We start from the raw sequence: 115,343 nt of genomic DNA on the forward strand, positions 1-115,343 counted from the left end.
CAGCGGTCTTTAGAAGTCGGGGATCTGCGAGCCGTCCTGGGGCCCGGCAGTTTTGGCGCTGTTGCCCGCCGCTGCGGCGGCCTCGGCCTGGGAGCGGGCCACGTGCGCGTGGACTTCCTCCATGTCGAGCGCCTTGACGGCGTCGATGACCTGCTCGAGCTGCGGGGCGGCCAGCGCACCCGGCTGCGAGAAGACGAGCACCTTCTCGCGGAATGCCATCAGCGTGGGAATCGAGGAGATGCCCGCCTCCGCTGCCAGCTGCTGCTCCGCCTCGGTGTCCACCTTCGCGAAGACGACGTCCGGGTGCTTCTCAGACACGGCGGAGTACGTGGGAGCAAACTGGCGGCACGGGCCACACCATTCAGCCCAGAAGTCCACCAGGACAATGTCGTTGCCCTCGATGGTCGATGCGAACTGTTCACCTGTGATGTCGACGGTAGCCATGGTTTAACCGTACGCGAGGCGTGTCCGTAAGTCCCGCGGGCGGGAGCCATGTTCGCTCCCCGCGTCACCGGGAATATTCTGGGCCCGCGACTCGGGCTCAGGCGTCCGGGGCAGCCTGCGCTCCCGGGCGCTTCCCGCAAAACCTGCGGCTAATGCGGCAAAACAAGTGCCCTCTCTTGGAAAAACAGGTATTCCCTACTCGTGCGGGGCCCTGCCGTGCTTCCTACACTCGAATCAGGGCTGGGGCCGGCACGTTAGCGAGCAGCGTGCACCACTCATGAATAGCGGTCATGCGCCCCATATGCCCCGCTTCCGCCCTTGGGCCCGAGCGCCTCCTGTGTCTGCGCGTCACCGTCCGCCGCGCACCCGGAAACCCGCCTGCGCACGAAGCAAAGGTCGGCCATGAACCAACAGGAGACGCCAGATCCCCAGAACACGTCTGGCCCCGACAACGATCAGCGGCGCCTTCCATCGGCGCTGAGCACACCGGAGCCGGAAAGCTTCGTCAGCCCTGTCCGGGGCCGGCATGCGCCGCTGGCCGGGAGGCCCGCTGCCCGGCTGCTGCTCATTTCCGCTGCAGTGTCCGCCGCGCTGTTGGCGGCGTCGGCGGGCGTCAGTGCGCTGGTGGCGTCCGACGGCGGGAGCCCGGCTGCCGCCGTCGGCCAGCCGGCCGCCGTCGAACAGCCGGCGCTCGCGACGTCGTCCGCGGCAGCCGCCGCACCGGCCGCCAGCGTGCCGGCTGCCAGCGTGCCGGCCAGGGCCGTGGCCGCGGCACCCGCCACCACAGCGCAGGCAAAAGCACCTTCGAAGCCAGCTGCCAAGCCGCCAACCAAGGCGACAGTAAAGGCACCCCTGAAAACCGCAACCGTCCGCAAGGTTGCGCCGGCCCCTGCGCCCAAGCCCACCACCTACCGGGTGGTTGCCGGCGACACGGTCAGCTCCATCGCGGCACGCTTCAGCGTCAGCACCGGCGGTGTGCTGGCAGCCAACGGCCTTGGCCCCAGCTCCGTCATTGTTCCGGGCCAGGTGCTCAAGCTCAGCGGCCCCGCGGTGTCAGCACCCGCACCGGCTCCCGCTCTGGCTCCAGCGCCCGCACCCGTTCCTGCACCGGCACCGGCTCCTGCCGTGAGGACCATTTATGTGGCTGGCGCCGGCGGCCAGGCGATGGTGGACAGCTGCATCGGGCCCATCCACTTCACGCCCACCGACGGATACTCGCTCTTCATCACCGAGCACGACTTCTGTGGCGGCTGGGCCCGGTTCTCAGGAATCGGCGTCGGCGAGCGCGTGGACCTCCCGGGCTACGGCTCGTACCGGGTCTCGGCCCGGGGCCAGGTGCCGAACCCCGGCACCACCAACGACGTCGCTGCGGTGTTCGGCGGGTTCCCCCGGGCAGTCCTGCAAACCTGCATTCCGGGCACCACCCAGATGCTTGTCATCGCGCTCAACTGACCGCGCCGACGACTCCGTGCCCCAAGCCCGGCCGGGAGTTGCTCTACACTCGAAGGCAGACCCACCGGGCGTAACCTCAGCAGCACACATCGCACCCCAATGACGGGAGGCACCCCATGCGCCGCAATCGTCTTATCGCTGGAACGTCCGTTTTCCTCCTGGGCGTCGCTGGTCTGTGGGCCGTGTCCCTCGCTATCGGCGGTGGTAGCAACGTTGAGGGAGTGCCACAACCAACTGCGACTCAGGCTGGGCCACGCCCACCGTTACCCACCGAGACCGCCTTACATTCCGGTGACGTGAGGATCGCCGCTGTCGGTGACATGAACGGCGAGAAGTCGCTTGCACCGGATAGCCCGTCCGGGCGGAACGGTGCGGCGATCACTGCGCTCGTGCAGAACAAGCAGATTGACGCGTTCCTGGGGCTCGGGGACTTCCAGTACGACACGCCGTACTGCGCTGACTACGTGAAGTACTGGACGCCGCTTTGGGGTGGCACGAAACCCAAATTGTACTGGGTGTCCGCACCCAACCATGACTGGCAACCCGGACGGAACGAAGACCTCGACAACTTTATGAACGGCCAATGCCCGGGCGCCCCCGCGAAGGCTGCAATCAACCAGCAGCGTGGGTTCATCAGGAACGGGCAACCGTACTCGAAGGACTTCGGGAACTGGCACTTCGCGTTCCTGTCGTCCGCGCAGTGGCGGTACAGCCCGACACAGGCTCGGACGTTGACGACGTGGCTGGACGACGACCTCGCTGCCGCGCGGGCCGCGGGTAAGCACCTGGCGGTCGTGCACCACGACCCGTACTTCACGTCGGACACCGACGGACATAGCCGGTCCGCTGACCTCAAACCGTGGATCGACGTGATGTGGAAGCACCGGGTGCGACTCACCCTGTCAGGCTCACAACACAACTACGAACGCTCATGTCCGGTCAACAACGCTGACCAGTGCGTCAGTGACGGGATGACTGCGTTCCAGGTTTCCACGGGAGGTATCGGTCTCCGATCCTTCACTAGCAGTCCGTCGTACATCGTGAAGCGGTTCAGCGACACTCACGGCTTCCTAAGGATGACACTCCGCGCCAACGGGTCTTTCGACTGGAACTTCGTTCCAACGTCCGGGTCTGGCACGGACGCAGGCACGCATCCTGCACCGTAGTAAGAGCCGCAAAGACCGCCGCCTTCTTCTTCCTCCCGTTGGAGGGCATGAAAAAACCCGCCTTCCTACCTTTCAGTAGGTCAGACGGGTTTTTCCGTGGGTGGCAGATGAGGTGTCTAGTTTCACGACATAGTTGACGCATGAGTCGGGACATCGTTGACAGGTGATGCTTGTCCGGTGAGTCGGGACATCGTTGACACTTTGGTGTTGCTTGGATGGCTCATGTCGAAGCAGAAAGTCATCGTCCTGGCGGTCACGGTCCAAGGGTTATCGGTCAGCGAGACCGCGCGCAGGTACGGGGTGAGCCGTCAATGGGTTCATGAACTCCTCGATCGCCACCGCGCCGGCGGACTCCCGGCCGTCGAACCCCGATCGCGGCGCCCGAAGAGCAATCCCCGCGCTACCGGGGCCGGTATCGCCGAACGCATTCTCGGGCTGCGCAACGAACTGACCGCGGCCGGCCTCGACGCCGGCCCGGTCACGATCGCCTGGCACCTCGAACGCGAAAATCTGCGGGCGCCCTCGACCTCGACGATCCGCCGGATCCTGCACGCCGCAGGCCTGATCACCCCGGAGCCGAAGAAGCGGCCCAAAGCCTCGCTGCACCGCTTCGAAGCGCACCAGCCCAACGAAACCTGGCAGTCCGACTTCACCCACTGGGCCCTGGCCGACGGCACCGACACCGAGATCCTGAACTTCCTCGATGACCACTCCCGCTACCTGCTCGCCTGCACCGCCTACCGGCCGGTGACCGTCAGCGCCGTGGTGGCGACCTTCCTCTCCTGCGCCGCCGAGTACGGACTCCCGGCCTCGACCCTGACGGACAACGGCATGGTCTACACGACCCGCCTCGCCGGTGGCAAAGGCGGACGGAACGCCTTCGAACACCAGCTCCACGCCCTGGGCATCACGCAAAAGAACGGCTCCCCGAACCACCCGCAGACCCGGGGAAAGATCGAACGGTTCCACCAGACCCTCAAACGCTGGCTGACCGGGCAGCCCCGCGCCCACACCCTCCAGGACCTCAACGAACAGCTGGGAAAGTTCCGGCACATCTACAACCACGAACGCCCGCACCGGGCCCTGGACCGGAGCACCCCGGCCGACGCTTACACCGCAACACCCAAAGCCGCCCCCGCGGTCGCCAGGCAAGGCGATCACTGGCGCCAGCGCATCGATCGAGTGGACCGGTTCGGGAAACTCACCCTCCGCCACGCCGGCCGGCTCCATCACATCGGCATCGGCCGCGTCCACGCCGGCAAACACGTCCTGATGCTCATCCACGACACCGACGTCACCATCAGCGACACCGCCACCGGCGAGATCATCCGGGAGCTCACCATCGACCCAACCCGGGACTACCAGCCCAGACAAAGAAAAACACCCCGGTCCGAAGACCGGGGTGTTTTTGTCAATGATGACTCGACTCATCCGTAAAGGATGTCTCGACTCATCACATGGGTGGCAGATGAGGGATTCGAACCCCCGTAGGCGTTGCCAGCTGATTTACAGTCAGCCCCCTTTGGCCGCTCGGGTAATCTGCCGAACTTCAAAAGAAGATCACCACGGCTTTGTTTCCATCACCGCGGCAAGACAACCTTACAGAACTTCTGCCGAAGAATAAAATCGGGGATCCGCAGTCCGAAAATCCGCGGAAAATCAGGCTTCGCCAAGGATCCGGCCGGCCAGCTTGGCCTCAAACCGCAGCGCCTGCTCCTCGGTGATCTGGTTGAGCTGCACTGCCCGCTGGAGATCCGCCTGCACTCCTTCCAGCCGGGTCGAGGCGTCAGCGACGGGGCTGAGAATGATGGATGCCGCCACGGCAGCGGCGGCCACGGATGAGGCGGCGGTGGCGATGGTCCCGGCGGCTGCGGCGGTGGACCTGGTGACGTAGCGGACGGCCTTATGGGTCATTGCTTTCCTTCCGAGCGGCTTCCAACTGCTACAACTGTGGGCGCCGAAACTTCGTTCCCGCCATGACTCGGCTATGAGTGAACTGTGAATGGCGCCCACCTTCACATCCTTGCCATCCGTACTACGCTGGAATCCAGATATCCACACCCGCCTGAGCCTCCCGCCCGGGCGACGCATGCACCAGCAAAGGAGAGTCATGGCAGGCGAGTCCACATTCGACGTCGTAAGCAAGGTAGACAAGCAGGAGGTGGCCAACGCGCTGAACCAGGCGCAGAAGGAACTCGCCCAGCGGTACGACTTCAAGGGCGTCGGCGCCGAGGTCGACTTCAGCGGCGAAAAGATCCTGATGAAGGCGAACTCAGAGGAGCGCGTCCTGGCAGTCCTCGACGTGCTGCAGTCCAAGCTCATCCGCCGCGGCATCTCACTCAAGTCCCTGGACACCGGCGAGCCCTACGCATCCGGCAAGGAATACCGGCTGGAGGCCTCTATCAAGGAAGGCATCGCACAGGACCTCGCCAAGAAGATCAACAAGCTCATCCGTGACGAGGCCCCGAAGTCCGTCAAGTCCCAGATCCAGGGCGATGAACTCCGCGTCACGTCCAAGTCCCGCGACGATCTGCAGGCCACCATGGCACTGCTGAAGGACTTCGACGAGGCAGACCTGCAGTTCGTCAACTTCCGCAGCTAGGAAACTTCCGCCGCTCCCGCCGAGCGCCGACCGCACACGTGGCGACGCGGAAACGGTCTGGCGACGCGCAAACGGGCTGCCGACACTGGAATTCCGGTGTCGGCAGCCTGTTAGCGCGTCATGGGTAACTTTCTGTGTCGCAACGAAAGGACAGAGCATGAAGTTCGCGGTCACCCCTGAGCCGTGGGACGCCGAGGACGGGGCGAGGCTCCGCAGCATGCAGCGGAGTGAACTGGATGCACGCTACGGCAGCGATGACCACGAGCCGGGTTCCGCGCCCAGCGCCGAGGACATCACCGTGTTCCTGGTGGCCCGGAACCACGAAGGGACGGCCGTTGCCTGCGGCGCCCTGCGCAGGCTGGACGCCGCATCCGCGGAGATCAAGAGGATGTTCGTGCTGCCCCACCACCGCGGAAGCGGAGCCGCAACGGCGGTTCTCCGAAGCCTGGAAGCCGAGGCCGCCCGCCTGGGCCTGAGCGAGCTCAAACTGGAAACCGGCACAGCCCAGCCCGACGCCATACGTTTCTACGAGCGCGAGGGCTACCGCCTGATCGACAACTTCGGGCCCTACGCGGGCGAGCCGCTGTCCGTCTGCTACGCCCGCTCGCTGGTCTGATGACGCGCAATTGATCACGCAACGCGCAAATTTCCGCTCGCTACGGGTATTTCGGCCGCGCCGGGCATTATGCGCGTCGCAGGGTGCGGTGCGCGTCGCAGAGCAGGGCTTACGACGGCGGCCGTCAGCTGAGCGGCCGGCCAGCCATCCGCTCGAGGCGGCTGATGCGGTCCTGCATCGGCGGGTGCGTTGCGAACAGCTTGCTGAGCCCGCCGCCGCGGAACGGGTTGGCGATCATCAGGTGCGAGGCGTTGACCAGCCGCTGGTCCGGCGGGAGCGGTGCAGCCTGGACGCCCTGGTGGATCTTGCGCAGGGCGGAGGCGAGTGCCAGCGGATCGCCGGTGAGCTGCGAACCATCCTCGTCGGCGTCGTACTCCCGGGTACGGGAGATGGCAACCTGGATCAGTGAGGCTGCCAGCGGTGCCAGCAGCGCCATGGCGATGAGGGCCAGCGGGTTTGAATTGCGCCTGTCCCCGCCGCCAAAGAACAGCAGCATCTGCCCCACCGAGGTGATGACCCCGGCAACGGCCGCGGCCACGGACGAGGTCAGGATGTCGCGGTTGTAGACGTGCATGAGCTCGTGTCCGAGGACACCCCGCAGTTCCCGCGGTGTGAGGAGCTGCAGGATCCCCTCCGTGCAGCAGACGGCCGCGTTCTGCGGGTTCCGCCCGGTGGCGAAGGCGTTGGGCGCCATGGTGGGTGAGACGTAAATCCGCGGCATCGGCTGGCTGGCGCGGGCGGAGAGCTCCCCGACCATCTGGTACAGCTGCGGTGCCTGGGCTTCGGTGACGGGGTAGGCCTGCATGGAGCGGAGCGCGATCTTGTCGCTGTTCCAGTAGCCGTAGGCCGTGGTCCCGACGCCGATCAGCGCCATGATCAGGATCGGGGCCGAGCTGCGGGTATTGGCGGCAATGAGGGCGCCCAGGCCCAGCAGGATCGCCCACAGCACGCCGAAGAGCGCCGCCGTTTTCAGTCCGTTGTGGTGTTGGTGCAATTTTTCCTCCACAGCTCAGAAGTCGGAACCGGCACCGCCGCTACGGAACGGGATTCCGCGCGTCGTACTTCAGGAAACCGGATTGCCACCGCGCCACCATCCAGGCCACCACGATGCACAGGGTGCCGCCCAGCAGCAGGACCCAGCCCTCACTCAGAATTTTAGTGCCGACGCCTGCCAGCATGTCACCGAGCCGCGGCCCTCCGGCGACCACCACGATGAAGACGCCCTGAAGCCGGCCGCGCAGGTGGTCGGGGGTGGCGGCCTGCAGGATGGTGGTGCGGAAGACGGCACTCACCGAGTCTGCAATGCCCGCCAGGCCGCAGCATATCGCCGCCGGAACCAGCCAGAAGGTCACGCCGCCGGAGCCGGACCGCCCGGCCAGCACCACCACGAGGCCGAACGCTGCAAAAGAAGCGCCCCAGCCCATGACCGACCAGGCCACCGCACTCCCCTGCCGCCGCACCGCGCCGAGCGGTCCGGAAAACAGGCCGGCGAGGAAGGCGCCCACCGCGACGGACGCCAGCAGGATGCCCACCGTGGCTTCCCCGCCGCCGATCATGAGGGCCCCGATGGCCGGCAGCAGTGCACGCGGCTGGGCGAGGATCATCGCGATGAGGTCGAGGATGAACGTCATCCGCAGGTTGGGCCGGGTGCCCAGGAACCGGAAGCCCTCCACGACTGACCGCACCCCGGCCCGGCCCGCCGCCTCGCCGGGCGGCATGGGGGGAAGTTTCAGCAGGGCCCAGAAGGCAAAGACGAAGCTGACCACGTCCAGCGTGTACGTCCACCCGAAGCCGACGCTGGCCACCAGGACACCGGCGAGCAGCGGCCCCGCCGTCATGGACAGCCCGAACGTCACCATGTTCAGTGCGTTGGCGGCCGGCAGGAGCTCTTTCCGCAGCAGCGCGGGAATGATGGCGCTGCGGGCAGGCTGGTTGATCGCCTGGGCACCGCTTTGCACGGCCACGAGGGCGTACAGCAGCCACACATTGCCCACCTGCAGCCACGCCTGAAGGGCGAGCCCGCCGGTGGTCAGCCACAGCACCGCGGACGACAGAAGCGCCACCGTCCGGCGGTCATGGGAGTCGGCGATGGATCCGCCGAGCAGGCCGCCCAGCACCAGCGGCACCAGGGCAAAGATGCTGAGCAGCCCGACGTACAGGCTGTCCTGGGTGAGCCGGTATACCTCCAGGCCCACCGCCACGAGGGTGAGCTGGCTGCCCACATTGGAGACCGCCGACCCCAGCCAAAGCCGCCTGAAATCTGGGCTCTCGCGCAGCGGAGTGATGTCAGCCAGAAGTTTTCCCACCCGGCAACTCTAGCCTCAGCAGGAACTTAGTCTCGCCTTATTGTGATCTAGTCAAAATAAGTGTTTCAATGGACTCATGACCGATCACCCGGAAAGCCACGAAGCATGGGCCGCGGCCCTGCGCGCCCACGGCCGCCGGGTGACCAAGCAGCGGCTGGCGGTCCTGGCCGCCGTCGAGCATCACCCGCACTCCCCGGCGGAAAACATCCTTGCGGCTGCCCGCGAGGAACTGCCGGAACTGACGGCGCAGTCCGTGTACGTGGTGTTGGGCGATCTCACTGACCTGCAGATGCTGCGCAGATTCGAACCTCCGCATTCCCCGGCGCTGTATGAGACGCGGGTGGGCGACAACCACCACCACGCGATCTGCATCAGCTGCGGGCGGGTGGAGGACGTCGACTGCGCTGTCGGCCATGCCCCGTGCCTGACCCCGCACTGGAACGAGGATTCCCACCCCATGACCATCCAGATCGCGGATGTCATGTACCAGGGGATCTGCGGAGAGTGCCAGCGGGCCCAAAAACTTCCTGCAAACGTAAATGACAAGTAATTAAGAAATAGGAGAACAATGACTGCAATTTCGACGACCCAGTCAGGTGCCCCGGTTACGTCCGACGCCCATTCCAAGGCTGTCGGCGCTGACGGCGCCATCATCCTCACGGACCACTACCTCGTGGAGAAGCTCGCCCAGTTCAACCGCGAGCGGGTTCCGGAGCGTGTGGTGCACGCCAAGGGCGGCGGCGCATTCGGCACGTTCAAGGCCACCGAGGACATCTCCAAGTACACCAAGGCAGCGTTCCTGCAGCCCGGCGTGGAGACCGAGATGCTGATCCGTTTCTCCTCCGTCGCGGGCGAGAACGGTTCCCCCGACACCTGGCGGGACCCCCGCGGGTTCGCGGTGAAGTTCTACACGTCCGAGGGCAACTACGACCTCGTGGGCAACAACACCCCGGTGTTCTTCATCCGCGACGGCATCAAGTTCCCGGACTTCATCCACTCCCAGAAGCGCCTGCCCGGCACGCACCTGCGTGACGCCGACATGCAGTGGGACTTCTGGACCCTGTCGCCCGAGTCCGCCCACCAGGTCACCTGGCTGATGGGTGACCGCGGCCTGCCCGCCTCCTGGCGCGAAATGCAGGGCTACGGCTCGCACACCTACCAGTGGATCAACGCCGAAGGCGAGCGCTTCTGGGTCAAGTACCACTTCAAGTCCAACCAGGGCGTGAAGTCCATGACCAGCGAGCAGGCCGAGCAGCTGGCCGGCTCGGATGCGGACTTCTACATCCGCGACCTGTCCGAGAACATTGAAGCCGGCAACTTCCCGTCCTGGGACCTGCACGTGCAGGTCATGCCGTACGAGGATGCCAAGACCTACCGCTTCAACCCGTTCGACCTGACCAAGGTGTGGCCGCACGCGGACTACCCGCTGATCAAGGTGGGCACCATGGAACTGAACCGGAACCCGGAGAACTACTTCGCGCAGATCGAACAGGCCACCTTCGCGCCGTCGAACTTCGTGCCCGGCATCGCCGCGTCCCCGGACAAGATGCTGCAGGCCCGCATCTTCTCCTACGCGGACGCACACCGCTACCGCGTTGGCACCAACCACGCCCAGATCCCGGTGAACCAGCCCAAGAACCAGGTCAACAACTACAGCCAGGACGGCGCAGGACGCTTCCTGTTCAACGCTCCTTCCGTGCCGGTCTACGCACCGAACACGCTGGGTGGCCCGGCTGCGGTTGAGCCGGCTGTTGCCGGCGGCGGCTGGGAGAACGACGGCGAGCTGACGCACGCCGCGCACTCCCTGCACGCCGAGGACGGCGACTTCGTCCAGGCCGGCACGCTGTACCGCGAGGTCTACAACGACGGCGAAAAGGCCCGCTTCCTGGACACCATCACCGGTGCAGTGGGCGGCGTGAAGCGCGCCGACATCAAGGAACGCGCCATCCAGTACTGGACCTACGTCGACGCCGAACTCGGCGCCAAGCTCCGCGCAAACCTCGGCGCAGCACCGCTCTCCGACGCTGAAGCCGCCAACAAGATCGGCTAACAGCACCAGATAGCAACAGGAACCCTGCCACGGCACAGTGACCCGTTCACGGCCGCGGCGGGGTTTCCTGCGTCTTGGCAACGCAGGCTGAGCCGGCCCCGGCCCCGGCGCCGAGGCCGGCTTCCCCGCTGCAGGACGATATAGTCATCAGCATGCAGTCGGGTCCCATTTATCTGATCGGCCCTTCGGGCAACCCCAATTTTGGCGACGAGTTCATCGCCGCCGCATGGCTGAAATACCTTGCCGAAGTGCGGCCGGACGCCGACGTCTGGCTCGACTGCCCGCAGCCGGGCCTGGCGCAGGTCCTTTTCGATGGACTGCACCCGCGCCTGCGCGTCACCAACACCGTGTGGCGGCTGGTGCACGAGACCGCTGAACTGCCACTGGAGGACGCAGCGGAGATTATCAGGGCCCGCGTCACCGGCCTGGGCTCCCCCTCCTACGATCTAGGCCTCCTCAAGCTGCGGGAAGCCGAGTCCCTGCACCTCATCGGCGGCGGCTTCATCAATGAGAACTGGTCCCACCACGTCGGACTCGTAGTGGCGATGCGTGCCGTGCACGGGATGACGGGCGCCCGCCTCATCGCTACCGGCCAGGGACTCATGCCCGCACTGACCTCTGCCCCGGCCGAATTGCCCCTGTTCCAGGACTTTGCGCACGCGGCGGCCCGGGACGAAGCCGGCGCGGTGGCCTACGGGATCACCCAGGAGCTGGACGACGCCTTCCTGGGCGTCACCGCTGAATTGGCGCGTTCCACCGCCGAACCCGGCCTCTACGTCTGCATCCAAAGCGACACTGCCGATCCGGAGCGGTTCGGAACGGCCGTGGATCTGGCGAGGGCCGCCGTCGAAAAGGCCGTGGCCGGCGGAACCAAGGCCTTTTACGTGGAAGCCATCCCTGGCGCCGACCGCGTCGCCTACGAACAGCTGGCGGACCTCATTCCGGAAGAACGGTTCCTGCCGTTCCTGCACATCTGGGCCCACGGCCTTCCGCTGTCCGCCGACCAGACATGGGTAACCAGCCGCTTCCACTTCCACCTGCTGGCAGCGTCGGCAGGGGCCCGCGGCCTCGCCGTCGGTATGAAGAAGGGGTACTACGACGTCAAGCACGAGTCGCTGGCCTCACTGGGCAGCGGCTGGTCGCTCGCGCTGGATGGTGAGGACCCCGGAATCCCTGAGAGCCGGGGTTCGCTGCGCGACGAGCTGCCGGCCCTTATCGCACGCAAGCGTGCCGAGGCGGATAAAATCTATCCGCCGCTGCCGGGCCAGTCCGCGTCCGAGACGCCGGGACCCCCGACGGCCGGGTCGCTTAAGGCCAGGCTGTTTAACAAGGCACTCGCGGCACCGCGGCGTAACAAGATTCGGCCCGGAGCGCTCTGAACCCACCATGCTTGATTGGCTTTTCGGGCTGGCCTCCTCGGCCCCGACCGTCCTGTTCCTGACCGCCGCATTTTTCCTGCCGGGACTCCTGGTTCTGCTGCCGCTAAAGCCGGGCTGGCCGGCGGCCGTCGCGCTCAGTCCGGCCGTCACCCTGCTGATGTATCTGGCCGGCAGTTTCCTGGCGGCCGCCGTTGGCCTGCCATGGAACGCCGGCACTGCAGCGCTTGTTGCCCTGCCGCTGGTCGTCGCCGCCTGGCTGGCCGGCAGGCGGTTCGCCTTTGGAACGCCGCTGTGGCCTGAAGGCCTGGGCCTGCCGGCGACACTGGCGGTGGCCGCGGGGGTTGCCGTCGGAGCCGGGGTGACCTGCCTGGCCATCCTCCGCGGAATCGGGGACCCTGCCACTGCCTCACAGGGCTGGGACCCGGTCTTCCACCTGAACGCGTTGCGGTGGATCCAGGAAAGCGGCAAGGCCACCCCGTGGAGCATCGCCCCCATTTTCGGCGCTGGCACCGCCACCTATTACCCCGCAGGCTGGCATGGCGCTGTGGCCCTCATTCCGGGCAGTGTGGCGGAAGCGGCCAACTTGTCCTCGATCGTCATCGGCGGGCTGATCTGGCCGGCCGGCCTGGCCTTCCTGGCCACAGCCGTGCTGCCGCGGCACCCTGCGGCCTGGGCGCTGACGCCGCTGATCGGGGCCTCCTTCGTCAGCTTCCCCTTCTCGCAGCTCCTCCGCAGCGGCCAGTGGCCCAACGGCCTGGCCACCGCCCTTGTGCCGGCAACCCTGGCCGTGGCCGTCCTGCTGCTGCGCCGCCTGACGTCCGCCGGACGGGCTGAAACGCCGGCCCGGGAAAAGATCCTGCTGGCAGCCATCCTTCTCGCCCTCCTCGGCGGCTGTGCCGCGGCGCACCCCAGTGCCCTGTTTGCCACAGACGTCGCGCTTCTGCCCTTTGTGGCCGCCCGCTTCCTGCCGCTGCTCGTGCGCGGCGTGCGGCGCCGTCCCCTGCTTACGCTGGGGGCTGTGCTGGCGGCGGCAGTGCTTGCCACAGCGGCATGGTCGGGGCTGGCCAACTCACGCCTGCTGGCGGGTGTCATGGCCTACCGCCGGGCCGTGCGGGCCGTGGTCCCGGACTCCCTGAACCTTGCGTTCTTCGATCTGCCGCGCTTTCCGGCCCTCTCCCCGCCCGCGCCGGACGACTTCAACATGGCCGTGGGGCTGCTGGTGATTCTTGGCGCGGTGGTAGCCGTTTTTGTCAGGGAAGCGAGGCCGCTCGCCGTCGCCTGGCTGGCTTTCGTGGGGCTCTATGTGCTGGCTGCGGGACCGGAAAACGGGCTGCGGTGGCTGACAGGCGTGTGGTACAAGGACACCCAGCGGATCGCGCCGTTCATTGCCATGACGGGGAGCCTGCTGGCGGCCCTGGCCATTGCCGTGGTGACGGGTGCCCTAGTGCGGGCAGTGGTCCGGGCCCTGTCCTCCCGGCTTCCACGGGAAAACACATCAGGACGGTGGCCCGTTCCCGCCATCCTCTTCACCGTGGCCGTGGTCGCGGTCACGGGTGCGCTTTACGTCGGTTCCGGAAGCTACCGGTCAGTGGAACGCGTGGCGGTGGCCGCACAGAACTATGCTGTCTCGAACAATCCGGGAACCGGCGTGCTATCCAGCGGAGAACAGGCCTTTATCGAGCGGTCGGGTGCCATGCTGCCTGCAGATGCGGTGGTGATCGGGGATCCGTTCAACGGCGAAACGTACTTCTATGCGCTGACGGGGCGGCATGTTGTCTACACCCAGCTGGGTGCACCAACGGCCGGCAGCGCTGCCAAGGAACTGCTCCGCACAGGCTTCAACCGGCTGGCAACAGACCCTGCGATCTGTGAGGCGGTGCGCAAGGTCGGCGCCACCTACTTCTACGAGGACGCCCCCGGCACGTCGCACGGCAGCGTCAGCCTGAGCCGGTGGCCGGGCTTCTACAACGTCCCCACGGACCGGGGCTTTGAAAAAGTGGCTTCTGCAGCGGGCCGCACGCTGTACCGCATCACGGCCTGCCGCTGATTTCCACATAGGCACGGCTTCCACATAGGCGGGCGTTCCACATAGGCGGATGCGGCCGTGGCCGGAGGCGCCGGCAAACCCTAGGCTTCATCCATGAGCACATTCGAGGGCATCCCCGCCGCGGCAGCGAAGTTCTACGCTGAGCTGGAGGAGAACAACAACCGCGACTGGTGGCAGGCCCATTCCGCGGTGTACCAGGAATCCGTCAAGGGCCCGCTCCAGGCCCTCCTCGCCGACCTTGAGCCGCGCTTTGGCCCAGGCAAGATTTTCCGTCCCAACCGTGACGTCCGCTTCTCCCCGGACAAGTCCCCCTACAAGATCGCCCAGGGGGCCTTCGCCTCCTACCAGGAAGGTGTGGGCTACTACCTCCAGATCAGCGCAGACGGCCTGCTTGTTGGCGGCGGCTACCACTCGCATTCACCCGCGCAGCTGGTCCGCTACCGGAATTCCGTGGACGCGGGGAACACCGGCGAACAGCTGCAGCACATCGTGGATGCCATCGCGGCCGGCGGATTCGCCATCGAAGGCGAGAAACTGAAAACCGTGCCGCGGGGCTTTCCCAAGGACCATCCCCGCGCCGAGCTGCTGAAGCACAAGTCCCTCTCCGCCGGCGTCACCCTTGGGGAGCCCGAATGGCTCGGCTCAGCGGAGGCGGAACGCGAGATTGCCACCCGCTGGGAACAGCTCCGCCCGCTGGTGGACTGGGTGGGGAGGCATGCCGCCCCGTAACAGCACCACCAGCGGGCGGTCGCCCACGTGGATCGGGTCCGGCTAGACCTTGGTCAGCGCGTCGTTGTCCCGGTCGTCGCGGTCCCCTGCAGGGCCATTCACAGCGGCTTTGGCGCCGGCGAACTTCTCGTTGAGGCGGGAGTGCCGCTGTCCGTAGGCGAAGTAGATGGCAATGCCCACCACCAGCCAGATGCCGAAGAAGATCCAGGTTTCCACGGCGAGGTTGGTCATCAGGTACAGGCACAGCACCGCGGACAGGACGGGAATTACCTTGCCGAACGGCACGCGGAAGGCCGGCTTCAGGTCGGGGCGCTTCCGGCGCAGCACGATGATGCCCAGGCTGACCATCACGAAGGCGGACAGGGTGCCGATGTTGATCATTTCCTCGAGCAGGTCCACGTTGGTGAGTCCGGCAACCAGGGCAACGGCGGCGCCGCAGATGATCTGCAGGCGGGCCGGCGTCGAACGCTTTTCGCTGGTCTTGGACAGGGAGCGCGGCAGGAGGCCGTCGCGGCTCATGGCCAGCACGACACGGGCCAGGCCCATGAGCAGCACCATGATCACGGTAGTCAGGCCCACGAGGGATCCGAAAGCGATCACCTTCGCGGCATCGGTGTTGCCTACGGCCTCGAAGGCCGTGGTGAGCGTGGGGCTCTCAGCCTCGGCAAGCTGCGTGTACGAGACCATGCCGGTCAGTGCGAGGGACACCAGGATGTACAGCAGCGTCACCAGCGCCAGTCCGCCGAAGATGCCGCGGGGCAGGGTCTTCTGCGGGTTCTTGACCTCTTCCGCGGAGGTGGCCACGACGTCGAAGCCGATGAAGGCGAAGAACACCAGCGCGGCGCCGGCGAAGATCCCAAGGGTGCCATACTGCGCGGGCGCGGCTCCGGTGAGGAAGCCGAAGAACGACTGCTTCAGGACGTCGGCCGCGCCGGCATTGGCCGTCGGTTCGGAGGCCGGGACGAAGGGGGTGTAGTTGGAAAGCTTCACATAGCTGAAGCCGACGATGATCACGAACACCACCACGCCGATCTTGATCAGCGTGAAGATGTTGCCGACGCGGGCGGACAGCTTGGTTCCGAGGACCAGCAGCACGGTGAACACGGCGACGATGAGGAAGGCGCCCCAGTACAGGTCAACCCCGCCGAGCGAGATGGCCGGCGGCACGTCCACGCCCATCAGGGCGAAGACTTTGCTGAGGTAGATACCCCAATACTTGGCGATCACCGCAGCCGCGGTGAAGAGCTCCAGGATGAGGTTCCAGCCGATGATCCAGGCCAGAATCTCGCCCATGGTGGCGTAAGTAAAAACGTACGCGGAGCCCGCCACCGGGATGGCGGTGGCGAACTCGGCGTAGCACATGATCGCCAGCGCGCAGGTGACGGCGGCGACCACGAAGGAGAGCGTGACGGCGGGGCCGGCGAAGTTTGCAGCGGCTTTGGCGCCTACGGAGAAGATGCCGGCGCCGACGGCAACGGCGACGCCCATGATCATCAGATCCCAGGTGCTCAGGGAGCGCTTCAGCTTGCGTCCGGGCTCATCGGCGTCGGCTATTGACTGCTCGATGGATTTGGTCCGGAAAAGATTCATTGGAAGTCCACAGTCCTGATAGGGGATGGAAACAGACCTATCAAGTGTAGTGTCCATCCAGTGGACGGCCATATTTGTCCCGAATACTGAGATGGGCGCACAAAAACCCACGCCCGGCCCTCCTCCGCGCTGCGGCTGCGCGGTGTGGTGGAGGGCCGGGCGTGGGTCCCGGCGGACGGTAGGCGGCCCCTTGTCAGGAGCCGCCAACCGGCCAGCTGAGTTACACGGCGCCCGTCCGGAAGGTCCAGGACCGGAAGGCAAGCGGGTTGCCGGCCAAGTCCCGTACGGAGGACGTTGCCATCGTGTAGGTGGTGTTGGCCGCCAGCGTCGCGGACGGGTTCAGTGTCGCCGTCTGCGTCGTGGCGTTGTAGGTGACAGTGGCCCCTACGACCGGACCGGTCAAGCCGCCTTGCCGCAGCACCACCGTTCCGGTATTGACGTTCGTCACCGGCTCGCTGTAGCGGACAGTGATGTTCGCCGTACGGCTCGCTCCGGTGGCACCGATACCTGGTGATACGGAGACAACTGTCGGAGCGGGACCCGTGGTGAACTGCCACGACGTGGACGCGATGGTGTTGCCGGCAGTGTCGCGGACTGAAGACACAGCCAGCGAGTACGTGCGGTCAGCCAGGAGGTTGGCGTTCGGGTTTACCGTCGCCGTCCTCGTCGTGTTGTTGTACGTGACGGTGGCGGGAATAACGGTGGTACCGAGCCGGAGCACCACGGTGCCCGTGGTGACATTCGCCACCGGCTCACTAAACGTCACGCTCAGGTTGTTCGTCTGGCTGACGGACGTGGCGCCCGCGGCCGGCGTCCTGGCGGTGACCGTCGGTGCCACAAACTCAGAGCGCGGAGTGACGACTGCGGAGCGGGCTGAATTGACGCTCGCCCCGGCCGCATTGACGGCGTTGATGACGAATGTATAACCCGTTCCGTTGATGAGCGAACCGATCACCGCGCTGGTGACGTTGCCCACCACTGTCGTCCGCACCGGCGTTGTACCGGTCCCGACAAAGGTGCGGATCCTGTACTCCGTGATAGGTGCAGCGTTTACCACGGGCAACGGCGCCTGCCAGTTGACCGTGACTTGGGCATTCCCCGCAACTGGTACGCCCATTCGCGGCGCTCCGGGTCGAACCGGGGCTGCCGGAGTGACCGAGTTGGACAGTGCCGAGAAGGCGCTGGCGCCGATCGCGTTCACGGCCCGGACCTGGAACCGGACAGGGGTTCCGTTGGTCAGACCCGTCACCACCAGGCTGGTGGCACCGGCGTCTGCCGTCCGAAGTGCGCCGACCTGGGTTCCGGCTGCATTGACCACCCGAACCTCGAAGCTGGTGGCGGCGCCGCCTGCTGCCGGGGTGAAGTTGACCGTTGCCTGGCCGTTGCCGGCCGTTGCCGCGCCGATGACCGGCGCCGACGGTGCAACGGTGTCGGCGAACACGAGCCGTTCGACGTTCCGCACGGTATCGGTACCGTCAGTGCCCACGTTGTCGGTCACCGTGGTGACTGATCCCGGGGAGCCGAGGGTACCGTCGCCGCCGGTGGTGGTGACCGTGTAGTCGGCCTGCGGGCCGGTGAACACTGCCGAGTCGGTGCCGCCGGAGCCCGTGAGGATCTCGCGGACGGCCACGATGTTGCCGGGGTTAACGGTTCCCGCGAAGACGGCTTCCTGGAGCGTCGGCCCGGTGAGGTTGCCGTTGGCGTCCTTCAGGTACCGGCTGGTCATGGCGCTCTGGCCCAACGCTTCAATGCTGGCGCTGCCGATCTCGGTTGCCGCATTGTTCGGGTCGGTGCGGACACTCAGCCGGACGCCGAGGTACCGGTCGCCATCGATGATGTCGTCAGCGCCGCGTCCCTCAAGGAGGTCCGAGCCGCCGCCGCCAAGGAGGATGTTGCCATCGCCCCAGACGTTCGAACCGGCCGTGAGCAGCGGGCAGTCCTTGCCGGCTGATGCCGCAATGACCGTGTCCGCCGGAGTGGTCAGCGCCGGCACCAGGTCGTCGAGACCGGCAATGCGGTCAAGACCCTCCTGGTTCAGCACGTTGCATCCGATGAATCCGCCGCCGCCAACACCACTGGGGACTACGTCGTCGCCGCGGATCTTGTCATCGAATTTCCAGCCAGAGGCGGCCTCAACTTCGTTGAACTTGTCGCGGACATCGGTCTGCAGGATGTCCAGCGGAACAAGCGGGAGGTCAAGATCCAGATCCTGGGGCTGCGGATCGCCCTGACCGGTCTCCCAGTCATAGCCCGAAGCTCCGGCGACCTTCTCGATGCCAGGGCCGCCGAGGCCGATGTCGTCGCCGCCCTCCATGTCGTAGTCGTCGTCGCCGCCCTGGCCGACGAGGATGTCGTGTCCGGGCTTCTGGGAATCATCCAGGAAGAACAGGTTGCCGCTGTCGCCCTGCATCAGGTCCGGCTGGTCGCCGCCTTCTTCCCAGTCGTCGCCGCTGTCGCCGAACGCGGCGTCAAGGCTCTGACCGAGCATGACGAAGTCGTCACCGGCTCCGGCGAAGGTCTCGTTGGCATTGGCTCCGCCGTTCGTGAAGTCCTTGCCGTCGCCACCCATGAGGATGTCCAGGCCCGGGCCTGCGTCGATCGCGTCGTTGCCGGGTCCGCCCTTCGGGACGTCGTCGCCGGCGAGGTCGGTGATGATGTCGTCGCCGTCGCCGCCGAGTGCGACGTCGGCTCCGTCGCCGCCTTCGATGACGTCGTTGCCTTCACCGCCCCAGAAAGTGTCGCTGTCGTTTCCGCCGAAGATGCGGTCCACGCCGGCGGTGCCGTTGTAGACGCTCTGTCCGTTGATTCCGGAGGGGTCGACTGTGTTCCTTGCACGGTACTTGATCGTGCCGTCGGGCATACGGATCAGCAGATCCGCCTCACTGCAGTCTGAGTCCGGGTCATCCGCCACGGTGTTGCCGGATGCTGCAAAGCCGGCGGTGGTGCCTGCCAGCTTCTTCAGTTCAAACTTGCAGTCCGAGGTGGCGAACGCATCGGCCTTCAGGCTGTGCACGTTCGTGTTGCGCATCATCAGTTCTGCGAAAGAGTTGCCCTCCAGTTGCGCCCTCAGGTTCATGCCCGGGGTGCGCGCCAGGTAGTAGAGCCGGTCGCCGTTCTGCAGGTCGGTCAGCTGGTTCTCGAAGACGTAGTTGAACGTGCTGCCCAGCAGGCCGCCGAACACCACCGTCTGCTCCGCAAGACCGCCCACCCAGAGGTCGACGTTGTCGAGGCCGGTCTTCGAGTTGACGCCGTCGTTGGCCCAGGCGTCGGTGCTGTTCATGAACGCTGCGGCATCGGCCGGAGGGACATCCCCGGCAGCGGGGCTGACGATCAGCCGTGCCGCCTCCCGCTTGCCTGCCAGCGTTGTCGCGCCGGTGATGGAGGGGTGCTGGCCATAGGCTGCGACGAAGTTGACGAGGGACTCCGGGTGCTTGAGGTTCTCTCCGAAGTCGACCCAGCTGATGTAGGGCTTGAGCTGGCCGTCATTCGTGGAGTTGAACAGCTCCCTGCGAAGGACGTTCAGCCGCGGAATGCCTTCAGAACGTGCCCGCGTCATGTTGATCGCGGCAAGGTCCAGGGGCAGGCCCAGCAGGTTGCTGCGGAGAGTGTCCGTCACGAACTCGTCCAGTTCGTTGCCTGCCTGGTCCGACATTCCCATGATGATGCTGCCGGCAGCCTCTTCCGAGGTCAACGGACCAGCAGGGCCGCCATTGGTGTACTCGGGCGGGTTGAGGAAGCCCTCGAGCAGCGAAATGTCGTTCTGGCTGCCTTTCGTGTCATCAGAAGTGCCAAACACCGTGTCCGTGCCGGCTCCGTCCTCATTCCTGCGCGAGATCGTTTCCGTCAGCATGGAGTGGCCGAAGCGGTATACGGCGTGGGCGAATTCAGCCTTGACGGCGGGGTTGAGCTCCGTCTGGGTGAATGCAAACGGCTCGAACGGGTTGATCGCAGGCTGGACCTTGCGGGCGAACTCCTCGAAGACCAGGTGCTGGTACTCCATTTCCGTGATGAACCGTGCGGCCTGGAAGAGCCGCTCGCCGTTCCAGCCGCTGGCGCCGGACGCCAGCTTCCATTCGGCCAGGGCAGCCGTGCCGCTCGCGGACGTGTCGTTGGTCAGCACATTCTCGATGTCATCGACAAGCCGGTCGTGCTCGGAGTGGAAGATCTGGTGGATGGCGGTGAGGCCGATGTTTTCATTGACGCGGCCGTCACCGGCGATGAAGTGCGCGTTCAGCATCTCGTCGTCGTAGGTGCCGGGCGCCTGGCTGGCGAAGTCGGCCGAGGCCGTGGTGTTCGTATCCGGAGTGGGAGAGACTTTGGGTGTCGCGGGGTTGCGGTCCGTGTCCTGGGGCGACGGGTCCGCGTTGTGCGCGATGTCCGTCAGGAACGGGGTGTCAAAGTACTTGACGTTGGCCGGCACCAGCGTGCCAAGGCCGCCGTTGTCGGCGCGGTTGGCTTCCACGAGTCCGGTCGCCGTCACGAACTGCGGCAGCCCGCGCAGGGGGCCGGGGATGAACTTGCCGTAGGGGTCCGCTGCGATCATTGGCACGTTCAGGACGTCCTTGTCCCGCAGTTGGATTCCGAGGAGCGCCGAAGCCTGGGCCTTGGTCGTTGTCCAAGTAGCCATGCCGCCGGCGGTCGGGCCGGCAGGTCCGCCGAGCAGCTTGCCCGTGGCGACCGGCCTCCCGGCGTTGTTGTTGACGTATTCCCGCAGGAACACCTGGTGTGATGAGTGCGAGGTGTAGGTCTGGCTCTGGTCGACCCAGGGCGAGTCCGTGTTGTTCGCGTCCTGGAGATCGTCCGCGGTGCCGAGGATTCCGTCCGGACCGGGCTGGTTCTGGCCGCGGGTCAGGACCATGAAGGCTTGGCTCGCCGGAACCTCGTCGCCCGTGTTTGCCTTGCGGTCAGGGCCAACGGTGCGCAGCGGGTCGTCAGCCTTCAGGGGCACGAAGACCGTGCCGCCGCCCTTGACAGTCTGGTCAACGCCGTGGTCGAAGAACTGGCCGAAGAGGGTGAACATCGAGTTGTAGGGCGGGGAGAGGCCAACGTCAGTGGTCACGTTCTCGATGAACAGCGTGCTGTAGGACGGCACGCAGTCTGCGGGAACGCCAGCGACGGGCGGAGTGGCCAGGGGATCCGGGTCCGTGGTGCAGGGCACGACGCCCGTGTTGCCCTGCGTCCGGACCGGGTTGCCGGCCGCGGCGACGGCTGCCGGGTTGGTCGAGGTCTGGTCCACGATCAGGTTGCTGATCACGCGGGGCTCGGAGTCTACGACTGTCCCGGACTTCTGGGCGTAGGACGAGGCGGCCGGGCCGCCGAAGGCCGAAGCGTTCTCGGCACCCTTAAACACCGGTGTGGTCAGGCGCGGGAACTTCTGGTCGGCTGCACCGAACGTCTCCTGGCCGGGCTGAAGGTTGTTGCATGACCCGTCCACCGTCCGGAGCCCCTGAGAGACGAGGGGGCTCGGAATTTGATTGGGGCCTGTCCCGATCAGCGCACCACAGGGGCCGGTGGCTGAGGTCGTGTTGGCCACGTGGGCTTCAGCAATCTTGATCTGCTTCAGGATGAAGGAGAGATCTGAGGGGGTGACGGTAAAACCCTCCCCCACCGGTGCCTGCACCGCGTTGGCTGACACCACGGGCAACCCCATAGCGATTGGCATCATGAGTGTGGTTACAGCAGCCACCGTCCGGAAAGAGATGGCCTGCTTGCCGTGCTTTTTGCGACGTTGACGTCGGTTTGTTGGTGGATCGGTGGGTGACGCAGATCGACTTTGATCCGCGCCCCCGTCTGACTTCCAGGCTAAGAGTTTCATGGCACACCTGCCGCTAGGAGGGATGTAACCGTGCCATCGTGCGGTGGCGTGCCCGTGAAAACCTTGTGGATGCGGCCGAACCGGAGCTCTTTGCCCTGTTGAGCCACCCAAATTGGGGGTTTTCAACCAGTCAACTAACCGGCAGCGCTCAGGTGGGGCCGCTAGTTCGCGGCCCCACCTGAGTGTCATTTGCCAAGGAGTATTACGTCCGGTCTGGGTTCGCTCAGGCCGGCCAGTCCATCAATGTGGAGCGGATCAGGAAGCGCTTGCCTTCCGGCGCCTCGACGGAAAATCCGCTCCCCCGGCCCGGCACCACGTCCACCGTCAGGTGGGTGTGGCTCCAGTAGCCGAACTGTTCCCGGGACATCCAGAACTCCAGCGGCCGGCCGCCGTCGTGAGCGCCGCGGGTGCCGTCGTCGTCCACCGAACCGGGCGGTCCGCCGGCGTCCGCCGAGAGGTCGAACCGCCCCAGCAGCACATCCGACTCCCCCGTGAGGAAGTCCCCTGCCGGGTAGCACATCGGCGCGGAGCCGTCACAGCAGCCGCCTGACTGGTGGAACATGAGCGGGCCGTGCTGCGCCCAGAGCTTCAGCAGCAGCCCCACCGCCTTTGCGGTGAGCGCCACCCGGGAGAAGTCCTCCCCGGGCAGCGTCGCCGCGGCGTCCAGCCTGGTCCCCGGCATCAGAACCTCAGCACAACACGGCCGTCGATCTTGGCGTGCTTCATTTCGTCGAAGACAGCGTTGACTTCCGAGAGTTCCCTTATGGAGACGGTGGGGTGGATCTTGCCCTGCGCGTAGAAATCCAGTGCTTCCTCGAGATCCTGCCGTGTCCCAACGATGGAGCCGCGGACGGTCAAGCCCTTGAGCACGATCTCGAAGATCGGTGCCGGGAAGTCACCCGGCGGCAGGCCGTTGAACACGATCGTGCCGCCGCGGCGGGCCATGCCGATGGCCTGGCCGAAGGCCGACGGGTGCACTGCCGTGACCAGGACTCCGTGGCAGCCGCCCGTTTCACGCTGGATGACTTCCGCGGGATCCTCGTGGAGCGCGTTGACGGTGAGTTCGGCACCGTGCTTCCTGGCGAGGGCGAGTTTATCGTCGGCGATGTCCACGGCGGCGACGCGCAGGCCCATGGCCACGGCGTACTGGACGGCGATGTGCCCCAGCCCGCCGATGCCGGAGATGGTGACCCACTCCCCCGGTTTAGCTTCGGTCATTTTGAGTCCCTTGTAGACGGTGACGCCGGCGCAAAGCACCGGAGCGACCTCCACGGGATCCGAGCCGGCCGGAATCCGGGCGGCAAACCGGCTGTCCACCAGCATGTACTCGCCGAAGGAGCCGTCCACGCTGTAGCCGGCGTTCTTCTGGGCCTCGCACAGCGTTTCCCAGCCGGTGCGGCAGTACTGGCAGTCGCCGCAGGCGGACCAGAGCCAGGCGTTGCCCACCAGGTCCCCGACCGTGAGATCGGTGACGCCCTCGCCGAGAGCAACCACCTCGCCCACGCCTTCATGGCCGGGCACAAACGGAGGGGACGGTTTGACCGGCCAGTCCCCTTCCGCGGCGTGGAGGTCGGTGTGGCAGACCCCGCTGGTGATCACCTTGATGAGAGCCTGTCCGCGGCCGGGCGTTGGGACGGGAATGGCCTGGATCTGGAGGTCCTTGCCGAATTCGGATACTACGGCTGCTTGCATTGTCGTCGTCATTGGCGAAATCCTTGCGTCATTAGAGCGTTGTATGGGTGGTGCGGAAAAGGTGGTGCTGCCTCCCTGAGGGGTGGCCAGGGGTGGTTCTTCCGCCGCGGTAAGGGCGGGAAGCATGGTGCGGGCGGGGACGGATGGAGCTGATCCTCCCCGCCCGGATTGGGACGGGAGTGGGGCGCGAGGGCCCCTTCGTGGCGACGGAGTCGCCGGATCAGCCCTTCCCGCAGCTCGCAAGCTCGCGGCGGGGCCCTCGGCCTGATCCTTCACGGGAGCGCCCCAATCCTTAGAAGAAGCCGAGCTTGTTTTCGTTGTAGCTGACCAGGAGATTCTTGGTCTGCTGGTAGTGGTCCAGCATCATGGCGTGGTTTTCCCGTCCGATGCCGGAGGACTTGTAGCCGCCGAATGCGGCACCGGCCGGGTAGGCGTGGTAGTTGTTGACCCAGACACGACCGGCTTGGATCTCGCGGCCTGCCCGGTACGCGACGTTGCCGTTGCGGGACCAGACGCCGGCGCCAAGGCCGTAGAGGGTGTCATTGGCGATGCCCATGGCGTCGTTGTAGTCGCTGAAGCGGGTCACGGAGACCACCGGGCCGAAGATCTCCTCCTGGAAGATGCGCATCCGGTTGTGGCCCTCGAAGATCGTGGGCTGCACGTAGTAGCCGCCGGCCAGGTCACCGGACAGTTCAGCACGGGCGCCGCCGGTGAGCGCCTTGGCGCCCTCCTGCTTTCCGATGTCGATGTAGGAAAGGATCTTCTCCAGCTGGTCGTTGGAGGCCTGCGCACCGATCTGGGTTTCCGTGTCCAGCGGGTTGCCCTGGATGATCTTCTCGGTCCGGGCCAGGGCGTCGGCCATGAAGGAGTCGTAGATGCCTTCCTGGACCAGGGCGCGGGACGGGCAGGTGCAGACTTCGCCCTGGTTGAAGGCGAACAGCGCGAACCCTTCCAGAGCCTTGTCATAGAACGCATCGTTGGAGTCGGCGACGTCGTTGAAGAAGATGTTCGGGCTCTTGCCGCCGAGTTCCAGCGTCACGGGGATCAGGTTGTTGGAGGCGTACTGGCTGATCAGCCGTCCGGTCGTGGTCTCGCCGGTGAAGGCGATCTTGCGGATCCGCGGGCTGGAGGCCAGCGGCTTGCCCGCCTCGACGCCGAAGCCGTTGACCACGTTGACCACGCCGGCCGGCAGCAGGTCGCCGATCAGTTCCATCAGGACCAGGATGGACGTCGGCGTCTGTTCCGCAGGCTTGAGGACGACGGCGTTGCCCGCCGCGAGCGCGGGGGCCAGCTTCCAGACGGCCATCAGGATGGGGAAGTTCCACGGGATGATCTGGCCCACGACGCCGAGCGGCTCGTGGAAATGGTAAGCCGTGGTGTCGTCGTCGAGCTGCGACAGCCGGCCCTCCTGGGCGCGGACGGCGGAGGCGAAGTAGCGGAAGTGGTCGGCAGCGAGCGGGATGTCCGCGTTGAGGGTCTCGCGGACCGGCTTGCCGTTGTCCCAGGTCTCGGCGACGGCGAGCAGTTCGACGTTCTCATCGATGCGGTCGGCGATCTTGTTCAGGATCGCGGCGCGTTCGGCCACCGAGGTCCGGCCCCAGGAGGGAGCCACCTTGTGCGCGGCGTCGAGGGCGAGTTCGATGTCCTCGGCAGTGCCGCGGGCCACCTCGCAGAACGGTTTGCCGGTGACGGGCGTGATGTTCTCGAAGTACTGGCCCTTCACGGGTGCAACCCATTCGCCGCCGATCCAGTTCTCATAGCGGTCCTTGAACGTGACCTTCGAACCCTCGGTGCCGGGCTGTGCGTAAACGGTCATTGCTAGCTCCTTTGCTCTGCAACACGGTGGCGATGTGTCATGGTGATCGCCGATGCATCGAGCCTAGGAGGGGGCAGGTTGCAGCCAGGTTGCAACCGTGTAACCAGGGTCACCCTTGATTGAGCCTCGCAAAAACCCGGCTGGGCCGACGGGGAGGTTAGACGCCGCCAGGGGCCGACGGTTAGGCGCTCAGCTCCGTTTCCAGCCGCTCCAGGTCGGCGACGACGGCGGCACGCTTGGGCGAGCGCGGCGGCAGGAGCTTCAGGGCGGCACGGCGGACGTCGACGTCGTCCGCCGCCTCCGGCAGTTCCGCGTACTTGAGCAGCGATTCGGCGCTGCCGTCCGTCAGGACGGCCTCGCGCACCAGTGCGGACACGCGGTTCCGGAGCTCGACGACGCCGGGCGCCTCCGAGCGCGGCAGGACGGCGCCGCGGTAGATTTCCAGGGCGATCCGGTGGGCGCCGCGCTGCAGGCAGGTGAGCACTTGGCTGCTGTCCGGCAGGAGCTCCATCGCCAGCCTGTACGGCCGCGACTCCGGAACCGCGGCGGGGTTCAGCTGCTGCAGGACCTTCCGGAGCCGCACCATCTCAGCGCGCAGGGTGATCGTGGAGCCGTCCCCCGGGTACAACAGGACACTCAGTTCCTCGGCGCTGAGGCCGTCCGGGTGGGTGCTGAGCAGGGCCAGGATCTCGCTGTGCCGGGCGGACAGCACCACGCTGCGGCCCTCGATGCTGAGCAGCGCCTGGTCGCGGCCCAGCAGCTGCAGGCTGTTGCGGTACAGGCTGCCTTCCCGCGCCGAACCGCCGGCCGCCCCGGACCCCGGGTGCCGCCGTCGTGCTTTAACGCGTTCCTGGGCAGCCGCGAGCTGCAGGCGTTCCACGCGCAATTGGGCCTGGGCCGCCGCCACTGTGGCCTCCACGAGGGAGAGCGTGTGCGGCGCCACGGCCGCCTCAGTGCCCGTGATGTCCACGACCCCCAGCAGCGCCCCGGAATCGGGGTCCTGGAACGGCACCGCTGTGCAGCTCCAGGGATGGACTGAACGTTTGTAGTGCTCGGCGCCGGAAATCTGGATGCCGCGGCCCAAGGCGAGGGCGGTCCCGGGGGCGCTGGTCCCCACAGTGGCCTCCGACCAGTCGGCACCGGGAACGAACATCATGCCTTCGGCGCGGCTGCGCACGCCGGTATCGCCTTCCACCCAGAGCAGCCTGCCCACCTCGTCGCCCACGGCAACCAGCAGTCCACAGTCGTGGCTGGGCCTGATGAGGAGCTTCTGGATCACGGGCATGATGGCGGCCAGGGGGTGCTGGCGGCGGTATTCCTCCAGCTCGTCCGCGGCGATGGCCAGCGGCGCCTCGGGGTTGTCGGGGTTGGCCCGCAGCTTGGCGGACCGCTGCCAGGATTCGCGGATCAGGCGGCGCAGGCCGGGGATTTCATCCGCGTCGGGGAACGCTTCGCTCTGCGCGTGGCTGTCCAGGAATTCGTGGCTTGCCAGGGCGCGGCGCTGCACCAGCACCGAATCTATGGATCCGGGTGCCGCCGGCTGGATCAGGTTCTTCATCGAACTCCCACTCGCCCAAACGCTTGCCCGCGACAGTCTAGTCCACCCAACTAGGTAGCAGTAGAGGGCGTTCCCAGCGCTGGGAACGCCCTGTGCTGCTACCTAGTTGGGTTTAGCCGCGGGAGATTTGGATCATCTCCTCACGCGGCACCACCTTGATGCGTTCGCGCACGACGCCGTCGTTCCCGGCGGCGGATTCCGTCCACGATGCGCCGAGGGCGGCCTCATGGGCGTTCAGCTTGTTCCAGCCTTCCCACGTCGTGTACTCGATGCCGCGCTCCTCGAGCAGGTCGATGATTGCCTGCGGGTCGGGGTTCTGTGCCGGCGGCAGGGTGAGCCGGTCCTCGAGGAGGAAGCCGATGGTTTCCAGGGCATCGCCCTTCGTGTGCCCGATCAGGCCGACCGGCCCGCGCTTGATCCAGCCAGTGGTGTAAATGCCGGGGACAGGGTTCCCGTCGGCGTCGAGGACACGGCCGCATTCGTTGGGGATGACCCCGCGCTTGGCGTCGTATTCCAGTTCGTCCACCGCAGAGCCGTGGTAGCCGATGGCGCGGTAAACGGCCTGCACCGGGTAGTCGATGAACTCCCCCGTGCCCTTGACGTTGCCGGTGCCGTCAAGCTGCATGCGCTCGAACTTGATGCCGGCGACCTTGCCGGACCCGCCGTCGTCGTAAATCTCGACTGGGCTGTGCAGGAAGTGCAGGTGCAGGCGGCGCGACGACGGCTGCTCAGCCTCGGCGTGCTCCTCGACCAGCCAGTTGGTCATGGTGTTCACCATGGTCTTGGTCTGGTTGTTGCTCCGGATCGCGTCGTCGGAGGCCTCGTCGAATTCGAAGTCCTCCGGGTAGAGCACGATGTCGACGTCGCGGGCATGGCTGAGTTCGCGCAGCTCCAGCGGGGTGAACTTGACCTGGGCGGGACCGCGGCGGCCGAAGACGTGGACGTCGGTGACCGGCGAGTTCTTCAGACCCTGGTAGACGTTGTCCGGGATCTCGGTGACGAGGAGTTCGTCGGCGTGCTTCACCAGCATCCGCGCGACGTCCAGAGCCACGTTGCCGTTGCCAATGACCGCGATTTCCTTGGCGTCCAGCGGCCATTCGCGGGAGACGTCCGGGTGCCCGTCGTACCAGGACACGAAGTCGGCGGCACCGAAGGAGCCCTCGAGGTCGATCCCGGGGATGTCCATGTCGGCGTCCTTGATGGCGCCGGTGGAGAAGATGACGGCGTCGTAGAAGGCGCGGAAGTCGTGAAGGGTGAGGTCCCGGCCGTAGGTGACGTTGCCCAGGAACCGGATGTCGCCGCGGTCCAGGACTTTGTGCAGGGCGTTGACGATGCCCTTGATGCGGGGATGGTCCGGGGCCACGCCGTAGCGGATCAGGCCGTACGGTGCCGGGTAGGCCTCGAAGAGGTCGATGCTGACCTCGAAGTCGCCGTCCTTGACCTCATTGGACTTGGTCAGGATGTCCGCGGCATAGACGCCTGCGGGCCCCGCGCCGACGATTGCGACGCGGAGCGGGCGCTTGGCCGTGGATTCAGCTGTGTTGGACACCGTAAGCCCTTCCGGAACGGGAGACCGCGCCCCACCGGCGCGCAGTTTTCAATTCTAATTGTCCGCCCGGTCGGGCGTCCCACCCGTGACGGCGAGCGGCGGTCCGTGACGGCCTGCGGCCTGGGAACCCGGCCCAGGGACGGTTGGCGGCCTTGGACGGTTCACGGGGCGCGCGGGTCACGGGCCCGCCCGCGTTACGGGGCCGGCCCGCCCGCGTCAGCCGCTCTTGCGCAGGGCCACCACATCGCCCTCGCGGTACAGCAGCGCCCGCAGCTCCGACTCCACTGAATCCAGCCGCTTCGGATCGATGGTCTCGCCGGCGGCGAAGTGGTCCAGCAGCCGCGGGTCCACGTAGCTCTTGCGGGCGATCGACGGCGTGTTCCCGAGCACCGCTGCCGCCTCCATCATGGCGACGCTGATGGCGCGCTTCCTCTTCGCCTCGGTTTTTTGCGGACCGCTCCGGGCGAGGCTGACGGCGGCCGCGGCGGTGCCGCGCAGGGTCCGGAAGTCCTTCGCGGTGAAGTCGTCGCCCGTGCGTTCCTTCACGTAGGCGTTGATTTCGGCGCTGGTCACCGGATGCCATGTCCGGCCGTTCTTGTAGGCGAGCAGGCGCGCGTTGCCGCCGCGCCGCTTCAGGGTCCGGGCCAGCGGGGCAAGGTCCGGGTCCACGATCTGGGATTCCCAGGTTTTGCCGCTTTTGGCCGGAAAACTCAGGTACAGGCACTCGTTCCGGACACGGACGTGGGCGCACAGCAGGGTGGCCAGACCGTGACTGCCGTTTTCGTTCGTGTACCGCTCCGACCCCACCCGCAGGGATGCGCTGTCCAGCATCCTGAAAGCCGCGGCCAAAACGCGCTGGCGGGTGATGCCGTCGGACCTCAAATCCATGGTGACCAGCCGCCGGGCGGTGGGCAGCGATTCGGCGAGCTGGAGCGCGCGGTCGAATTTCGCGCGGTCTTTCCGTTCGCGCCACTCCGGATGGTAGATGTACTGCCGGCGGCCCACGGCGTCCAGCCCCGTGGCCCTGGATGTGCCCGTTCTCGTAAGGCGCTATCCACACGTCTGTCCAGGCGGGCGGAATACCGATGCTCTCCAGCCGGTCCCGGACCGGTCCGGGCGGCAGCGTGGACCCGTCCAGGTCCCTGTAACTGAAGCCGGAGCCGGCCCGCACCCGCCGGTAACCGCGGCCGGAAGCGTTGCTGTGGCGGAGCCTCATCGGGCCGTCGCCCGGCGGTGAGTCGTACTCATAATGGCAAGCCTACTGACTAAATTGCCTCGGCAGGCAACCACTGGTCCGTGCAGACGGAATACCGCTCCCTAAGATGGTGTTATGGGTCTTGTGCCTAACCCCGATGGATCCGTCTCCTCCGCTCTTCCGACGACTGTCCCTTCACGCGGCGCCGCGCCCTCAGGCGTGACCAGTCCCGGGGCACCAAGCAAGCCTGGCACCGGCAGTTTGCCTGGCGCACCCAGTTTGCCTGGCGCACCCAAGGCGGTGGACAAGGAGACGACGGCGGGAATCCTCTTCGGCATCGGCGCTTACGGGCTATGGGGGCTGCTTCCGCTGTACTTCTTCGTTCTGCAGCCGGCCGGTGCGGTGGAAATCGTGGCCAACCGGGTGGTCTGGTCCCTGATCTTCTGCGCCCTCCTGATCACGGTGACCCGGGCGTGGCGCGTCCTGGGCGCTGCCCTGCGCAACCGCTCTATGCTTTGGACCCTGGCGGCCGCGGCCGGCCTCATCGCGGTGAACTGGCTGACGTATACCTATGGCGTCACCACCGGGCAGGCAGTCGAGGCCTCGCTTGGGTACTTCATCAACCCGCTGGTATCGGTCCTCCTCGGCGTGTTCGTCCTGAAGGAGACGCTCAGGCCGCTGCAGTGGGCCGCCGTCGGAATCGGTTTCATCGCCGTGGGCGTGCTCACCGTCTCCTACGGGAAACTGCCTTGGATCGCCCTGACCCTGGCCGTCAGCTTCGGCCTGTACGGCTTCGTGAAGAAGCGGGTGGGGCCGCGTGCCGATGCCATCACCAGCCTCACCGTGGAGACCATCGTCCTCGCTCCCCTGGCCGCGGCCACCATGATTTTCCTCGCGGTGGGCGGCACTGCGTCGCTGACCACCCACGGCCCCGGGCACTTCTGGCTGCTCCTGGCGTCGGGCGTCATCACGGCCGTACCGCTGGTGTTCTTCGGCGCCTCGGCCCGCCGGCTGCCCATGACCACCATCGGGCTGCTGCAGTACTTCGCACCCGTGCTGCAGTTCATCGTTGCCCTGGTGGTGTTCCGTGAGGCCATGACGCTGGACCGGTGGATCGGCTTCGGCGTCGTGTGGCTTGCCCTGCTGGTGCTCACCGTGGACATGCTGGCTGCGACGCGCAAGAGTTCAGCGGCCAAGCGGCTTGCCCGCAGGGAAGCGCGAACGAACACTTAAGCCCCCGGGGCGGGCCCCAACTGTTCGTTCGCGCTCGGAAGGGCCTGAACTGTCCGTTCGCGCTCGGAAGGGCAGGGCAGGTCAGGGCGCCGAGTCAGAGCGGTCATAGTCCCGCGGCACAACCACCATGGGCACCGGCAGCGCGCGCAGGACCTTGTTGGCCGTGCTGCCGAGGAACATGCGGTTCTTCTCGGCCAGGCGCGAGGACCCGACGATGAGGATCTCGCCGTCGTCCCATTCGAGTCCGTCGATGGCTTCCTCAATCGTGCGGCCATGGGCTACAGCCACGCCGACCTCGTGCCCTGCCGGTACCTTCCCCGATGCTGCTGTCAGGACGGTGTTGGCGTGGATGTGTGCGGCGTTGATCGCCTCCCCGGCGTCACCGGCGGCGTCGAGCTCCACCAGCGACACCAGCCGCAGCGGCACACCTCGCCGCTTCGCTGCCCTGATGGCGGTCTCGATTGCAGCCTCAGCACCGGCCCGCTGCCCCACGGCGAGGGTAAGGCGGGTAACGGGTGCCGTCCGCTGGTAGCCGCGCGGCGCGAGTGCCACCGGTACCGGCGAGGCGTGCAGCAGCGCGTTGGCCACAGACCCCACCGTGAAGCGCTTGAACAGGCCGGCGCTGGCGGCGCCCACAGCGATAAGCCCGGCTTCGAACTCCACCGCCGCGTCGATGAGACCGCCGGCGAAGGAATCGGCCTCACGCACATGGAATTTCGCGGGCAACCCCTGCGGAACCAAGGCCAGGCCTTCCCGCTCCGCCGTCAGCACCTCCTGCTCCGCGGCGCTGACCCGGCTGCCCTCCGGGTTCAGGGCCACGTAGGGAGTGCCCGGCTTCACCACATAGACCAGATCCAGTTCGGCGCCCTGGGCCAGGGCCAGTGACGTGCCCAGGGCAACGGCGTCTGCGCCGCGCTCGGTGGGTGTGTAACCGACTACGTATCGCATGCGAAACCCCTCTTTGGGTAGTGCAGACCGATGCCCGGCTCCCGGCGGCGCTCCCCGGCCTGCGGCGTGAAGTGCAGTGGTGAGGATGACTCTACCGCGGCTCTCCGGGCGGCGGGCCGGAACACATCGCGGAGTACGGCGGCGGCAAAAACGACGGCGGGCCGGGCACCTTTTGGTACCCGGCCCGCCGTCGGCGTCCAGCCCCAGCGGGTGGGGCTTAAGTGTTCGTTCGCGCTAAAAGCGCAGTGGAATTAGGCGTTGGCCTTGATGGCCGCGGCGAGGACCTCCAGGCCGTCCAGCAGCAGCTCGTCGCTGATCACCAGCGGGGGCAGCAGGCGGATGACGTTGCCGTAGGTTCCGCAGGTGAGGATGATGACGCCTTCCTTGAGGCAGGCGGCGGCAACGGCCTTGGTGAGTTCCGGGTTGGGCTCCTTGGAACCGGCCTGGACCAGCTCGATGGCCAGCATGGCGCCGCGTCCGCGGATGTCGCCGATCACGGAACCTCCGGCGCCGCCGGGAAGCGCAGCTGCAAGTTCGCGCAGTTTGCCGAAGGACAGCTCCTCGATGTGCTTGGCGCGGGCGTTGAGGTCGTACTCCTGCATGGAGCCGATGGAGGCCAGGGCGGCGGCGCATGCCACCGGGTTGCCGCCGTAGGTGCCGCCGAGGCCGCCGGGGTGGACGGCGTCGAGCAGGTCCGCGCGGCCGGTGATGGCGGACAGCGGCATGCCGCCGGCGATGCCCTTGGCCATGGTGATGATGTCCGGAACGATGCCCTCGTGGTCCACGGCGAACCATTCACCGGTGCGGCAGAAGCCGGACTGGACCTCGTCGGCGATGAAGACGATGCCTTTTTCCTTGGCCCAGGCGGACAGGGCCGGCAGGAAGCCTTCGGCCGGAACGATGAAGCCGCCCTCGCCCTGGATCGGTTCGATGATGATGGCGGCCACCTGGTCGCCGCCGATCTGCTTCTCGATCCCGATGATGGCGCGCTTGGCGGCCTCGGCACCGGTGATCTGCGGGTTTTCTTCGCGGAACGGGTAGCTCATCGGCATGCGGTAGACCTCGGGCGCGAACGGCCCGAAGTTGGTCTTGTACGGCATGGCCTTGGCGGTCAGCGCCATGGTCAGGTTGGTGCGGCCGTGGTAGGCGTGGTCAAAAGCGACGACGGCGTCCCGGCCGGTGGCCAGGCGGGCCACCTTGATGGCGTTTTCCACCGCTTCGGCGCCCGAGTTGAAGAGGACGGTGCGCTTCTCGTGGGTGCCGGGGGTGAGCTTGTTCAGCTGCTCGGCGACCGCGACGTAGCCCTCGTAGGGGGTGACCATGAAGCAGGTGTGGGTGAAGTGCTCCACGGCCTCCTTCACCGCACCGACGACGGCGGGATCGGACGCGCCGACGCTGGTCACCGCGATGCCCGAGCCGAGGTCGATGAAGGAGTTGCCGTCGACGTCGTGGATGATGCCGCCGTCGGCGTCTGCGACGTAGACCGGAACGCTCGAGGCGACACCGGCGGCGACGACTGCCTTGCGGCGTTCGGTCAGTGCCACGGACTTGGGGCCCGGGAAGTCGGCCTGGACGCGGCGCTTCTGCTCGAGGCGGTAGGTGATTTCGTTGGCGGTGGTGGTCATGGGGTTTCTTTTCTTTCTACGATTCCGGGGGTTTCGACAAGCTCAACCAACGGGCCGGTTAGGCATCCAGGGCGGACATGACGTGCTTGATGCGCGTGTAGTCCTCGACGCCGTACATGGAGAGGTCCTTGCCGTAACCGGACTGCTTGAAGCCGCCGTGGGGCATTTCGGCGGTGAGGAGAATGTGCGTGTTGATCCAGACCGCACCGAAGTCAAGATCGCGGCTGAGCCGCATGGCCGTGCCGTGGTCGGACGTCCAGACGCTGGACGCCAGGGCGTACTCGACGTCGTTGGCCAGCTCCACCGCTTCCTGTTCCGTGCTGAACTTCTGCACGGTGATGACCGGGCCGAACGTTTCCTTCTGCACGATGTCGTCCGTCTGCTTGGCGCCGGTGATGATGGTGGGCTCGAAGAAGAACCCCTTCTCCCCCGCGCGGTGGCCGCCGGTCTCGATCCGGCAGTTCGCCGGCAGTGAATCGACGACGGCGCTGACCGCTTTGAAGTGGTTGACGTTGTTCAGCGGGCCGAAGTAGTTGTCCTCGTCGTTCTGCGAGCCGGTGTGCAGGGTCTTGGTGTGTTCCACCATGGCGGCCACGACGTCGTCATGCACCGAGTCCTCCACCAGGACACGGGTGATGGCCGTGCAGTCCTGGCCGGCGTTGAAGAACGCGAACTCGGCGATGGCCGCGGCGCTCTTCTTGATGTCGGCGTCCTTGAAGACGATGGCCGGGGCCTTGCCGCCAAGTTCCAGGTGCGCCCGCTTGAGGCCCTTCGCGGCGCCCGACGCGACGGCGATGCCGGCACGGACGGAGCCGGTGATGGAGACGAGGCCCGGGACCTTGTGCTCCACCATCAGCGCGCCGGTTTCGCCGGTGCCGAGGATGACGTTCAGGACGCCGGCCGGCAGGATGTCCGCGGCCAGGCGCGCCAGGACCAGGGTGGATTCGGGCGTGGTGTCGGAGGGCTTCAGGACCACGGTGTTGCCGGCCGCGAGCGCGGGGCCGATCTTCCAGATGGCCATCAGGAACGGGTAGTTCCACGGTGCCACCTGGGCCACGACGCCGATCGGCTCGCGGCGGACGAAGGAGGTGTGGCCCTCAAAGTACTCACCGGCGGACTTGCCTTCGAGAATGCGGGCGGCACCGGCGAAGAAGCGCAGCTGGTCGGCGCCTGCCGCCACTTCCTCGGACGCGATCAGGGAACGGACCTGGCCGGTGTTGCGGTGCTGGGCATCGACGAGTTCGTCGCTGTTGGCCTCGATGGCGTCGGCGAGCTTGAGCAGCATGAGCTGCCGCTGCCCGGGGGTCACGTGCTTCCAGGTCTTGAAGGCGTCTTTGGCGGCGGCCATGGCGGCCTCGACGTCGGCCTCCACGGATACAGGTGACTTGGCCACCACGTCGCCGGTCACGGGGTTCACGATGTCGAGCAGGCCAGTGCCCGCAGGCGTGACGAACTCTCCGTTGATGAAGTTTTGCAAGGTCTGAACCACGGTGTACAACCTCTTTCGTCCTGAATGGTGTGATGCGGCTGACTCGAGCCTATTCCAGCCCGACACCGCGGGGAATAGCCACCTGCACACCCTTGAACCAAGGCTTTAGTGCGATCGGCCAGCATCCCGTTACCCTTGATCCATGGCAATTTCCCTCGCGGCGCTGCTGGCCGTGCAGTCTCTGGGACTCAAGAAATCCAGCCTTGCGGAGACCACTTCCCACCAGGACATCCGCTGGGTTGCGGTCACGGAACTGGAGGACCCGCAGCGCTTCCTCAACGGCGGCGAACTGGTGCTGACCACCGGGCTGCGGATGAAAAGTGCGCCCGAACAGCGCCGCTTCGTGCGCCAGGTCCAGCGCGCCGGCGCCGTCGGGATCGGCTTCGGCGTGGGGCTCTCGCACGACGCCGTCCCCCCGGCTTTGATCGCGGAGGCGAACCGCTGGGGGCTACCGGTAGTCGAAGTGCCATACGGCACCCCATTCATCGCCATCAGCAAACTCGTGGCAGACGCGCAGTCCGCGGACCACTATTCGAAGCTTGAGCGTCTCATCGCCGGGCACCAGATCCTGGCCCGTGCGCTGCTGACCGGCGGCGGCCTCGCGGAGCTCCTGCGGCACCTGGGCGGCATGCTCCGCACCGAAATCGCCCTCACCCAGTTCACCGCCCAGCTGTACAACAGCGGCAGCGAACCGCCAACCGCTGACTCTTGGACCACCTACCCCATTCCCACCGGGCGCCGCGATGCGTGCACCCTCTGGGTGAAGCAGCCGTTCGAGGATTCCGGCATCATCGGCTACGCGCAGAACCTCATCAGCGTGGAACTCAACAACATGGTCAAGCAGCGCCAGGCGGAGCGGGCGCTATGCGGGCAGGTGCTCGAGGACGTGATCCACGGAACCCTGGACCCCAGTGAGGCCCAGCGCCGCCTCGCCGGGACGGGCATCAACAGCACGCGCAAAAACGTGGTGATCCTGGCGGGTTCCGAGGCGCACCACAAGCAGCTGGTCAGCTCCTCGCTGCCTCAGTCGCTGGAGAACGCGGTGACCGCCGTCGTCGGAAAGGACCTGGTCACGGTGGTGCCCGACGACGGTCGCGGCGCCACGGCAATGGCCAAAAGCCTCAGCGACCACCTCGCCGAGGCCGGCATCCACGCCACCATCGGCATCGGCGGCGCGTACACCAAGCCGAACGGCCTGCGCTGGAGCTACTTCGAGGCACGTGACGCCGCCAGCCACGGGCTGCCGGTGAACGAGCCCGAACGGCTCAGCCTGACCTCCCTGCTCCTAGCCAGTGAAGACGTGCCGCTGGCGGACATGGCCAACGAATCACTGGACCCGCTCCGGAGCTTCGATGCCGCCCACGGCGCCGAGCTGATGGCCACGCTGGAGAGCTACCTGAACAACAACGGCTCCGTTGCCGCGGTCGCCGAGGCGCTCACCCTGCACCGGAACACGGTCCGCTACCGGCTGGCGCAGATCACCGAACTCACCGGGTACGACCCCTCCATCACTGCCGACCGGGTGCAGCTGTGGCTGGCCCTGGCGGTCGCCCGGCTCGGGGCGCGGCACGCCGGCTGAGCCGGTTCACCTCTCTGTCACAGGGAGCCGCGGGCAAAGCCATCCAGCCGTTCTGCGAGTTCAGCCGGGTTGCTCAGGGCGACCAGGTGTCCGCCCGGGATTTCGTAAACCCCCAGGCCAAGCCGGGTCCTGACCACGCGGCGTTGAAAGTCCAAGGGGAAAAATCGGTCATCACGTCCAACCAGCACCCTGGTGGGCACGTCGGGCCAGCGGTCGATCCCGCAGGGCTGCCCGAAGGGCGTGTCGGATGGAGCGCGCTGCTCGCCGGCGCCCGCGGCGATCACCTCCGGGGGAACGTCGTGCAGGAAGTGCACGCGCTCATCAAAATCGCCGGCGCGCCCGTTCAGCCTGTCATTGAGCTCGCGGGCCTGGGGCTGGCCGGTGGCCTCCCACCATTCTCCGGGCGTCTCACCCGGAAGAGGAACCATCGGATTGAGCAGGACGATGAGCTCCACCGGCACGCGCCCCGCGACAACAGGGACCGTGAAGGCGCCCAGGGATTGGCCCACGAGCACCACATTGCGGTGATCCCCGGCGGCCGCGACGACGATGTCGACGTAGTCCTGCAGTCCCAGACGGGGGTCGTCCTCGCGGATGTCGACCGGTATGGCCTGGTGCCCCAGCCGTTCCAGCTCGGGAACCAGCCGGTGCCAGTACCAGCCCACTCCCCCGGCACCCGGGACAAGAACGAAAGTGCTCACGGGCCATCCTGCCTCTCCGTCTCCACCACAATCGTCCCCGCGGCTCCGTCCACGGTCACGGTGTCCCCGGTTCGCACCGTGGGAATGGGTCCGCCCATTTCCATGACCAGCGCCCCTGCAGTCATGAACAGCGGCGTCCACCCCGGGTCCGTCGACGGCGCAACAAGGATTTCGCCCGGCTCCAGGAGCGCGCCGGCCGGGTCCAGGATTACCCTGGCTGTGCCCGTGATGCTGCCGGCCGAGGCCGCTGTTCCCACCAGGATTCCCGGCGGCAGCTGCCCGTCCGCGGACGACGCCGCACGGGTCTGCGCGCCCATGGCCGCCTCGACGTCGGTCCCATCGGAAAGCAGCAGGCGGGGGATGTGCCGGCGCCACATTTCGCGGTCGTAGCTCCGGCGGCGCTCGGCGACGGGTCCGCGAAGGTCCGCGCCGCGCAGTGCCACGCGGGCTTCGGCGAGGTCCAGGAAGAAGACATCGTCCGGTACCGCAATCCGGCCCGCGCCCGCGAGTTCATCGCCTACCAGCTGGAGCTGGCGGCGGAGAACGGCGAAGGCCGTTATCAGCCGGAACTTAGGATACTCGCGCACGCCGGCGGTTTCCCGTGCCCGCCGCAGGCTATGGGCAACGATTCTGCCGAACAGCCTTCCCCTGGATCGGGCGGACCGTTCGGCCAGCTCGGCAACCTTGGTTTCGGCCTGTTCTGCGGCCCGCCGGAAGCGCCGGTCCGGGGCGAGCTCCGGGTCCTCCAGCTTCAGGTAGTTGGCCAGGACGTTAATGATGTGGGCGGGATCCTCGCCCCACCGGGGAACACCGAGGTCAATTTCCGCCACCGCGCGGTGTCCGTACTTCGCGAGAAAGCCGCGCAGAGCGCCCTGGCAGACGGCGGGCAGTGATCCTTGTGTGTAGCGGCCAGCGAGCATCCGGGGGTCTTCCCCGGTGAGTGTACGGACCGACTCCGGGTCCTCCCGGATTGAGGTGGCCGTCCGCCAGAGCTCCAGATCCATCTCGGTGGTCACATTGTGCGGCAAGCCGCGGAGTACGGCCTGCAGCTCACCGGCCTGCACCAGCCGGCCCAGCAGCAGCCGTGCCAGACCCAGCCAGATATACCCTGCGGCTGCCGGCGGCAATACCCGCATCACGGCGGGCGTGATGTCTTTGGTGAGGAGGCGTTCCACGAAATCGAGCCGCAGGGCGCCGGAGGCCGGCTCCGGCAACACCAGCATCCGGTCCGACTCATGGTCCGATTCCCTGACCCGTTCCAGCGCGGCGGCGGGGTTGGCCATCGCGGCCAGGACGTGCCCAAGCAGGCCAAAGGGCGGCGTGGCCCGGAGCCCCGCTTTCAGCGACGCCGCGCCGGAGGCCTTGGTGAGGGTGAAGCGCGGGTCTGCAGCCAGATAGGCCAGCACATCCACGGACCTGGCGTCGGCCACTTTCATGGCTCTTTGAAGACTGCGTCTCCCGCCTTTGCTGCGCAGCAGGGACGTGACATCGACAAACATGCGCATCCCGATCTGGGCGGAACGGTAGGCCCCCAGCCCGTCGGCGGCCGATGTCGACCGGTAGCTGTCGCTCATCAGCGTGAAGGATGCCAGGCCCATGGGCGTCAGCGGCCGGGTCAGCCCCTGCAGCAGGCTGGCGCACAGGTAGGCCCGGGCGCCGCCGTCGTGGTTGTGGGGCTCGGGCAGGGGAAACAGCGTGGTGATCGGACGGGATTGCACCACCCGGATCCCGCCGCTCGGTTCGATGGCCCACTCCAGATCCTGCGGCTCGCCGTAGAGATCTTCCACCCGGGTCCCGACCCTGGCCAGCGAGCGGACCTGCTCGTCCGTCAGGCACGCCTGCCGCGCGCCGTCCTGCCGATCCAGCAACCGGGTTCCGCCTCCCGTTGCGGGCCCGCTTTCGATGAGTTTGTCACCCAGGCTGCGCTGGAGGATCTCCCCGGTGGCGGCATCGACCGTGAAATGATCCGGGTTCACAGCCCCACTGACCAGCGCCTCGCCGAGTCCGTGTGCGGCGTCGATCACGGTTTCCTGACGCCGGCCGGTCAGCGGATTCGCCGTGAACATCACCCCGGCCACGCTGGCGTCCACCATTTCCTGAATAACGACGGCGATGCCGACCGAGCGCTGGTCAATCCCGTGATCGGCGCGGTAGGCAACGGCCCGGTCCGTCCACAGGGAGGCCCAGCAGCGGCGGACCGCATCCCACAGCGCGGCGGAGCCGACGATGTTGAGGTACGTGTCCAGCTGGCCTGCGAAGCTGGTTTCGGGGAGATCCTCGGCCGTGGCGGAGGAACGCACGGCCACCGGAGTGTCCTCGCCCAGACCCGCGTAGGCGGCGAGGATGGCTTCGACGATGTCCCCGGGCAAGGAAGCCGACGCCAGCCTGCTGCGCGTCTGCTCTGCCGGCTCGGATGGTTCCACTCCTGCCGCGGCCGCCACCCGCCGGTAGGCCGCGGTGGTGACGCAGAAGCCACGCGGGACCGGCAATCCGGCGGCCAGCAGCACACCGAGGTTGGCAGCCTTGCCGCCCACCTCAAGCACCATGTCCGCGTCCACTTGGGCCAGGCTGATGACTGTGTTCCCCGGGCGCGATGCGGGCCGGTCTGCGTGCTCATCCACCGGCTGCCCCGCTATCCCACTCCGCGCCGGATTGCCTTCCGGGACTTCCGGTGCGCCTTGCGGTACTTGCCTTCGGCCTTGGCGGTGCTTTTCTGTTCCCGCCTCAGGAGCGAGCCGTAGGCCGCGGCCACGGGCCTCCGGCAGGTCCGGGCCGCCGGCGAGCTTCCCAAGGAAAATCCGAGCCATCACACTGTCGTGGTGGTCGCCGAGGATTTTCTGCTGCTTGTGCGCGGCCTTCGCGAGCTTCGCAGCGCGCTTGCCGAATAAGGGATCGACGGTCTCTGCCGCGTGCCGCAGCCGCTTGGCGTCCTTCCGGATCTGGTGCAGTGCGGTTTCGTGCGCTGTGGCCTCTTTGAGCTCCATGCCTGGCCTGTCACCGGCGCCGTCCTTGGCCCGGGCGGCAGCCTTGTGGGCGCGGCGCAGCCGCTTGGCAGACTTGCCCACCAGCTTGCGGGCCGTCTTGCGCGCGGGTGCCCCGGCCGCCGGCAGGACGGGCGGATGGTCACGGAAGTCCTCGAGGTCGTCCAGGAGCCGGAAGTAGCGGTCCGTCAGGAGCACTTCCTGCGTCTTGCGGTAACCGGCGTCCAGCCTGGTGCCCAGCTCGCGCTCGATCCGCTGCTTGACGTCGTCGGCCCCCTCCCCCGCTGGAAGGTTGCCGGTGTTTGCCCGCAGCCGGTCCAGCATGACTTCGGCGTCACGGGGCGTGCCCAGGATCCGGCCCAGCCACTTGAGCTCGTCGCGCAACCGGCCAACCGCGCCCCGGCCGTAGAGCTTCCGGTAGACCGCGAGGGCCGACCGGACGCGGCGGGTGGCCGAGCGCATCGCATGCACCGCATCGGGTTCCTCCAGCCGCACCCGGGCGTCATTGGCCAGGATTTCGCTGATTTGCCCGGCCAGGTACGCGCTTACGACGGCGGATGCCGGCCACTGCTTGCCCGGTTTCCTGCCGCCGGGCTGCTTTCCGCCGTCTTTGGTTGCTGCCGTGCCGTCAGTTTCGACAGGTCCCTCAGTTTCGACAGTGCCTTCAGATTCGACAGTGCCTTCAGTTTCCCTGGCTTGGGCTGTCGGCGGCGCCCCCAGTGCGCGCCGCAGCTTGGACTCGTGCGCTGACGGCCGGGCGCCGGCCGCCGCCAGGACCGATGCTGCCGACTTGAACACCTCCCGCTCGCCGTGAACCAGTTCGAGTTCCCATTCGCGCCACTGCTGCTTCTGGCCTGCGGGTTTCCCACCCGCCCCCTGAAGAAGCTCGGCTTCCACGGAGTCATCGGCAAAGTCGGCGAGGTGCACACCGTCGTCCCCGTAGAGTGCATGGGTGGTTCGCCGGGTATTCAGGCGGGCCACGGGCACGGGATCCGCTCCGCGGAGGTAGGCGTGCAGGTGGGCCAGCAGTTTCCCGGGAACGACGTCGGCCTGGCCCAGCGGGGCGTGGATCTCCCGGCGGGGTCCCGGCCCCTCCTCCGACGCGGACCCGGTCCCGCCCGCAGCCCCGGCATCTGGCGGCAGCTTTACGTGCCAGCCCGCATCAGCCCCGCCGCTGCGTCGCCGCAGCGTGATCCGGCGGGAGGCGAGAACCAGGTCCCCGGTGTCAAAGTAGACGGCTTCCAGTTCAGCCTGATGGGGATCACCCACGCGCCCCACACCGGGAACGGCGGTGAGGTCGGGCAGCGACGCGCCGGCGTCGACGTCGTACTTCTTCTCCGTTTCAAGGCCTTCGGCAGTCATGGCTGGGCGGCGTCCTTTTCCGTTGCCGGGTTCCTGCGCGTGATGCGCCTGCTGGCCCGAGTCTATTCCCGGGCCGGAAGGCCCGCGAGAGTTTCCCCACAAAGTTCTAGACATCAAACGTCAAACGTCTAACGTTAAGGCATGGCGACCACTTCCTCAGCACCCCCGGCCCCAGCAACGTACCCAACCAAGCCGCGCACCGCCGTCGTCGCCGGCGTCATTGCCCTGGTGCTCATCGGCCTGAACCTGAGGGCCGGCATCACCGGCGCCTCGGCCCTGCTGCATGATTTGCAGCAGGTGCTGGGCTACGGCCCGCTAGTCGCCTCGCTCATCCCCTCCATTCCCACGCTGTGCTTCGCCGTGGCCGGAGCCGCCACTTCCTGGCTGACGGGGAAGCTCGGCGTCGAGAAGGCCATCCTGCTCTCGCTCGGCATGCTGGCAGCCGGGCTGCTGGTCCGGGGCATTCCCACCACCGGCATGCTGGTGGTGGGCACGGTGGTGGGGATGTCCGGCCTGGCCGTCTGCAACGTGTCCATGCCGTCCTTCATCCGGGAGCACTTCGCCGCGCGCACATCGCTCATGACGGCCGTCTACACGGTGACCATGACCAGCGGCGCCACCGTCATGGCCGTGCTGGTGGTTCCGCTCTCGCAGCTGCTGGGATCGCCGTCGGCCGGGCTGGGCACCATCGGGATCCTGGCCCTGTCCGCATTCCTGGGCTTCCTGCCCGTGACCCTGCACGCCCACCGCAACACTGCCCGGAAACCGGCCGGACACATCTCCCCGTGGCCGCTGCTGCGCACCAAGAAGGGCCTCCTGCTCACCGGCATCTTCACCCTGCAGGCACTGCTCGCTTATGCGCTGCTCAGCTGGTTCCCGTACATGCTCACCACCATGGGCCTCAGCCCGGCGGACAGCGCCCTCATGTTCGGAATCATGCAGCTGGTCTCGGTTCCGGCCGGCATGGTGCTGATCGCCATCGGTTCCCGGCCGCGGATGTTGCGTCCCGCCGTCTATCTGGCCACCCTCACCATGACGGCCGGCATTGCCGCGCTCCTCTTGCTTCCCGTTTCCCTGGCCGTCATCCCCGCGGTGCTGCTGGGCTTCGGCTTGGGCATCTTCCCACTGGTGATGGTGATCATCAGCCGCAGCGGCCGGAACACCGCCGAGACCACCGCCCTTTCCACGCTGGCCCAGTCCACCGGTTACCTCCTGGCCACGGTCGGCCCGTTCGGCATGGGCCTGCTGCACAGCGCGACGGGAAGTTGGACGCTGCCGCTGGCACTGCTCCTGGTCATCGCCCTGGTTCAGATCGTTGTAGCGCACCTGCTCAGCAGCGGCCGGGCCGGCGGAGTGAGCGCCAGCGGCGCCAGCACAGCGGGAACGAGCACAGCGGGAACGAGCACAGCGGGAACTGACACCGCGGGAATGAAAGAATAGGACGCCATGACCCTGAGCACGTCGCACCGCCCGCCACTCGCGGACGAAGTCACCGCCAAACTCCGCGAAATGATCCAGACGGGCGAATGGCCGCTGCAGCAGCGCATACCCTCCGAAACCGAGCTCATGTCCGGGCTGGGCGTGTCCCGCGGGACGCTACGGGAAGCCGTCAAGGCCCTGGCCCACAGCGGGATGCTCGAGGTGCGCCGCGGCGACGGAACCTACGTCCGCGCCACCAGCGAAATCTCGGGAGCCGCCCGTCGCCTCTACAAGGAACACACGGACGAACACGTCCTCGAGGTCCGCGTGGGGCTGGACACGCAGGCCGCCCGCCTCGCCGCCCGGCATGCAACGCCCGGCGACGTCGCCGCCATGCGCGCGCTGCTCATCGAGCGTGAGGAGGCCTGGAACGCCGAGGACTATGCGCGCTGGGCCGCCGCCGACTGGGGCTTCCACGAGCGGGTGGCGCAGGCCTCAGGCAATCCGCTCCTCCTCGAGCTCTATGTCAGCTTTGGCGACGTGTTCCACGCCGACCTGCTGAAGCAGCACGGGCGCCCCGGCTTCAACGGCCTGCCGCAGGCCGGCCACGGGGACCTCGTGGATGCCATCGAAGCACACGACGGCGACGCCGCCGTGGCCACCGTGCACCGGAACCTCAACTCCTGCACGGAGTGGCTGCGGGAGTAGCTGCACCCCCCAACGGGTTTCGCCGCCATCCATTACATCAGTAGGCTTACTATCTGACTGGGTCGCCCGGTAGTGTCCGTTGCCCGCTGATAACGAGGAGTTCCGATGGCCCGAACAGCCCCACTGTCCGAGCAAGATCCGCTTCAAGAGCAAGCGCCCCGTCCGCTCACGCCGCGGTCGGCAGCCCGGCAGCCCGACCACAAACCGCCCCGGGAGCTCTGGTCCGACAGCCTGGGAAGGGTGGGAATCCGGTGCGCCCAGGTCCTGCTGGTCCTTGCCGTGGCGGCCGTGTCCGTGTACGGCCTCCTGCAGATCCGGCTGCTGGTCATTCCGGTCCTGATTGCCCTGATCCTCGCAGCCGCCATCGGGCCATTCGTCAACATGCTGCGGCGCCGGGGACTGCCCGGCGGGGCCGCCACCGCCGTGGCCTTCGTGGCCCTGCTGCTGCTCCTGGCCGGCGTCGGCACCCTGATCTATTTCTCCGTCCGCAGCCAGTGGGGCGACTTGGTGCAGCAGGCGTCCAAAGGGCTCGACGAACTTGAGAACTTCCTCCTCTCCGGCCCGGTCCCCATCGACCGCGAGCAGCTGAACCAGGCCAGGGAAGGCGCCGTCCAGTTCGCCACAAGCAGCCAGGTCCGGTCAGGCGCCATCACCGGCCTATCGGCGGTGACGGAATTCCTGGCCGGGGCGAGCCTCATGGTGGTGATCCTGTTCTTCTTCCTCAAGGACGGCGCGAAGATCTGGAACTTCCTCCTGCGGCCCTTCTCCGGGGAGCGGGAAGCCAGGCTGCGGCGGGTGGGCAAGCGGACGCTGGAGGTCCTGGGCGGTTACGTCCGCGGCACGGCCATCGTGGCGCTGGTGGATACTGTGGCCATCGGCGCCGCGCTGCTGATCATGCAGGTGCCGCTGGCCATCCCGCTGGCCATCATCGTGTTCATCGGGGCCTTTGTTCCCCTCGTCGGGGCCACCGTGGCCGGGATCCTCGCCGCCCTGGTGGCGCTCGTCGCCAACGGGCCAGTCGTGGCGCTGATCGTGGTGGCAGTGGTGATCGCGGTCAACCAGCTCGAAGGCGACTTGCTGCAGCCCATCGTCATGGGTAAGTCGCTGCAACTCCACGCCCTCGTCATCCTTATGGCCCTGGCTGCGGGCACCATCCTGGCAGGCATTATCGGCGCCGTCCTGTCCGTCCCCCTGGCGGCGGTGACGTGGGCGATCATCCAGGTGTGGACGGCCGAGGACCCCCACATGCAGGACATGAACCCAGACCTGCCGCCGGCTGACAGCCAGCCGACCTAGACACCCGCCTCAACTGAGCTGAACCAAGCATGACGGCGGCCGGGCACTTAGGTGCCCGGCCGCCGTCGTCCGCTATTGGGCTTTGAGGACGCCGTCAGCGCAGGCCCTTGAACACATTCTTGGGCCGCTGCATCTCGCCGTGCTTGGCGCCCAGGACGATGACCGAGGCGGCGAAGGCGGGGATGGTCCACTGCAGGGCCTTCAGCTGCTTCTGCGCCGACTGCAGCTTCTCCGAAGCGCCAGCCCGGGGTTCAGTGGCCCCCTCGCCGCCCTCCCCGGACAGCTTCTCAACCTTCTTCCCCAGCACGCCGGCGTACAAGGTGACCGCTGCCCCGGCCACCGTGACTGCCGTCTTGTAGATGGTGTCCCGGGCCACGCCATCCTGCTGGGCGATCCTGTCCTTGTTTTCCAGTGCGATGAACAGATCCGCCAGCAGGTGGGTTGCGAAGGCAGCCGTCTGCACTGGCGCCCACTTCATCCAGCCGCGACTCGAAAGGCGTGTGCGCTCAGCCGGATCCTTCGCCTCTGCGGCAGCTCCGTTGAGGCCGACCGCCCCCATCAGCGAGCCGCCAAACCAGGCTGCTGCCGTGAGGTCATGAACAGACCGAGCAATAAGATTTCCCGCCATGATGTCCTTCCTAATACGAGAGGTTCAATCCGGAACAGCGGCTGCCGCGGACCCTACGATCAGGAGCCTGCCAGCCGTACCAAAGACATGGTCCCCATATGGTAAGCACACTTACTAACGTTACGATAGCCCGTAATATCAATGGTTCTGTGCGTAAAATCAACGCCATGGGATCAACAGGAACACTGTTCGGCTGGGCATTCGGCGACTCCGAACGCGAGGACGACCGGGCATACGTAGACGGGCTGAAGCGCGAGGCGCTGGCCAACGCAACGCAGGCTGCCAAGAGCAAGGGCTTCGACGTCGAGGCTGGCTCGGAAGTATTCACCGTCCTCAGCGCGGGTGAAGCCCTCGTCGACATCGACACGGCACCCGACGACCTCGTGGTGCGCTGCACGGTGAAACTCGTGGGTGAGGGCTCGGAGCGCATCCACGCTGAAGGGCCGATGAACGGCTAAAAGTACGGCGGCTAACCGGAGGACACGACGGACAACGAATCGACGATCAGCGAGGCGGCCGACGCCGCGGAGGCTGTATCAAACACCAAGGCGCTCGACGTCGTCGCGCGTTCCGGCTTCGCTGTCATGGCCCTGCTGCACATCATCGTGGGCGCCATCGCGATTGCCTTGGCCTTCGGCCATCCAGGCGACGCCGAGCCCACCGGTGCCATCGAACAGCTGGCCGCCAATCCCTGGGGTCCCGCTGTCATGTGGGCCTGCCTGATCGGATGTGCCGGCCTCTCCCTCTGGCAGCTGAGTGAGGCCACCCTCCGGGCCCGCCGACTGCCGCGCAAGGAGCGGATTGGGAAGCTGATTTCCTCCGGCTTCCTAGCGATCGCCTACGGCAGTGTCGGGCTCACTTTCGCCGGCTTCGCGGTGGGGCTGCGCGGCGACTCCGGCGAATCAACACGGGACGTGAGCGCGGCCCTGCTCGGCAATCCCTTCGGCGGCGTGCTCCTCAGTGCCCTGGGCCTGACCGTCATCGGCGTGGGCATCTACTTCGTGGTAAAGGGTTTTCGGCGTGGGTTCAAGGAGGAACTCTTCCACTTCGACGGCACGCGCCGGGGCAAGATCATCGACTCCCTGGGTGTGACCGGACATGTGGCCAAAGGCATCGCGCTGTTCCTCGCCGGCCTGCTCTTCGCCATCGCGGCCGCCAAGCACACGCCCGAAGAATCCACCGGCCTCGACGGCAGCCTGAAGGCCCTCCGCGACCACGAGTACGGACCCTACCTGCTGTTTGCCATCGGCGCAGGCTTCATTTGCTACGGAATCTTCGCACTGGTCCGGTCAAAGTTCGGCAGGATGTAGCCATGGGAAGGAGACGCATGACGGGACAATCCGGCAGTGGCACGGGTACTCAGGCAGAAGGGGCGACGGAGCGGGCAGCCGAGGTCGCCGGCCGCGGTTTTGCCGCGGTGTTCCGTGCCGTCAAGGCAGTGCGCCCCTTCCGCCCCATTCACCCGCGGGGTGTCAGCCTGGTTGGGGAACTGACTCTCACCGGTGCCGCGGGCCGCACAGCAGCAGGTCTCCCGGGGCCCAGCGGAATCTCCTGGCTCGACGACGCCGGGACGCGCCAGGTGCGCGGGCGGTTTTCCCGCTCGGTCGGGCTCCCTGGGTCGCTGCCGGACATTCTGGGCCTGGCGCTCCGGGTGGGTACAGGTGTTGGCGGCTCCGACGACGTCGCCGATATCCTGTTCGCCTCGACCGGCTGGGGCGTGCCGGCCCGGTTCATGCTGCTGCCCAAGCTGGATGCTGGCACAGCCAGGTTCACCACGCTGATGCCGTACAAGGGTGCCAACGGCCCCGTCCTGCTGGGGCTGCGCACATTGTCCCTGCCGGGGGGCGCCACGGGCAGGGCGGACACGGACGGAAATTTCAAGGAGTCGCTGGCCACCGGTGACTGGACCCTGGCGCTGTCGTACGCCACCCCGGCGGGCCGGTGGGTGCAGGCCGGCGTGCTGCACCTGAGGGCCGCTCCCGCCAGCGGGGGAACGGCTATTGGAGACAGGGCTGGCGGAGACACGGCTGGCGGAGACACGGCCATCCGCTTCGATCCCCTGAAGCATCCCCTGCCCGGTGCCGGGACATACCCCTGGGCCCGCCGGCTCCGGGAGCGCTCGTACCGTGCCGCGCGGCGCCCCGCTCCGCGCGTTTCCGGCGACCCGCATCCCGCCGGGCTCAAAGCTGCGGACTCCGCCAGCAGGCGTCAGGGTTCGGCCGACGAAAGGAACACCATGTCAACCGTCACACAGGTCTTCAATTCACCGGCCTCGGCAGTCTGGACCGTGATCGCCGACGGCTGGCTCTATTCCGGTTGGGTGGTAGGTGCCTCGAGGATCCGCTCCGTGGACGCGCGCTGGCCGGAGGTCGGCGCCCTGCTCCACCACTCGGTGGGCGCCTGGCCGCTGCTCATCAACGATTCAACCAAGGTGACGGCGGCCGAACCGGGGCAGCGGCTGGAGCTGATTGCCCGCGGCTGGCCGATCGGCGAGGCCAAGGTGGCCATCACGCTCGAGGACCTGGGCGAGCAGTGCCGGGTCACGATGGCCGAGGACGCGGTCCGGGGCCCCGGCCTGGCAGTACCCAAGGCGCTGCGGGATCCGATCATCACGGTGCGGAACCGGGAAACCCTGCAGCGCCTCGAGCTCATGGCCGCCGGCGGCGCGGGAGCTTAAACCAACGCGGGGTCACTTCCCGCCCAATCCAGTCGGATTATTGGGCGGGAAATGACCCCGCGTTTCTTTGAGAAGCTAGACGCTGGCGGCGATCCCGTCGCGGGAGATCGAGACCATGTCCTCGCGCGGCACCACCTTGATGCGCTCACGCACAACCTCAACGCCGTGCGAGCCGCCCGCAGCGGTGGCCTCGGCGCCCAGGGCGAGCTCGTGGGCGTCCAGGGCCAGCCAGCCTTCCCAGGTGGTGTATTCCACGCCGCGGCTTTCGAGCAGGTCGACGACGGCGCTGGCAGCGGGTGCCTCGGCAACCGGCAGGTTCTCGCGGTCTTCCAGCAGGAAGGTCACGGTCTCGAGGGCATCACCCTTGGTGTGGCCGATCAGGCCCACCGGTCCGCGCTTGATCCAGCCGGTGGCGTAGATGCCCGGGACGTGCTCGCCGGAGGCGTCCAGGACGCGGCCGCCGGCGTTCGGGATGACGCCCTTCTTGTGGTCGAACTCGATCTCCGGCAGGGCGGAACCAAAGTAACCGATGGCGCGGTAGACGGCCTGGACCGGGTAGTCGATGTACTCCCCGGTGCCGCGGGCGTTGCCCGTGCCGTCCAGCTCGGTGCGCTCAAACTTCATGCCGCTGACGCGCCCGGGGTTCTCGGCGTCGTCGTAAATTTCCACCGGGCTGTGCAGGAAGTGCAGGTGGAGGCGGCGGGAGGCCTTGAGCTCGGAGACATCCTCGGGCTGCTCGGCGATCCAGTTGGTGAGCGTTCCGACCATGGTCTTGGTCTGGTTGTTGCTCTGGATCTGGCGGTCGGATTCCTCGTCGAACTCGAAGTCCTCCGGGTACAGGATGATGTCCACGTCCTTGGAGTGGGACAGCTCGCGCAGCTCCAGCGGGGTGAACTTCACCTGGGCGGGGCCGCGGCGGCCGAAGACGTGGACGTCGGTGACGGGCGATGCCTTCAGGCCGGCGTAGACGTTGTCCGGGATCTCGGAGACCAGGAGGTCGTCGGCGTGCTTGGAGAGGACGCGGGCCACGTCGAGGGCCACGTTGCCGTTGCCGATCACGGCGATTTCCTTGGCGTCCAGCGGCCATTCGCGGGAAACGTCCGGGTGTCCGTCGTACCAGGAGACGAAGTCGGCGCCGCCGAAGGATCCCTCGAGTTCGATGCCCGGGATGTTCAGGTCTGCATCCTTGATGGCACCGGTGGCGAAAATGACGGCGTCGTAGTGCGTGCGCAGGTCCTCGATGGAGAGGTCCGTGCCGTAGTCGACGTTGCCGAAGAAGCGGATGTCACCGCGGTCCAGGACCTTGTGCAGGGCGTTGACGATGCCCTTGATGCGCGGGTGGTCCGGGGCCACACCGTAGCGGATCAGGCCGTAGGGTGCCGGGTAACGGTCAAAGAGGTCGATGCTCACGGTCAGCTCGCCGCTCTTGACGGCCTCGCTCTTGGTGAGGATGTCCGCTGCGTAGACGCCGGCCGGGCCGGATCCGATGACGGCCACGCGCAACGGGCGGGCGGCGGTTCCTACGGTGGTGCTGGTTGACACGGCTGTGTTCCTTTTCTTCTGCATCGGTTGCTCCGTAGACGCCCTTTTGAACCTTCATAAGGGCAGTTATGGAGCAATCGATGGGTTTCAGGGGGTGAGAACGCGGGTGGTGCTGGTGCGGGGCTTGTTGGGGCTGGTGGTGCTGTAGTCGGCGGTTTTGAAGTGCGGCGGCGCGAAGGGGCTGACGCGGACAACGTCACCGATGACGATCACTGCAGGATTGGCGACGCCGGCGGCCTCGGCCTGGTCGGCGATGGTGCCGAGGGTGCCGATCGTGACGCGCTGGTCCGGCAGGTAGCCGTTTTCCACAATACCAACTGGTGTGTCACCGGGCAGCCCGGCTCTGCCGAGGGCGGACGCGGATTCGCGCAGCTGGCCGACGCCCATGAGGAGCACCACAGTGTGGTCGGCGCGGGCCGGGACCTCGGAGAGTTCCTCGTGGCCGGTGACCACGCTGAAGCCCTTCGCCAGGCCGCGGTGCGTGACCGGGATGCCGGCGGCTGCGGGGACGGAGATCGCGGATGTCACACCGGAAACCACTTCCACCTCGACGCCGTGCTGGCGGCAGAATTCTGCTTCCTCGCCGCCGCGGCCCAGGACGTAAGGGTCCCCGCCCTTGAGGCGCACCACGCGGTGGCCCTGGAGCGCCTCCTCGACGAGGATCCGGTTGATTTCGGCCTGCGGCACCGGGTGGTGGCCGGGGGTCTTGCCTACCTCGATGACGCGAACGTCCGGCGCAAGTTCGTTAAGCAGCTCACGCGGGCCCAGGCGGTCAGCAACGACGACGTCCGCCTGGCCGAGCAGCCGGCGGCCGCGAACGGTGATGAGGCCGGTGTCGCCGGGGCCGCCACCGACCAAGGCTACCGATCCCCGGTGGGCACTGTCCTTCGAAATACGGCGGCGGCGCAGCGGAAGGTCACCGGATTCCAGGGCGGTGGCAACGGCGTCGCGCAGGGCCATGGCACGGCGCGGGTCTCCCCCGGCGTTGACGGCGATCTTGACGTCGTCCACCACGGCAACGGCGGGCGTCCACGCGGCGGAGGACTCATGGTCGGAGGCGTTGACGCACCAGACGCGCTGCTCCTCGGCGTCGGAAGCTACCGCGGTGTCAACGGCGGGATCGCCGGTGGCGGTCTGAACGAACCAGACGCCGTCGACGTCGTCGGACCGGTAGGTGCGGGGCTCCCAGGTGAGAAGGCCGGCGTCGGCGAGTTCGCGGAGCGCGGCTGTGGCCTCGGGGGCAACCACGGTGACGCGGGCACCGGCGTCGAGCAGGCCCTTCGCGCGCCGCGCCGCAACGCGCCCGCCGCCCACCACCAGCACGGGGCGGCCGAGGAGGCGCAGCGCCGTGGGGTAAATGTCCTGAATTGCCATGGATCAACGGTAGGGCTGTGTTACGGGCCCGGCCAACGGCGCGGAAACACCAGTTCACGCAAGGTAACGCTGCGTCACATTGGAGCTGGTCGCTGGACGGACGCCGTCGTGGGGCACTTTGGCGGGATATGGGCCTGAATCCGGCCAATCCTCGGCGTGTCCCGGGTCAATGCGCCCCAGTTTGGTCGCCGAACAGGCGTCCAAGGCAGGCCGGGCAGCAGAAAGCCCGACGGCGGGGGTCGCCGTCGGGCTTTCACCTTCAGTCTGGAGGTGCTTAGCGGGTGCTGCCTGCCAGGAGGCCGCGGCGCTGGAGCAGGCGCTTCTCGATCGGTGCGAACACCAGCAGCTCGATCAGGATGCCGACAGCCAGGATCAGGAGGATCGCGGACATCACGATGGTCATGTCGGCGAGGTCGCGGCCCTGGTTCAGCATGGAGCCGAGGCCGAAGCCGATGGTGCCGCCCACCGCAATGATTTCCGCGGCCATCAGCGAACGCCATGAGAAGGCCCAGCCCTGCTTGAGGCCGCTGAGGTAGCCCGGCAGTGCTGCGGGAAGGATGATCTGAACGGCCATCTGCAGCCGCGAGGCGCCGAGGACAGTGCCCACGCTGCGGTACTGCGGCGGGATCTGGTCAACACCGGAGATCAGGCCGTTAATGATCGACGGGATGGCGCCCATGAACACCACGAAGTACACAGTGGCGTCGGTGAGGCCGAACCAGATGATGGCGGCCGGCACCCAGGCGACAGACGGCAGAACCTGCAGGCCGGAAATCAGAGGGCCGAACGCCCTGCGCAGCGGCGCCACCTGGGCCAGCAGCAGTCCGACCGGCGTGGCGATCGCCACGCTGATCAGGAACCCCAGGAGCCCGCGCTGCAGCGATGTCCAGACGGCCTCCTGCAGCGATCCCTCAGCCCACAGCGTGCCGAACTGCTCCAGCACATCCATGGGGCCGGGCACCTGGTCGCGGCGCTTGAGGCCCAGCGAGACGTAGAACTGCCAGATGATGATGAGCACCACGACGGCGGCGACAGGCAGCAGAACGCGGCTCCAGTCGACCCGGGCCTTGCGCACGGCGTCCGACTGCAGCGAGTCCAGCCCGGACTCCAGTTCGCGCAGGTCCGCCGAGCCGGTAGAGGACCGGGTCAGCGCGGCATGGACCTTGGTTGAACCGTTGGTTGAGCTGGTCGAAATCTTGGTCTCGACAGGCTCGACCAGCGGGGACTCAGGCTCGGCCACCGGGGACTCAGGCTCGGCCAAGGGAGATGAATTACTTGGCATGGCGGCGGATCTCCTCTCGCAGCCGGGCGGTGATGACCCCGGTCAGCTGTCCGGCAAGACCGGCGTCGGTACGGTGTTCTTCGGTGACTTCCCATTCCTGCACCACGCGGCCGGGCCGGGAGGACAACAGCAGGACGCGCTGGCCCAACCGGACCGCCTCGCGGACGTTGTGGGTCACAAAGACGATAGTGCGTCCGGTTTCTTTCCAAATGCGCTCAAGTTCGTCGTGCAGCAGGTCGCGGGTGATGGCGTCCAGGGCCGCGAACGGCTCATCCATGAGGAGCAGCTGGCGGTCCTGCGCGAGCGAGCGGGCCAGGGCTACACGCTGGCGCATGCCGCCGGACAGTTCGTGCGGGCGCCGGTCGGCTGCCTCGGCCAGGTGGACCAGTTCCAGCAGTTCCGCGGCCTTGACACGCCGCTCGGCCTTGCCGACGCCACGCAGCTTCAGCGCCAGCTCGACGTTCTCGCGGGCGGTGAGCCACGGGAACAGGGCAGAGTCCTGGAACATGAAGGCGGCGCCGTCGCTGGGCACCTCAAGAGCGCCCGACGTCGGGAGTTCCAGTCCCGCCATGATGTTCAGCAGGGTGGACTTGCCGCAGCCGGACGCACCGAGGAGGGCGACGAACTCGCCCTTGCCGATGGTGGCGTTGACGTCGTCCAGCACCGGGGCGCCCTCGCCGAAGCGCTTGCCCAGGTTTTCCAGTACGACTGGCATGGTCCCGTCCTTTGTTCGTGGTGCGTTAAATGCGGCGGTGCAGATGCGGGCCGGGCTAGTCCTGGCCCAGCCCTGCAGCTGTGGTTTTTTCCGTGGCCACTGAGTTCAGCGCCCGGAGGTCGAAGAGGCCGTTGAGGTCGGCCTGCTTGGTGGTGCCGGCGTCCACGCCGTCCTGCAGCAGCTTCTTGTATGTTCCCGCCAGCGGGTCCACCGTGAACACGATGTTCTTCAGCGAGCGGTCAATAACGTTTTGGGCCAGCGCCTTACCGGCGTCCTGTTTGAGGGCGGCGTTGACGACGGCGGCCTTCTCGGCGGCCGGGGTGTCGTTCAGCCACTTCACGGCCTCGACGTGGCCCTTGAGCAGAGCCTCCACCGTCTGCGGGTGCTCCGCGGCGAACTTCTTGTTCACGATCAGGATGGTGGTGGGGAACTCGCCGGGCTTGCCCGTCAGCGACCCGTCCCACAGGTCCTTCTCATCCACCAGGACCTTCGCTCCGGCCTGGAGCACCAAACGGGAGGCCCACGGCTCAGGCAACCACGCGCCGTCGAGCTTGCCGTCCTGGAACAGCTTCAGGGTCTGCGCGTTCTCGGTGGGGTTGATCGCAACGTCCCCGCCGCCGTCGGGAGTGGTCTTGTAGCCCTGCTTGCCCAGCCACGCGCGCAGCGCCACGTCCTGGGTCCCGCCCAACTGCGGCGACGCCAGGGTCTTGCCCTTGAGGTCCGCCGCAGTCTTGATCTCCGGATTGACCACCAGCTGCGCGCCGCCGGAGGCTGCCCCGGCGATGATGCTGACGGACTCGCCCTTGCTCTTGACGAACGAATTGATGGCCGGGTTCGGGCCGATATAAGTGGCGTCGATCGCGCCGGCGTTCAGCGCCTCAATCGCCGCCGGGCCCGCGTTGAACACCTGCGTGCTCAGCCTGGTGCCGCCGCCCAGGTTCTTCGCAATGAAGCCCTGTTTCACGCCGACGAGCGCCGGGGCGTGGGTGATGTTCCCGAAGTAGCCCAGCTTCAGCTCGGCCGCTGGGGTGCCCGTGGCGTTGGGGGCCGCCGTGGCATTGGAATCCCGGGCCACAGCCGACGCAACAACGGCGCCCACGCTGATCAGCAGGACGAGGCCAACGGCCAGCGCCACTTCCAGGGCGCGGCGGCGCTTGGGCGTCTGGCTTTCGCCGGCCACAATGCGGGTCATGCCCGGCCTGGAAGTACTCATGGATTCACCATAGGGACTGGCATAAACGGGGTTCAACGGAGCGGAAACCCGGGGTCACGCAGGTTCATGCAGCGTCACATTCAGCCACAAAAATCCGCCTGCGTGCGGGCCCTTGGAATTTCGGGGCTAATCCCCCTTGACATTCACCAGCTGGCGCAGCCGGTGCCGTACTTTCACCAGATCCGCGGCGTCGCGCATGACCTGGTCGATGGGCTTGTAGGCTGCCGGGATCTCGTCGATGAACGCCTCGGTGGCCCGGAACTCGATCCCGTGCATGGCCTCTTTGAGCTGCGCCAGCGAGAAGGCCTTGCGCGCAGCATTACGCGAATACTCCCGGCCGGCGCCGTGCGGCGAGGAGTTCAGGGACGTGGTGTTGCCGAGCCCCTCCACAACGTAGGACGCCGTCCCCATGGACCCCGGAATCAGGCCGGGGTCTCCGGCTTCGGCCTTGATGGCGCCCTTGCGCGACACCCAGACCGACTTGCCGTAATGCGTCTCCTGCTGGGTGAAGTTGTGGTGGCAGTTGATCCGTTCCGTCTCCCTGACTGTTCCGCCGACCCAATCGCCGAACTGCCGGATCACGCGGTCCATCATCTCCTCGCGGTTCAGCAGGGCGAAGTGCTGGGCCCAGCGCAGTTCCTTGATGTACCGGGTGAACTCCGGCGTGCCCTCCTCCAGGTACGCGAGGTCCGGGTCTTCGAGCGTGATGCGCTTGTCGCGGGCCACTCCCTGCGCCACCCTGATGTGGTGCTGGGCGATCTTGTTGCCGATGCCGCGCGAGCCGGAATGCAGGAACAGCCAGACGGCGTCAGTCTCGTCGGTGCAGACCTCGATGAAGTGGTTGCCGGACCCGAGCGATCCCAGCTGCAGGTCCCATTTCGCCACATACTGCGCGGGGTTGAACCCGGCCTTTTCGGCCCGCCTGTGCAGCTCCGCGATGCGTGGCTCCGCGGTGGCCGCCACCCAGCGGTTGTTGTGGCCGGCGGACAGCGGGATGGCGCGCTCGATGCTTTCACGCAGCGGCTTCCGGTCCCGCGGCAGCTCTTTGAGGGTGTACTGGGTCCGCACCGCGATCATGCCGCAGCCGATGTCCACCCCGACGGCGGCCGGAATGATCGCGCCGAGCGTCGGGATGACGGATCCCACCGTTGCTCCCTTGCCCAGGTGCGCGTCCGGCATCAGTGCCAGATGCGGATAGATGAAGGGCAGGCGGGAGGTGGTCAGGGCCTGCTCACGGGTCTTCTCGTCCAGGATCGATGCCCAGTTAATGAGCTTGCTGTTGATGGTCTCCACGAGCGGCCTCCCACTCTTGATGATGGTGGGCCAGTCTGGGCATGGCAAGGGCCCGGAAACCGCGAAATCGCCGGAAACGTGTGAGATCGCCGCAAGTTCGGCGATCTCACGTGTTTCCGGCGATTTCGGCGCCGATTAGGATTTCGGCGCCGATTAGATCGAGTAGCGCTCGTCCTCGTGGTCGCCCGGGTGGTCCTTGACCAGGCCGGCGGCGAGGGTGTTGCCATCGAGCGGGTCGATCACCAGGAACGCGCCGGTGCGGCGGTGGTGCAGGTAGTTCTCGAGCGGCAGCGGGGCGGCGAGCCGGAGCTGCGCGTGCCCGATGTCGTTGAGCTCCAGGCTGGAGGCGCCCTCAAGCTTGAAGGTGGCCAGGTCCAGCTTGCCGTTGACGCTGCGGACAAGGGCCTGCACGGTGCGGGTGCCGTGCTTGACCAGGACCTTGGCGCCCTCGCGGAGCGGCTTCGGCGACAGCCAGCACAGCTGCGCGTACAGGTCCGCCGAGCTTTCGCGGACGGTACCGGCGGCGGCGATGGTGTCACCGCGGGCGACGTCGAACTCGTCGGCCAGGCGGATCGCCACCGACTGCGGGGCGGAGGCTTCCTCCAGCGAAGCGCCGGCGAAGTCGATGCCGGTGACTGTCGTGGTGCGCGCATCCTGGCCCGGCGTGAGCACAGAAACCTTGTCCCCCACCTTCACGGACCCCTCGGTGATCTGCCCGGCGTAAGCGCGGTAGTCCCGGTATTCCTCGACGTCGAGCCCGCCGGCAACGGCGTCCGGTGCCAGGGCGCCCTGCGGCCGGATCACAAGCTGCACGGGGAATCGGAAGCTCTCCAGGTGGCTTTCGAGTTCATCGGCGGCGGGCAGCGTCTCGAGCACCTCGAGCAGCGCCGGGCCGGTGTACCAGGGGGTGCGCTCCGAGCGCTCCACCACGTTGTCGCCGTCGAGCGCGGACACCGGAACCACCAGCAGGTCGGTGATGCCGTCGGAGCCGAGGCCCAGTTCGCGGCCCACCTGCTGCACGTCAGCTTCGATCTCGCGGAACACGCTCTCGCTGAAGTCCACCAGGTCGATCTTGTTCACGGCAACGATGACATGGGCCACGCGCAGCAGCTGCAGCACGGACAGGTGCCGGCGGGTCTGCTCCAGGACACCCTTCCGGGCGTCAATGAGTACGACGACGGCATCCGCGGTGGACGCGCCGGTCACCGTGTTCTTGGTGTACTGCACGTGCCCGGGGCAGTCCGCCAGGATGAAGCTGCGGCGGTCTGTGGCGAAGTAGCGGTAGGCGACGTCGATGGTGATGCCTTGCTCGCGCTCGGCACGCAGGCCGTCGGTCAGGAGGGCCAGGTCGATGCCGCCGGCTGCGCCGCCGAAGCCGCGGTCCGCGGAGGTGCGGGCAACGGCGTCGAGCTGGTCGGCGAGGATCGCCTTGGAGTCGTGGAGGAGGCGGCCCACCAAGGTGGACTTCCCGTCGTCGACCGATCCTGCGGTGGCGAAGCGGAACAGCGAGGCGGAAGCGAGCGGGGCTTCGTCCAGGAGCGCCGCGGCGCGGGCGGTGTCAATGTCGGTAGTCATTAGAAGTAGCCGTCCTTCTTGCGGTCTTCCATGGCGGCCTCGGAGATGCGGTCATCCGCACGGGTGGCGCCACGTTCGGTGATGGTGGAGGCGGCAACTTCGATCACGACGTCGCGCACTGTGGCGGCGGCCGACTCGACGGCGCCGGTGCAGGACATGTCACCGACGGTCCGGTAGCGGACAGTCTTGGTGATGACTTCCTCGTGCGGCAGCGGCTGGGACACCTCGCCCACGGCGCGCCACATGCCGTCGCGGGCGAAGACCTCGCGCTCGTGGGCGTAGTACAGGCCCGGAAGTTCAATGTTTTCGCGCTCGATGTAGCGCCACACGTCCAGCTCGGTCCAGTTGCTGATGGGGAACGCACGCACGTGCTGGCCCACCGTGTGGCGGCCGTTGTACAGGTTCCACAGCTCGGGGCGCTGGTTGCGCGGGTCCCACTGGCCGAACTCGTCGCGCAGGCTCAGGATGCGCTCCTTGGCGCGGGCCTTGTCCTCGTCGCGGCGGCCGCCGCCGAAGACGGCGTCGAACTTGTTGGACTGGATGGCGTCCAGCAGCGGAACGGTCTGCAGCGGGTTGCGGGTGCCGTCGGCACGCTCCGCCAGCTCGCCGCGGTCGATGAATTCCTGGACGCTGCCGACGACGAGCTTCAGACCCAGCCGCTCCACCGTCCGGTCGCGGAAGTCGATGACCTCGGGGAAGTTGTGGCCGGTGTCCACGTGCAGCACCGGGAAGGGGACCTTGCCCGGCCAGAACGCCTTGGTGGCCAGGTGCAGCATGACCACGGAGTCCTTGCCGCCGGAAAAGAGCAGCGCCGGCTTCTCGAACTCGGCCACAACCTCGCGGATGATGTGGATCGCTTCGGATTCGAGGGTGTCCAGGCTGGAGAGGCGCGTTGAGGCAGGTGCGTCGGTCACCAGGGTGGTCTCCTCAGTTAGGAAAGTGCTCATACGTGTAGTCCGCATTCTGTCTTGTTGGTTCCTGCCCAGCGGCCGGCGCGGGGGTCCTCGCCGGCAGCCACTTTGCGGGTGCAGGGCTGGCAGCCGATGGACGGGTAGCCCTGGGACAGGAGCGGGTTGACGGGCAGGAGGTTGTCGTCGGAGTACTGCACCAGCTGGTCGAACGTCCAGGCGGCCATCGGGTTGACCTTGACCAGGCCGTTGGCCTCGTCCCAGGTCACCAGCGGCGTGTTGGTGCGGGTGGGGGCCTCGTCGCGGCGGACGCCGGTGAACCACAGTTCGTAGCCGGACAGCGTGCGGCGCAGCGGGGCCACCTTGCGGAGGGCGCAGCACTGGGCGGCGTCACGGGCGAACAGGTCCTTGCCCAGGAGCCGGTCCTGCTGCTCCACGGTGTTCTCGGGGAGCACGTCCACCACATTAACGCGGAGGTTCGCGGCCACCTCGTCGCGCGTGGCGTAGGTTTCCGGGAAGTGGTAGCCGGTCTCCAGGAACAGGACGTCGACGCCGGGAAGCTGGTCAGCGACCAGTGCCGGCAGGACGGCGTCGGCCATGGAGCACGCGACGGCGACGGCGGGCATGTCGAAGTTACGCTCGACCCATGCGATGACGTCGCGGGCAGGGGCGTCCCAGCCGAGCTCGGCAGCGCCCGCCTCGGCCAGGGCCTTGAGCTCCTCGTGGGAGCGCTTGGTTCCGTTGGTCGGGGCCTGGGTTTCGACAGGCTCTACCACCGGGGATTCGTTGCTCACTGGAGTGCCTCCTCGTCTGCTGCGTGGGCCCACTCGGCGAAGGTCTGGCCCTCGGCGCGGTCGGCGACGAACTTGCGGACAACCCGCTCGACGTAGTCAGGCAGGTCAGCGACGTAGACCTTCAGGCCGCGGACGGTGCGTCCCAGGCCTGCCTCTTCACGGTCGGCGGAAGCCAGCCCGCCGCCCAGGTGGACCTGGAAACCCGGGGTGGGGTCGCCGTCGGGCGTGGGAAGCATCATGCCCTTGAGCCCAATGTCCGCGGTCTGGATGCGGGCGCAGGAGTTGGGGCAGCCGTTGATGTGCAGGGACAGTGCCTGCGGGAGCTGGCCGCTGTCTGCGAGGTCGGCCAGGCGGCGTTCCAGCTCGGCGACGGCCGTGGCCGCGGTGACCTTGGTTTCGACGATGGCCAGCTTGCAGAACTCGATGCCGGTGCAGGCGATGGTGCCGCGGCGGAACACGGACGGGCGGGCGGACAGGCCCAGCGCGTCGAGTTCGGCCACCAGCGGCTCCACCTCGTTCTTCTCCACGTCCAGCACCACGATCTTCTGGTGCGGGGTGGTGCGCAGGCGGTAGGAGCCGCGGGCCTCGAGGGTGTCCGCGAGCTTCACCAGCTGCGCGCCGGAGAGGCGGCCAGCAACAGGGGTGGCACCGATGAAGAACTTGCCGTCCTTCTGCTCATGCACGCCCACGTGGTCGCCCGGGGTGGACGGCTTGGGTGCGGCGGGGCCGTCGGCCAGCTTGTAGCCGAGGTATTCGTCCTCGAGGATCTGGCGGAACTTCTCCGGACCCCAGTCGGCCATGAGGAACTTCAGGCGCGCCTTGGTGCGCATGCGGCGGTAGCCGTAGTCACGGAAGATGCTGGTGACGCCGAGCCACACATCCGCGGCCTGCTCCGGCTTCACAAAGGCACCGAGGCGCTTGCCGAGCATCGGGTTGGTGGACAGCGCGCCGCCGGCCCACAGGTCGTAGCCGATGCCGAGTTCGGGGTGCTTGACGCCCACCAGGGCGAAGTCATTGATCTCGTGCACCACGTCCTGGCTCGGGTGGCCGGTGATGGCGGTCTTGTACTTGCGCGGCAGGTTGGAGAGCAGCGGGTTGCCGATGAACCGCTCGCCCAGCTCTTCGATGAGCGGGGTGGGGTCGATGATCTCGTCCTTGGCGATGCCTGCTACCGGGGAGCCGAGGATGACACGGGGAACGTCGCCGCAGGCCTCGGTGGTGGACAGGCCGTTGCTCTCGAGGCGGCGCCAGATCTCGGGGATGTCCTCCACGCGGATCCAGTGCAGCTGGATGTTCTGGCGGTCCGTGAGGTCCGCGGAATCCCGTGCAAAGTCCACGGAGATCTGGCCGATGACGCGCAGCTGCTCGGTGGTCAGCGCACCGCCGTCGATGCGGACGCGGAGCATGAAGTACTTGTCCTCAAGCTCGTGCGGCTCCAGCGTTGCGGTCTTGCCGCCGTCGATCCCGGGCTTGCGCTGCGTGTACAGGCCCCACCAGCGGAAGCGGCCGTGCAGGTCCTGGCCGGGGATGGCGTCGAAGCCTTCCTTGGCGTAGATGGACTCGATACGCTCGCGGACGTTGAGGCCGTCGTCTTCCTGCTTCCAGGTTTCGTTGGCGTTAAGCGGCGTGGTTCCGTCCACCTTCCACTGGCCGTGAGGCTTGGCGGCGGGTCGGGAGGCACGGGCGGGGCGCGCGGGCTTGTCCGTGGACGCTCCGGCTAGAGCTGTATCAGTCATGCATCGACTGTAGAGCCGCGCCGAAATACGTCACAAAGGACCGGAAATGCTAAGTCACCTAAGGAAACATTTCGTCATGACTCGCCGGGAGGCCTTGAACGGCGCCGCCGGCTGTGCTTTCCGGCGGCCTGCTTCCCGCCGCTTTTCAGGACTTGACTGGGTGGGCGGCCAGGGCGGCGTCGTACCGTTCCAGCGCGATCTCCGCGAGCACCGGCGAGGGCAGCAGCGGCTCGGTCACGAGGTCCGCCCCGGCCTTGGCGAGCTGGTCGTGGAAAAAGCCCGGCGCCAGGAGATACGAGGCCACCACCACGCGCCCGCCAACGCTCACGCCCCCGGCCGACTCCCCCGCGCCGGCGCCGCCCGCGGCTTCCTCGCGGAGCATGGCGACGGCTTCGGGCACCGACGGTTTGGCCGAGGCGCCATACGCGGGCGCAATCCGGTTGGAGCGGAGGTTCCTCAGCTGCCCGGCCAGTTCCTCGACGCTGAGGGCGGCGTTCGGGTTGGATGAGCCAGCGGCGGCGAGGACGATCGCGTCGTTGTCCGTAACACCTGCCTCCCGCAGCCGCTGGTCCAGCAGGGCGGCGAGTCGGGGGTCGGGCCCAAGCGGCGCCGCGGCCACCGTGCCAGGCCGGCTCTTTACGGCCTTCGCGATGTCCACCTTCACGTGGTAGCCCACGCTGAGCAATAAGGGAACGACGACGGCGGAGGCACCGGCGGCGCTTGGCTCGCCGCCGGCCTGGGGTGCTACGGCGGCGGGGTCCGCGGGGAGCCCGGCCACCACGTCCACCAGATCGGGCTGCTGGACGTCCACATATGCTTCGCGGACGTCAAGCCCCGGACGCAGCGCGGCGATGGCGTCACGGAGGGCGTTGACCTCGGCGGCTCCCTGCGCGTTGGAGGTCCCATGGGCACAGGCGATCAGGATCGGGCTATTCATAGGGGCTAGCGTAACGTTGGTGCTGCACTGTCCGCCCCTTGAAATATGCCGGGACGCTCCATGACATTCTCTTTTGACATCGCCCTGGCATGGCTGGACCTGGCCGGCATCTTCTTTTTCGCGGTGTCCGGATCGCTGCTCGCCGCACGGAAGCAGTTCGACCTCCTCGGGTCCCTTCTGCTCGCCTCCCTGGTCTCCCTGGGTGGCGGCGTGATCCGCGACATTATCCTCAATTCCGGCCCACCTGCTGCGTTCAGCAACCCTGCCTACCTGGTGCCGCCGCTGCTGGCCACCGGGCTGGTGTACTACCTGTTCTCCAGCGTCCAGCGCTTCACGTCACTCCTCACCCTGTTCGATGCCGCCGGCCTGGCCCTCTTCTGCATCACAGGGACGCTCAAGGCGTTGTCCCTCGGCATGAATCCCGTCGCCGCCGTGCTGCTCGGCGTCACGACGGCGGTGGGCGGCGGGCTGCTGCGCGACATCACCGCCAACGAAGTGCCGCAGCTGTTCGATGCCCGGGACCTCTACGCCCTGCCTGCCTTCACGGGCGCCGCGCTCACCACCTTCCTGTGGCTCATGGGCGCCTTTAATCCCCTCTCGGCGTGCGCCGTGGCGGCCCTGGTCTTCGCGTTCCGGGTGGTGGCCTGGCGCCGCTCGTGGCGCATTCCGCTGGCGGTCCGCGGGTGGCACCGGCTCGGTCTGGAACCCGGGAATTCGAGGGGCCGGGATTAGTTAGGATAAGAGCCATGACTGACATGTTCCTCGAGAAGTTCCGCGCGCTTGTTCCGAAGTATCTCGAAGACGAATGGCAGGAAGAGGACGGGCTATCCGCCGAGGAACTGGACGCAGAGCTCTCCGATCACCAGTTCACTATCCCCCTGGTGCTGCGCGAGTTCTACCTGGCGCTCGGCGGGTGCGAGGACCTCATGGAGGCCTACCACTACTTCTGGGACCCCGAGGAACTCGAAGTGGACGACGAGGGCTTCCTGATGTTCCTCGAGGACGAGGAAGAAAACTTCACCTGGGGCTTCCGCATCGGCGACCTGAGCGTCCCGGACCCCATCGTGTACCGCCGGAACAACGCCCGCGGCCAGTGGAAGAGCGAGGAAGGCACCTTCTCGGAGTTCGTCTTCGACATGTTCGACTGGGCCTTCAACGACGAGGACTAGCTTCTCCTGCCCTCCCAGCAATCCGGCCCCGCGACCGAAACGGGGCACTTTGACGCGGAACACGCCGCGGATTGGGCTGAAGAGGCCATAACCTGCCGCAAAGTGCCCCACGACGGCAGCGGCTGCCACGCGGCGTCCTCTAGGGAAAGTACGACGGCGGGAGTCACCGTGCGTCGAAGGCTCCCCGCCGGCGCAACTCGAGTACCTCGAGCACTTCGGCCACCATCCGCGCAGGGTGATTGACGACGTCGTCGTAGCCGTACCGCAGCCCAAGGTTCCCGCCGATGACCGTGGCGTTGTTGCGCTTCCGGTCCTTCTTCACTTGCCGGGGCTCCAGGTGCGTGCCGCCGTCGGCTTCCACCACGAGGCAGTCCTCGATCAGGAAGTCGACCTCGCCCACGCCCGGAAGCTGCACGTGCCGGCGGACATGAAGCCCCGCCCGCCGGAAATGGAAGTTGGCCAGGACCTCAAGAACTGAGTCCGCCCGCGGGATCACATGGTCCAGGACGGCCCGGGCGCGGGCATTGCGGTTTCCCGGAAGCTTGCGCCGCAGGAACTCCACGCTGATGTCGCCCCGCTGGACGGCGCACTGGACCATCACCAGTGACTCCAGCTCCGGCAGGCAGCGCAATGCGTGAATGAGGACGTCCGCCAGGCCAGCGACCGGCAGCCAGGAATGGCGCGCATGGAGGCACCGGCCGTGGGGCAGCGCTCCCGGAGGGGTGGCCTTGTGGCCGGGACTCAGGTGCACAAGACCCGCCCCATGCAGCGTCCACAGCCGGTAGGTGGGGGCAGCCGACAGGCACGTCAGCAGCGCATTGTGGTGCAGCGCCAGCCCGAGGACGCATGCCTCCCCGGGCAGGCTGTAGACGCCCCGCCTGATCCGCACGATGCGCCCCGCGGCCACCGCCCTGCCCAACGAGGTGCGCGTGAACCCTGCAGCCTGCAGCGCCGACGCCCTGGCCGCCCCGGCCCGGGTGCTGAGGAAAGCCTCAATCTCCATGCCTCCAAGGTGCCGTGCGGCCCCGAAGACCGGGAGGTCCGGACTGCGCCATGTGGACAACCCGGCCGTCGTGGGGCACTTTGGCGCGGGACACGCCGAGGTTTGGGCCTGGGCCGGCCCTCGGTCGCCGCAATGTGCCCCACGACGGCGCGGCGGCCGGCAGAGGGATGACCAGGGCGCGTGTGACACGCCGATTAACAGAAGATTTGGCGGATGTGACAAAGCTGTCATAGAGTGTTTCTCGGATCCACTGAATGCCTCCGGTGGATTTGATGCGAACGGAGAGGCGGCCCCGGTTCCGGGCAGCGTATGACTCGTGACGCTGCTTGAAACCGGGGCCGTTCCGGTTAAAGGGGCAGGGCCGGTGAAAACAGGGAAGGCCCGGCACCTTGGGGGGCGGGCCTTCCTTGGCTGGTCTGCTCCAGCCAGTACTGCTGCTAGCTGGCGCGGTCCACCACAGCGTGCGCGAAGCTGGACAGCGAGGCCTTCACAACACCCTCCGGCAGCGGGGCAAGCGCCGCGATGGCGTCGGCCGCCCAGGCACGGGCCACCACCCAGGACTCCGCCGTGACCGGGTGCGCGCGCAGCCCGGCAACGGCTTCAGCGAGGGCCTCATCCGAGGAGAGGTCACCGTCGATCAGCTTGAGAAGTTCGACGGCGGACAGGTCACCGTCCGCTGCCGCCTTGCGGAGCAGCAGCACTGGAAGGGTGGGGACGCCTTCGCGAAGGTCAGTGCCCGGGGACTTGCCGGACTTGACCTTGACGCCCGTGACGTCGATGACGTCGTCGGCGAGCTGGAACGCGACGCCCACTTTCTCGCCGTACTCCACCAGGACGTTCTCGTAGGCCTCGTCGGCTCCGGAGAAGATGGCGCCGAACTGACCGGAGGCCGCCACCAGCGAACCGGTCTTGTCCGCGATCACGGACAGGTAGTGCTCCACCGGGTCCTCGTCCGGGCGCGGGCCGACGGTCTCGTGCAGCTGGCCGAGGCACAGCCGCTCGAAGGTCCGGGCCTGGATGCCGAGCGCACGGGAGCCGAGCTCGGACACGAGAATGGAGGCGCGGGCAAAGATGAGGTCGCCGGTGAGGACGGCGACGGAGTTGCCCCAGACCTCGTGGGCCGTGGGCGCACCGCGGCGGAAGGGCGCGGAGTCCATGACGTCATCGTGGTACAGCGTGGCCAGGTGCGTCAGCTCAACCACGACGGCGGCCTGCACCACGGCGGGCAGCGACGCGTCGCCCAGGTGTGCGCAGAGCAGGGTCAGCAGGGGGCGGATGCGCTTGCCGCCGGCCTCCACGAGGTGGCGCGACGTTGCGTCAGCCAAGGGGTCGGAGTTGGCGATCGCTTCGCGGAGTTTCTTCTCCACCCTGGCCAGATTGGTGGTGATGGCAGGACCCAGGTCGGGGTCTTCCGCGATGGCCGCGAAACCTGCCGGCAGCTGCAGTCCGGTGGCGATGGCGGTGGTGTTGAGGCTGGGTTCGGAGTCCGGCAGGCCGTGCCCGGCGTGCGTCCAGCTGTGGTTCGCGGAGTTGGTCACTGGTTAACCCTAACTTTTTGTTGCGGAAACCGCTGATTTGAGGCCGGAAGGGGCAAGGGCGGAGGTGTTGGAGGTGGCCGGGACCAGCAGTTCGAGCACGCGGATGACGCGGTCCTCGAAGCCCTTGGCCGACGGGTCGGTCAGGTTGGCCAGCAACCGGACCACAAAGCGCATCAGCACGGGAATGGGCATCCCCGTCCGCAGGGCGAGCTTCATGACGGCGGGCTTGCCGATCAGCGCCGCGAAGGCACGCCCCAGCGTGAAGTGGGATCCCCACTGTTCCCGCACATAGTCCGCGTACCCCGCGAGCCGGGAGTCGGCGTCGGACGCGTTCCAGCCGCCGGAGGCTGAGCGCGAGGCGGCGTCAACGATGAACTCGGCCGCGAAGCGGGCGGACTCCATGGCGTAGGAGATGCCCTCGCCGTTGAACGGGGACACCATGCCACCGGCGTCGCCGAGCAGCAGCAGGCCGGGCGAGTAGTGCGGGGTGCGGTTGAAGCCCATGGGCAGGGCGGCGCCGCGGATCTCCCCCACCTGGTTCTCCGGGGTGAAGCCCCACTCGGCGGGCATGCCTGCGGTCCACTCGCGGAGGACCTGCTTGTAGTCCAGCTTGCCGAATTCCTTGGACGAGTTGAGGATGCCCAGGCCCACGTTGGACGTACCGTCGCCGACGCCGAACACCCAGCCGTAGCCGGGCAGCAGCTTGCCATCGCGGCCGGGAAGTTCCAGCCAGCCTTCCATCCAGTCGTCGTCATGCCGCGGGCTCTGGAAATACGTCCGCACGGCAACGCCCAGGGGCCGGTCGTCGCGCTTCTGGATGCCGAGCGAGACGGCGGTGCGGGTCGAGTTGCCGTCGGCGGCGAGCACGACGTCAGCGGTGAAGTCGAGCGTCTCCCCCGTCTTCCGTCCGGACTCGTCCAGGATCGCTGCGCGCACGCCGGTCACCCGACCGTCACCGTTGCGTAGCGCCTCGGTCACGCTGTGGCGTTCCAGGACGGTGGCGCCGGCGGCCTGAGCATGGCGGGCGAGTTCCTCGTCGAAACCGAGGCGGGTGCGGATCAGGCCGTACTGCGGAAAGTCGGAGACCTCGGGCCAGGGCAGTTCGAGGCTGCGGCCGCCGGCAAGGAGGCGCAGCCCCTTGTTCCGGCGCCAGCCGTCCTGTTCGGGGTGCGGCAAGCCGAGCTTCTGGATCTCGCGGACAGCCCGCGGGGTGAGTCCGTCGCCGCACACTTTTTCGCGCGGGAAGGTGGTCTTTTCCAGGACCGTGACGTCGATGCCGGCTTTGGCGAGGTAATACGCGGCGGTGGATCCGGCGGGACCCGCGCCAACAATCAGTACTTTCACAGTGTCAGCGGGCGGTCCGCGGAAGGTTGCGGCGCAGCTTGGCCACCGGGCCGGTGTGGCCGGCGATGGCCTCCGCCGAGCCGTTGCCGGTGAGCGGCTTGTGGGCGCGGTGGACGGCCACGATGCCGCCGCTCAGGTTGCGGTAGGTGACGTCCTGCCAGGCGGAGTCCTGCAGCCACGCGGCGAGGTGGTCCTGGTCCGGCCAGGCGCGGATGGACTCGGCGAGGTAGACGTACGCGTCCGGATTGGAGGAGACCTTGGTGGCGATGGCCGGCAGGGCGCGCATGAGGTACTCGGTGTACATGGTGCGCCACAGCGGAACCACTGGCTGGGAGAACTCGGCGATGACCAGCTTGCCGCCCGGCTTGGTCACCCGGAGCATCTCGGCCAGGGCCTTCTTGGGCTCATTGACGTTACGCAGGCCGAAGGAGATGGTGCTGGCGTCGAAGGTGTTGTCGGCGAACGGCAGGTTGGTGGCGTCCCCGGCGATGAAGTCGATGTCGGGGCGGCGGCGCTTGCCCACCTTGAGCATGCCGAGGGAGAAGTCGCAGGCCACCACGTTTATGCCGGCATCGGCATATGGCTCACTGGAGGTTCCCGTTCCCGCGGCCAGATCCAGCACGCGCTGGCCGGCCCGGACGTCCATGGCTTCGACCACAACCTTGCGCCACCGGCGCGTCTGTCCCATCGAGAGGACATCGTTGACGACGTCGTATTTGGGTGCGACGTCGTCAAACATCGTGGCTACTTCGTCCGGACGCTTATCCAAGGATGCTCGGTTCACCATGTCATTGTCTCAAAAGTTCCGCAGGCTCCGTGACACGGGCATCCCCGGGCGTGGTGGGCGTGCTGGATCACCCGGAATCACTTGAAATTACCGCGCCGGAGTACTGTTGACCCATCATGACCAGAACGCTCCGCACCCTGACAGTCCCTTTGGATGGAGAATCGGCTCCCGAGGGGCTGCCGTCGTATCTGGTCCGCGACGACGTTCTCTGCTGGACCCGCCGCGAGGCCGGTCTGGTGGGCTTCGGGGAGGCGGCGCGCTTCACCGCCACCGGCCCCGAGCGCTTCCTCGAGGCGGACATCTGGTGGCGGCACTTGGTCATCGAGGCTGACATCACCGACCATGTGGAGTGCCCCGGCACCGGTCCGGTGGCGTTCGGGTCCTTCGCATTCTCCAAGGCTTCAGACCATGAATCCCGCCTGATCGTGCCGGAGATCGTGGTGGGCGTCCGGGACGGCCGTGCCTGGCTCACCCAGATAACGGCCGACGACGGCGAGCTCACCGAGGCGGGTGCGTTCGCCGCCCTGAAGGGGTGGCTGGAGTCGGACCCGGCCCCCGCCGTCGTCCCTACCGACCCGACCACGAGTCCGAACCAGGCCACACTGAAGACGGGATCCCTCAGCGAAGAGGACTGGATGGACGCCGTGACCGCCGGCGTCGCCGAAATCCGCACCGGAAAGCTGGAGAAGCTGGTCCTGGCCCGGGACATCGTGGCCACGGTTCCCGAGGGCGTGAACGCGGCGGAAGTGCTGCGGCAGCTGGCCGTCCGGTACCGGGAGTGCTGGACCTATGGCGTCGATGGCCTGGTGGGGGCCACGCCCGAGATGCTCATCCAGGTGGAGGGCCGCACCGCCCAGGCGCGGGTGCTCGCCGGGACGCTGGACCGTCGGGACGCCGTGGGCGAGGCGGGGCTGCCGCTGGACTATGCCGAACGGGTCCTGGCCGGATCGGAGAAGCAGCGGCACGAGCACGAGATCGCCATCCAGTCGCTGACCAGCCAGCTCGCGCCCTTCTCCGAGGCCATGAATGCCCACGACGAGCCGTTCATCCTGGAGCTGCCCAACGTGTGGCACCTCGCGTCCGACGTCAAGGCCGAGCTCACCGAGGTGGAGGGTCACGTCCCCACGTGCCTTGCCCTGATCAACGCGCTGCACCCCACCGCCGCCGTGTGCGGGACGCCCACCTTGGTTGCGGGTGCGCTGATCCGCAAACTCGAGCACCTGGACCGGGGGCCGTATGCCGGCCCAGTGGGGTGGCTGGACGCCGCTGGCAACGGGGAATGGGGCATCGCGCTGCGTGGCGCCGTGATCGAGTCCCCCACGACCGTCCGGCTATATGCCGGCTGCGGAATCGTTGAAGGATCGGACCCTGAGGCGGAGCTCGCGGAGACGTGGGCCAAATTTCGGCCGATGCTTGAGTCTCTGGGGATCAGCAGCTGATTTCGCACGGCTAAGAAGCAGTTGTGCTGCCGTGGTCGTCCGGCATCCCAGACACCCGGGGAATTAAACCCCTTGAAAAGTGCTGTGGTTTAGTTATCAGATAGTAAAACTTAGTTTTCTGTGATGCACATCTCTTCATCGGCGCTACACTATGAACCGATTTAGTTCCGCATACCCCTGCAACAAAAGGTAAAGAAATGCAGCTCAAGTCCCTTGCCACGGCCAAACTCAGCGCCAAGGCAGCCGCGATACTCGCCGTCGGGGCCATCAGCCTCACCGCTTGCGGCGGCGGCAGCGCAACCCCGGCTGCCAGCAGCAGCGGCGGCGTGCAGCTCATCAATTCCGGAAAGCTCACCGTCTGCTCGGACGTCCCCTACGAGCCCTTCGAATTCCAGAAGGACGGCAAGATCGTCGGCTTCGACATGGACATCGCCAACGAACTGGCCAAGGACACGAACGCCGAGCTCAACGTGGTGGACAGCTCCTTCGAGGCCATCGAAACCGGCACCGCACTCACCGGTTGCGACGTCTCCATCTCCTCCGTGTCCATCACGGATACCCGCAAGGCCGTCATGGACTTCTCCGATCCGTACCTGAACGACGACCTGACCCTCGTGGCAAGCGATGCGTCCGGCATCACGAACCTCGACGGCGCCAAGGGCAAGAAGGTGGGCGTCCAGCAGGCCACCACGGGTGCCAAGTACGCCAAGGACAAGGGCCTCGACGCACAGCAGTTCGAGGACACCGGCCTCCTGGTCCAGGCGCTCAAGGCCGGCACCATCGATGCCGCCCTGGGCAACCAGTCGGTCCTCGGCTACGCGATCAAGGATGACGCCAAGTACAAGCGCGTCGAGAACTACGCCACCGGGGAAAAGCTCGGCATCGCGGTTAAGAAGGGCAACACCGCCATGCTCGACCAGGTCAACACCACGCTGAAGCGCCTGACCGACGACGGCAGCCTCAAGAAGTTCGAGACCAGCTGGTTCGGCGAAGCCACCAAGTAACCGGCGCGCCTGACACCTACGCGGCAGGGGCCCCGTCCGGGATCTGTTCAGCAGTCCGTGCGGGGCCTCAACTGCGCAAAAACGAATGTGAGTACACCATGGCAATGACCGCACGACAGCGGGCCAGAGTAAGTCTGTACGTCCAGGCCGGGATTTTCGTTGTGGCTGTGGCCGCGCTGATTCTGGCCACTGACTGGAAGACCGTCACCACCAACGTCTTCAACTTCGGCAAAATCGGCCCGATGTTCCCGGACATCTTCTTCTCGGGCCTGAAGAACACCCTGATCTACACCTTCCTTGGGTTCATCGTCGGCCTGTCCGGGGGTCTGCTGCTGGCCCTCATGAAGCTCTCCAGCTTCCCGCTGTACCGCTGGATCGCCACCGGCTACATTGAATTCTTCCGCGGCATCCCGGCGCTGCTGGTCTTCATCGCCTTCGGCTACGGCGTTCCCCTGGCATTCGGTGTCCAGTGGAACGTGGCCATCGTCGTGATGGTGTCCCTGGGCATGGTGGCGGCCGCCTATATCGCCGAGACGCTCCGCGCCGGCCTGCAGGCCGTACCCAAGGGCCAGACGGAAGCCGCGCGGTCGCTGGGCATGCCGCAGTGGCGGGCCATGGTGACGATCGTCATTCCGCAGGCCTTCCGGATTGTCCTGCCGCCGCTGACCAACGAGGTTATCCTGCTGACCAAGGACTCGTCGCTGATCTATGTGCTGGGCCTGACGGCGTCGCAGTACGAGCTCACCAAGTTCGGCCGCGACGGCATCTCCAGCCTCGGGGCCGGGCTCACTCCGCTCCTGGTGGCGGGTGCGTTCTACCTCGTGGTCACCATCCCGCTGAGCCTCCTGGCCCGGAAGTTCGAAAGCCGCTCCGCGCGGACCAAGCGTTAGGCAGAGAAGTCATGAACGACGTCGAAATCCACTCCCGCGCCCAGAGCGGGCGCGTCCACGCCGCCGGTGTGGCCATCAAGGACCTGCGCAAGTCGTACGGCTCCAACGAGGTCCTCAAGGGCATCAGCCTGGACGTTGCGCCGGGCGAAGTGGTGTGCCTGATCGGTCCGTCCGGCTCCGGCAAGTCCACCCTGCTGCGGTGCGTCAACCTGCTGGAGCAGCCTAACGAGGGCAGCATCCATGTCGGCGGCTTCGATGCCACCGACCCCGACGTGGACATCGACAAGATGCGCCGCAAGGTGGGCATGGTGTTCCAGCAGTTCAACCTGTTTCCGCACCTGAACGCGCTGGGCAACTGCACGATCGCGCAGACCAAGGTGCTCAAGCGCCCGCAGGCCGAAGCGGACAAGATCGCCCGCGCCAACCTTGAGCGCGTCGGGCTGGGTCACCTCGCGGACCGGTTTCCGGACCAGCTCTCGGGCGGCCAGCAGCAGCGCGTGGCCATCGCCCGCGCACTCAGTATGGACCCCGAACTGATGCTCTTCGACGAGCCCACCTCGGCCCTCGACCCGGAAACGGTCGGCGACGTGCTCTCGGTCATGCGGAACCTGGCCAAGGAAGGCATGACCATGCTGGTGGTCACGCACGAGATGGGCTTCGCGCGCGAAGTTGCGGACCGCGTGGTGTTCATGGACGGTGGCGTGGTGGTCGAGGAAGGGGTGGCTGAACACGTCATCTCCTCCCCCACCCAGGGACGCACCAAGGAATTCCTCCGCCGCGTGCTGGACCCGACCCACATCGAGATCGCCGAGTAGACACTCCTGCGACGCGCCTCCTGTCAGGCGACGCGCAAATGCCCCGGCGCTACTGGAATTCCGGTAGCGCCGGGGCATTTCCGCGTCATGAGGAATTTTGCGCGTCCCCAGAAGCAGCCGCGTCACCGTGCGGAGCGGGCACGACGGCGGGGCACTCCTGCCGCCGACAGCTTCCGTTCCAGCCGCCCCGGCGTCATGCACCGGATGGTTGCTCCCACGGCTGGAGGGAGCGCCACTGTTCCCCGTCCACGTACACCCCGTGCCGCAGCCGGACGGGCGCACCGGAACTGCAGCGCCGGGTGAGTGTCCTGGGCGTCAATCCCTGCTGAATGTGCTCGCGGGCGAGGACGAGCCTTGGTAGTTCCGCCATGGCTCGTACTCTCGCAGGTCGTTGAGCCAACCCGATAGCAGTGCGCGGCGCCATGTGGATATCGCTGCCGCTCCAAGACGCGCACGCATCCCGACGACGCGGAAACTAGCCCGCGACGCGCATATTTACCCACGCGACAGGTACTTTGCGCGTCGCGGGACAGGCACCGCGTCGCAGCGTCAGGCACCGCGTCAGGCACCGCGTCGCAGCGTCCTAGCCGCCGAGCACGCCCGCCACGGCCGCGCCCACCGCGGCCTTGATCCTGCCGTGCAGGTCCCGGAGGCCGTGCCGGTCCGTACGCACCTCAATGATGGTGCGCCCGGTGAACGGTGCGGCAAGCGCCTCGGCGAGTCCCTCCGTCGTACTCACCGAACAGTGCCCGACGCCGTACGCCGCGGCGAGTGCCGCGATGTCCACTGTGTGCGGGGTGCCGAAGAGGCGTTCGACGGCGTCCCCGTAGCCGCCGGCCTCGGCGACTGCGCCGTGTTCCAAGAGGCTGAAGATGGCGCCGCCGGAGTCGTTGAGGACGACGATGCGCAGCTGCGGCTGTTCCTCGCCGGCGCCGAGGAAGAGGCCGCCGGCGTCGTGCAGGAAGGTGACGTCACCGAGCAGCAGGGTGGTTTGCTGGTGGCCGCCGAGGGCGATGCCGGTGGCGGTGGAAATGGTGCCGTCGATGCCGGCAAGGCCCCGGCTGGCGAAGACCGTGGCGGCCGGCTCGGACGTGGGCTGGCCGGCGAGGTCCACGTCGCGGATGCCGTTGGACGAGCCGAGGACCAGCTGGCCCCGGGTGTGCTGCCAGACCAGGGAGCCGACGGCGGGACCGGTTGCTGCCTCTCCCGCGGCGAGTATGCCGTCGACGGCATGTTGGGCCGCGGCGCCTGCGAGCAGCCAGGCGTCGAGCCAGGCGGATGTGCCCCGGCCGGCGAACTCCGCGAGCTCGGCCAGGCCGGCGATGGGCGTTTCCCGGCGCCGCCCGGGCTCGTACCAGGCGACCGGCACTGGTTCATAGAGGGCTGCCGGGATGTCCGTCCGCCCCAGCAGTGCCGAAACGGGCCGGGAAAGCGTGGGTCGCCCGAACACCACGGCACGCTCGATCGGCAGCGCCGAGTCCGGGCCGAAGTGCTCCAGCAGCAGGCGGTACGGTCCCACGGCGTTGGGGCCGAAGCGCGAGTTGGACGACGGCTCGGCAAGCAGCGGCAGTCCATGGGCGCGGGCGAAGGCCTCGGCGACCGGACCGGCGTCGTGCCCGGCGAGGACCACGGTGCGCCGACCGGGAAGGTCTGCCGCGGCGGGATCGAGGGTCATGGTGAGCGGTTCGGTGCCGATCCGGAAGGTCCCGTGGCCGCGCCGCTCCGGCAGTCTCTCCCCCTTTTCGGGAACGAGGGGGTCGCGGAAGGCGAGGTTGAGCTGCACGGGTCCCGGCGGTGTGTCCTCGAAAGCCCCGGTGGCGGCGGCAAGCGATGTTTCCACCGCACGCTGCGGACTCTCGCCGGCGGGAACGTCGACGGCGAAGCGGACGTGCTCGCCGAACAGGTCAAGCTGCACGGTGGTCTGGTTCGCGCCCGTCCCGCGCAGTTCCTCGGGTCGGTCCGCCGAAACCACCACCAGGGGGACGGCGGCGTGGTTGGCCTCCATCACCGCCGGAAGAAGATTCCCGACGGCGGTCCCCGACGTCGTCAGCACGGCCACCGGGGCGCCCGTGGCCAGGGCCAGGCCGAGTGCGGTGAACCCGGCCGAGCGCTCGTCGATCCGGACCAGCAGCTCGACTTTCCCGGCCGCAGAGGCCTCCGCCAGCGCGTAGGCCATCGGGGCCGACCGCGAGCCCGGCGCCACAACGACATACCGGACGCCGCCGTCGAGCAGCGACGCGACGGCAATCCGTGCGGCAGCCACGGAGGTCAGGTTGGCCTGGGGACCAGCGTGGTCTGGGGTGCCGACACTGGAGGCGGAAGGCTCGGTAGGTTCCTGGGAAGTCACCGAACCAGTCTGCCACCAACCCTTCCTCACATCCCGTCGCCAAACGCCCAACCCTTCCTCACATCCCGTCGCCAAACGCCCAACCCTTCCTCACATCCCGTCGCCCCACACCCAACCCTTCCTCACACCCCGTCGCCGAACGCCAAACACTCCCGCACTTCTCAACCGGAGAACTGTGGGAGCGTCGGCGTCAGGGCGCTGCGGAGGCTAGGCGTCCGTGGGGAACACCTGGACCACGGCCGGGCGGGGAGCCCGGACCTGGCCCGGGCGGGGCGTCGCGCCCGCCGCAACGTAGTCCGGGAAGTAGGAGTGCGGCGCATCGAAGGTGCCCTCCTCGCCCGGGTGCTGCACGGAGACGAAGACGCTGCGCTCGGTGTCGTGGATGATCGGTCCGCAGGTTTCGGCGTCGCGGGGCACTGCGAGGAACTGCTCCACGCGGCCGCGCTCGGGGCCTTCCAGCGTGACCTTGAACAGACCGTCGGCCTTGCCGATGCCTGACGGGGCACCGTCGGTGGAGATCCAGAGGTTGCCCACGGAGTCGAAGGCCAGATTGTCCGGGCAGGAAATCGGCGAGACCTGGGCGGCCGGGAAACCGGAGAAGTAGGTGACGTCGCCGGTGGAGGGATCGCCGCAGACCATCAGCAGGTTCCAGGTGAACTTGGTGGAGGTCTGGTCGCCGGTCTCCGTAATTTCGACAATGTGGCCGTCGCGGTTCTCGTTGCGCGGGTTGACCTCGGTGGCGCCTTCCTTGCCGGTCTTGCCGCGGTCCGAGTTGTTGGTGCATGCGACGTAGACCTTGCCGGTGTGCAGGCTGGGCTGGACGTCCTCGCAGCGGTCCATCTTGGTGGGTCCCACCTTGTCCGCAGCCAGTCGCGTGTACACGAGCACTTCCTCGAGGGACATGCCGGCAACCATGGACTTGCCGCCGACCACCAGGGGAAGCCATTCGCCGGTGCCGTCGAACGAGCCGTCCGACGGAACAGTGCCCTTGCCGTCGATTTCCGCGGCCGGGGCGTTGCCCGTGAACTTGGCAACATACAGGTCGCCCTCGGAGAGGAGCGTCATGTTGTGCTTGCGGTCGCCCTCGCGGTACTTGGCCTTGGAGACGAACTTGTAGAGGTAGTCGAAGCGCTCGTCGTCGCCGGAGTAGGCAACCACGTGGCCGGACTTGGCGACGATCACGTTGGCACCCTCGTGCTTGAAGCGGCCCAGCGATGAGTGCTTCTTCGGCGTGGACGTCGGATCGAACGGGTCCACCTCCACAATCCAGCCGAAGCGGTTGGTCTCGTATTCGTAGCCGGCGTTGTTGGCGTTGAAGCGGGGGTCGTCCAGTTCCCACTGCCGCGCCGTGGCCTTCTTGGTGAGGCCGTAGCGCTTGTCCGCGGCGGACGTGCCCGGAGCAATGAAGTAGCCGTTGAAGTTTTCCTCGCCCGAGAGGATGGTGCCCCACGGGGTGGTGCCGCCGGAGCAGTTGCCCAGCGTGCCATTGATCCAGCGGCCCTCGGCGTCGGCCACGGTCTTAACCAGATCCGAGCCGGCGACGGGACCGGTCAGCTCGTACCGGGTGCTGTTCAGGTAGCGGCGGTTTAGCGGGGCGCCCTGGACGTAGCTCCACGGCTGGTTCTTGTTCTTGCGCTCCAGCTCGACGACGGTCAGGCCGTGGGCGGCCGCGCCCACCGCACGCATCTGCTCGGCGGGCATGCTCGCCGGGAACATGATGTTCTCGTTCGTGTATTCGTGGTTGGCGAACAGCAGCGCACGCCGGCCCTTGCTGCCGGGGATCTCGAGGATATCCGAGTAGTCGTTGTTGTAGCCGAACTGGCGCTCCTGTGCTGCTGCGGTCTGGTTGCCCAGCTCGAACGCCGGGGCGTCCTTGAAGATCGGGTCACCCCAGCGGATCACCGGCTGCCAGGTGAAGCCTGCCGGAACCGTCAAGGCGTCGACGTCCGACGCAACGGCGGGGATGGCGGTGAACTGCAGCTTGGACGCACCCTGGCCAAAACCGTTCTTTGCGGCGGCAGACAGTCCCGTTCCGCCGTCGGCAACGGCCTTCTCACCGGAGGATGCGGCGCCGCCAAGTACGACGGCGAGGGCACCGGCGGCGCCGAAGCCCAGGGCGGCGCGGCGGGACAGCGTGGTGGAGGCAATGTCGCGGAAGTAGCTGTTCGCGCTCGTGTTGCAGACGTCGCCCGCGCAGGCGTTGTCGCACTTGAGCGCGCAGGTGACAGGGCTGCGCTTGCCTTTGGTGTGGCCGAGCATGGGCAGCAGAGCGAACTTGCGTCCGGAGATTTCAGACATGGGAGAGAGACCTTCCAAGGGTTTAGATGCGGCACCGCCACCCTTGCAGCGAAAGCCAACCGGAGGCCGACACTCAGATGAAGATGCGGTGAACTCGGCACCCTAATGAGGAAGCGTCGCCGAAAACCCGACAGGACCTGAGGAAGCGTCGCCGAAAACCCGACAGGACCTGAGGAAGCGTCGCAGGAAAACCCGACAGGACCTGAGGAAGCGTCCCGGGAAAACGCGCAGGACCTGAGGAAGCGTCTGTGGGCTGATGCGGGGAAGATCTACGCCGGGTCCTGCAGGACGGCGTATGCGCGGCGGAGCCGGGCGAGCCACCAGTCGCGGCGCTCGGGAGGGGCGGCGTACTGCTCAAGCAGCTCCTCGTCGGCGACGGCATCGCGCAAGGTGATGGCGCCGTCGTCGGCCACCAGTGGCTGGTTGGTGACGTCCGCGGCGAGCAGCGACACTGTTCCCAGCCCGCACGCATACGGCAGTTCCGGGAGCGCAGCGGCGAGCGCGAGCCCGGCCCGGATCCCCACCGACGTGTCGAGGGCGGAACTCACGACGGCGGGCATCCCCGCCTGCTCCACCAGCTCCAGCGCGCGCCGGACTCCCCCGAGCGGCGCCACCTTCACCACGAGGAGATCGGCCGCGCCGGCCCGCGCCACTTTGAGGGGATCCTCCTCCTTGCGGACACTTTCGTCGGCCGCGATCAGTACCGGCACCCCGGCGGCACGCAGCCGCCGCCGCACCTCCGCCAGGCCATCAATATCGGGCACGGGCTGCTCGGCATATTCGAGCCCGACGTCGGCCAGCCGGCTCAGCGCCGTCACCGCAGTCGGAACGTCCCAGCCGCCGTTGGCGTCCACGCGGATGGCTGCGTGGGGAAGCGCTGCGCGGACAGCGGCAACCCGGGCGGCGTCGTCGTCGAGCGACTGGCCGGGTTCGGCTACCTTGACCTTCACGGCGTCCACGCGGCCGAATCGAGCCAGTATTTCCGGGACCCGGCTGGCCTCGATGGCGGGCACGGTGGCGTTGACGGGGATGCTGGTCCGCAGGGGCTCCGGGAAGCCGTGCCAGCCGGCCTCGATGGCGGAGGCAAGCCAGCGGGAGGCCTCGGCGTCTCCGTACTCGGGGAACGCACCGAACTCGCCCCACCCCACCGGGCCCCGGAGAAGCAGCGTTTCGCGTTCCAGGATGCCTCGGAACTTCACGCGCATGGGCAGAACCACGACGCGGGCGCTTTGCAGCAGGTCCTCGAGGGGCGGGTACTGGTGGGGCATGGATTCACTGTACCGGCGCAAAACTACGCCGGCCCCCACTCCATTGGAGGGGCCGGCGGCCTTTGGGGGGCGACCAGGCGGGAGTTACCCCGAGGGCACCGGTTCCGGCTCGTGGTCGAAGGAGGCCGGGACTTTGTTGCCCCCGACTCCGAAGCGCGCGACCACAGTGGTCCCCCGTCCGGGAGCGGACGTCACCTGGAGCGTGCCGCCTGCCTCGCCGATGGTGTCCTTCATGATGCGCAGGCCGAAGTGGCCTTCCGGTGACCCCTCGCTCTGGTCGAAGCCGCAGCCGTCGTCCTGGATGCGGATCTCTGAACGGTCGCCGTCCTGATGCAGGTGGAGTTCGGCCTTGGCCGCCCGGGAATGCTTGGCAGTGTTGGCCAGGGCCTCGCGGGCCACCCGGTAGAACAGGGCCGCGCGGTCCCGGTCCAGTTCGCACTGGTCAGGCAGGTCGAGCTCCAGGCTGATCCCGCGTTCCTCGAGCGGATCACCCAGCCGGGCAAGCGCCCCGGAGAGGCCGAGCCGGTTGAGGTCCGGCGGGTACAGCTCGCTGGTCATGGCCCGCAGGCTGCGGACGTTGTCCTGCAGGATCCGCCGGGCGTCGGAGAACAGCGCACGCTGGCCCATCGGGCTGTGCAGTTCCTCCGACTCCATCACGTAGGACAGCCCCGAGAGTTCCTGGATCACTTCGTCGTGCAGGTCCCGGGCGATGCGCTGCCGCTCCAGCTCGGAGGCCTCGATGGCCCGGCGGAGCAGCCGGCTCCGGCCGGCTTCATACGCCTGGATCCTGCGGGCCAGCTGGACAGCCGGGAACAGCTGCGCCAGCTGCAGGACGGCAAGGGACAGAAGGAACGGCGGGGCCATGCCGAACAGAACGGCTGCCTGCTCCTGGCGGACACCGTCGTCGTCGTAATACGTCTCAAACACCAGCTTCTGCCCGTCGGGGGCAGTGACGGGCACGTAAACCTCCACGAGCTCGCCGTTTTCGACGTTGGGCGTGTTGACCTCGTCCTTCTGCATCTCCAGGTTGGCGGGGACGTCCCCGCCGGCCAGGATCTCCTGCGCCTCGTGCGGCAGGCCGAAGGTCTGGCCGATGAGCTTGGGATCCTCGGAGTAGACGATGCGCCCGTTCTTGTCCCACAGCCTGATCTCAAAAACCGACGTCTCCCCCATCCACGGGCGGAGGCGCTCGTCGAGCCGCTCAACGGCTGTGGGATCGCCGGACAGGACTTCTTTGTCCAGCAGCGGCCCCACCACGTTGTTGGCCAAGTGGTCGGTGGCCTCCTTGGAGTTCTCCAGTGCGTGGCGTTCAGCCTCGGACCAGATCCAGAAGGCCACCGGGGTGGTGACCACCACCAGGGCAACCAGCCCCATCAGCAGGAACCGGCGTACGGCCCTGAAAACCTCGGAATTGTGGTAGGCCGGCGATTCGAACGGGCGAAACAGGGCAGGTTTGCGGAGCGATGGCCTAGCCATGGGACGGCTGCTCGAGCATGCCGCGCCGTGAGGCTTCCATGACCGATTCGAGCTGCGAGTGGGTTCCGAGCTTGGCGAAGATTGCTTTCACGTAGCCGCGGCAGGTGTTGAGGGAGATGTCCAGCTTGCTGGCCACTTCCTTCGATCCGTGGCCGCCGGCCATGAGCCGGAGCACGTCCAGTTCACGGGGCGTCAGGACGGGTCCACCAGGCTCCACTTCGCGGACCGCGGGGGCCGGGGCGGGAGTGGACATGCCCAGCTGGGCCACCAGCGAGGGGTGGACCACCATGTTGCCAGCCCGTGCGTAGCGGAGCGTGTCCAGGAGGGTGGACAGCGATCCGCCCTTCGGCAGGAAGGCGCAGATGCCCATCGAGGCGGCGGTCCGCAGCGCTTCCGGCGTCGGGTCGCCGGTGAGCATGACGATCCGGGTGTTCGGGGCGTCGGCGAGGATCCGGGCAGCGGCGGTGAGGCCGTCGCCGTCGGGCAGGTGGAAGTCCATGATCACGACGTCGGGCTTGAGGGCGATGCTCTGCTCCACGCCGCTCTTTGCGGTGGTGGCCGAGGCGACGCTCCGCAGGTCCGGTTCGCGGTCGAGGGCTGCCGTCAGCAGTTCGGTGAACGTGCTGTGGTCGTCGATGGTCAGGATGCTGATTTCCCGGGTGATCTGCGATGTTGCCGGGATGCGAGCTTCAGAATCCGAGAGGTCCATTTCGTCCTCGCTGGCGGCCGTTGCCTGCAGCAGCCGGGCGTGTGCTTCCCGCAGCGGGCGTCCGGGGAGGCAGCCGATCTCCTGGTCCATGACCCGGCGGCAGCGCCCGTAGGCCCGCAGCGCTTCCATGTACTGCCCGGATTCTTCGAGGCCCAGGACCAGGGCGGTCCAGGCGCGCTCGTTGATGGGATCGTCCACCAGCAGTTCACTGGCCAGGGCCACCGCGCGTTTCCGGGTGTCCGACGGCGACGGCGGCTTCCGCGGCCCGTGCCTTGATGCTGGCGACGCGGGCGGAGTGGAGCGCACGCTCCTCCTCGGCCCAGCCGGCCAGCAGCTCATCGCCGAGCAGCGGCACCGAAGCGATGTCGAGGGCTTTCTCGAGCAGCCGGAAGGATTCCTCCGGAGAGGCATGTCCGGCCTGCTTGAGCAGGTCATCGAAGCGGTCGAGGTCAAGGTCAACCATGCTGCGGTCGATCATGTAGCCGCCGGTGACCGTGCGGAGGGCACCGCCCTTGCCGCTTCCCGGCTGAAGGTGCCGGCGCAGCACGCTGACGTAGCTTTCCAGCGTGGACAGGGCCTCAGCCGGCGGCTGGCCGTTCCACAGAACGTCGATCAGGTGGTTCTTGGAGACCGGGGTCCCCAGCTTGAGCAACAGGATTTCGAGGACCTGGCGGGGCTTGGGACCGCCAAGTTCGTGGGATCCGATCACCACGCCGCCGCGGCGGACACGGAGCGGACCCAGGATATTGATGGACAACTTCGTTGTTGTGCCACCGGCGTCTTCCATTGAGTTAGGCATGTACTCGTCGTCGTTGACCCTCCGGGACCAACGAGTATCTTCTGCAACCGTCTGAACCATCTTGCCTGCACCTACTATCCCCATGTGAACTGCATTCCCCATGAATGGCTTGGATTCATACTTGTCACTCGGGCAAGTAGGGGCACGAGTAGCGAGTACTCGAATTTCGGTCTGGGCACTACTTGGTTGCTTTTGCATCGAGCCGGCCACCACCCGGTGGGGGTGGCCCGAGGCTCCCCTCAAACCCGCCGGGAAGACGGCAGCGGGGTCCAGAAACACCAAGTTTTTCCCAAGAACCCGGGGCTACATTCGTATTACCGCAGTTAGAGCGGTACTACTGCGATCCTCGTCCCCGGAGGACCGCCAAATCAGCATGAAATGGGTGATCCAATGAGGCGGACCATGGCCGGCCCGGGTACAACCAAGTACTCCGAGTACTCGGCGATGAGCGTCTTTGCCGGCCGCTCAGGATTTCAAAAATATTTTGCGCGGGAGCCCCGGCCGTGCATCGCGTTACGCAGGGCACACATCAAACGAGGCCGGGTAGTCCCATGAATGCGGCCGGCGCACTGCGCACGGAACTCCATTCCGTCCGCTTCCGGCTGCTGGCCACGCTGCTCGTCTTCATGGCGGTGGGCCTCTTTGTGGCCGGCGCTGCCACCCACGCCGCCCAGTTGAAGAGCCTCAATGACCGCGTCAACGCCGAGCTGCAGCTGCCGCGCAAAAACCTGGACGAGCTTGCCAAACAGGGCCGGCCGAATTTCGGCGGCGCCCCCTACACCACCGTGCACGACCTTTTTAGGACCTATCTGCGCAACGGGGCTCCGGGCGGCTTCGAGTCCGTGATGACGATGCTCCGCGGGGGCAACGTCATCCTGCCCGCCGCGGAACAGCCGACCAACCTGAACACGCCCGCCGTCACGGACCATGTCTGGGACTGGAGCTCCCCCGGCCAAACCGTGATGCGCGACATTGACCTGGACGGCCGGCAGGTGCGCCTGGCGATCACGTCCGTTTCGTTGACCGCCGGCGGCCGCCAGGACCAGGGCCTGCTGATTGCCTCAAGCGAGATCGGTGCCCAGCGCGCCGAGGTTTTCGGTTCCATGTGGACCTTCGCCCTGGCGTCCCTGGCGACACTCGCGCTGACCGGCCTGGTGGGCTACCTGGTTACCGGGCGGTTGCTGAGTCCGGTCCGGCGGCTCCGCGAGGCCACGGAAGCCACCACCTTTGATGACCTGACCAAGCGGGTGGAGGTGCCGGACAGTACCGACGACATCGCCCAGCTGGCCATGAACTTCAACCGCATGCTCGAACGGCTGGAGTCCGGTTTCGACAACCAGCGCCGGTTCGTCCACGATGCCAGCCACGAGCTGCGCACCCCCATGACTATCATCCGCGGCTACTTGGAGCTGCTCCGGGCCGGGGATCCCGACGACGTGGACCAGACCCGCATGCTGCTCCTGGACGAGCTGGACCGGATGCAGGTCCTGGTGGACGACCTGCTGATCCTGGCCCGCAGCGGCCGGCCGGACTTCGTGATTCCCGCCTGGGTGGAGGCCGACGACCTCCTGGAGGACGTCCTGAACCGCGTCCGGGTCCTCGGCGAGCGCCAGTGGCACCTGGACGCCAAGCCCGGCGGCCTGATCCGCGTTGACCGCCGCCGGCTCACCCAGGCACTAGAGCAGCTCGCCGCGAACGCGGTCAAACACACCACCGAGTCGGACAGGATATCGGTCGGGGGCGCCTGGGTGGAGAACGACGACGGCACCCCCCAAAGCGGTCGGGCGTCAGTGGTGCGGGAGCTGGCAGACTCGGCATCCAGGGAGCTGGAGATCTGGGTGTCGGACACCGGCACCGGCATCCCCGCAGAGGATCATGAGCGCATCTTCGAGCGCTTCGGCAAGGGCAGCAACTCAGCAACTTCGGAGGGCTCGGGCCTGGGGCTATCCATCGTGAAGGCCATCGCCGAGGCGCACGGCGGCACTGTGCAGCTGGAATCGGAGGAAGGCAAGGGCAGCCGCTTCGTGCTCCGGATCCCCTCCGGCGGCAAGGACGCCGGCGGTAAAACGGACGATTCCGCCGCCGCGGACAGCGCCGGCCGAAGCGGCAGCGAAGGCCCTGCCGTAAAGGGCCCGCCTGCCAAGGGACCGCGATATAAGGGAACGGGCGCCGCAGGCGGCAAACCGAACCCGGCCGGACCGGCGTCGGGCATTGACTTGGTGTCCCCTGCGGGAGGTACGCCTTGACCCGGATCCTGATCGCCGACGACGAGCCGCGCATCGCGGCCTTCCTAGCCAAGGGCCTCACCGCGGCCGGCTACACCACCACCCAGGTCTCCGACGGGGTTAAAGCATTGGATTACGCCACGTCCGGCGAGTTCGACCTCCTCATCCTGGACATCGGCATGCCCAGGATGGACGGCCTCACCGTCCTCAAGAACCTCCGCGACATGCACTCGACCATTCCGGTGATCATTTTGACGGCGGCGGACAGCCTCGAAAGCACGGTGGCGGCGCTCGACGGCGGCGCGGACGACTACATGACCAAACCCTTCCGGTTCGAGGAACTGCTCTCCCGCATCAAGCTCCGGCTCCGGGGCGCGCAGGCGGTGACCTCCGCCCCGACATTCGTCTGCGGTGACCTCTCGCTCGACGTGAACCTGCGCACTGCCGAGATCGGCGGCCGCGTGATTGACCTGTCCGCGCGGGAGTTTGTCATGGCCCGGACGTTCATGGAGAACGCCGGCAAGGTGCTCAGCCGCGAGCAGCTCCTGAGCCGTGTGTGGGGCTACCACTTCGAGGGGTCCTCCAACGTGGTGGACGTGTACGTGCGGTACCTGCGGCACAAGCTCGGCCAGGACCGCATCCAGACCATCCGCGGCGTGGGCTACCGCCTCGTGTGCCTGACCGGCCCTTCCGCAGCCGCTCCCGATGATGCAGCAGGCACCGTTGATGATGCGGAAGGCCACTCGATTTAGGCTTCTGCCCACCGGACGCGTGTCCGCCGGGTACATGAGAAGACTCTCATCCGCGTCTCATCCCTGCCTCACCTTCACGCCTCAAAGTTGTTTCACGAAGGAGGTGTGGCAGGCCGATGAAGAGGTGGTCCTTGCTGAGCATTCCGCTGGTGGGTCTAGCCAGCATCACCGTCTGGGCGCAGGCCGTCACCGGGGCGCCGACAGGTCAGGAACCCGGCGTGATTGTTCGTGAACCGAACCCCCGCGATTCGGTCCTGACCCCGCGACTGTCGCCGCTCACCAACCCCACGGCAACGCCCAAGGCCTCGTCACCGGCGCTCAAATCAGCGCCGCTGAGTCCTGCCACCTCCTCGCCTCTCTCCACGAAGGCAGCGGAACCATCCCAGACCGGGCTGGCACCCGACGACCCAGCCAATTCCAGCGAAGACCCCGTCGTATCCTCCGATGATCCCGGCGTCGAGATTGTGGAACCGGCCCAGGTCACTTCCCCGGCAGTGGCACCCACTGACGATTCAACGTCCTCGAGCGGTCTCTCCGGCACTAACGGTCTCTCCGGCACCAGCGGTCTCTCCCGCACCAGCGGCAGGAGTGGCAGCAGCAATGAATAAGCGCACGCGGCGGCAACCCGAAGAAGCAGTTTCCCCCCGCAATAAGGAGCCAGTGATGCACACGGAATTCCGCGATCTGTATGAACCCATTCCGCCGGAGCGATGGGGCTCCACGGTCGACTCCCCCTACGGCCAGCCCACCACGGTGATGGTGGACGACTCGGAACTCCACCAACAGGTGCTGGACATCATCCACAACGTGCTCGCCACCGCCGATCCGCGGTCCGAGGTCAGGCGCCGGCTCCTGCGCCACCTGGCAGAGAACCCCGGGCACCCTGAACAGGCGCTACTGGACCACCTGCGCGACAGGAACCGGCGCGGCGGTCGTTCCGCGAGCGCCGGCCGGGCTTCAACAGTCGATCCGCACGTCTAGCAAACGGAAAACGCAGCTTCAGCTGCCCCACAGACCGGGTACCCGCCGCGGCACGGGTACCCGACGCATGTCCGGCCCGGGTTGGTCTTTCCGGTTGGTTTGACCGGGCCCTTTGTCCCGGGCCCGTCGCCCTTGGTCCCGGGCCCGTCAGAAGAGCAGCAGCATGAAGCCCCCGACGGTGCTCAGGATGCCCACTCCGGTCAGGATCCAGCCGAGGATCAGGATGATGTTGTCGTGCTTGGGAGGTCTCAGGCCCCAGCGCGACGGGTGGCAGAGGTCGTAATGCAGCTCCACCGTGGTTCCGGCCACCAGGCCCCGCGCGACGTCGGAGTCCACCAGGGTCTGGCGCGGGACGTTTTCCTGGTCGGTCCAGCGGAAGCCGGTGAAGCCGCCGGCGGTGTACACCTCACCCGTGGTTTTGGTCCAGGCGCAGCGGCGCCGTTCGATAATCAATCCCCACACCAGCAACGGCACGCCGGGGAGGAAGCCCACCCACGTCATGATTTCCAGGATGGGGCCAAGTACATCCGCGATACCGCCCATGCACCAACTTTAGCCGCCAGCCGGCGGCGTTCCGGAACGTCAGCTGCCGGTTTCCTCGGGGTGCTCACGGGCCCGCTTTGCGTCGGGGGTTTCGCCCTGCTGCGGGATGAAATCCGGGTCCAGTTTGGTGCTGAGGTCGGTTTCATCGCTGGCAGGTTCTTCGCGGCCGGTTTCGTCACGGACCGGTTCTTCGCGGACCGGTTCGTCGCGGACCGGTTCGTCGGGCACAGCGCGGCTTTCCTCTGGGTTTTCGGTCATGCCCCAAACGTAATGCCCCCTGCCCCGCCGAGTCGAGCATCCACGGGGGCCGGGAAAGGCGGGCCACAACAGGGCGCACCCACCGGGCGGACAGGCGACTGCCAGCAAACTGTGACACCCTTGTTACGATGACTTTCCAGCTCAGGGACCCCCGCCGTAAGAAGCAAGGCCGCCAGAAGCAGGGCGGTCAGAAGCCGCGCCGCCAGCCGTCAGCCCGACGGATGCGCTTGGCAGCGGGCACCGGCTTCCTCTTCGCCGTGGCCACTCTGGTCTGCGCCACGGGGCTCGCCGCCACCTACTACTACTTCGTCCGGACCACCACGGGCCAGTTCATCGACGAGTCCGCCCTCGTGGAGGCCGTGGAAATCCACGGGCCCGCGGGCAAGGTGACCACCCGGTTCCTGGACTGGCTGCCCACCATCTCCCTGGTGATGGCCGCCGTCGTCGTTCTGCTGGTGACGGTGATTCACCGCCGCTGGCGGGCCGCGGGCATTGCCGTTGCGGCGTGCGTGGCGGCGAACATCGCCACGCAGGTACTCAAGGATCTGCTGCCGTTGAGGCCGTACCGGGGCGTGGAGACACTGGAGCTGAATTCGCTGCCGTCCGGGCACACCACGCTGGCGGCGTCCGCGGCGGCGGCCGTGTTCCTGATGGCGTCCCCGCGGTGGCGTCCGCTGGCTGGCTTTGTCGGCGGCACGTTTGCGATCGCCTCGGGCATGTCCACCCTCGTGAACCAGTGGCACCGGCCGGCGGATGTGGTGGCAGCGTTCCTGGTGGTGGGCTGTTTCATGATTCCCGCCGGCTGGCTGATTCTCCGCAATGACGGCCACGAGTGGAACGTCTGGGACGGCTTCGGCGGGCACTGGGGTTCGGCGCGGCTGTGGATCGGGCTGCCCATGGTGCTGGGGCTGGCCTCGACTGCGGTATCCGTGTATTCGCTGATCATGATCGTTCCGGGCATCGGCCAGGAGGCCAGCACCACCAACTACTTCTGGGCGGGCATCTCGCTGATCGTGATCGCCGGGTACCTGGCCACCGTGGCCACGACGACCCTGTTCGCATACGCCGTCCGACGCCGGGACTAACCCAGTCGCTGACCTCACCGTCCCGCCTTCCCCCACCCAACTAGGTCGCACATAAGGGCGTTCTCAGCCCTCAGAACCCCCTCTGCTGCGACCTAGTTGGGTTGCCTCTGGCCAACGGGCACATCTATGCGGCCTAGGGCGCCGGGATGGGCAACCTTTACAAGCCCCGCCGGGAAGCCCACAATAAGTCGCACCACAGCCTCCACTGACTCAGCTGGGCGCTGTTACTAGACCCGCGAAAGCAGAGGTGCGCGGACATGAACGACCAAGCCGGGGCGGACAAGGCCCTGAAGGAAAAACACCGGGCCATGTGGGCGCAGGGCGACTACCCTGCCCTCGCCAGCGAGCTCGTCGCGGACCTGGGCGCCATCCTGGTGGAGGCCTGCAACATCAAACCGCGCCAGCGCGTCCTGGATGTCGGCGCGGGCGCCGGCAATGCTGCCATCCCCGCGGCCATGATGGGTGCCCGGGTGATAGCCAGCGATCTCACCCCGGAGATGTTCGACGCCGGCCGGCGGCAGGCTGCCGACCGCGGCGTTGAGCTCGAGTGGGTGGAGGCCGACGTCGAGAATCTCCCCTTTGCCGACGGCGAGTTCGACGTCGTCATGTCCTGCCTCGGTGCCATGTTCGCCCCGCACCACCAGGCGAGCGCCGGCGAATTAGTGCGTGTCTGCAAGCCGGGCGGGACCGTCGGCCTGCTGCACTGGACCCCGGAGGGCTTCATCGGGCAGATGTTCGCCGCTATGAAACCTTTCGCTCCCCCGCCCCCGCCCGGCGCGCAGCCGGCGCCGCTGTGGGGCAGCGAAGACCATGTCCGTGAGCTGTTCGGCGACCGGCTGGGCGAGATCCGGGCACAAAAGCGGACAGTCGCGATCACCAGCTTCCGCCAGCCCGAAGACTTCCTGCACTACTTCAAGTCGCACTACGGCCCCACCATCTCCGTGTACAAGTCCCTGTCCGGTGACGAGGAGAAAGCCAAGGCCCTGGACAACGCACTCACGGAACTTGCCGGCACCTACATTGAAGCCCACGGCGATACGACCGCGCAGATGGAATGGGAGTATCTCCTGCTCACGGCGAAGGCCAATGCCAAGCCGCAGGAAACCGGGCTGTGACGGACTCCCCCGCCTCGCGGCGTGCCCTTGAGGTGGCCTCCATCCCGTCCTTCCGGAGGATCTCCGAGCACCTGAACCATTCCACCTACGCCCACCGCAAGCACCTTTCCGGTATCTGCGATTTCACCTTGGGCAACCCACACCAGATGCCGCAGGAGGCCTACGTTGACGCCCTCCGGGACGCGCTCCACCCGCACGACGACCAGTGGTTCGCGTACAAGACCAACGAGGTGGATGCCCGGGAGGCGGCGGCGGATTCCCTGGGCCGGCTGCTCGACGTCCGGTTCGAACCCGAGGACGTGTACCTCACCACCGGAGGCTTCACCGCGATCGCCCTTGCGCTGAAGGCGGTTACCGATCCCGGCGACGAGGTCATCTACAGCCTGCCGCCCTGGTTCCTCTACGAGCCGCTCGCCGTCGAGGCCGGACTGGTCCCTGTCAAAGTCCGGATCGACCTCGAAACCTTCGACCTCGACCTTACGGCCATCGAAGCAGTTATCACGGAGCGGACCCGTGTGGTGATCATCAACTCGCCGAACAACCCGACCGGAAGGATTTACCCGCCCGAGCTCCTCCGCAAGCTGGCCACGCTCCTCGACGACGCGTCGGAGCGGATAGGCCGGCGGATCTATCTGGTGTCCGATGAGCCGTACAACAGGATCGTCTTCGACGGCACCCGCTTCCACAGCCCCGCGGAGTTCTATCCCTACACGCTCCTGGCCTACTCCTACGGCAAGACGCACCTGTCGCCGGGCGAGCGGATCGGGTACCTGGCGCTGCCGCCGAGCATGCCGGACCGCAAGGAGCTCGGCACCGCCGTCGAGGCCATGCAGCTGGCCATGGGCTGGATCTACCCCAACGCCGTCCTGCAGTACGCGCTGCCGCGGCTGGAGACGTTCACCATCGACGTCGGCCAACTGCAGCAGAAGCGGGACCGGCTTGTCCAGGAGCTAGGGGGCATGGGATACCGGCTCCGGCCGTCCGAGGGCACCTTTTACCTGTTCATCCAGTCCCCCATTCAAGATGACGAGGCCTTCACCGAGGCGCTGGGCCAGGAGGATGTCTTTGTGCTTCCTGGCACCCTGTTCGAGACACCGGGGTTTTTCCGGATTTCCCTCACGGCCAGCGAGGACATGGTGGAGCGCAGCCTGCCCCACTTCCGGGCGGCCATCGAACGGGCGGGGCAGGACCGGCCCGAGGACGCCGAAATCAAGCTGCCCACGGGCCTGATCCCCGTCATTCCCGCGAACCCCAGACTGTTGCCCTGACCGCGCCATCCCCCTTATTGGTGGCCTGAGTCAACTTTTCCCGGCCAGAGTCCCACCTTTTCCCAACCTCCGAGTGCCAGCGTGGCCGCGTGCCGCCCCTGACGAAGGCGGCAGGCGAATTGGGGTGAGGCGAGTGGCAGGCGCTACACATTTTTTCCGTTCCGGGGCTATGAGGTCCGGGGCTGAGGTCCGGGCTATGAGGTCCCGGCTCATGAGGTCCGGGCTATGAGCAGGATCCCCGGCCGGCACCGCGCCCGCCGCCGCCACCGGCTGGGCCAAGAGCCCACCCAGGCAGTCCCCTGGCCGGCGGAGCCCCGCGGCCGGCTCCTGATCATCTGCGCGGCAATGGTGCTGACCGCAATCACTGCCTACGGGTCAGCCCTGGCCCCGCCGCCGGTACCTTCACGGGCCGCCCCGGTGGCCGCGCCGGCGGCCGTGCCTTCGCCAGCCAAGACCGCGCCGCCGCAAACAACCAAGCCCGCCCCGCAGGCAGCGGCCCCGGCGCCATCTCCCAGCCGCGCAAAACAGCCCAGCCCAAAGGCAACGGCCCCCAAACGGGCGGCACCTAGCCCGCCCGCCGCCGTCGTCCGCCCTTCCCCGGCACCCGCCGCACCGGCACCAAAAGCGTCCCCCGCACTGCCACCCCAACCGGCGCCGCCGGCGGCACCCGCCGATGCAACTCTCGAGGAACAGCTCAACGCCATCATCGCGGTCAACAGCCGGTACCAGCTGGGCGTCGCCCTCGTTGACATGTCCGACGGCGTTGTCCGCCAGTTCGGCGTCCGGGAGAAGTTCGTGGCGGCCAGCACGGGCAAAATCCTTGCCGCGGCCGCGTACTACCACCTTGCCGAGGCGGGTGTCCTGTCCCTCACGGCGCCGATGGGCGGCCAGACCGCCGCCGTCCAGATCCGGCAGATGCTCCAGCAGAGCAACAACACGTCGTGGGCGCTGGTCCTGGGTGCCGTCAGCTACCAGGGGATCCATGATTACGCGGCATCGCTCGGCATTCCCTACGACAGAACCTTCAATACGCTGTCCCCCGCTGAGACAGCCAGGATTCTGGTCCTGCTCTACAACGGCCGCCTGCTCAGTCCGGCCCACACCGCCGAGCTGCTGTCCTACATGCAGAACACCAATTACGAGACACTGATCCCCGCTGCGGTGCCTCCGGAGGTCACTGTTTTCCATAAGTACGGGCTGCTCAACGGGAACCTGCACGACGCGAGCATCCTGGTCCAGGGTCAGCGCGCCTACGCCTTCGTGGTGTATTCCCTGGGCGCCAGCGTCGCGGATATCCCCGTGCAGACCGCCATCATCCGGCAACTCACCCAGGCGGTTGTGGAACAGGTGTTCTGACGGACGACGGCGGGTCCCCGGCAGAGGCTTTTGAGTACGGTCCGGCGGGTCCCGGCAGAGTTGCGGGCTTGCGGGCCGGCGGCCCCTCCCCGGCGGCCCGTCAGGGCGGCCCGGCTAAAGGCTTGGGGGTTGCCGGCCCGGCATGTCAGGGGGGTGCAATGCCGGGCCGGCCAGCTGGCTAAACGACCACTCGCGGCTGTGGCGTCGGACCAGATGGAAAGATCGTGCCAGCGGTACCTAGGAAAATCCCGTTTAACCTTGGGGAACCCGGACCCCCAACCCAGCAGGGGCCGCATGCCGCCGCGCACTAGCGACGCGCCTTCCGATTGGGGGGACCCTGCCTTCTCTGCACTCCAAGGTTCACCAGCAAATCCACCATGGAGTGCCGGAACAATACCGGCAGACGGCATTCCCCTTCACACCGGGATTTGCCGGCAACGCCGCCGGTCTCATCGCGTGCCGGAAGGGCCCGCGGGGCGGCGCAGGTGGAAGGTAAATAAGATGATGAGCCCGGACCCATATTCACCCGGTGACAACCACTGGCAGTCCCCCACGCCGGAGAGCCTGCCTGCCCGGCACGCCGCCGGAGGCCCCGCCGCAGTCCCCGACACGCCACGGGCGGGCCAACGGGCAGCCCAGCGCACTCCCCAGGGCGGAATACTGCAGCGCCAGCTGATGCGGCTCATCGGCGAAATCCTTGGCGACGAGGGCCTGAACTCGGAGATCCGGCTGTCGCTGCTCAGGCACATCTCTGAACATCCCGGACACCCCGAACAGGCAATGCTGGCGCATTTGCACGAGATCCAAGAGCGAGGCTGAACCCTGCCGGTTCGCGGACTTCCGCCTACACGCAATTTTTCCGATGCCCCTGGAGTGGACCATGAAAACCAGAGCAGCCCTCGCGCTATTGGCCGGGTTCCTCGTGACCGGATCCGCCGCCCTCGCCGTCAATACCCAGGCACTGAACAGCCCGCCGGCGGGCACCGGCAAGGCGAACAGCGTCCTCCTGCCGAATAACGCCAGCAGAACTCCGGCCCCGGCCGCCGTCGTCAGCGTGAAAGTGACGCCGGACGGGACGTCCGTGGACGGCAGCGGCCAGCTGCCGACGCCGTCGCCCAAACCTGGTGACGACGGCGACGACAAAGGCGGCCTGCGCACCAACCCGGAACCGGGCGATGACCATGGCGGACAGCGCAAGGCGTCCGAACCGGGTGATGACAGCGGCGGCCACGGTTCGAACGACTAAGACGCAATCCTCACCGGGGCGAAGCGGCCGCCAGGGTCGCGTACCCGGCGATGCGGACCAGGCAGCCGGTCAGGATCGCGCGGCGGGCGCCCCACCGGTCGGCCAGCAGCCCGCCGAACAGGAACATCCCCTGCTGGCTGAAGGTGCGGGCGCCAAGAACAAGCCCGACGGCGGCGGCGTCCAGTCCGTAATCCCCGCCCATGGCGCCGGCCAGGAAGGGAATCACCGCGTAGAAGCCCAAATTGAACACCAGCTGGGTGCCGAGCAGGATGCGGGTTTCAGGCAGGTACGCCATGGGTCAGGTGGGTCCTTATGGGTCCGGGCTGGTGACGAGTTCGAGGAGACGGGAAGTCCCTGGCCTGCTGGCCCCCCGGTGGGCACAGGCCGCCAGGTCACTGCAGGCCACCGGGGCAGCGCAAGCCGTCGGGTGGGCGCGGGCCGCCGACACCAGCTCCTTGCTGTGCCGGTGCTGGGGGTTGGCGAAGAACTCGGCAGTGCCGGCCAGCTCCACCAAGGCGCCCTGGTACAGCACCGCCACCCTGTGGCTCATGTACCGGATGACGTTCATGTCGTGGGAGATCATGATCAGCGAAAGCCGGCGGTCCCGGTGCAGGCGCAGCAGCAGGTCCAGGACCTTCCGCTGCGTCACGGCGTCCAGCGCCGACGTTGCCTCGTCGCAGATCAGCACCGCCGGGTCCAGCAGCAGCGCCCGGGCGATCGTCAGCCGCTGCAGCTGGCCCCCTGAACACTGGCTCGGGTACCTGTCCAGCATGCCGGGTTCCAGCTCAACATCCCGGACGGCCTGGTGGATGCGCTCCCGGCGCTCATCAGCCGTGCACGTCCGCTGCCGCAGCAGGGGGGCTTCCAGGCTGGCGAACAGTTTCATCCGGGGATCGAAGGCGTCGTGCGGTTCCTGGAAGACGAGCTGCACCTCGGTGCCGGGGACGCCGGAACCGGCGGCGCCGCCGTCGTTCCTGCCGTCCGCCATAGGCAACGTCCGGGCGATGCTGCCCCTGTCCGGGGCCTCGACGTCCACCAGCAGCCGGGCGAGCGTGCTCTTCCCGGAGCCGGACTGGCCCAGGACGCCGAGGATCTCGCCTTCCCGAAGGCTCAGCGAGACGTTGTCCAGGGCCGGGCGGGCGCCGCGCCCTTTGGCGAACCGCTTGGTGACACCGTGCAGCGCCAGGATGTCGCGGGACGGTCCGGGCTCCCCCGCCGCCGCAATACGGCGGCGGGTGAGGGCGCACGCCTCCAGAAGCTCCCTGGCGCATGCGGTCCGGGGCGCGCCGAGGACAGTCTTGGCCGGGCCTTCCTCCTGGACGCGGCCGGCATCCATCACCACCACCCGGTCAGCGAACGCGGAGACGGTGGCGAGGTCGTGGGTGATGTACAGGACGCCGAGGCCGTGCCGGCGCCGCTGGTTGTCGATCAGTTCCAGGATCTGCCGCTCCAGCACCTTGTCCAGTGCGGACGTCGGCTCGTCGGCGAGCAGCAGCTCCGGCTGTCCGGCCATTGCCACGGCCAGCATGGCGCGCTGCGCCATGCCGCCGGACAGCTGGTGCGGATACGCCCGGGCAATCCGCGCGGGATCGTCGAATCCTGCGTCTGCCAGCAGCCCCAGCGCCTGCGCCTTCCCCTGGCGTCCGCGCAGCCCGCGGTGCAGCTTCAGCGGTTCGGCCAGGTGGCTGCCAATGGTCATGCGGGGGTTGAACATCCGCTTGGGCTGCTGGTACAGCATCCCGATCCGGCCGCCGCGCAGACGGTTGAGCTCCGCGCCGCTGGCCCGCAGCAGGTCCGTCCCGCCCAGGCTGATGGACCCCGACCCGGCCTGGATCTGCGGGGGCAGCAGTCCCAGGACGGACAGCGCGGTCATCGTCTTGCCGCTTCCGGATGCCCCCACCAGGGCGACGAACTCCCCCGGAGCCACGGAAAGGCCGACGCCGGAAAGCACCGGGCGGGAAGCCGGCGCCCGGACGCTGAGGTACAGGTCCTCGATGAGCAGGCCCTCAGGCATGGGTCACCTCCGGTGCAGGGGCGGTGGCCAGCAGCAGCCGGCTGCTGGACATGCGCGCCAGATGCTGGCCGATGAGAGTGACGCACAGCGCCACAGTGAAGATCACCAGGCCGGGCGCGAGGATGGTCATCGGCGACCTCACGGCGTAGGGCTGGGCGGCGGCGAGCATGGAGCCCCAGTCGGACTGCGGGGGCTGCACCCCCAGGCCCAGGTAGGACAGGGCTCCGACGCTGATCAGGAACTGCCCGAACCGGAGCGTGGCCTGCCCCAGCAGCGGCCCGGCCAGGTGCGGCAGGATGTGCCGCCGCACAGTGAACCACGGCGAGCAGCCCAGCACACGGGCCGCCTCGATGAAGCCGCGGGCGGAGACGTCGTAGGCCAGCGCCCGGGCAAGCCGCGCGAAGGGCGTCCAGCCCGTGACTGTCAGGGCCAGCAGCAGGGCGGGATACCCCGCTCCCAGCGCGGCGACCAGGAACAGCGCCACCACCATTTCCGGCATGGCCAGGAGGATGTCGTTGGTGCGGGTGAAGAACTCGTCCAGCCAGCCCCGCCGCCGGGCGCTGAGCACGCCGATCGCCGTGCCGATGACCGCGGTGAGCACCGTGGCGAGGGCGGCGATGGTCAGGGAGAAGCGCCCGCCGTCGAGCAGCCGGCTCAGGGTGTCGCGGCCCAGGTGGTCGGTGCCCAGCCAGTGGGTTGCGGTGGGCGCGGACAGCCGGGAGGCAAGGTCCTGCTCCGCCGGCGGATAGGGCGCGATCCAGCCGGCCAGGGCCACGGACAGCACCACGACGGCCAGGACGCAGGCGGCAAGCCGGATGTGCAGGGGAAGTTTACGCATGGCGCAGCCTGACCTGGGGGTTGAGGAGTCCGTGGACCAGGTCCGCCGCCGTGGTCAGCAGGACAGCCAGCCCCACGACCACCACCACGGCCCCCTGCGCCAGCGGAATGTCACTGTTCAGGACGCCGTCGAACAGCAGCCGCCCCATGCCGGGGATCGCGAAGATGACCTCGATGATGACCGATCCGCCCAGCAGGCCTGCGAACCAGACGGCCGCCAGGGTGGTGAGGGGCAGCAGGCCGTTGGGGATCACGTGCTTCCGGACTGTATGGAAGTAGCTCAGTCCCCTGCCCCGCGCGGCGGTGACATGCTCGGCTCCCAGCGCGTCCAGCATTCCTTCGCGCACGGCGGACGTGAAGTGGCTCGCCGGACGCAGGGCGAGGACCGCCACGGGCAGCACTGCCGACGTCGGGCCTTCCCACCCGGCCGACGGCAGAACGGACAGTTCGAGCGCGAAGACCAGCACGAGCATCGGCGCCAGCCAGTATTCCGGCATGGCGATGAACGCCTGGGAGACGGCGGTGATGGCCTTGTCGGCCGCCCGGCCCTCGTTCAGGGCTGCGGCGATGCCGAGGATCACCGCTATCAACGCGGCCACCGCGAGCGTCATGACCACCAGGCTGAGCGTGACCCAGAGGGCGGGCAGCACCTGGTCCACCACGGGCGTGCGGCTCGTGTAGGACAGGCCCATGTCGCCGCTGGCGAAGCGCCCCAGCCAGCGCAGGTACTGCGTCCACAGGGGATCCTGGAGTCCCAGCTGGGCGCTTAATGCCTGGACGGCTGAGTCATCGATCGCGTCGCCGGCCACCCGCGAGCGGATGATCTTGCGCACCGGGTCGCCCGGGGTGACGTACGGGATGAGGAACACCACGAAAGATGCCAGAAGAACGGCGACCACCAGGGCCGCCGTTCTCCTGGCGAGGAACAGCATCATGCCTGACCCAGCGCTTTGGGTCCTCTACAGCGGAGCGTCACGATCCGGACTTGGCCGTTTCGGCCCGGAGCACGTAGCGCGCCAGCGGGTCCTGGACGTGCCCCTGCAGGTCGGTGCGGACGGCGTCGATGGCCTGCTCATTGACCAGCCACACGTTCACGGCCTGGTCCTGCAGAATCTTGCCGGCTTCGGCATACAGCTTGTAGCGCGCCTCGGCGTCGGCCGTCGTGGCTGCCTGCGCGATCTTCTTGTCGTACTCAGCGTTGCAGAAGTGGCTGAGGTTGTAGGTGCCGTCGCAGGTGTAGTCAGCGGTGAGGAAGCCAATGGGGTCGGCGATGTCGATCAGGCGGTTGCGCTGGCTCAGCACCATGTCGTAGTTGCCGGACAGCAGGTCCGGTTCGACGGCGGCGTATTCCTTGGTCTGGATCTTCACCGGGACGCCCACCGCCTTCAGGTTCTCCTGGATGACGGTGGCAACGTCGGCGAACTCGGCGCGCTCCACGATCGCGATGATCTCCAGGGGCCGGTCGGCGGTGTAGCCGGCAGAGGCGAGCAGCTTCTTGGCTGCGTCAAGGTCCTGCTTCGGCGCCTGTGCACCCTCGATGGCCCAGGGCTCCGACGGCGCGAAGGGCCCGGTGGCCGGGATCGCGGCGCCCTCGTAGACGCTGGCTGCGAGCGCATCCAGATCGAGAGCCGAGCGGACCGCCTTGCGGAAGTCGACGTCGTCGAACGGGGCCTTGCCGTTGTTCATGTACAGCGTGGCGGTCCGCGGCGAATCCGCCTTCAGGACCTTCACCTTGGAGTCCGACTCCAGCGCGGCCAGGCCGGAGACCGGGATGGACAGGGACGCGTCCGCCTCGCCGGTCTGGACCTGGGCGGTGCGGGTGGCGCCGTCGGTGATGAACCGGATCTCGGCGCCGGCGAGCTTCACCTGACCGCCCCAGTAATCCTCGTTGCGGTCCAGGGTCAGGGACTGCTTCGGTTTCTCGGACACCGGCGTGAACGGGCCGGTGCAGTGGCCGAAGGGATCGACGGTTTGGCCCTTGAACGCGGCCGGCGACAGCACGCCGGTGTTCACGCTCGCGAGCCGGTAGGGCACCAGCGGGCTCTCGGTCGGGGTGGTCACGCGGACCGTGTGGTCGTCGATGGCCTTGACCGCCTTGACCACCTTCGGGCTGAAGGCGCGGGCGGGAACCTTGGCGTCAAGGACGTTCTGCAGCGAGGTCACCACCGCTTTGGCGTCGAGCGCGGCGCCGTCCTGGAACTTGACGCCCTCGCGGATGGTGAAGTCCCACTCGAGGTCGGAGACCTGCTTCCACTCCGTGGCGAGCGACGGCACGATCTTCCCCTGGGTCTCGTCGTAGCGCGTCAGGGTCTCGAGGCATCCGGACAGGGACAGGATGTAGGCGGCGTCGCTCTCCAGAGCCCAGTCCGCCACGGGTGCCCGGAAGTTGTCCACGACGATCCGCTGGTCAAGGTCGGCCGCCTGGCTGGATTTGCCGGCTTCGCCGCTGAAGCCGCAGGCGGACAGGGATAGAAGCGCCACGAGTCCCACGGACACGGACAGCGGGAATGAAGAGCGCAACGGTAAACCACCTAGATATGAAAGCCTGCACACGCGGCAGGCGGAAAGCGTATGGCCGAAATGGGCCATGCTGAGTGTAGGCTAACCTAACTTCATCGTCCAAAGCGGCGGTGTGAGGCCAACGTCATATTCCATGGGAAGCCGCCGGTTGAGCCTGTCGAAACCAAGGATTCGCTCCCCACCAGCGGAAGCACCGGTCAGTAGTTGCGGCGGTGCCTGAGCCTGGGGAGTACGACGGCGAACACACCTGCCGCTGCGAACCCCACTACCCCGGTGGCTGTCACGCCGGCGCCGAGGGAGGCCGCGGCCGTCACCGCGGAGAGAAGCACGGGGCCGCCGGTGGTGCCGGCGTCGGCCATGAACCGCCAGAGACCCAGGAACTGCCCGCGGCCGCGATCGGGCGAGAAGTCGGCACCGAGCGTCATCACCAGGCCGGAGCTGATCCCGTTGCCGAAGCCGATCAGCAGGGCAACGAGCAGCAGGCTGGTGAACCCGCCGGTCAGCGGGATCAGCACCAGCGCCACACCCATGATCAGCGTGGACGGGATGGCCACCCACTGCCGCCCGCGCCGGTCCATCACCTTGCCCGCCGGATAGAAGACCAGCATGTCGATCGCGCCGGAGAGCCCGTAGACCAGCGAAGCACGCGTCGGGTCGAGGCCCAGATGGTCGGCCCACAGAGGGATCACCACCTGGCGGGAGGCACGGAGGGCGCTCAGCAGCAGAATGGCGATTCCGGCAGTCAGGAAAACGCCAGCGTGCGAGACGGCCACGCCGCGCAAGGTGGGCTCCGCACCGGTCTTGGCGGAGGACCCGTCCACAGCCACCAGGTCGGGGACGGTAATGGCGAGCACGGCGGCAGCGGCCATGCCGGCCACGCCCACCCAGTACGCGCCGCTGATGCCGACGAAAGCGATGGCGGCGGCACCGATGAACGGACCGATGAACGTGCCGATGCGGTTCACGCCGCCCAGCGTGGACAGGGCGCGGGCGCGGAATTCCACCGGCACGGCCTCGGTGAGGTACTTCTGCCGGGCCAGGCTGAAGACGGCCGCGGACATCCCGACGACGGCCATCGCCACCGCGAGCAGCCAGAGTCCGTTCCCAATCACCAGGGACACCCCGGCGGCCAGCAGTGCCAGCGCCCCGGCGGCGGCCGCGCCCACGATGGACCAACGTTCGCCGAACTTCAGGGTAATCATGGAGGCCGGCAGGTTGAAGAACCACGAGCCCAGGCCGATGAGCGTGACGATCAAAGCGGCCACGGCAACGGACGCGCCCAGTTCACGGGCGGACAGTGCCACCACCGGCAGGATCGCGCCCTGGCCGGTGCTGAACAGGAGCGCCGGGCCGAAGGCCGGAACAGCAATCCCGCGGAGGCTGAACGGCGGCGGGCTGTCGGGCGGAATCATCCCCCTTATCGTAGGCGCGGCCCCGGCCGGCACCCCGGAAACGCGGGCTCCACGAGGCCAGAATCACAAACAACTTGATTTACAGCGTCACGGGTTTGCACCAGAGCTTGGCGAAACTAATAAGTGTGCTTAGCCTTGAGTGAGGGCGAGGCGCGCGGACCCCAACTGGACATCGAGTATGGTTCGGAAAACTGAACAGCCGCAGGAGTGATCATGGAAGTCTGGCCGGGCAGCGCGTATCCACTGGGTGCGACCTTTGACGGGATGGGGACAAACTTCGCCCTCTTCAGCGAGGCGGCCACCGCCGTCGAGCTGTGTTTGATAGCCGGCGACGGCACCGAAACGCGCGTGGAGCTCCTCGAGGCGGACGGCTATGTGTGGCACTGCTACCTGCCGCAGATCCAGCCCGGGCAGAAGTACGGCTACCGGATCCACGGCCCCTACGACCCCGCCAAGGGCCAGCGCTGCAATCCCAACAAGCTCCTTTTGGACCCCTATGCCAAGGCCGTCGCCGGGCAGGTGCACTGGCACCCGGCCATGTTCTCCTACAATTTCGGCGACCCCTCGTCCCGCAACAACCAGGATTCGGCGCCGCACACCATGCTGGGCGTGGTGATCAACCCGTTCTTCGACTGGGCCGGGGACCGGCCGCCCCGGATCCCCTACCACCGCTCCGTCATCTACGAGGCACACGTCAAGGGGCTCACGGAGCTGCACCCCGAGGTGCCCAAGGAGCAGCGCGGCACCTTTGCCGGCGTCGCCCATCCCGCCGTCATTGCGCACCTGCAGCGGCTGGGCATCACGGCCATCGAGCTGATGCCGGTGCACCAGTTCGTCAATGACGGGACGCTGCAGGAGAAGGGCCTGAGCAACTACTGGGGCTACAACACCATCGGCTTCTTTGCGCCGCAGAACACCTACAGCTCGATCGGCCAGATGGGCCAGCAGGTCCAGGATTTCAAGGCGATGGTCCGCTCACTGCACCGTGCGGGGATCGAGGTGATTCTCGACGTCGTCTATAACCACACGGCGGAAGGGAACCATCTGGGCCCCACCATGAGCTTCAAGGGGATCGACAACGCCGCGTATTACCGCCTGCTGGAGGGCGACAAGCAGTACTACGTCGACTACACGGGCACCGGAAATACCCTGAACGTGCGGCATCCGCACTCCCTGCAGCTGCTGATGGATTCGCTGCGGTACTGGGTCACCGAGATGCACGTGGACGGGTTCCGCTTTGACCTCGCCGCCGCGCTGGCCAGGGAATTTTACGACGTCGACCGGCTCTCCACGTTCTTCGAACTGGTGCAGCAGGACCCGATCGTGTCGCAGGTGAAGCTGATCGCCGAGCCGTGGGACGTCGGGCCCGGCGGGTACCAGGTGGGCAACTTCCCGCCGCAGTGGACCGAATGGAACGGCAAGTACCGCGACACCGTACGCGATTTCTGGCGCGGCGAGCCGGCCACGCTGGGCGAGTTCGCGTCGCGGCTGACCGGGTCCGCCGACCTGTACGAGCGGTCGGGGCGGCGCCCGGTGGCATCGATCAACTTCGTCACCGCACACGACGGCTTCACACTGCGCGACCTGGTCTCGTACAACGAGAAGCACAATGAGGCCAACGGAGAAGGCAACCGCGACGGCGAATCCCACAACCGCTCGTGGAACTGCGGCGTGGAGGGGCCGACGACGGATCCGAAGGTGCTGGCGCTCCGGGCACGGCAGCAGCGGAACTTCATCGCCACCATGCTGCTGTCGCAGGGCGTGCCGATGATCCTGCACGGCGACGAGCTCGGCCGCACCCAGCAGGGCAACAACAACGTCTACTGCCAGGATTCCAGGCTCAGCTGGGTCAACTGGGACGCCGTCGACATGCCGCTCATGGAATTCACGGCCGCCGTGAACCGGCTGCGCGCCAAGCACCCCACCTTCCGGCGCAGCACCTTCTTCGACGGCAGGCCGGTGCGGCGCGGCAAGGGCGAGAAGCTGCCGGACATCGTGTGGCTGAACGAGGACGGCATGGAGATGCTCCCCGAGGACTGGGGCCGCGGCTTCGGCCGGACCATCGGGGTGTTCCTCAACGGTGACGGCATCCAGGGCCGGGACGACCGCGGCCGCCGCATCACGGACGTGAACTTCCTGCTGTACTTCAACGCCCACGACGACGACATCAAATTCACGCTCCCGGCCGGTGAGTTTGCCGAGGCCTGGGACATGGTGATCAACACCTCCGGGACCGGAGTGGAACGCGGACCCATCGACGCCGGCTCGGTGCTGAAGGTGGCCGCGAAGTCCATGGCGGTGCTCCGCGCCCGCGACCTGACGCAGCCCGAACCCAACCTCTCCGTGGCGCCCGGCCTCCAATCCCCCGGCCCCGCCTAAACCCCTCCCCACGTCCCGTCGCCTCAACCCCAAACCCTTCCTCACCTCCCGCCGCCTCAACCCCAACCCCTCCTCACCTCCCGCCGCCTCTTTTCAAACCCTTCCTCACCTCCCGCCGCCTCACCCCCAACCCCTCCTCACCTCCCGCCGCCTCTTTTCAAACCCTTCCTCACCTCCCGCCGCCTCTTTTCAAACCCTTCCTCACCTCCCGTCGCCCGACCGGCTCGCGGCCAAAGCAGGTCACGCGGAAATCACCCGGCCGAAACCACCCGGCAATGTGGCAGCCCCATCCTGAAAGAGCGCCAACGGCGCATCATGATCGAAGCAACAACGGCGTCAGGATGGAGCCCTTCATGCACGATTCAGCCGCGACCGACGGCGCGGCCGGTCGCATCATCGACTGCCGCAACCTCTCCCCCGGCGACATAATTGAGGCGCGCTACAACGGCCAGCTTTACTACGTCGGAACGGTGACGGAAACCGTGCCGGTCCTTGGCATGTTCTGGATTCTCGAGTCCGGGACCGGGACCGGGAAGCTCCTTGATCCGCTGGCCCTGCACGTGGTCCGGCGGACGGCCGGCGGCCCGAATGCCATAGCAGGTCAGTGACGTTTGCCACGACCGCCATCGATATGTATTTTTACTGTCACAGCAATCTTCCGGGCGGCATTCAGGTAAAACTGAGGTCTCGCCGTCGTACTCCGGATGATTTGCAGTACGAGCGTCTCTCCTGCCTAGCCCGCCAGAAACTTCGGACAACAGCGATGAGCCGCCATTGAACCGCCGGGGCTGTCCCGGCGGCCACTTCATGTTTGGGGACGCACACACCATGACCGTATCCAAATGGGTCGCCGCCGGTTCGTCAGCAGCCGTGTTCGCCGGTGGGCTCTTCCTCGGAGCCCCCACAGCCTCCGCAGCACCGGGCGACCCCGCCTGTGTGCAGGCCTCCGCCCAGTTTGAGGCTACCCTCTCTGCGGCTGGCATCACCGAAGCCTCAATTGCCGATCTCGAGTCCAAGGCCGCAATCGCGGCGGACGCCGAGGCGAGCTATCTCGCGATGGTCGAAGCTGCCGAGGCAGTCCCCGCCGCCGAACTCGCGACGGCACAGGCAGCGCTGGACGACGCCATCGCAGCGACCGCTGCCGCCGAGGCTGCGCAGGAAGAGGCCGAGGAATCGGGCGATCCGGCCGCCATAACTGCCGCCCAGGACGCCACGGCAGCGGCCGAGGAGGCCGAGGACGCAGCCCGGCAGGCCGTGACGGACCTGACCGCGGCGTACGACGCAGCCATCAACACGCCGGAGATCGTCGCAGCCCAGGACGCCTTCAACGCGGCGGCGGCCGACTTCGACGCAGCGCTGGCCGCCGTGTCGCTCGATGAAGCTTCCGCCGCCGACCTCGCGGGCCTCTTCGAGGCCTTCCTCGCAGCCTGCAACCCGGACTCCACCGGCGTTGATCCGGTGACGCCGCCGGTGTCGGCACCGGTCACTGCGCCGGGAAGCACGACGCCGGCCGTTGCCAATGCGGTCAACGTGACTCCCGCCGGGGCCGGCACCGCGTTGGCCGCCACGAACAAGGGCCTCAACGTGCAGACCGCGGCAGAAGCCGAGCCGGGAGTCCACCCCGGACTGGCCCTCCTCGCAGGGCTGCTGGCGGCGGGCATCGCCGTGCCCGCAGCCGTCGCCGTGAGGATGCGCCGCCTGGAGCGCAGCCGCAACTAGGCAGTTCACCTTGGAACCGCAGACGACGACCAGCCGGCGCCAGCCCGTCCGCCGGCGCTGGCTTGCCGTGCCCGCAATTGCTGCGGCGGGTTTGGCGGCCGCTCTCTTCCTGGCGCCGTCGAACGCTGTTCCCCCAAGTGGCGGCAGCACCGTCGTCGTACCTTCAGCGACTCCTTCAGTGGCGGGTTCCCCGAGTGCCGCGCCCGTTGCCCGCAAGGCGAAGCGGCCGCAGGCGGCCGCGCCGACGTTGGTGTCGATCGACGCCGTCGACCTGGACGTGCGGGTCCTGCCGCTGACGCCGAGTGCAGACGAGCTGGCTTCGGAATCGCTCGTGCCGCCGCTGACTCTCGACGCCTACTGGCTGACCAGCTACGGCGTCCCGGGTGCGGGATCGACCAATACGACGTACATCGTGGGGCACAGCTGGGACGGCCGGGATGCTCCGTTTAACAGGCTCAGCGACAAGTCGCTCGTGGGCAAGGCGGTCACGGTCACTACTGCGAAGGGCACGCTGAAGTACGTGGTGGATTCGGTGACGACGCACGACAAGAACACCCTCAAGGACAGCGACATCTGGAACGTCGTGCCCAACCGCGTGGTGCTGATCAGCTGCTACACGGAGGACCCGTGGGGCAAGAACGTGGTGGTCACGGCCTCCCCCGCTCCGTAGCAACGCTTCCTCAGCTTTCGTCGCCTGACGCCCGACGCTCCCTCAGCTTTCGTCGCCTGTTTCCGGACGCTTCCTCAGCTCAAAGCAGGCTTGATCCAATCTTGATGGAATCCTGTGCGGATCTTAGGCGTGAGGACGCAGGCAAGTGAGAGCGCCGTGACAGTATGTATCCGGTTGGAAAAATCAGACAAATAATTCCTGGGGGGAACTATGTCCACGACCGAAATCACGCCTGCATTGACCTCGCCTTCTGATCGCAGTTCGAAGCATAGGAAGGCCAAAGCGATTCTTGCTGGCGGCCTTGTGCTTGGCATCGGTGCCGCAGTAACGCTCGCCGCCTGGAACGACTCCGAGTTCATCTTTGGGGAATTTGGCGGGGGCCATTTCCAGATGTTAGGCAGCGCAGCTGTGAACGAAGCGCCTGCAAATCACGATGTCGCAGATTCGGGCGCCCAATTGAGCTTCCAAATCAACGCCGGCAACCTAACGCGAAGTCAGACGGTCGCTGCGACCTACGCTGTCCAGCTTGACGCGGCCACTGACTACGCAGCAACAGTCAAGGTCAATTCCGCTGCGGGTTCGGGCGACGCCGAGAGCAGCCTCAAGTACGGCATTTTCACAGTTGATGGCTGGACTGACTGCACGCCCGCTGCCACGGCAGCGTCCACGTCGGGAACTCAGATTGTTCCAGCAGGAACGAACCTCGATTCAGTGGCCAACGCGGTAGCGTTCGATTTGGCTAAATCCTCCAACGGTACAGACCCCGGGTCACCCGTCTACCTGTGCTTTCAGGTGACGGCAGATAGCACCCTGGTACAGGACAAGGCTGCCGTGGCAACGTGGGAGCTGCTTGCGGAGTCGAAAGCCTCTTAAGACGCCATGCGCAAACACGTGAAACCACTGCGGCACCGCACTTTCACCCGTGTACGCGCGGTCCTGGCTGGCGCCCTCGTCCTTGGCGTGGGCGCCAGCGTGACACTCGCTTCTTGGTCGGACTCCGAGTACGCAGCCGGCCAGTTCACAGCCAGCACGTTCCGTCTGGAATCCAGCACCGAAACCATCGCTTGGCGTGACAGCACATCGACTGGCGCCTCCCTGGTGGTGAACGCGACTGGCTTGTCACCTGAAGCGTCGAAGTTCGCGTGGCTGAAGATCCGTACGACGGCGGCTTCAACCGTCGGCGGAAAAGTCACCCTGACAAGGTCGACGCCCGATGGTGACTTGTCGCCAGCGCTGGAGTACCGCGCGGTTCTGACGGACGCGGCATGCGATTCGAGCGCCTTCTCCAGCGCGGCGGCCTACATAGCTGGGTCCTCATCGACATACCTCCCGGCAGCGTCAGTGCAGGGCACGCCTGTCGCAGTGCCGGTTGGCGCGCCCTTGGGCGAGTTGCATTACTGCTTCGACGTCCGAATCAAAGCCGGCGCCGACAACAGTTATCAGGGCAAGGGCGCAACAGTCACGTGGCTGTTTACAGGAACCTCGGACTAGGCCGCCGAAGGAGGAACAGGACATGAGTCGAAAGACGGGCGGCCGCGTAGGCAACGCCCTCCTCAACATCGCTGCCCTCGGCGGCACTGTCTGCATCATTCTGGTGATCCTTGCGTTCTTCTTCCAGATCACCCTGATCATGTTCAAGACCGGTTCAATGAGCCCGACGATACCTGCCGGTTCACTCGCCGTCGTGCAGAAAATCCCGGCGTCCGAGGTCCGCGTGGGCGACGTCGTCACCGTGGACCGGGCATCGGCACTGCCCGTGACGCACCGGGTTAAATCTGTTTCGCCGGCTGAAGGCGGCGCGGCCAAAATCACGATGCGCGGCGACGCCAATCCAACGGACGATCCCTTGCCCTACGAAGTCCAGACAGTGCGGATCGTTCTCTGGTCTGTGCCGGAGCTCGCGTACACCGTGAATGCTGCCAACAACCCCCTGGTGCTTGGCGGCCTTACCGTCGTAATGGCCGTCGTGGTGACGTGGGCTTTCTGGCCACGGGAGGAGCCACGCCGTCGTCGAAATGAAAGCGACCACCTGGAAGTGGCGCCGTGAAGCGGAAACGCCTCGCCGTCGTCGGACTGCTCACCGTAGGGGCGGCACTAGTGGTGGCTCCGCCAGAGCCGACGACGGCGGCCTGGACGCTGCCGCAGGGTGCACGAGGGACGTTCACGGCCGGGACAGTCATGCCGCCGACGTCACTCACCTGCAGCGGAGGTCTTTTCAAGAACGCTACATTTTCATGGGGAGCGCCGACGGAGGGACTGCTGCCCGTCAGCGGTTATGAATGGACTCTCACGCCGCAGGGCGGCTCGCCCTCCGGCCCGAATACAACAACGGACACTAGTGCGCCCATGCCTCCCGAGATCCTCAACGCCGGCACGAGTACGTTTTCTCTGGTCGCGGTAGGACCTGGCGGCTGGAAATCAGCAGCGGTACAGCAGACCATCTACCGGCTCGCAGCAGTTGGCCTCCCCGTGTATTCGAGCTGCACAACATGACCGGTGAACCAACCCTGCCAGGCCCGGACCGCGCCAGCGACCCAGACCGCGAGCCCCTTACCCGCAAACAGAAGGCATTGCTCTTCCTGAACTCCCGCCGTCGCAGGTTCTGGGCTGGGCTCACATTCTTTGTCGTGTGGCTACTGCTCCAGATCCTCTTTGACAGATCGGAGAATTTGCCGCTCAACCTGCTTCCCAACCTCTTCCTGTACGCAGGCGGGGCGCTCCTTGTGGTCCTCTGGACGAACGGCTCCGTCCTGAACCAGCCGGCCCCTCTCCCCATGGGCATCATGCGCGGCACTGCCACAAGCCGCTTCATGAACGACGAGACTTGGGAGACAGACTTGTCTCTCGCCCAAGCCCAGGAGGCTTTGGTCCGGCTCTTTCAACAGCCCGGCGCCGAGGCGCGCCTCATCGGCAGGACCGTTTGGGTGCAGCTCGGCAAGGACTGGCACGCCGAGGAGTGGTGGCACAGTGATGCCGCCCCGCACATGAAACGCAGAGCGCCGGTCCACTTCTTCCTCAGCGCCACGGACTCGCGGACAGCCATCACTGCCTTCAGCAAGGACCGTCGGCTGGCCGGGATGCACGACGTCGTCCGCCTCTCGGACGAGATGAGCGCCACCGCCGTCAAGCTGGCCAGGAACGCCACCGAAAGCCGGGACGGCCGTTAGTGCTACGAGGGCAGTGACGGTGCTTTTGAGCAGCACAGGTTTCTCCTTCAGTGCGGTTGGGGACGCGGCCGCGCCTTCCCGGATTGGGAACGTCCGACGGCGTGCCCCACCACCCTGCCTGCCGGCAGCTCACGCTTGCCCACCGTCGCCTGACGCGCCGGTGAGCAGGACATGTCATGCGCCGCCGGTTGAGCGTGGCGAAAACTGGAGTGCCGCGACCCTTGATCTCGACAGGCTCGATCAGCGGTGAGGACGCGTCCGGACAAACCCGACGAAACGTGAGGAAGCGTCCGGACAAACCCGACGAAACGTGAGGAAGCGTCCGGACAAACCCGACGAAACGTGAGGAAGCGTCCGGACAAACCCGACGAAACGTGAGGACGCGTCCGGAGAAACCCGACGAGAGGTGAGGGAGGGTCTCGGGTCAGCCGACGTGGATACCGGGGCGGCGGGCGGGGTCGGGCTCGTTTTCGCGGATGATCTCGCGGACCACGGGGGCGGTGTCGCCGCGGCCCAGGAGCAGGTAGCGCATCAGGTGGGCCAGCGGGTTGCCCTCGGCCCACTCGAAGTACGCGTGCGGCCGGACTCCGGTGGCATCGCGCAGGGCAAGCAGAATGGCCGCGATCGCGTTGGGCGCGGCGGGGCTGTCGGTGCGAAGGACGCGGTGCCCGTCCACCTCCACGCCCCGCACCGTGAGCACGTCACTGAACCCGGAGGGGTCCGTGACGTCGATCTCCAGGAACATCACGTCGGCCGTGCCAGGAACGGGGTTGTTCTCCCGCTGCGCGGCTTCCTTCTCTGCGTACTCGGCGGCGTCCCGGGCCTGAGGGCGGTTGGCGATCAGGTTTATCCGCCCGTCGTAGTCAATCGTGTCCGTGATGAAGCGCCGTGCGGTCTCGTCGAACTCGATCCGGTCCACCCGCAGCTCAGTGGTCCGCGAAACACGGGACACCAGTGAGACCACCACGATGCCCAGAATGAAGAACCCGGAGATGGCCAGGCCGTCCGGCTTCTCGATCACGTTCTCCGCCAGGGCGTAGAGCATCACGAGGGTCAGGACCGTGAAGCCGACGGCGGCCCCGCGCTTCTTCTTGCGCGCGGCGGAGATGCTCACGGCCACCGCGCCGGAGACCATCATGAACAGGATCCCGGTGGCGTACGCGCCGGCCTGGGCGTTGACGTCCGCCTTGAAGCCGATGGTGATGAGGATGCTGATCGCTGTGTAGACGAGGACCACGGGCCGCACCGCGCGGGACCAGTCCGGCGCCATGCCGTAGGAAGGCAGGTACCGGGGCACGATGTTGATCAGCCCGGCCATCGCGGACGCGCCGGCGAACCACAGGATCAGGATGCTGCTGATGTCGTAGACGGACCCGAAGCCGTTGCCGAGCCGCTCGTGCGCCAGGTAGGCCAAGGCACGGCCATTCGCCGGCCCGCCCTCCTGGAAGGCCTCGGCCGGGATCAGCACGGTGGTCACGAAGCTGCTGCCGATCAGGTACACGCTCATCACCACGGCCGCCGTCGTGAGGAGCTTGCGCGTGTTGCGGATCCGACTCCGCAGCATCTCCTCCGGTGTGGACCCTGAGGCGGAAACCAACGGCATCATGCTGACGCCGGTTTCAAAACCTGAGAGTCCCAGCACCAGCAGCGGAAACGCGAGGATCGCAGGCCCGGCGATGTTGCCAAAGCCGCCGCCAAAGGAGGTGAGTTGCGACATCCAGGCGGCGACGGCACCCGGCTGAGTAACGGCGTCGTAAATTCCGGTGCCGATGATGACCGCATTCAGCAGCAGGAAGACGCCCACCAGCGGAATGGCCACGGCCACCGCCTCGGAGAAGCCCAGCAGGAACACCCCGCCCAGGATCAGCAGCATCACCACCGTGATGGGGACGGCCTGGTTCTCGAGGAACGGCGGGAGATACGGGTTCTCCAGCATGTGCACGGTGGCGTCGGCGGCGGACAGGGTGATGGTGATGATCCACGACGTCGCCACGAACCCCAGCAGCACCAGCACGAACACCTTCCCGCGCCAGAACGGCAGCAGGTTCTCGAGCATGGCCACGGACCCCTGCCCGTGCGGGCTCTCGTGCGCCACCCGCCGGTACATCGGCAGCATGCCCAGCAATGTCAGCGCCACGATCAGCAGCGTGGCCAGCGGCGACAGTGCCCCGGCGGCGAGCGCGGCGATGCCGGGGAGGTAGGACAGGGTGGAGAAGTAGTCCACGCCGGTCAGGCACATGACCTTCCACCAGCTCTGCTGGTGCCCCGTGCCCTCCTCGGACTCCGGCCCCACCGGCTGGTGCACCTTGTGCTCCAGCAGCCACCGCGTGAACGCGCCGCCGGGGCCGTTCTCCCGCTCTGGGTTGGGCACGCTGGCCGGAACGGAGTATTGGGCTGGTGCGGTCATGAAGTGTCTTTCTGGATTTGGGGAAGGTCCGCCCTCGGGCCGCTGTAGGGCAGCGGGAGCGGCTTGCCCGCCGTCGGGCCGCGGAAGGGGCGCCCGACGGCGGGGGCTACTTCGTTGCTCTGATGAGCCGGTAGATCATGTAGCCGGTTGCGCCGATCCCGAGGATCAGCCACAGCAACGGGGCGCTTTGGGTCAGCATGGCAGGACACGGCCTTGCGTGCTTGAGGTGGCCACGGGGTCCTTCGATTCACATGGGCAGTTTGCTGATGACCACGGGAGCCTAGCATCGGCCGGATTCCGAAAAGCGCCAAAACCGGGGATCTTAACGCTTTCTTAACGCCTCGTCCTTCACACCGGCCACAGGGATTTCCCCGGTGGTAGCGTGACGCGTATGCGCGACGTTCCTGCCCCGAAGGCCCGGCCTGCAGGCAGGAACGCCCAGCCTCCCGGCAAACGGCTCCGGCCGGCGGCGAAAACTGCCAGGCTCGCGGCCAAGACGACAGCGAAAACAGCCAAAGCGGCTGCCAGAACAGACCGGAAAGCGGCCGGAACGGACCGTGGGTTCGGCGGGCTGTGGCCCGGCGGCTCCAAAGTCTTCCCGCGCATCCTCAACGTCTTCGCACCCCAGCACCCCGCCCAGGTGATTGTGCTCGGGTTCGCCGGTGCGGTCGCCCTCGGCACAATCCTGCTCATGCTGCCCATCTCGCGGAACGGCCCCGCGGGAGCGCCCTTCCTCGATGCCCTGTTCACCTCCACCTCGTCCGTGTGCGTCACCGGCCTGATCACCGTCGACACCCCGGTGTACTGGAGCGGGTTCGGCAAGGTGGTGATCATGGCCCTGATCCAGATCGGCGGGTTCGGCGTCATGTCCTTCGGCACGCTGCTGGGGGTGCTCATGGCCCGCCGGCTGGGCCTGCGCTCACGGCTCTCGGCAGCCGCGGAGACCAGGAGCACCGGATTCGGCGACGTGCGCCGCGTGCTGCTCGGGGTCCTGGCCATCAGCCTCACCGTGGAGATCGTGCTCGCGGGGATGCTGGCCGCCAGGTTGGTCGCGGGCTATGGCTACGAGCCCGGGCGTGCGCTGTGGCACGGCGTCTTCCACGCGGTGTCCTCGTTCAACAACGCCGGGTTCGCGCTGCACACGGACAACCTCATCGGCTTCGCCGGGGACCCGTGGATCTGCCTGCCCATCGCAGCCGCGGTGATCATCGGCGGCCTCGGCTTCCCGGTGCTCTTCGAACTGCGCCGGCAGTACCAGCGGCCCATCCATTGGAGCATGAACACCAAGCTGGTCCTCGTGGGCACGGCAGTGCTCCTCACGGCAGGCACCGTCTTCATCACCGCCGTCGAATGGTCCAACCCGGCCACCCTCGGCGCGCTCAAGCCGGGCGAACGCGTCCTGGCCGGCTTCTTCCAGTCCGTCATCACCCGCACCGCCGGATTCAACAGCGTCGACATCGGGCAGATGCACGAGGTGTCCTGGCTGGGCATGGACATCCTGATGTTCATCGGCGGCGGCCCGGCCGGCACCGCGGGCGGCCTGAAGATCACCACGTTCAGCGTCCTGTTCTTCATCCTCCTGACGGAACTGCAGGGCGGCACGGCCGTGAACATCTTCGGCAAGCGGCTCTCCCGCGCCGTGCACCGGCAGGCAATCACCGTGGTGCTGCTGGCCATCGGGCTGGTAGTCGCCTCCACAATGTTCCTGATGATCATCACCGACTTCGGCCAGGAGCGGATCCTGTTCGAGGTGATCTCCGCGTTTGCCACGGTGGGTCTGTCCACAGGCATCACGGCCGCCATGCCGCCGGCTGGCCAGGTGGTGCTGATCCTGCTCATGTTCATCGGCCGCCTGGGCCCGGTGACGCTGGGCGCCGCACTGGCCCTCCGCGAACGCCCGCTTCTGTACGAATACCCGAAGGAAAGGCCCCTCATTGGCTAAGAACTTCTTCTCCCGTTCCCCCGAATCCACGGCACAGGCAGATTCGGTGGTGGTCATCGGACTGGGCCGCTTCGGCGGGTCGCTGGCACTGGAGCTCGAGGCGCAGGGCACCGAGGTGCTGGGCATCGACTCCAACGAGGACACCGTGCAGTCCTACAACGGCCGGCTCACCCACGTGGTCCGGGCGGACTCCACCAAGGAGGAGGTGCTCCGCCAGCTCTCCGTCCACGAGTTCGACCGCGCCGTGGTGGGCATCGGCAGCGACATCGAGGCGAGCATCCTGACGACCTCGCGCCTGCTCACATTCAAGAAGCCGCAGATCTGGGCCAAGGCCATCAGCGAGCCGCACGCCGAGATCCTCAACCAGCTCGGCGTGAACCACGTGATCCGCCCCGAGCACGACATGGGCAAGCGCGTGGCCCACCTGGTCCGCGGCTCGCTGCTGGACTACGTCGAGTTCGAGGACGACTTCGTGATGATCCGCACCAGCCCGCCCACCGAGGCCCGTGACCGTCCGCTCGGCGTGCTGGGCCTGCGCGACAAGTACGGCATCACCATCGTGGCGGTCAAGCGCCCCGGCGGGATCTGGGGCCACACCACCGCGCAGACCGTCCTGTACGACGACGACCAGATCATCGTGCAGGGAAGCAAGACGCAAGCGGAGCGGTTCAGCAACATGACGTAGGTTTTGCCGGTGGCCGGCTACCTCGTGTGGCCTGTTACCGCGTGGCCGGCGCCTCAATAAAGACCACCTGGCTCAGGCTTCTGACCGGGCCCCGCCTACGGGCGGCAGGCTTGCCGACGGCGTTAGCCGGGTTCCCGGCGTCGGACTTCACCTTCCCGGCACCTGTGGAAAGCCCGGCACCTGTGGAATGCCCGACGGCGTTTGCCGCCTTTCCGGCCGGGACCCGGCGCACGCTGAGCTGCTCCAGATCCAGCAGCCGGCGGGCGCCGGTCCGGGCGTCGATGATCCAGAACAGGTCGATGTCCCGGAGTGTGCTGCTCACGGTCCCCCGGTGCGCCAGCCGGCCGCGGTGCCAGGCCTCGACCTCGTCACCCACCGCCAGCTCCGCGCTGGACTGCACTTCAAGCGTCAAATGTTCGTTCACAGCCGGTCCCCCTCCATTGGAATGTCGATGGGACCAGCCTGCACCACGATGTTTTCCAAAACGTTTCACGTGAGGTCGCGTTGTGTGTCTGCGCTGTTACCGGCTGAGCCTGCGAGCGCACCTTGGAAAGTGGATGCGCAGTTGGCGGGGAATAAGAGCGCCGGAAAATATGTGATTCACTAACACGCAGGAAATAGAAATAAGTCCAAAATCCTGAAAACTGCGCCAATCTTGATCGTTTCCTGCGGCATTCTTAGCTTGGGCCTCTTCAGTTACAGAAATATCCGGTAATTGCCACCAAGCCTTTATGGACGCGCGCCCTATACATGGACAGTAACGGCCTAATTCCCCGCTAAGGAATCTGCCCGCTGACTGGCAGCCAAAGCCTCCTGTGCGTGGCCGAGCCGCTGGTGGATATTCGCCAAAACCCGCCACGGCGTCTCCAGGGACGGGTCCAGCGAGGCTGCGTGCTCCAAGTCGGCGATGGCTTCGGCGGAACGGCCCAGGCCGAACTGTGCCACACCGCGGTGGACGTAGAGCGCCGTCGAATACGGGGCGTCAGCGACCATCGCGTCCAACAGGTCCTTGGCCGCAGGAACGTCGCCGCTGTAAAGGTAGCCGACCGCCAAGGCGGTGCCCGCCTCCTGCGAACCGGGCGTCCGTTCCCGGGCGAGCCTTCCCCATTCCACGGCGTGCCGGGCCGCCTCCTGGTCCCCCGCCGTCGCCGGGCCGGCGAACGCCTGGGCTGCAAGCAGCGCGGTGTCGCTATCCCATGGCCGAAGCTGCCTGGCCTGCACAAACGCCTGTTGCGCCCCGGCAATGTTCCCCGCCGCGGCCGCCCGAGCTCCGGCAACCATGGGCCATTCAGCGAGGGTAGCGGGAACGGCAACGACCAGCGCCGCGAGGACCAACACCACGCCCGCCAGTCGCGGAACTGCACGCAATTTCCGGGCAGCAGGGGCCGGGATGAACCGGTTGCCGGCTCCGGCGGGATTCCCGACGTCGGACCCCACCAGGCCCCCGCAGAGGAAGGCAACGAGGCCCGTGGTCCCGATCGAAGTGAAGTGGGTCAGCAGGGCCAGTGCGTAGGCTGCGACAGTCGCCAGCACCACGGCAAGATACCTTCGGTCCGCCGATACCGGGGTTTCCCGCAACCGCCGGATCACAGCAATCACTGACACGGCGATCAAAGCCAGAACGAGCACCAGCAGCGGAAAACCGCCTGCTGCCAGTGCCTGCAGTGGCCAGCTGTGCGGCGAATCGGCAGGAAAGCTGTCACCAACAGTCCGCGCCCATTCCCCGTTCAGGTACGCGGGCAACGCGTCCACGAAACCGCTCGGACCTACGCCCGAGACAGAGTGGTCGGCGATCAGCCCGAGGCTCCGGTCCCACAGCAGCCACCGCCCATCCACCGTTCCGGCTGACAGCAGCCGATCCCTGGCGGCGGGAACCAGAAACACGACGATGGCGATGCCCGCCGCGGCGGCCGCAGCTCCGGCGGCGGTTTTCAGCGGGGGCCAGGACCTGCCCTTCATCCAGGTGAAGGCGACGAACAGAGCCACGACCAGGAGGGCCGCCAGCGCAGCCCGGGACCCGGAAAGCACAGCAACTCCGGCGCCGGCCAGCAAACCCGCACGGCACAGCCAAACCTGCCAGTTCCGGCCTGGCCCGCCTTGCGCAGCCAGGACACCGGCAATCACGACGCCGGCCAGGCCTTGGTCGGTTGCGTTGCCCAGCGTCGCTCCCGGCCTTACATCTTCAGCGCCGCCTAGCGGGCGCAGACCTGCGCTTTCCAGCACGGCAAGGACGAACAAGGCGATGCCCGCGACTGCCAGGGACAGGCTGAGCACCGTGCGCCGCCGACTCGCGTCGGAACTGCCGAGGATTTTTGCACCCACCGCGAGAACAGCCACGTACACCGCCAGTGTCAGCAGGCCCTCATAGCGCGGCCAGCGTCCCGCGATACTCGCAAGAGGCGTGTCGGAGAGCAGCATCGCGACGGCGATCCACAGCACGCAGGCTGCCGTTACTGCCTTCACCGCCAGCGGGAGGCGCGCACCAACAGGCGACAGCAGGCCGGCGAGGACGGCGAGAATCACCACCACGAGCTTGACCCATACGAAGCGGAACAGTCCGCCAGGCTGGAAGGCCAGGAGAGAGGCGGCCATCAGGATCATGCAGGCCCCGGGAAGACGGGAGATTGCTCGTTCCATGCGCAGCCTGCAGCCTTTCCCCCGAAATTGTTCGTAACCAACAATAGCCGTCCTACGCGTTCACTTTTCCACGGATCCGGGAACGCAATATACAAATTCAGCCCGTTACACAATCGTTGGACAAAGCCTATTCCACAGTTAGACTGAGTCGTTCTTTGACAATTTAAAGTGACGGCCGCGCCGTTTGCTGACCCATGGGGGGATAAAAATGCTCGCTAGGAGCGGGCGATTCCGTTTGCGAATCGCATTATTATTATCGGTACTTTCGGCGCTCATAGTCACGGGGTTGGCACCGGCCAACGCCGTGGACCTGTCCGACGCCTCGATCAGCGGAAAGGTGACGGCGCCGGCAGGGGTTGACCTCACTTCTACGCAGGTCTACGCACACACCGCCGGCGGCTATTCGTACACCGGCTACAGCCAGGTCAATGAGGACGGCACCTACGCGATCAACGGACTGCCGGCAGGAACCTACAAAATTCAGTTCAGTGGTTCCAACTACTCCGGCGCCCTCGAACAGTGGCATGCCGGAGCTTCCTCGTTCGAGACTGCCACCACCGTTACCCTTGCGGCCGGACAGGCGCTCACAGGCATTAACGCCAGCCTGGTCAAGGGTGCCACCATCAGCGGCCGGATCACGGTGCCCAGCGGCGTGGACATCGGTTCTGTCGGTGTATCAGTCCAAAGCACCGGCAACGAGTGGTACTCCGCATATGGATCGGTCAACCAGGATGGAAGCTACTCGGTCCGCGGTCTGCCTGCCGGCAGCTACAAGGTCCAGTTTGTGGGCGGAAGCTCCGGCGCTGTTACGCAGTGGCATGCGGCAGCAAGCTCCTTTGATGCTGCCACCCCCATCACCTTGACAACCGGCCAGGACCTCAGCGGCATCAATGCATCCCTCGTGAAGGGCGCATCCCTCAGCGGGACCATCACGGTTCCTCCCGGCGTCGATCCGAGCCTGGTGCATGTGGAGGCGCGGGACATCAACGGCAACACCGCAGGCTATTCCGGCATCAGTTCCGAGGGAACCTATAGTCTCCGCGGTTTTCCGGCCGGCAGCTACAAGGTTTTGTTCTCCTCCTATGACACCGGACTGCTGCAACAGTGGTATTCGGGAGCGTCGTCCTTCGACGCCGCAACTCCGGTGATCCTCGCCGCAGGCCAGGAAAAAACCGGAATCAACGCATCCCTCGTCACGGGCGGTTCGGTCAGCGGAAG

At 67.0% G+C, this 115,343-nt stretch carries 96 protein-coding genes, 1 tRNA gene and 1 pseudogene (1 of these 98 only partly in view); 46 read left to right on the plus strand and 52 right to left on the minus strand.

The genetic code is table 11. The features are described 5' to 3' along the window. Positions 1-9 precede the first annotated feature (9 nt). A complete protein-coding gene (locus QF036_RS19405) occupies positions 10-444 on the minus strand; it encodes a thioredoxin family protein (RefSeq protein ID WP_003804265.1) in 435 nt (144 codons plus the stop codon). 402 nt (positions 445-846) lie between these two features. On the opposite strand from QF036_RS19405, the gene QF036_RS19410 reads away from it, so the two are divergent. The 3 genes from QF036_RS19410 (at position 847) to QF036_RS19420 (ending at position 4,499) form a co-directional block, all read left to right on the plus strand. After that, positions 847-1,896 (plus strand): LysM peptidoglycan-binding domain-containing protein, encoded by a 1,050-nt coding sequence (locus tag QF036_RS19410; RefSeq protein ID WP_307104468.1) that lies wholly within the window; start codon positions 847-849, stop codon positions 1,894-1,896. Positions 1,897-2,192: 296 nt separating this feature from the next. Then, positions 2,193-3,062, plus strand: coding sequence for a metallophosphoesterase family protein (locus QF036_RS19415; RefSeq protein ID WP_307104470.1), 870 nt, complete (start codon positions 2,193-2,195; stop codon positions 3,060-3,062). Between the two features lie 222 nt (positions 3,063-3,284). Then, complete coding sequence (locus QF036_RS19420; RefSeq protein WP_307104472.1) at positions 3,285-4,499, plus strand: IS481 family transposase; 1,215 nt, start codon at positions 3,285-3,287, stop codon at positions 4,497-4,499. 25 nt (positions 4,500-4,524) lie between these two features. On the opposite strand, the gene QF036_RS19425 is transcribed toward QF036_RS19420, so the two are convergent. Both QF036_RS19425 and QF036_RS19430 read right to left on the minus strand, forming a co-directional pair. After that, positions 4,525-4,606 (minus strand) — tRNA-Tyr (locus QF036_RS19425). A gap of 115 nt (positions 4,607-4,721) precedes the next feature. Continuing rightward, complete coding sequence (locus QF036_RS19430) at positions 4,722-4,976, minus strand: hypothetical protein (RefSeq protein WP_003804258.1); 255 nt, start codon at positions 4,974-4,976, stop codon at positions 4,722-4,724. A 196-nt stretch (positions 4,977-5,172) separates the two neighbouring features. On the opposite strand from QF036_RS19430, the gene QF036_RS19435 reads away from it, so the two are divergent. Together QF036_RS19435 and QF036_RS19440 are read left to right on the plus strand one after the other, a co-directional pair. Beyond that, positions 5,173-5,664 carry a YajQ family cyclic di-GMP-binding protein gene (locus tag QF036_RS19435; protein WP_003804256.1) on the plus strand — a complete coding sequence of 164 codons (492 nt, stop codon included), beginning with the start codon at positions 5,173-5,175 and terminating at the stop codon, positions 5,662-5,664. A gap of 157 nt (positions 5,665-5,821) precedes the next feature. Further along, positions 5,822-6,280 carry a GNAT family N-acetyltransferase gene (locus tag QF036_RS19440; RefSeq protein ID WP_307104475.1) on the plus strand — a complete coding sequence of 153 codons (459 nt, stop codon included), beginning with the start codon at positions 5,822-5,824 and terminating at the stop codon, positions 6,278-6,280. 124 nt (positions 6,281-6,404) lie between these two features. On the opposite strand, the gene htpX is transcribed toward QF036_RS19440, so the two are convergent. Together htpX and QF036_RS19450 are read right to left on the minus strand one after the other, a co-directional pair. Then, positions 6,405-7,274, minus strand: a complete 870-nt coding sequence (htpX, locus tag QF036_RS19445; RefSeq protein WP_307104477.1) for a zinc metalloprotease HtpX — start codon at positions 7,272-7,274, stop codon at positions 6,405-6,407. A 40-nt stretch (positions 7,275-7,314) separates the two neighbouring features. Continuing rightward, positions 7,315-8,586, minus strand: a complete 1,272-nt coding sequence (locus QF036_RS19450; RefSeq protein ID WP_307104479.1) for an MFS transporter — start codon at positions 8,584-8,586, stop codon at positions 7,315-7,317. Between the two features lie 76 nt (positions 8,587-8,662). On the opposite strand from QF036_RS19450, the gene QF036_RS19455 reads away from it, so the two are divergent. From QF036_RS19455 to QF036_RS19475, 5 genes are all read left to right on the plus strand, one after another. Continuing rightward, positions 8,663-9,136, plus strand: a complete 474-nt coding sequence (locus tag QF036_RS19455) for a Fur family transcriptional regulator (RefSeq protein ID WP_307104481.1) — start codon at positions 8,663-8,665, stop codon at positions 9,134-9,136. Positions 9,137-9,154: 18 nt separating this feature from the next. Next, positions 9,155-10,636, plus strand: coding sequence for a catalase (locus QF036_RS19460; RefSeq protein WP_307104483.1), 1,482 nt, complete (start codon positions 9,155-9,157; stop codon positions 10,634-10,636). 152 nt (positions 10,637-10,788) lie between these two features. Further along, the gene (locus tag QF036_RS19465; RefSeq protein WP_307104485.1) at positions 10,789-12,015 is read left to right on the plus strand and encodes a polysaccharide pyruvyl transferase family protein; all 1,227 of its coding nucleotides are present in this window, start codon (positions 10,789-10,791) and stop codon (positions 12,013-12,015) included. A 7-nt stretch (positions 12,016-12,022) separates the two neighbouring features. Further along, on the plus strand, positions 12,023-14,062 hold the full coding sequence (locus QF036_RS19470; RefSeq protein WP_307104487.1) for a DUF6541 family protein: 2,040 nt from the start codon (positions 12,023-12,025) through the stop codon (positions 14,060-14,062). 93 nt (positions 14,063-14,155) lie between these two features. Then, positions 14,156-14,791, plus strand: a complete 636-nt coding sequence (locus QF036_RS19475; protein WP_307104489.1) for a DUF2461 domain-containing protein — start codon at positions 14,156-14,158, stop codon at positions 14,789-14,791. Positions 14,792-14,833: 42 nt separating this feature from the next. Here the strand turns inward: QF036_RS19475 and QF036_RS19480 are convergent, their stop codons facing one another. The 8 genes and pseudogenes from QF036_RS19480 to QF036_RS19515 form a co-directional block, all read right to left on the minus strand. Next, a complete protein-coding gene (locus QF036_RS19480; RefSeq protein WP_307104491.1) occupies positions 14,834-16,381 on the minus strand; it encodes an APC family permease in 1,548 nt (515 codons plus the stop codon). 220 nt (positions 16,382-16,601) lie between these two features. Next, positions 16,602-22,046, minus strand: a complete 5,445-nt coding sequence (locus QF036_RS19485; RefSeq protein WP_307104493.1) for a peroxidase family protein — start codon at positions 22,044-22,046, stop codon at positions 16,602-16,604. A gap of 373 nt (positions 22,047-22,419) precedes the next feature. Beyond that, complete coding sequence (locus QF036_RS19490) at positions 22,420-22,878, minus strand: DUF779 domain-containing protein (RefSeq protein ID WP_307104495.1); 459 nt, start codon at positions 22,876-22,878, stop codon at positions 22,420-22,422. Beyond that, on the minus strand, positions 22,878-23,900 hold the full coding sequence (gene adhP, locus QF036_RS19495) for an alcohol dehydrogenase AdhP (protein ID WP_307104497.1): 1,023 nt from the start codon (positions 23,898-23,900) through the stop codon (positions 22,878-22,880). The genes QF036_RS19490 and adhP overlap by 1 nt, the downstream gene beginning before the upstream one ends. A gap of 280 nt (positions 23,901-24,180) precedes the next feature. Further along, complete coding sequence (gene exaC / locus QF036_RS19500; RefSeq protein WP_307104499.1) at positions 24,181-25,704, minus strand: acetaldehyde dehydrogenase ExaC; 1,524 nt, start codon at positions 25,702-25,704, stop codon at positions 24,181-24,183. Positions 25,705-25,885: 181 nt separating this feature from the next. Beyond that, entirely contained in the window at positions 25,886-27,262 is a 1,377-nt protein-coding gene (locus QF036_RS19505) for a GAF domain-containing protein (protein WP_307104501.1), read from the minus strand. A gap of 112 nt (positions 27,263-27,374) precedes the next feature. Further along, positions 27,375-28,811: an FAD-dependent oxidoreductase gene (locus QF036_RS19510; protein ID WP_307104502.1), complete on the minus strand. Its 1,437-nt coding sequence runs from the start codon at positions 28,809-28,811 to the stop codon at positions 27,375-27,377. A gap of 216 nt (positions 28,812-29,027) precedes the next feature. Further along, a pseudogene (locus tag QF036_RS19515) lies at positions 29,028-30,027 on the minus strand (DNA topoisomerase IB). Between the two features lie 114 nt (positions 30,028-30,141). On the opposite strand from QF036_RS19515, the gene rarD reads away from it, so the two are divergent. After that, positions 30,142-31,239 (plus strand): EamA family transporter RarD, encoded by a 1,098-nt coding sequence (gene rarD / locus QF036_RS19520; RefSeq protein ID WP_307104505.1) that lies wholly within the window; start codon positions 30,142-30,144, stop codon positions 31,237-31,239. 81 nt (positions 31,240-31,320) lie between these two features. On the opposite strand, the gene QF036_RS19525 is transcribed toward rarD, so the two are convergent. From QF036_RS19525 to QF036_RS19535, 3 genes are all read right to left on the minus strand, one after another. Beyond that, positions 31,321-32,187 (minus strand): universal stress protein, encoded by an 867-nt coding sequence (locus QF036_RS19525; protein WP_307104507.1) that lies wholly within the window; start codon positions 32,185-32,187, stop codon positions 31,321-31,323. Positions 32,188-32,438: 251 nt separating this feature from the next. Next, positions 32,439-33,812: a 4-aminobutyrate--2-oxoglutarate transaminase gene (gabT, locus tag QF036_RS19530; RefSeq protein WP_307104510.1), complete on the minus strand. Its 1,374-nt coding sequence runs from the start codon at positions 33,810-33,812 to the stop codon at positions 32,439-32,441. Between the two features lie 58 nt (positions 33,813-33,870). Beyond that, the gene (locus tag QF036_RS19535; protein ID WP_307104512.1) at positions 33,871-35,301 is read right to left on the minus strand and encodes a gamma-aminobutyraldehyde dehydrogenase; all 1,431 of its coding nucleotides are present in this window, start codon (positions 35,299-35,301) and stop codon (positions 33,871-33,873) included. Between the two features lie 142 nt (positions 35,302-35,443). Between QF036_RS19535 and QF036_RS19540 the strand changes: the two genes are divergently transcribed. Further along, on the plus strand, positions 35,444-36,880 hold the full coding sequence (locus QF036_RS19540) for a PucR family transcriptional regulator (protein ID WP_307104513.1): 1,437 nt from the start codon (positions 35,444-35,446) through the stop codon (positions 36,878-36,880). 17 nt (positions 36,881-36,897) lie between these two features. Here QF036_RS19540 and QF036_RS19545 read toward each other — a convergent pair whose 3' ends face one another. Beyond that, positions 36,898-37,581: an alpha/beta fold hydrolase gene (locus tag QF036_RS19545; RefSeq protein ID WP_307104515.1), complete on the minus strand. Its 684-nt coding sequence runs from the start codon at positions 37,579-37,581 to the stop codon at positions 36,898-36,900. Continuing rightward, positions 37,578-41,924: a PEP/pyruvate-binding domain-containing protein gene (locus QF036_RS19550; RefSeq protein WP_307104517.1), complete on the minus strand. Its 4,347-nt coding sequence runs from the start codon at positions 41,922-41,924 to the stop codon at positions 37,578-37,580. Before QF036_RS19550 ends, QF036_RS19545 begins: the two co-directional genes overlap by 4 nt. A gap of 141 nt (positions 41,925-42,065) precedes the next feature. Between QF036_RS19550 and QF036_RS19555 the strand changes: the two genes are divergently transcribed. The 3 genes from QF036_RS19555 to QF036_RS19565 all read left to right on the plus strand — a co-directional run bounded on the left by QF036_RS19555 (position 42,066) and on the right by QF036_RS19565 (position 45,347). Continuing rightward, the gene (locus tag QF036_RS19555) at positions 42,066-43,364 is read left to right on the plus strand and encodes an MFS transporter (RefSeq protein WP_307104518.1); all 1,299 of its coding nucleotides are present in this window, start codon (positions 42,066-42,068) and stop codon (positions 43,362-43,364) included. Between the two features lie 6 nt (positions 43,365-43,370). Then, entirely contained in the window at positions 43,371-44,051 is a 681-nt protein-coding gene (locus QF036_RS19560) for a FadR/GntR family transcriptional regulator (RefSeq protein WP_307104520.1), read from the plus strand. Positions 44,052-44,156: 105 nt separating this feature from the next. Then, on the plus strand, positions 44,157-45,347 hold the full coding sequence (locus tag QF036_RS19565) for an AI-2E family transporter (RefSeq protein WP_307104523.1): 1,191 nt from the start codon (positions 44,157-44,159) through the stop codon (positions 45,345-45,347). 94 nt (positions 45,348-45,441) lie between these two features. Here the strand turns inward: QF036_RS19565 and QF036_RS19570 are convergent, their stop codons facing one another. Next, positions 45,442-45,975 carry a hypothetical protein gene (locus tag QF036_RS19570; protein WP_307104525.1) on the minus strand — a complete coding sequence of 178 codons (534 nt, stop codon included), beginning with the start codon at positions 45,973-45,975 and terminating at the stop codon, positions 45,442-45,444. Positions 45,976-46,142: 167 nt separating this feature from the next. Between QF036_RS19570 and QF036_RS19575 the strand changes: the two genes are divergently transcribed. The 3 genes from QF036_RS19575 to QF036_RS19585 all read left to right on the plus strand — a co-directional run bounded on the left by QF036_RS19575 (position 46,143) and on the right by QF036_RS19585 (position 48,652). Beyond that, on the plus strand, positions 46,143-46,433 hold the full coding sequence (locus tag QF036_RS19575) for a hypothetical protein (RefSeq protein WP_307104527.1): 291 nt from the start codon (positions 46,143-46,145) through the stop codon (positions 46,431-46,433). Between the two features lie 126 nt (positions 46,434-46,559). Then, the gene (locus QF036_RS19580) at positions 46,560-47,285 is read left to right on the plus strand and encodes a DUF1206 domain-containing protein (RefSeq protein WP_307104529.1); all 726 of its coding nucleotides are present in this window, start codon (positions 46,560-46,562) and stop codon (positions 47,283-47,285) included. A 17-nt stretch (positions 47,286-47,302) separates the two neighbouring features. Continuing rightward, entirely contained in the window at positions 47,303-48,652 is a 1,350-nt protein-coding gene (locus QF036_RS19585; RefSeq protein ID WP_307104531.1) for an SRPBCC family protein, read from the plus strand. Between the two features lie 75 nt (positions 48,653-48,727). On the opposite strand, the gene QF036_RS19590 is transcribed toward QF036_RS19585, so the two are convergent. The 11 genes from QF036_RS19590 to QF036_RS19640 form a co-directional block, all read right to left on the minus strand. Continuing rightward, positions 48,728-50,194 (minus strand): FAD-dependent oxidoreductase, encoded by a 1,467-nt coding sequence (locus tag QF036_RS19590; protein ID WP_307104533.1) that lies wholly within the window; start codon positions 50,192-50,194, stop codon positions 48,728-48,730. An 87-nt stretch (positions 50,195-50,281) separates the two neighbouring features. Further along, positions 50,282-51,568, minus strand: coding sequence for a uroporphyrinogen-III C-methyltransferase (cobA, locus tag QF036_RS19595; protein ID WP_307104534.1), 1,287 nt, complete (start codon positions 51,566-51,568; stop codon positions 50,282-50,284). A gap of 274 nt (positions 51,569-51,842) precedes the next feature. Next, on the minus strand, positions 51,843-52,850 hold the full coding sequence (locus QF036_RS19600) for an ABC transporter permease (protein WP_307104537.1): 1,008 nt from the start codon (positions 52,848-52,850) through the stop codon (positions 51,843-51,845). After that, positions 52,840-53,565, minus strand: coding sequence for an ABC transporter ATP-binding protein (locus QF036_RS19605; protein WP_003804180.1), 726 nt, complete (start codon positions 53,563-53,565; stop codon positions 52,840-52,842). Before QF036_RS19605 ends, QF036_RS19600 begins: the two co-directional genes overlap by 11 nt. A gap of 55 nt (positions 53,566-53,620) precedes the next feature. After that, positions 53,621-54,778, minus strand: a complete 1,158-nt coding sequence (locus QF036_RS19610; protein ID WP_307104540.1) for an ABC transporter substrate-binding protein — start codon at positions 54,776-54,778, stop codon at positions 53,621-53,623. Positions 54,779-54,904: 126 nt separating this feature from the next. Further along, positions 54,905-56,071, minus strand: a complete 1,167-nt coding sequence (locus QF036_RS19615; protein ID WP_307104543.1) for an RtcB family protein — start codon at positions 56,069-56,071, stop codon at positions 54,905-54,907. Positions 56,072-56,224: 153 nt separating this feature from the next. Continuing rightward, positions 56,225-57,646 (minus strand): sulfate adenylyltransferase subunit 1, encoded by a 1,422-nt coding sequence (locus tag QF036_RS19620; RefSeq protein WP_307104545.1) that lies wholly within the window; start codon positions 57,644-57,646, stop codon positions 56,225-56,227. Continuing rightward, entirely contained in the window at positions 57,646-58,593 is a 948-nt protein-coding gene (cysD, locus tag QF036_RS19625) for a sulfate adenylyltransferase subunit CysD (RefSeq protein ID WP_307104546.1), read from the minus strand. The genes QF036_RS19620 and cysD overlap by 1 nt, the downstream gene beginning before the upstream one ends. Next, positions 58,590-59,330 carry a phosphoadenylyl-sulfate reductase gene (locus QF036_RS19630; RefSeq protein ID WP_307106006.1) on the minus strand — a complete coding sequence of 247 codons (741 nt, stop codon included), beginning with the start codon at positions 59,328-59,330 and terminating at the stop codon, positions 58,590-58,592. Before QF036_RS19630 ends, cysD begins: the two co-directional genes overlap by 4 nt. Before the next feature lie 14 nt (positions 59,331-59,344). Beyond that, positions 59,345-61,084 carry a nitrite/sulfite reductase gene (locus QF036_RS19635; RefSeq protein ID WP_307104548.1) on the minus strand — a complete coding sequence of 580 codons (1,740 nt, stop codon included), beginning with the start codon at positions 61,082-61,084 and terminating at the stop codon, positions 59,345-59,347. Between the two features lie 145 nt (positions 61,085-61,229). Then, entirely contained in the window at positions 61,230-62,021 is a 792-nt protein-coding gene (locus tag QF036_RS19640) for a sirohydrochlorin chelatase (protein ID WP_307104550.1), read from the minus strand. A gap of 60 nt (positions 62,022-62,081) precedes the next feature. Between QF036_RS19640 and QF036_RS19645 the strand changes: the two genes are divergently transcribed. Both QF036_RS19645 and QF036_RS19650 read left to right on the plus strand, forming a co-directional pair. Next, positions 62,082-62,753: a trimeric intracellular cation channel family protein gene (locus tag QF036_RS19645; protein ID WP_307104551.1), complete on the plus strand. Its 672-nt coding sequence runs from the start codon at positions 62,082-62,084 to the stop codon at positions 62,751-62,753. A 14-nt stretch (positions 62,754-62,767) separates the two neighbouring features. Next, entirely contained in the window at positions 62,768-63,190 is a 423-nt protein-coding gene (locus QF036_RS19650; protein ID WP_003804161.1) for a hypothetical protein, read from the plus strand. A 163-nt stretch (positions 63,191-63,353) separates the two neighbouring features. On the opposite strand, the gene QF036_RS19655 is transcribed toward QF036_RS19650, so the two are convergent. From QF036_RS19655 to QF036_RS19670, 4 genes are all read right to left on the minus strand, one after another. Then, positions 63,354-64,193: a type IV toxin-antitoxin system AbiEi family antitoxin domain-containing protein gene (locus tag QF036_RS19655; RefSeq protein WP_307104553.1), complete on the minus strand. Its 840-nt coding sequence runs from the start codon at positions 64,191-64,193 to the stop codon at positions 63,354-63,356. Between the two features lie 437 nt (positions 64,194-64,630). Continuing rightward, positions 64,631-65,731: a polyprenyl synthetase family protein gene (locus tag QF036_RS19660; protein WP_307104555.1), complete on the minus strand. Its 1,101-nt coding sequence runs from the start codon at positions 65,729-65,731 to the stop codon at positions 64,631-64,633. Between the two features lie 9 nt (positions 65,732-65,740). Then, positions 65,741-67,075, minus strand: coding sequence for a geranylgeranyl reductase family protein (locus QF036_RS19665; protein ID WP_307104557.1), 1,335 nt, complete (start codon positions 67,073-67,075; stop codon positions 65,741-65,743). Positions 67,076-67,079: 4 nt separating this feature from the next. Further along, entirely contained in the window at positions 67,080-67,859 is a 780-nt protein-coding gene (locus tag QF036_RS19670; protein ID WP_307104559.1) for a demethylmenaquinone methyltransferase, read from the minus strand. Positions 67,860-67,978: 119 nt separating this feature from the next. Between QF036_RS19670 and QF036_RS19675 the strand changes: the two genes are divergently transcribed. From QF036_RS19675 to QF036_RS19690, 4 genes are all read left to right on the plus strand, one after another. Beyond that, the gene (locus tag QF036_RS19675) at positions 67,979-69,301 is read left to right on the plus strand and encodes an isochorismate synthase (protein ID WP_307104561.1); all 1,323 of its coding nucleotides are present in this window, start codon (positions 67,979-67,981) and stop codon (positions 69,299-69,301) included. A 197-nt stretch (positions 69,302-69,498) separates the two neighbouring features. Then, entirely contained in the window at positions 69,499-70,305 is an 807-nt protein-coding gene (locus QF036_RS19680; protein ID WP_307104564.1) for an ABC transporter substrate-binding protein, read from the plus strand. Between the two features lie 98 nt (positions 70,306-70,403). Beyond that, a complete protein-coding gene (locus tag QF036_RS19685; protein ID WP_307104567.1) occupies positions 70,404-71,195 on the plus strand; it encodes an amino acid ABC transporter permease in 792 nt (263 codons plus the stop codon). Between the two features lie 11 nt (positions 71,196-71,206). After that, positions 71,207-72,010 (plus strand): amino acid ABC transporter ATP-binding protein, encoded by an 804-nt coding sequence (locus QF036_RS19690; RefSeq protein WP_307104569.1) that lies wholly within the window; start codon positions 71,207-71,209, stop codon positions 72,008-72,010. Between the two features lie 193 nt (positions 72,011-72,203). Here QF036_RS19690 and QF036_RS19695 read toward each other — a convergent pair whose 3' ends face one another. From QF036_RS19695 to QF036_RS19725, 7 genes are all read right to left on the minus strand, one after another. Then, complete coding sequence (locus tag QF036_RS19695; protein WP_307104571.1) at positions 72,204-72,380, minus strand: type IV toxin-antitoxin system AbiEi family antitoxin domain-containing protein; 177 nt, start codon at positions 72,378-72,380, stop codon at positions 72,204-72,206. A 213-nt stretch (positions 72,381-72,593) separates the two neighbouring features. After that, positions 72,594-74,357: a 2-succinyl-5-enolpyruvyl-6-hydroxy-3-cyclohexene-1-carboxylic-acid synthase gene (gene menD, locus QF036_RS19700; RefSeq protein ID WP_373460197.1), complete on the minus strand. Its 1,764-nt coding sequence runs from the start codon at positions 74,355-74,357 to the stop codon at positions 72,594-72,596. Between the two features lie 207 nt (positions 74,358-74,564). Then, positions 74,565-76,655, minus strand: coding sequence for a PhoX family protein (locus QF036_RS19705; RefSeq protein ID WP_307104573.1), 2,091 nt, complete (start codon positions 76,653-76,655; stop codon positions 74,565-74,567). Positions 76,656-76,924: 269 nt separating this feature from the next. Continuing rightward, positions 76,925-77,923, minus strand: a complete 999-nt coding sequence (locus QF036_RS19710; protein WP_307104575.1) for an o-succinylbenzoate synthase — start codon at positions 77,921-77,923, stop codon at positions 76,925-76,927. Positions 77,924-78,007: 84 nt separating this feature from the next. Further along, complete coding sequence (locus tag QF036_RS19715) at positions 78,008-79,399, minus strand: sensor histidine kinase (protein WP_307104578.1); 1,392 nt, start codon at positions 79,397-79,399, stop codon at positions 78,008-78,010. Beyond that, a complete protein-coding gene (locus QF036_RS19720; RefSeq protein ID WP_307104580.1) occupies positions 79,392-80,414 on the minus strand; it encodes a response regulator in 1,023 nt (340 codons plus the stop codon). Before QF036_RS19720 ends, QF036_RS19715 begins: the two co-directional genes overlap by 8 nt. Beyond that, the gene (locus tag QF036_RS19725; protein WP_307104582.1) at positions 80,314-80,907 is read right to left on the minus strand and encodes an AfsR/SARP family transcriptional regulator; all 594 of its coding nucleotides are present in this window, start codon (positions 80,905-80,907) and stop codon (positions 80,314-80,316) included. The genes QF036_RS19720 and QF036_RS19725 overlap by 101 nt, the downstream gene beginning before the upstream one ends. Positions 80,908-81,458: 551 nt before the next feature. Between QF036_RS19725 and QF036_RS19730 the strand changes: the two genes are divergently transcribed. The 4 genes from QF036_RS19730 to QF036_RS19745 all read left to right on the plus strand — a co-directional run bounded on the left by QF036_RS19730 (position 81,459) and on the right by QF036_RS19745 (position 84,865). Then, the gene (locus tag QF036_RS19730) at positions 81,459-83,153 is read left to right on the plus strand and encodes a sensor histidine kinase (RefSeq protein WP_307104584.1); all 1,695 of its coding nucleotides are present in this window, start codon (positions 81,459-81,461) and stop codon (positions 83,151-83,153) included. Continuing rightward, on the plus strand, positions 83,150-83,884 hold the full coding sequence (locus tag QF036_RS19735) for a response regulator transcription factor (protein WP_307104586.1): 735 nt from the start codon (positions 83,150-83,152) through the stop codon (positions 83,882-83,884). Before QF036_RS19730 ends, QF036_RS19735 begins: the two co-directional genes overlap by 4 nt. 116 nt (positions 83,885-84,000) lie before the next feature. Then, on the plus strand, positions 84,001-84,492 hold the full coding sequence (locus QF036_RS19740) for a hypothetical protein (RefSeq protein WP_307104588.1): 492 nt from the start codon (positions 84,001-84,003) through the stop codon (positions 84,490-84,492). 55 nt (positions 84,493-84,547) lie between these two features. Then, complete coding sequence (locus QF036_RS19745) at positions 84,548-84,865, plus strand: hypothetical protein (protein WP_003804129.1); 318 nt, start codon at positions 84,548-84,550, stop codon at positions 84,863-84,865. A 147-nt stretch (positions 84,866-85,012) separates the two neighbouring features. Here QF036_RS19745 and QF036_RS19750 read toward each other — a convergent pair whose 3' ends face one another. Both QF036_RS19750 and QF036_RS19755 read right to left on the minus strand, forming a co-directional pair. Beyond that, complete coding sequence (locus tag QF036_RS19750) at positions 85,013-85,408, minus strand: hypothetical protein (protein ID WP_307104590.1); 396 nt, start codon at positions 85,406-85,408, stop codon at positions 85,013-85,015. Positions 85,409-85,447: 39 nt separating this feature from the next. Next, positions 85,448-85,666, minus strand: a complete 219-nt coding sequence (locus QF036_RS19755) for a hypothetical protein (protein ID WP_307104592.1) — start codon at positions 85,664-85,666, stop codon at positions 85,448-85,450. A 128-nt stretch (positions 85,667-85,794) separates the two neighbouring features. Here QF036_RS19755 and QF036_RS19760 point away from each other — a divergent pair, with 128 nt between their 5' ends. The 6 genes from QF036_RS19760 to QF036_RS19785 all read left to right on the plus strand — a co-directional run bounded on the left by QF036_RS19760 (position 85,795) and on the right by QF036_RS19785 (position 91,736). Then, positions 85,795-86,751, plus strand: a complete 957-nt coding sequence (locus QF036_RS19760) for a phosphatase PAP2 family protein (RefSeq protein ID WP_373460198.1) — start codon at positions 85,795-85,797, stop codon at positions 86,749-86,751. A 257-nt stretch (positions 86,752-87,008) separates the two neighbouring features. Next, the gene (locus tag QF036_RS19765; protein ID WP_307104594.1) at positions 87,009-87,866 is read left to right on the plus strand and encodes a class I SAM-dependent methyltransferase; all 858 of its coding nucleotides are present in this window, start codon (positions 87,009-87,011) and stop codon (positions 87,864-87,866) included. Further along, positions 87,863-89,134: an aminotransferase class I/II-fold pyridoxal phosphate-dependent enzyme gene (locus QF036_RS19770; protein WP_307104595.1), complete on the plus strand. Its 1,272-nt coding sequence runs from the start codon at positions 87,863-87,865 to the stop codon at positions 89,132-89,134. The genes QF036_RS19765 and QF036_RS19770 overlap by 4 nt, the downstream gene beginning before the upstream one ends. A gap of 225 nt (positions 89,135-89,359) precedes the next feature. Further along, a complete protein-coding gene (locus QF036_RS19775) occupies positions 89,360-90,490 on the plus strand; it encodes a serine hydrolase (RefSeq protein ID WP_307104597.1) in 1,131 nt (376 codons plus the stop codon). Between the two features lie 501 nt (positions 90,491-90,991). Beyond that, the gene (locus QF036_RS19780) at positions 90,992-91,309 is read left to right on the plus strand and encodes a hypothetical protein (protein WP_307104599.1); all 318 of its coding nucleotides are present in this window, start codon (positions 90,992-90,994) and stop codon (positions 91,307-91,309) included. A gap of 61 nt (positions 91,310-91,370) precedes the next feature. Beyond that, on the plus strand, positions 91,371-91,736 hold the full coding sequence (locus QF036_RS19785) for a hypothetical protein (RefSeq protein ID WP_307104600.1): 366 nt from the start codon (positions 91,371-91,373) through the stop codon (positions 91,734-91,736). Between the two features lie 10 nt (positions 91,737-91,746). Here QF036_RS19785 and QF036_RS19790 read toward each other — a convergent pair whose 3' ends face one another. From QF036_RS19790 to QF036_RS19815, 6 genes are all read right to left on the minus strand, one after another. After that, on the minus strand, positions 91,747-92,031 hold the full coding sequence (locus QF036_RS19790; protein WP_307104602.1) for an MFS transporter: 285 nt from the start codon (positions 92,029-92,031) through the stop codon (positions 91,747-91,749). A gap of 15 nt (positions 92,032-92,046) precedes the next feature. Then, complete coding sequence (locus QF036_RS19795) at positions 92,047-93,750, minus strand: ATP-binding cassette domain-containing protein (RefSeq protein ID WP_307104604.1); 1,704 nt, start codon at positions 93,748-93,750, stop codon at positions 92,047-92,049. Then, positions 93,743-94,588 carry an ABC transporter permease gene (locus tag QF036_RS19800; RefSeq protein ID WP_307104606.1) on the minus strand — a complete coding sequence of 282 codons (846 nt, stop codon included), beginning with the start codon at positions 94,586-94,588 and terminating at the stop codon, positions 93,743-93,745. The genes QF036_RS19795 and QF036_RS19800 overlap by 8 nt, the downstream gene beginning before the upstream one ends. Further along, entirely contained in the window at positions 94,581-95,522 is a 942-nt protein-coding gene (locus tag QF036_RS19805; protein WP_307104608.1) for an ABC transporter permease, read from the minus strand. Before QF036_RS19805 ends, QF036_RS19800 begins: the two co-directional genes overlap by 8 nt. A gap of 37 nt (positions 95,523-95,559) precedes the next feature. Beyond that, positions 95,560-97,107, minus strand: a complete 1,548-nt coding sequence (locus QF036_RS19810; RefSeq protein WP_307104610.1) for an ABC transporter substrate-binding protein — start codon at positions 97,105-97,107, stop codon at positions 95,560-95,562. 197 nt (positions 97,108-97,304) lie between these two features. After that, entirely contained in the window at positions 97,305-98,519 is a 1,215-nt protein-coding gene (locus QF036_RS19815; RefSeq protein ID WP_307104612.1) for an MFS transporter, read from the minus strand. A 213-nt stretch (positions 98,520-98,732) separates the two neighbouring features. Between QF036_RS19815 and glgX the strand changes: the two genes are divergently transcribed. The 9 genes from glgX to QF036_RS19860 all read left to right on the plus strand — a co-directional run bounded on the left by glgX (position 98,733) and on the right by QF036_RS19860 (position 106,454). After that, on the plus strand, positions 98,733-100,898 hold the full coding sequence (gene glgX / locus QF036_RS19820; protein WP_307104614.1) for a glycogen debranching protein GlgX: 2,166 nt from the start codon (positions 98,733-98,735) through the stop codon (positions 100,896-100,898). A gap of 353 nt (positions 100,899-101,251) precedes the next feature. Further along, positions 101,252-101,506, plus strand: a complete 255-nt coding sequence (locus QF036_RS19825) for a hypothetical protein (RefSeq protein ID WP_307104616.1) — start codon at positions 101,252-101,254, stop codon at positions 101,504-101,506. A gap of 220 nt (positions 101,507-101,726) precedes the next feature. Further along, entirely contained in the window at positions 101,727-102,617 is an 891-nt protein-coding gene (locus tag QF036_RS19830; RefSeq protein WP_307104618.1) for a hypothetical protein, read from the plus strand. Positions 102,618-102,627: 10 nt separating this feature from the next. Next, entirely contained in the window at positions 102,628-103,287 is a 660-nt protein-coding gene (locus QF036_RS19835) for a class F sortase (protein WP_307104619.1), read from the plus strand. 210 nt (positions 103,288-103,497) lie between these two features. Continuing rightward, positions 103,498-104,160, plus strand: a complete 663-nt coding sequence (locus QF036_RS19840; RefSeq protein ID WP_307104621.1) for a SipW-dependent-type signal peptide-containing protein — start codon at positions 103,498-103,500, stop codon at positions 104,158-104,160. 6 nt (positions 104,161-104,166) lie between these two features. After that, a complete protein-coding gene (locus tag QF036_RS19845) occupies positions 104,167-104,778 on the plus strand; it encodes a SipW-dependent-type signal peptide-containing protein (protein WP_307104623.1) in 612 nt (203 codons plus the stop codon). Positions 104,779-104,800: 22 nt separating this feature from the next. Then, the gene (locus QF036_RS19850) at positions 104,801-105,334 is read left to right on the plus strand and encodes a signal peptidase I (RefSeq protein WP_307104625.1); all 534 of its coding nucleotides are present in this window, start codon (positions 104,801-104,803) and stop codon (positions 105,332-105,334) included. Next, the gene (locus QF036_RS19855) at positions 105,331-105,780 is read left to right on the plus strand and encodes a hypothetical protein (protein ID WP_307104628.1); all 450 of its coding nucleotides are present in this window, start codon (positions 105,331-105,333) and stop codon (positions 105,778-105,780) included. The genes QF036_RS19850 and QF036_RS19855 overlap by 4 nt, the downstream gene beginning before the upstream one ends. After that, entirely contained in the window at positions 105,777-106,454 is a 678-nt protein-coding gene (locus QF036_RS19860) for a hypothetical protein (protein ID WP_307104630.1), read from the plus strand. The genes QF036_RS19855 and QF036_RS19860 overlap by 4 nt, the downstream gene beginning before the upstream one ends. A 424-nt stretch (positions 106,455-106,878) precedes the next feature. On the opposite strand, the gene QF036_RS19865 is transcribed toward QF036_RS19860, so the two are convergent. After that, positions 106,879-108,861 carry an amino acid transporter gene (locus QF036_RS19865; RefSeq protein WP_307104632.1) on the minus strand — a complete coding sequence of 661 codons (1,983 nt, stop codon included), beginning with the start codon at positions 108,859-108,861 and terminating at the stop codon, positions 106,879-106,881. Between the two features lie 391 nt (positions 108,862-109,252). On the opposite strand from QF036_RS19865, the gene QF036_RS19870 reads away from it, so the two are divergent. Together QF036_RS19870 and QF036_RS19875 are read left to right on the plus strand one after the other, a co-directional pair. Then, on the plus strand, positions 109,253-110,803 hold the full coding sequence (locus QF036_RS19870; protein WP_307104634.1) for a TrkH family potassium uptake protein: 1,551 nt from the start codon (positions 109,253-109,255) through the stop codon (positions 110,801-110,803). Then, positions 110,796-111,488 carry a potassium channel family protein gene (locus tag QF036_RS19875; RefSeq protein ID WP_307104637.1) on the plus strand — a complete coding sequence of 231 codons (693 nt, stop codon included), beginning with the start codon at positions 110,796-110,798 and terminating at the stop codon, positions 111,486-111,488. The genes QF036_RS19870 and QF036_RS19875 overlap by 8 nt, the downstream gene beginning before the upstream one ends. Positions 111,489-111,522: 34 nt before the next feature. On the opposite strand, the gene QF036_RS19880 is transcribed toward QF036_RS19875, so the two are convergent. Further along, positions 111,523-111,912 carry a hypothetical protein gene (locus QF036_RS19880; RefSeq protein ID WP_307104639.1) on the minus strand — a complete coding sequence of 130 codons (390 nt, stop codon included), beginning with the start codon at positions 111,910-111,912 and terminating at the stop codon, positions 111,523-111,525. 341 nt (positions 111,913-112,253) lie between these two features. Next, positions 112,254-114,125 (minus strand): O-antigen ligase family protein, encoded by a 1,872-nt coding sequence (locus tag QF036_RS19885; protein WP_307104640.1) that lies wholly within the window; start codon positions 114,123-114,125, stop codon positions 112,254-112,256. A gap of 286 nt (positions 114,126-114,411) precedes the next feature. On the opposite strand from QF036_RS19885, the gene QF036_RS19890 reads away from it, so the two are divergent. After that, positions 114,412-115,343: the 5' portion of a beta strand repeat-containing protein gene (locus tag QF036_RS19890; RefSeq protein WP_307104642.1), read on the plus strand. The gene runs 3,718 nt beyond the window's last position; only the first 932 of its 4,650 coding nucleotides appear in the window; it begins with the start codon at positions 114,412-114,414; its stop codon lies off the right edge, out of view.

The organism is Arthrobacter globiformis, assembly GCF_030817195.1.
Taxonomy (GTDB): Bacteria; Actinomycetota; Actinomycetes; order Actinomycetales; family Micrococcaceae; genus Arthrobacter; species Arthrobacter globiformis_D.

What these genes read in the sequence shown, in the direction of transcription:
- QF036_RS19405 (WP_003804265.1), bottom strand. Translation starts at nt 444, where the DNA reads ATGGCTACCGTCGACATCACAGGTGAACAGTTCGCATCGACCATCGAG.
- QF036_RS19410 (WP_307104468.1), top strand. Translation starts at nt 847, where the DNA reads ATGAACCAACAGGAGACGCCAGATCCCCAGAACACGTCTGGCCCCGAC.
- QF036_RS19420 (WP_307104472.1), top strand. Translation starts at nt 3,285, where the DNA reads ATGTCGAAGCAGAAAGTCATCGTCCTGGCGGTCACGGTCCAAGGGTTA.
- QF036_RS19430 (WP_003804258.1), bottom strand. Translation starts at nt 4,976, where the DNA reads ATGACCCATAAGGCCGTCCGCTACGTCACCAGGTCCACCGCCGCAGCC.
- QF036_RS19435 (WP_003804256.1), top strand. Translation starts at nt 5,173, where the DNA reads ATGGCAGGCGAGTCCACATTCGACGTCGTAAGCAAGGTAGACAAGCAG.
- QF036_RS19440 (WP_307104475.1), top strand. Translation starts at nt 5,822, where the DNA reads ATGAAGTTCGCGGTCACCCCTGAGCCGTGGGACGCCGAGGACGGGGCG.
- QF036_RS19455 (WP_307104481.1), top strand. Translation starts at nt 8,663, where the DNA reads ATGACCGATCACCCGGAAAGCCACGAAGCATGGGCCGCGGCCCTGCGC.
- QF036_RS19460 (WP_307104483.1), top strand. Translation starts at nt 9,155, where the DNA reads ATGACTGCAATTTCGACGACCCAGTCAGGTGCCCCGGTTACGTCCGAC.
- QF036_RS19465 (WP_307104485.1), top strand. Translation starts at nt 10,789, where the DNA reads ATGCAGTCGGGTCCCATTTATCTGATCGGCCCTTCGGGCAACCCCAAT.
- QF036_RS19470 (WP_307104487.1), top strand. Translation starts at nt 12,023, where the DNA reads ATGCTTGATTGGCTTTTCGGGCTGGCCTCCTCGGCCCCGACCGTCCTG.
- QF036_RS19475 (WP_307104489.1), top strand. Translation starts at nt 14,156, where the DNA reads ATGAGCACATTCGAGGGCATCCCCGCCGCGGCAGCGAAGTTCTACGCT.
- QF036_RS19480 (WP_307104491.1), bottom strand. Translation starts at nt 16,381, where the DNA reads ATGAATCTTTTCCGGACCAAATCCATCGAGCAGTCAATAGCCGACGCC.
- QF036_RS19485 (WP_307104493.1), bottom strand. Translation starts at nt 22,046, where the DNA reads ATGATGCCAATCGCTATGGGGTTGCCCGTGGTGTCAGCCAACGCGGTG.
- QF036_RS19490 (WP_307104495.1), bottom strand. Translation starts at nt 22,878, where the DNA reads ATGCCGGGGACCAGGCTGGACGCCGCGGCGACGCTGCCCGGGGAGGAC.
- adhP (WP_307104497.1), bottom strand. Translation starts at nt 23,900, where the DNA reads ATGACGACGACAATGCAAGCAGCCGTAGTATCCGAATTCGGCAAGGAC.
- exaC (WP_307104499.1), bottom strand. Translation starts at nt 25,704, where the DNA reads ATGACCGTTTACGCACAGCCCGGCACCGAGGGTTCGAAGGTCACGTTC.
- QF036_RS19505 (WP_307104501.1), bottom strand. Translation starts at nt 27,262, where the DNA reads ATGAAGAACCTGATCCAGCCGGCGGCACCCGGATCCATAGATTCGGTG.
- rarD (WP_307104505.1), top strand. Translation starts at nt 30,142, where the DNA reads ATGGGTCTTGTGCCTAACCCCGATGGATCCGTCTCCTCCGCTCTTCCG.
- QF036_RS19525 (WP_307104507.1), bottom strand. Translation starts at nt 32,187, where the DNA reads ATGCGATACGTAGTCGGTTACACACCCACCGAGCGCGGCGCAGACGCC.
- gabT (WP_307104510.1), bottom strand. Translation starts at nt 33,812, where the DNA reads ATGACCACCACCGCCAACGAAATCACCTACCGCCTCGAGCAGAAGCGC.
- QF036_RS19540 (WP_307104513.1), top strand. Translation starts at nt 35,444, where the DNA reads ATGGCAATTTCCCTCGCGGCGCTGCTGGCCGTGCAGTCTCTGGGACTC.
- QF036_RS19550 (WP_307104517.1), bottom strand. Translation starts at nt 41,924, where the DNA reads ATGACTGCCGAAGGCCTTGAAACGGAGAAGAAGTACGACGTCGACGCC.
- QF036_RS19555 (WP_307104518.1), top strand. Translation starts at nt 42,066, where the DNA reads ATGGCGACCACTTCCTCAGCACCCCCGGCCCCAGCAACGTACCCAACC.
- QF036_RS19560 (WP_307104520.1), top strand. Translation starts at nt 43,371, where the DNA reads ATGACCCTGAGCACGTCGCACCGCCCGCCACTCGCGGACGAAGTCACC.
- QF036_RS19565 (WP_307104523.1), top strand. Translation starts at nt 44,157, where the DNA reads ATGGCCCGAACAGCCCCACTGTCCGAGCAAGATCCGCTTCAAGAGCAA.
- QF036_RS19570 (WP_307104525.1), bottom strand. Translation starts at nt 45,975, where the DNA reads ATGGCGGGAAATCTTATTGCTCGGTCTGTTCATGACCTCACGGCAGCA.
- QF036_RS19575 (WP_307104527.1), top strand. Translation starts at nt 46,143, where the DNA reads ATGGGATCAACAGGAACACTGTTCGGCTGGGCATTCGGCGACTCCGAA.
- QF036_RS19580 (WP_307104529.1), top strand. Translation starts at nt 46,560, where the DNA reads ATGGCCCTGCTGCACATCATCGTGGGCGCCATCGCGATTGCCTTGGCC.
- QF036_RS19585 (WP_307104531.1), top strand. Translation starts at nt 47,303, where the DNA reads ATGACGGGACAATCCGGCAGTGGCACGGGTACTCAGGCAGAAGGGGCG.
- cobA (WP_307104534.1), bottom strand. Translation starts at nt 51,568, where the DNA reads ATGGCAATTCAGGACATTTACCCCACGGCGCTGCGCCTCCTCGGCCGC.
- QF036_RS19600 (WP_307104537.1), bottom strand. Translation starts at nt 52,850, where the DNA reads ATGCCAAGTAATTCATCTCCCTTGGCCGAGCCTGAGTCCCCGGTGGCC.
- QF036_RS19605 (WP_003804180.1), bottom strand. Translation starts at nt 53,565, where the DNA reads ATGCCAGTCGTACTGGAAAACCTGGGCAAGCGCTTCGGCGAGGGCGCC.
- QF036_RS19610 (WP_307104540.1), bottom strand. Translation starts at nt 54,778, where the DNA reads ATGAGTACTTCCAGGCCGGGCATGACCCGCATTGTGGCCGGCGAAAGC.
- QF036_RS19620 (WP_307104545.1), bottom strand. Translation starts at nt 57,646, where the DNA reads ATGACTACCGACATTGACACCGCCCGCGCCGCGGCGCTCCTGGACGAA.
- cysD (WP_307104546.1), bottom strand. Translation starts at nt 58,593, where the DNA reads ATGAGCACTTTCCTAACTGAGGAGACCACCCTGGTGACCGACGCACCT.
- QF036_RS19635 (WP_307104548.1), bottom strand. Translation starts at nt 61,084, where the DNA reads ATGACTGATACAGCTCTAGCCGGAGCGTCCACGGACAAGCCCGCGCGC.
- QF036_RS19640 (WP_307104550.1), bottom strand. Translation starts at nt 62,021, where the DNA reads ATGAATAGCCCGATCCTGATCGCCTGTGCCCATGGGACCTCCAACGCG.
- QF036_RS19645 (WP_307104551.1), top strand. Translation starts at nt 62,082, where the DNA reads ATGACATTCTCTTTTGACATCGCCCTGGCATGGCTGGACCTGGCCGGC.
- QF036_RS19650 (WP_003804161.1), top strand. Translation starts at nt 62,768, where the DNA reads ATGACTGACATGTTCCTCGAGAAGTTCCGCGCGCTTGTTCCGAAGTAT.
- QF036_RS19655 (WP_307104553.1), bottom strand. Translation starts at nt 64,193, where the DNA reads ATGGAGATTGAGGCTTTCCTCAGCACCCGGGCCGGGGCGGCCAGGGCG.
- QF036_RS19675 (WP_307104561.1), top strand. Translation starts at nt 67,979, where the DNA reads ATGACCAGAACGCTCCGCACCCTGACAGTCCCTTTGGATGGAGAATCG.
- QF036_RS19680 (WP_307104564.1), top strand. Translation starts at nt 69,499, where the DNA reads ATGCAGCTCAAGTCCCTTGCCACGGCCAAACTCAGCGCCAAGGCAGCC.
- QF036_RS19685 (WP_307104567.1), top strand. Translation starts at nt 70,404, where the DNA reads ATGGCAATGACCGCACGACAGCGGGCCAGAGTAAGTCTGTACGTCCAG.
- QF036_RS19690 (WP_307104569.1), top strand. Translation starts at nt 71,207, where the DNA reads ATGAACGACGTCGAAATCCACTCCCGCGCCCAGAGCGGGCGCGTCCAC.
- QF036_RS19695 (WP_307104571.1), bottom strand. Translation starts at nt 72,380, where the DNA reads ATGGCGGAACTACCAAGGCTCGTCCTCGCCCGCGAGCACATTCAGCAG.
- QF036_RS19705 (WP_307104573.1), bottom strand. Translation starts at nt 76,655, where the DNA reads ATGTCTGAAATCTCCGGACGCAAGTTCGCTCTGCTGCCCATGCTCGGC.
- QF036_RS19710 (WP_307104575.1), bottom strand. Translation starts at nt 77,923, where the DNA reads ATGCCCCACCAGTACCCGCCCCTCGAGGACCTGCTGCAAAGCGCCCGC.
- QF036_RS19715 (WP_307104578.1), bottom strand. Translation starts at nt 79,399, where the DNA reads ATGGCTAGGCCATCGCTCCGCAAACCTGCCCTGTTTCGCCCGTTCGAA.
- QF036_RS19725 (WP_307104582.1), bottom strand. Translation starts at nt 80,907, where the DNA reads ATGCCTAACTCAATGGAAGACGCCGGTGGCACAACAACGAAGTTGTCC.
- QF036_RS19730 (WP_307104584.1), top strand. Translation starts at nt 81,459, where the DNA reads ATGAATGCGGCCGGCGCACTGCGCACGGAACTCCATTCCGTCCGCTTC.
- QF036_RS19740 (WP_307104588.1), top strand. Translation starts at nt 84,001, where the DNA reads ATGAAGAGGTGGTCCTTGCTGAGCATTCCGCTGGTGGGTCTAGCCAGC.
- QF036_RS19745 (WP_003804129.1), top strand. Translation starts at nt 84,548, where the DNA reads ATGCACACGGAATTCCGCGATCTGTATGAACCCATTCCGCCGGAGCGA.
- QF036_RS19750 (WP_307104590.1), bottom strand. Translation starts at nt 85,408, where the DNA reads ATGGGCGGTATCGCGGATGTACTTGGCCCCATCCTGGAAATCATGACG.
- QF036_RS19755 (WP_307104592.1), bottom strand. Translation starts at nt 85,666, where the DNA reads ATGACCGAAAACCCAGAGGAAAGCCGCGCTGTGCCCGACGAACCGGTC.
- QF036_RS19760 (WP_373460198.1), top strand. Translation starts at nt 85,795, where the DNA reads ATGACTTTCCAGCTCAGGGACCCCCGCCGTAAGAAGCAAGGCCGCCAG.
- QF036_RS19765 (WP_307104594.1), top strand. Translation starts at nt 87,009, where the DNA reads ATGAACGACCAAGCCGGGGCGGACAAGGCCCTGAAGGAAAAACACCGG.
- QF036_RS19775 (WP_307104597.1), top strand. Translation starts at nt 89,360, where the DNA reads ATGAGCAGGATCCCCGGCCGGCACCGCGCCCGCCGCCGCCACCGGCTG.
- QF036_RS19780 (WP_307104599.1), top strand. Translation starts at nt 90,992, where the DNA reads ATGATGAGCCCGGACCCATATTCACCCGGTGACAACCACTGGCAGTCC.
- QF036_RS19785 (WP_307104600.1), top strand. Translation starts at nt 91,371, where the DNA reads ATGAAAACCAGAGCAGCCCTCGCGCTATTGGCCGGGTTCCTCGTGACC.
- QF036_RS19790 (WP_307104602.1), bottom strand. Translation starts at nt 92,031, where the DNA reads ATGGCGTACCTGCCTGAAACCCGCATCCTGCTCGGCACCCAGCTGGTG.
- QF036_RS19795 (WP_307104604.1), bottom strand. Translation starts at nt 93,750, where the DNA reads ATGCCTGAGGGCCTGCTCATCGAGGACCTGTACCTCAGCGTCCGGGCG.
- QF036_RS19800 (WP_307104606.1), bottom strand. Translation starts at nt 94,588, where the DNA reads ATGCGTAAACTTCCCCTGCACATCCGGCTTGCCGCCTGCGTCCTGGCC.
- QF036_RS19805 (WP_307104608.1), bottom strand. Translation starts at nt 95,522, where the DNA reads ATGATGCTGTTCCTCGCCAGGAGAACGGCGGCCCTGGTGGTCGCCGTT.
- QF036_RS19815 (WP_307104612.1), bottom strand. Translation starts at nt 98,519, where the DNA reads ATGATTCCGCCCGACAGCCCGCCGCCGTTCAGCCTCCGCGGGATTGCT.
- glgX (WP_307104614.1), top strand. Translation starts at nt 98,733, where the DNA reads ATGGAAGTCTGGCCGGGCAGCGCGTATCCACTGGGTGCGACCTTTGAC.
- QF036_RS19825 (WP_307104616.1), top strand. Translation starts at nt 101,252, where the DNA reads ATGCACGATTCAGCCGCGACCGACGGCGCGGCCGGTCGCATCATCGAC.
- QF036_RS19830 (WP_307104618.1), top strand. Translation starts at nt 101,727, where the DNA reads ATGACCGTATCCAAATGGGTCGCCGCCGGTTCGTCAGCAGCCGTGTTC.
- QF036_RS19840 (WP_307104621.1), top strand. Translation starts at nt 103,498, where the DNA reads ATGTCCACGACCGAAATCACGCCTGCATTGACCTCGCCTTCTGATCGC.
- QF036_RS19845 (WP_307104623.1), top strand. Translation starts at nt 104,167, where the DNA reads ATGCGCAAACACGTGAAACCACTGCGGCACCGCACTTTCACCCGTGTA.
- QF036_RS19850 (WP_307104625.1), top strand. Translation starts at nt 104,801, where the DNA reads ATGAGTCGAAAGACGGGCGGCCGCGTAGGCAACGCCCTCCTCAACATC.
- QF036_RS19860 (WP_307104630.1), top strand. Translation starts at nt 105,777, where the DNA reads ATGACCGGTGAACCAACCCTGCCAGGCCCGGACCGCGCCAGCGACCCA.
- QF036_RS19865 (WP_307104632.1), bottom strand. Translation starts at nt 108,861, where the DNA reads ATGACCGCACCAGCCCAATACTCCGTTCCGGCCAGCGTGCCCAACCCA.
- QF036_RS19870 (WP_307104634.1), top strand. Translation starts at nt 109,253, where the DNA reads ATGCGCGACGTTCCTGCCCCGAAGGCCCGGCCTGCAGGCAGGAACGCC.
- QF036_RS19885 (WP_307104640.1), bottom strand. Translation starts at nt 114,125, where the DNA reads ATGGAACGAGCAATCTCCCGTCTTCCCGGGGCCTGCATGATCCTGATG.